The sequence below is a fragment of the Streptomyces sp. MJM8645 genome (assembly GCF_001625365.1).
Taxonomy (GTDB): Bacteria; Actinomycetota; Actinomycetes; order Streptomycetales; family Streptomycetaceae; genus Kitasatospora.
Genome location: NZ_LJJF01000002.1, coordinates 57,672 through 170,994, shown reverse-complemented (window position 1 = coordinate 170,994; position 113,323 = coordinate 57,672). Strand labels below are relative to the sequence as shown.

Sequence of the window (113,323 nt, the reverse complement as noted above, 5' to 3'; positions counted from 1 at the left end):
CCACGCGGTCAAGGCCACCATCTACACCCCGGATGACCGCGACTTCACCGAACTGGCGGTCGTGGACGGCACCGGTCAGGTCACCACCGTGACCGCCACCGACCACCACCCGTTCTGGTCGGAGAACCGCAAGACCTGGACCGACGCCGCACTGCTCGAGACCGGCGACTCGCTGCGCAACGACCGGGGACAACAGGTCCGGATCTCCGGCGTCCGGCACTGGAGTACCGTCCAGGCGGCGTACAACCTGACCGTCGACGAGATCCACACCTACTATGTGCTGGCAGGCAGCACCCCGGTTCTCGTCCACAACGCGGACGGCGAGCCGAGTGCGGACGACAAGAAGTTCGCCAGGCAGGTCAAGCTCCCAGCGGACAACCCGGCCGTCCGGAACCGGACGATGACGGTCGCGGACTACATCGCGAAGTTCCGGCAGGGCCGCGTCCGGAGCGAGATCGGGCAGAAGTACCTGAACATGACGGTGGCAGATGCCCTCAAGCAGGCGATGACAGACAAGGACTCGCAGGCCAGGAAGCTGCTGGTCACTGAGCGGTTCGACAGAAACAGCAACTACAGGGGAAAATGCAATTGAACCCACCCGTCATCGGACCGGTCGCCGGCCAATCGGATTCCTGGTTCTCCTGCCGCGTCAGATTCGCTCACCTGGCCACCAGTAGCGAGTCGCTGCTCCTGCGGACGTCCGTCTACCTATTCATCGCGGACAGCTACGAGAGCGCCCACCCGCGCGCCCTGGAGATCGGCCGGCGCGAGGAACAGGTGTACCCCAACGGGGCCGGAGGGATGACCCGGATCGCCATGGTTGAGATCGAGGCGATCGATCAATTGGACGAGATCGAGGACGGCATCGAGGTCGCCTGCCTCTGGTCGGACGAAATCGAGCCCTCCCCGTACACGTGGGACCAGGAGTTCCATCCGGAAAAGTCCAAACCCTGGAACACTCTCTGAAGCTTGTTCTTCGTGGTCCGGCCTCGAATGATGTCTCGAACGGGGTCGTTCGTCCGGGAGTGTGTCGGACGTGGACACGGTCTTCGTCTGATCCTGTGCGCCACGTCCGCGATGTCCACGGGCCCGAGCAACCACCCGATGCAGCGGGAAAGCGGAGACCCTCGACCCGAGCGAGGAGCCGACGGCCCCTACCGGCACAGCTTCGGAGGACTCGGAGGAGGAAGGGAGGCTTCTTCCGGTCACGGGCAGCGCCAATGGCGACGTGGTCTCCTGGCTCTGCGACAGCCAGGAACCGGACAGCTGGGATGTCGTCGTTTTCAAGCGCCAGCCCCGTTACGAGGGGGAACGCTGGGTCCGATTCGAGGCGGGCTTCGGCGATTTCCTCCTCGGCACACTCGGTGGCACGCTGCCGAACCCGTTCAGCGACAGAGGCTTCGCCGAGCCCCCGCACGCCTACCGCAACTGGCGGCAGCCGCTGTGACTCGCACGGTATTTACCGAGGCGGACAAGGACATCGCGGAGCGGGAGGCAACGGAGCAACTGGCCACCGTCTGCCCCAACGAGGCGCTGACTGTGGTCGTCGCCGAGGGGGGGCTGCCCACGTTGCCCGCCACTGCCTCGGCGCGCTCGGCGAGTTCGGATGTGTTCAAAGTCGCGGCCACAGACCAATGGCGGATCACTCCCCGGGTTCGACCCACTGCGATCGCCAGGCCGGCGGGTCGAACGGGTCCGCGAAGTACTGCGTCTCCCGCACCACCCGCCCTGCCGAGAACTCCATGATGCTCACCGTCTGGGTGGGTTTGCCGTCATAGGTGAGCACGAATTCGGTGACCCAGAGGTCGCCGGCTCCGAGGATCCTGCGCACGGTGAAGGTCCGGACCGCGGGATGTTGGGTGCGCAGTGCCTGGATGTTGCTCCTGCCGCGGATGATCTCGCCGGACTGCGGGTACTCGACGATGACGTCGTCGGCGTAGATGTCGTGTTCCGCGTCCGCGTCACCGCTGTTCGATGCGGCCCAGTGCCGGTCCAGCAGGGCCCGGGCAACCGTCGCTTCCACCGTTATGGCCCTTTCGCTCGGAACACCACGTGCCCGACGTCCTGCGACGCGGGCGCGTGTCTGGGCGGGATCGCTCCAGGGCTGGTCACTTGAGGATCTCCAGCATCCGGTTCCCGAGGACCGCGGCCGAGGCCGGGTTCTGTCCGGTCACCAGGTTGCGGTCCTCGACCATGTAAGGCTCCCAGACCGGACCGCGGCTGAAGTCGACCCCGACCTTCGCCTTCACGTCGGTCTCCAGCAGCCACGGCACCCTGGAGGCGAGTCCGACGCCGTCCTCCTCCTCGTCGGTGAAGCAGGTGATGTGGTAGCCCTTGAACGGCGACTCGCCGTGGATCCTGGTGGCCAGCATCGCGGCGGGACCGTGGCAGACGATGAACAGCGGCTTGCCCGAGGCCAGTTGCCGGGTCAGCAGCCGCCCCACGTCGGCGTCCCACGCCAGGTCCGCCATCGGACCGTGACCGCCCGGCAGGTAGACCGCGTCGTAGTCCTCCAGGCGCACGTCCGACAGCTGCAGCGGTCGACGCAGCACCTCCGCGGAACGGATGATGGCCTCCAGTTCCAGGGCGCTGTCGTTTCCGCCGACCATCTCGGGGCGCAGGCTCATCATGTCGACGGTCGGCGTCACACCGCTGGGCGTCGCGACGACGACCTCGTGACCGGCGTCCGTGAGGATCTTGTACGGGTTCGCGAACTCCTCGGCCCAGTAGCCGGTCGCGTGCCGCGTGCCGTCCTTCAACACCCAGTAGGTGGCTCCGCTGACGATGAAAAGCACTTTTGCCATGGCAGAAATCCCCTCTCGGACGCATGCCAGGAGCGGGTTCGGCGGGATGCCCCACGCAACCACGCTAGGCAGCTGCGCCGACCGCGCGCAACCGGTGCTCCGTCGGCGCTCTGGCACACGTATCGCGCCGCCGACGGTGGCGCCCCCGGCTACGGACACATCCGGTCACATGTCGAGGACCACGTCGGCCGGGGGCGTCGAGCAGCAGATGAGCGCGCTTCCCGTGGCGGGGGGCTCCAGGGGCTGCGGGGCGTAGTCGACGTGGCCGGAAAGGAGCGCGGTCTCGCAGGTGTGGCAGATTCCGGTGCGGCAGGACCAGCGGACGGGCACGTCGCACGCCTCGGCGAGTCCGAGCAGCGTCCCGTAGTCAGGGTGCCAGGGGACGATCAGCCCGCTGCGCGCGAAGGCCACGGACGGCCCCGGGCGGCCGCCGGGAGGAGCGGCCGGCTGGTGCGGTGCCCGGGCGGGTCCGGTCACCACACCGGGGGTGATGGCGGACGTGGCCCCGAAGACCTCGGTGTGGATCCGGGAGGGCGGCAGGCCGCAGGCCTGAAGGGCTCCGGTCATGTCCCGCATGAACGCGCTCGGCCCGCAGATGTAGGCGTCGGCGTCCGGAGGCGGCTTCAGGCCGCGGATCCGTTCGGGACTGAACCGCCCGCTGACCGTGTAGTCGACACCTGGGCGGTCGACGCCGGACGGGCGGCTGTAGGAGACGAACGACCGGCTTGCGGGCAGTTGGGAGAGCAGTGCGCGTACTTCGCCGGCGAACGGGTGGTTCTCGCCGTCCCGGGCCGCGTGCAGCCACCACACCGCGCGCTGCGAGTGCTCCGCGGCCAGGGCGTGCAGCATGGCCAGGACCGGGGTGGCGCCGACACCGGCGGACAGTAGCAGGACCGGAGTGTCCGCGTCCGCGAGCAGGAACGTGCCGCGCGGAGCGGCGACATCGAGGACGTCACCCACCTTCACGTGCTGGCGCAGGTAGGTGCTGGCGACGCCGTTCGGCTCCTGCTTGACACTGATGCGGTACGTCTCGGCGCCCGGTCGGCCGGAGAGCGAGTAGTTGCGGATGACCGGGGAGGCCTGTGGGTCCGGCCGCAGGCGGACCGTGAGGAACTGCCCCGGCAGGGCGGCGGGGAGCGGTTCGCCGTCGACCGCTGCCAGAGTGAGCGAGAAGATGTCCGCGCTCTCCGGTTCGATGCGGGCGGCTTCGAGCCGACGGAACCCGGGCCAGGCCGGCGGCGGGCTGCTGGTGGTCAGCCCGCGGTTTCCACCCGCGGCGCCGGGGCCGCGGTCCGCGTCGTCGAGCAGGGCTCGCAGCGACGTCTTCCAGCCGGGGCTCAACGCGGTGATGCGCAGGGCCCGTTCGAGCTGTGGCCGGGCGTGGCCGGGCAGGTAGAGCAGCGCGTCGATCTCCGCGACGGTCATCTCCTCGGGGCCCGAGGCGATCTTCACGATCTCGTCGCCGGCCCGCACCGGCCCTTCGGTCAGCACCCGCATGTAGAAGCCCGGGCGGCGATGGGACACCAGCAGGGCGGCCATCTGCGGCTCGCCGAGCCGCAACCCCACGCGGTAGCACGTCACGCGGGGTTGGGTGACCTCGAAGACCGCACCGCCGATCCCGTAGCGGTCACCGATGCACACCTCGTCGTCGGCGAGTCCGTCCACGGTGAGGTTCTCGCCGAACTGGCCGTACGTGAAGTCGTCCCGCTCCAGGTGCTCCTGCCAGTGGCGGTAGGAGCTCAACTGGTAGACCAGCACGGCTCGTTGCTCGCCGCCGTGCCCGGCGAGGTCACCCTGCCCGTCGCCGTCCAGGTTGAGCCGGCGCGCCATCACGGGACCGGCGACGGGGTGCTTCCAGATGCCGGTGCGGGTGGTCCTGCCCTGCCAGGGGACGTCCTTGGGCATGCCGACGTTCACGGCGATCAGAACGGCCATGACCTGTGCTCCTCCCGCGCTCGACAGGCCGGTGCCTGCCTCCAGCGTCGTACGGTCGGCCGCCGACCGCACCCGAAGAGCTCTACTCGGCGCCGGGGCTCGGCGCCGAGTAGAGTGAAAACCGGTGGGTGTCGTCGCCGCGCGCGTACCGCAGGCGCGGGTACGCCGCCGTCGGCGAGGCGGTCATGAATCTCGACGATCATGCACCTCGAACAGGCCTCGTTCGTCACCGGCGAGATCCTGCACTTCGACGGCGGCCAGAGCGCCGGCTTCTGAAAGAACAGGGATCGGGAGCGATCGACCTATGCGCACTCGCAAGCAGCTGACCCCGCTCGGCGCTGTCGGTGCGGGCCTGGCGGCGGGAGTGGTCGGCACCGTCTGCATGGACGCCGCGCGGTTCCTGCGCCAGCGCCGGGCCGGCGGCGAACGCGACGCCCTGCACTGGGAGTTCGCCCCGGTCCGCACCTGGCGGGAGGCGCCGGATCCCGGGCAGGTCGGAAAGCGCCTGGTCGAGGCCTTCACCCGGCGCGAGCTGCCGGACAGCGCGGCGTTCCCCGTCAGCACGTTGATGCACTGGTCCTACGGAGTGGGCAACGCGGCCTTCTACGGCGTCGCCAGCGCCTCGCTGCGCAAGCCCCACGTCCTGTACGGGCTCCCGTACGGTGCGCTCGTGTGGCTCAGCGGATACGTGGTGCTTCCGATCGCGGGACTCTACAAACCCATCTGGAGGTACGACGCCAAGACGCTGGGCGATGATCTGACCGCCCACCTCGCCTACGGCCTCGGCACGAGCAGCGCTTTCTGGCTGCTGAGCAGGGCTTCCGTGTTCTCACGACAGCTGTAGTTCGCGATCCGGCTGGTACTGACGCTGGCACTGGCGTTGGTCGGCGAGGCGTGACCCAGGATCAGAAAGCGGTGGCCGCCGTCACGGTAGCGCGTGGGCCGTGTCTGGGTCGGTTCGAGGGCCTGTTAGGCCGGGTGGTCGGCTACCTCCCGCCGGGGGCGGGACGTACCGGGAGACGGCCCAGGGCCTACTGATGGAGCCGGAGGACGTGAACTGCCGGCTGCTGGCCGAGGCGATGGGGCATCGGGGTCCGCACTGCTGGCAGCACCTGCTGCCCCGTGTGGTCCGGGATCCGAGTGAACGTGCCCGGAGCCCGCTCTGCCACAGTGCCGAGTCGGCCGCTCTGTGTCGCTGGTGCCACCCGTTGAACCGGCTCCGTCCCGCCAGGAGCGGTTCAGGTGAGCCGGAACCGGCCCTTCGGCCGTAGTCCAGGGTGGCGGCACAAGCCGCTCGAAGAACCTTGTGCGATCAGCCTGGAAGCCCGAATGAGATGACTCGACATGACGCTGCGCGCCAGCCTCTGGCGACGCCCGGCCGGAAAGCGCCCGGAGGCGGTGAGACCGGTGGGGCAGCCGGGGCATGGGGTGACGCCACGCTGGTTGGGCGTAGGGGGTCCCGGGCAGCGACGGCTGAATGTCTCTGAGGAGTAGCGGGAGACGACTCTTCGGACTCTTCCGATTGACATGAAATGGTGGAGTGGGACTGTGCGGCGGCAATTCGATCCGTTGGTGGGAACAGAGAACGAGCGGCACTGGCACTCGCAGATGGTTCATGAGGGACTGCTCTTTCCGCAGATCTACGGGGAGCGCACGCTGTACTCCGAGCTCGCGCAGCGGCCCGGACGGATCAGGGAGATGCAGCGCGAGCGGCTGACAGCGGTGCTCCGGCACGCCGTCGATGCGGTCCCGGCGTACCGGCGGACCGGGATCACGGTCGACGGCGGGGCGGATCCGTGGCGGGTACTGTCCGCCTTCCCGTTGGTGGGCAAGCGTCAGCTTGCCGAGGGCATGATCGACCACTGCGACGACGACATCGACCCGGCGGTGTGCAGGGTCCTGGAAACGTCGGGGACCAGTGGTGTGCCGTTGCGGATGATCCGCCATGACGACGCGTTCGTCCACGAGTGGGCCACCGCGCTCGTCCGGAACGAGCGAGCGGGGTTGGTGTTCGACCGAAAGGTGCTGATGCCGTGTCTCGCGCGACTCGACCACTGGTTCGAGTACACCTCTCCCGGGATGGGGTTCGCGCGCGTTGCGCAGTTCGGCACGGCCGGACGCACGGCACCCGACCGTGCCGGGTTCGCCGACCGGGCGAGGGGCTTCCGCCCCGACGTGCTGACGGGGTCTCCGCGTAACCTCATGGACTTCATGGGGCTGCTGGGGCAGCACGGCGGCCGCCTGCCGTCGGTGCGGTCCGTCGTGTCGTGCGGGGAGCTTCTCGTCCCCGCCGCTCGGGAGGCACTCGCGGACTTCTTCGGGCTGACGGTGACCGACATGTACGCGATGAAGGAAGTCGGCACCATCGCGGTGCAGTGTGCGCTGGGCTCCTACCACATCGAGTCGGAGCGGCTGTGGCTGGAGGTCGTCGACGACGATGGTGTGCCGGTGCCGGAGGGCAGCGTCGGGGAGGTCGTGATCACCGATCTGACCAATCTGGCGATGCCCCTCATCCGCTACCGGACGGGGGACTTCGGCTCGCTGGCAGGGGCGCCGTGCGCGTGTGGCCTCCCGCACAAGGTGATGGACTTGGTGGAGGGGCGGAACCCGGGGGAGCTTCGCCGGCCGGACGGGACGGCGGTCCCCGTGCTCTGGGCCGTCCGGGCTGTCCGCCGCCACCCGGTCCGCCGCTACCAAGTCGTGCAGGAGACCGACTTCTCCGTGTCCGTGCTGGTCTCGCCCGCTCCTGCGTTCACCGCTGCGGACGCGACGGAGCTGACCCGCAGTCTCGCGGACGTCCTCGGCACGGACGTCCGGTGCCGGGTGCGGGAAGTCGACGACGGCGACTTCCACAGCACCGGCCGGCGCAAGGACGTCGACTTCGTGAGCTTCCTCCCCGACGTCGCCGACAGCCCGGGCAGGCTCTGAGCCTGGGCAACGAAGGCGACAGCAGTGACAGGGGAGGCCCGTTGTCCGATTCCGAGAGGAGGTGACCAACATGACCAAGGAGGAGCGCATCGCGCAGATCCAGCAGTTCTTTCGTGCCGACGGCGTGATCTAGCCGGTCGCCCGGCGACCCGCGCGCGGAAGCCGGATTCCACCCCCGGGCCGGTACCACGCCGGCCCGGGGATCGTGGACGGGCGCATGTGATGAATCCGAGATACCACGAGGTGACGTGTAATGGGGTTGTCGTGAGGCCGTGTCAGCCGGACGGGGAAGTCCTGCGAGTGGAGAACCTTCGCAGGGCATTTCCCGGAACCCCGCCCGTCGAGGCGCTGCGTGGCGTCAGTTTCACGGTGCGTGCCGGGGAGATCGTCGGACTGCTCGGAGACAACGGTGCGGGCAAGACCACGCTCTTGAAGATCCTCTCGACGCTGCTCCTCCCGTCAGCGGGAGGGGCCGCGGTCTGCGGTGCCGACCTGGCCGGGCAGGCACGCCGGGCACGCCGTCACATCGGTGTCGTCTTCGGCGGAGACCGGGGGTTGTACCCCCGGCTCTCGGCCTTGGACAACATCATGTTCTTCGGCGGCCTGTCCGGCCCGCACCGCCACCTGCGCGACCGCTCGCTGGCGGCCCTGGAGGAGGTCGGGCTCGCCGAACGGGCCGAGAGCCGGGTCGAGACGTTCTCCAAAGGCATGCGGCAACGCCTCCACCTGGCTGTGGGAATGCTGAACCAGCCGTGCCTGCTCATGCTGGACGAGCCGACGATCGGCCTGGACCTCCTGGAGGGGGAGCGGGTCCGCGAGGCCGTCGCGCGGCTCGCCGGCACGGGCACGGCGGTGCTCCTCACCAGCCACTACCCGACCGACATCGACCGCCTGGCGGGCCGAGTCGTGCTGCTCGAATCCGGCTCGGTCTCCCACGACCTGCCCGTCAACGAGTTCCGGCGGCAGGCGGGTTTCACTGCGGAGGTGAGCTTGTCCGGCCCAGGCGTCGCGCCGCGTGACGCTGCCGAACTCCTGGCCAACGCGTCCGTGCGGATCCAGCAGGACAAGGACGGCTGGAGACTTGCCTTCCAGGTCGGAGCCTGGGACGCGGACGTGCTCGCCCGACTGGCCGAGGTCGTACGACGGCATCCGGTGACGGACATCGATGTCGCCTCGCCCGGTGTCGAGGCCGTGATACGACGACTGGCCGTGAATCGTGGGTGACGCCCTGCGTGCCGCGCGGACGGAAGCGTGGGCGGTGTGGCGCGCGGCCGTCCTTCAGATCAGGGAGACCGGCCGGGTCAGAACGGCGATGGTCGTCTCGGTGATCCAGCCGGTGGTCCTCCTGGCCGTAGTCTCCCGGGGAACCGCGAGTATCGACCCCGGACAGGCGACCGAGGTCGTGTTCGGTTGCGTGATGATCGGCCTGTGGTCGTCCACCCTGTGGGGCGCGGGAACGCTACTGCGCCGTGAGGCGGCCCAGGGAACCCTCGCGGCACTGCTGGTTCGCCCTGTTTCCCTGCTGTCCGTCCTTCTCGGAAAGACGCTCGGGGTTGCTGCGGCGGGACTGGTGCGCACGCTGGCCGCGGTGGCTGTCGCCGTGCCCGTCCTCGGGCTGCACCCACAGCTTCCCCGGCTGTCGGCGGCCGTACTCGTGACTGTCGCGGCCGTCGCCTCCGCAGCAGCGATGGGGCTCCTCCTGAGCTGCGTCGTCCTTCTGTCCCGAGCGGGGCTGCGCATCATCGAGGCCCTCGGCTACCCGGTCTTCGTTCTCGGCGGCATCGTCATCCCGCCGGATCTCCTCGCTCCGGTGCTGCGCTGGCCGGCCCAGGCCGTCAGCCTGCACCATCTGGCCGAGCTGGTGCACGATGCCGCCCACGGCCGGGCGCCTGCCTCCGTTCACCTGGCGGGCGTGCTGATCCTGACCGTGCTCTACCTCGCCTGTGGGGTGTACGCGTTCAATGCTGTGCTGCGGCGCGGCCGAGTCAAGGGGACCCTTGAGCTTGCCTGAATCCGTCCGAAGTGCGCTCACCGTCGGCCTGCGGATCTGCCGTCTCTCGGGGAAGGACTATCGGGTCGCCTCAGCCGGCTTGGCGGCGTCGTCCAGCGTGGCGATTCGGACGGTCTTCCAGGTCGCCTTCTTCACCCTCCTCGGGCAACTCGCTGGGGGAGCCACCGGACGTGCGTACGCGTTCGTCGGAGCCGTCGTCTTCGCTCCGGTCGCAGCGGTCACCAGCCACGTGTCCACTGTGGTGACCGCCGAAGTCCCCCAAGGGACCATGTACCGGCTGCGCCTCGGGAACGTCCCCCTGCTCGCCGTCATGCTCCTGCGGTCGTGGGTGTACGTCGCCGAAGGGCTCGCCATGTCACTCGTGGCCCTGGTTGTCCTTGGGCCCACCTTGCTCGGCTGGCGCGCGACGGCCGACGTCGCGGCTGCGTATCCCCTCGTTCTCCTCACCACGATGGGCTGTCTCTGCACAGGAATGCTCTGCTGCGCGCTCGTTCTCCTCGGCCTGGACGAGGGAATGGCCGTCAATTTCGTCGGCTACCTCATACTGCTCTGCGGCGGCGTGGTCGTTCCTGTTGATCCGGACGGAATCCTTCACCTGATCGGCCAGGCGCTACCCCTGGGCGCCGGCCTGAACGCGGTGCGGATCGGTACGACGGGTCAGGTATGGGGGGCGGTGGCACACGAGGTGGCCGTAGCAGCGTCGTGGCTTCTCCTGACCGGCGTCCTCCTCCGGTATCAGGCCCAACGTGTCCGTCACGGCTCCGCACCCGAGTCGGTGTGACCGCGCACCCACCGGCTGCGTCCTCCCCCTCAACTCCCCTTCCGGAGGCACTTCATGGCTCCATCGGGCCAAGAACACATCCGCGCCCTCGTCCAGGCGCTGCACCACCTCGACACCGATGTCCTGGACCGCTGGGGTCGGATCCTCGCCCCCGCCCTGGCCGCCGGGAGGCGACTGCTGGTCGCGGGCAACGGCGGGTCAGCAGCCGAGGCCCAGCACCTGACGGCCGAACTGGTCGGCCGGTTCCGCGCCGAGCGCGCCCCGCTCTCCGCGATTGCGCTGCACGCCGACTCCTCATCGGTCACCGCCATAGCCAACGACTACGGGCCCGAGGAGGTCTTCGCCCGGCAGGTCCGTGCACACGGGCGCCCTGGCGACGTCCTGCTCCTCCTCTCCACCTCCGGTACCAGTCCCAACGTGCTCGCCGCCGCCCGCGCCGGCCGGGAAGCAGGCCTCACCGTATGGGCCTTGACCGGCCCCGGCCCGAACCCCCTCTCCGACGTGAGCGACGAGGCGGTGTCCGTGGACGCCGCCCAAGCCGCCACCGTCCAGGAATGCCACCTGGTCGCCGTACACCTGCTGTGTGCCGGCATCGACACCCACCTCACCGGACCCGCTCCCTCCGCCGACACACAACCGGACGGCCCGCGTCGACTGGTGGTGGTCGGCGACGTCCTGCTGGACCGCGACATCACCGGGACCGCAGACCGCCTCTCCCCGGAAGCCCCCGTCCCCGTCGTCTCCGGCACCCAGACCGTCAACCGGCCGGGCGGCGCCGGGCTGGCAGCCGTCCTCGCCGCCCGGACCCCCGGCTGGCGCGTCACCCTCGTCTGCGGTACCGGACACGACGAATCCGGGGCGCAGGTACGCGCCCTGCTGGGCGAAGCCGGGATCGAGGTCATTGATCTGGCAACCGGCGGGACCACCCCGATCAAGACCCGCATCCGCACCGCCGACCGCACTGTGCTCCGGCTCGACACGGACACCTGCCCACTTCCACTCGGACCGTTGCCAGAACTGGCGCATGCCCGGCTGGCCACCGCCGAGGCAGTCCTGGTGTGCGACTACGGGCGCGGCATCACCTCCCACCCGGAACTCCGCCAAGCCCTCACCTCGGCCGCAGCCGGCCGTTCACTGGTGTGGGACCCGCACCCCAGAGGCACAGCGCCGGTTCCCGGCACCGCCCTGGCCGTCCCGAACGCCGAGGAGGCATTCGCCTTCAGCGGACACACCGGACCTCGCGACCTGGCGGGCGACACGGCCCGCGCCGTCCGACTGCTGGCCATCTGGCCCGTGAAGCAGCTGGCGATCACACGCGGCCGCAACGGCGCGGTCCTGGTCACGAATCCCGACGGCCACCCCCTGGCAGTCCCGGCCAGATACGCGGCCGGCGACACCTGCGGAGCCGGCGACCAACTGGCGGTCACCGCAGCTATGACGCTCGCCGCCGAACGGCTGCCCTCCCACGCCGTGGCCGCAGCTGTCGAAGCTGCCACCAGCTACATCGAAGCAGGCGGCCCTGCCTCCCTGGCCGTCGTGCCCGCCCCCTGGTGCACGGGCCCGCTGGAGCGCGCCGCCCGGGTACGCGCGCAGGGCGGCAAGGTCGTCGGGGCGGGCGGCTGTTTCGACCTGCTGCACGCCGGCCACCTCTCCCTGCTCGACCAGGCCCGGCGCCTGGGCGACGTTCTGGTCGTGTGCATCAACAGCGACGCCTCCGTTCGCCGCCTCAAAGGCGAGAGCCGGCCGGTCGTGGGCGAACGCGAACGCGCCATGCTGCTGACAGCCCTGAACTGTGTGGACGGCGTGATCGTCTTCGACGAGGACACCCCCGCAAGGGTGCTGGCCGAGCTCCGCCCGGACATCTGGGTCAAAGGCGGCGACTACGCAGGCCAACGGATCGCCGAAGCCGACCTCGTCGAAAGCTGGGGAGGAGAAGTCGTCACCGTGCCGTTCCTCGACGGCCACTCCACCACCGGCCGGATTCACCACGTCGCCCAGCGGGCGGGCGTCAGATGATCCTCGGCGGCAGCATCCCGGTCACCGGCACGGTGGTATTCGTCGGCCAGCACACAGTGACGGCCGTGCGACAGAATGACCCGAGGCACAGGCCGCATCCGGAACGGCGCCGGAAGGCCGTGTTCCTCGACCGCGACGGCACCCTGACCGAACCCCGCCACTACCCCTCCCACCCCGCCGAGCTGGTCCTCCAACCAGGCATCGAGGCACCACTGCTGGCCCTCCAACAAGCGGGCTACGCCCTCGTCGTCGTCACCAACCAGAGCGGTGTGGCCCGCGGGTTCTTCACTGCGGAGACCATGAGCGCCATGCATGACCGGTTGACCCTGCTCCTCGCCCACCACGGCGTTCATCTCGATGCCGTCTACGCCTGCCCTCACCACCCGGAAGGCACCCTTCCCGCGTACCGAAGCGTCTGTCAGTGCCGGAAACCGGCTCCGGGAATGCTCCACCAAGCCGCCCACGACCTCGGACTCGATCTCACCCGATCCTGGATGGTCGGAGACTCACCAAGCGACGTCGCCGCCGGTCAGCGAGCCGGAACCCGTACCGCCCTCGTCGGCCGCCAAGCACTCAACTGCCCACGCCCGGACCTCCAGTCCTCGACCACTTACGACGTGCTCCGCCAACTGATCTGACGACTGAGGGCTGCTCGGAGCCGCGACGCTCTCCGAACCGGTGGCGGGACACCAAGGGCTGCAGCGGCACCAGCCGGCCTCAGCCCGGACTCGCCTGCATTCCGGCCAACAGACAAGCACCCTGGCCCGCCGGCACCGCTCCGGAGCCGGCCGGGATCCCTCACGCTCGAACGTCCAGCGCCGCCACGGCGCGGAGAAGCCCGCGCATGGTCCCGTTGCCGCGCAGGGCGACCCGCACCGGCAAGGGCAGGGTGGTTATTCAGTGCCGCGTCGCTCGGTTCCGCCTTGTGCCTCAATTCGCCAAGGAGCTGTCCTTAGTCGATGAAGTCTTGTGTGAAATAGAAGTAAGTGGCTGGGCTTCCGTCGGGAGATGTGCCGGGCCCATAGGCCGTTCCCAGGCCGGCCCGTGTGTGATTTCGGTCGAGGAGGTTGGCTCTGTGCGCTGGTTCATTCATCCACCAGTTGAACGCATCCTGGGGTGTGGGCGGAGGAGCGTTTCCTGAGAACCATCCGAAGTAGACGTTCTCGCTGCCGGAAATTCCGACGGCTCTCATGATCCGCGCTGGTGGTGTACTGCCGTCCGATCCCATGTGGCCGGGCCATCCGTTCCATATCTGGTCCTTCAGGCCGGGGTGGTCGGCGAGGTCCTGGCTGTGGGCGCGTGTCGTGCCGACGAGCGCTGCGTCTATCGATACGTCCGGGGACCCGTTCTGCCGACGGGCGCTGTTGACGAGGTCGAAGGTTGCCAACTCCTGCCAATCCATGTAGACCTGGGGTTCATCTGGCCAATGATCGATGACGAATGTCAAGCCGCTCGCCTGATGTCCACCGCCCGCAGCGCATAGGCCTTTCTCCGGAAAACCGTTGAAGAACATGGCGTAGCAATTGGCGCAGTAGCGCCAGTTCGTTTGCTGGGTCGGGGCGTCTCCTGAACCGTCATGCCGGACGGTGCACATGTAGCCGCTCGCCTGGTGTCCGCCACCCGCAGCGCATGTGCCCTTTTCTGGAAAACCGTCGAAGAATAAGGCGCAGCAATTGCCGCACCGGCGCCAGTTCGTCTGCTGGGTGGGGGTCTCCGTCGCGTCGGAGGGGAAGCTGTATGCGAAGCCGAAGGCTTTGTGCCCTTGGCCGGCAGGGCATGCGCCTTTCTCCGGAAGAATGTCGAAGAACAGGGTCTGGCATTTGTAGCAGGAGCGCCAGTCGACCAGATTGGTCATGGGATCCTCCAGGACTTGACGCAAGACCTGTTGGTTCTTGCGGGCCCCCTCGGAGTTGAAGCGGGGTGGGGTGCCGGACGGTGCCGCCCCTCCCAGGATGGCGCGCAGGAAGCACCTGCGCACGGTACCGGTGGGCGTTCGGCGGGAGCTGGGGGAGCAGCTGCAGCTGGGTGTGCGGCGGCCGCAGGTGGACCCGCGGCCCCGGTGGCCGTGGCTGGCCCCGCGTGGCCCTTCGCCCAGGCCCGCGCTCAGTCGAGGCCGGCCTCGAAGCGGGCTTCGGGGACCGGCGACCGGATCATCCCGAGTGCGTCAGGACCAGACGGTGACCTGCTCGGATGCCGGTCCCTCGTCGGCTCGCGCGGGGCGTTGCGACACGCGGGGTTTCTCATTGTCCCGCTACCTCGAAGTGATCGGGTATGGGCGTCTAATGGTGGTTTGTCATGATTTTTCGTCAGGTGTCCTGTGTCGCTTGCGCCTTGTCGCGCGGGGGTGCGGGGCGCTTTGTTGTGAGGAGAGGTGAACCTGCGGATGAGCGCTCGTACTCGTGGACAGGGCGATCCGCCGTGGTACCGGGTCAGCCGTCAGTGGCCCGTGGCCGTGTCCAACAGGGCCCTGGCCGGCGAGGCGCCCCCGGGCGGTGCCGTCGTCGCATCCGATCCGGTCGGCTCGGGTGGACGGCGCGGGGAGCGCCGTGCGGGGGTGGTGTCGGTGGGGAGCGCGCTGCTGTCCGGTATGGCACTGCTGGCGGCCACGGCTCCACCGGCGACCGCCGCGCCGGTGGGAGCCGTGCCGGTGCGGACGCAGCGGACCGATCCGTCGCAGACCTTCACCTTCACCGGCGCTTCGCAGACCTTGACGGTTCCGGCGGCGGCGGTGGTGACGATCACCGCGGACGGTGCCGGCGGCGCCGACAACACCGGCACCGCCTGTTCCGTCACGGGGACCGGCGGGGCGGGGGCGCGGGTGGTGACCACCCTGCCGCAGACCACCGTGTCGACGACCTTCACCATCAACGTCGGCGGCACTGGTGGCAAAGGCTGCAACGGCACCGGGACGCCGGGTGCCGGCGGGTTCAACGGCGGCGCCCCAGGGGGAGGTTTTCCGCTCACCGGTTTTCGTTTCGAGGGCCCGGGTGGGGGCGGGGCCTCCAGCGTCAGTACGGGCGGTTCCCTGCTGGTGGTCGCCGGGGGCGGCGGTGCCGCCGGTGGCACCGGAGCGGGCTCCGGGGGAGGGAACGGGGGCAACGGCGGGACAACGCCGGACGCCACCGGCGGCACCTCGGGAAGTGCCACCGGCCCTGGGGCTTCGCCGGGGCAGGGCGGGGGCGGTGGCAGCACCAGCACGAGCACCGGGGGTGCCGGCGGGGCTGCCGGCACCGTTGCGTTCTGTGCGGTCATGAACGGTGGGCCGGGGAGCGGGTTCTTGGGTGCCACGGTCGGTACCGGTGGCGCCGGGGGCAGCTTCGACGGCGGCTGCGCCGCTTCTGTCATCGCTACTGGTGGCGGCGGTGGGGGCGGGTACTTCGCCGGCGGGGGCGGCGGCAGCGGCGCCGTCAACAAGACGGGCACCTCAGCAGGTGGGGGAGGGGGTGGTGGGGGCAGCAGCTTCGCCACTCCCACGGGTAGCGGCACGAGCTACGCGCTCTCGACGATCGGGACGGCGAACCACAGCGGCCAGGTGATCATCTCCTACACGGTCCCGTCCCTGACCATCACCAAGACCCACGCCAGGCACTTCACCCAGGGACGGGACGGCATCTACACCATCGCCGTCGGCAACGCCGCCGGGGCCGCTCCGACCGACGGCACCACGGTCACCGTGCACGACACCCTCCCCGCAGGGCTCAAGGCCGACAGCATCAGCGGCACGGGCTGGACCTGTGACCAGGGCACGCTCACCTGCACCCGCAGTGACGCCCTTCCCGCCGGGAGCAGCTACCCGCCCATCACGCTGCAGGTCGATGTCTCCTGCCGGGCCGACGACGAGGTCACGAACACCGCGACCGTCACCGGGGGCGGCGACACCACCACCCACACCGCCACCGACCCCACCACGATCAAGCACCACAAGCACGACGAACACGACGAGTACGACATGCGCTGCGACCACCACGAGCACTGGTAGACCAGCCCGAGGTCCGATGGGACGAAGCACCGGCCGCCAGCACGGTGGCCGGTGCTTCGTGCTGTCCGGCGAGGGCCCTTCCTGCGGAGTTCTTGTTGCCCGTTGAGGCGGTCCTCGGAGAGCCAGACCTCGAGGGCCAGGTGCTCGCTGCGGTGTTCACGTCCCACGCTTCGGCCTCGTCGTGCACCGCCTGGTCACATCAGCTGGGAGAGCTGCCCGGCGTCCCCGTCCCTATCCGTTCGGGACGCCATCCCGGTCCGCGCCGTCCACACCCTGAGCCCGGCCACCTTGCCCGGCCGGGTGTGGCCATCACCTGCTCAGTCGCAGATCTTGTGATGCTGGGTCGTCCTGGGCTCCCGCGGCGATCGACCCCCTTGAGCGGCCTCCCGGAACGCCGTGCCATGCTGACCGACCACGGGCGACCGTGATCGCGATTGCCGCAAGCGGAAAGAGACACGATGCGAATCCCATGGCGCCGACGGCAGGCCGGGCGATCACGACGGCTCCTCGAACTGGCGGGTGTGAGGCCAGGATCGGTAGATCACAGCGACGACCTGGACGTCTGCCGGCAGGTCGCATTTCGGGCAGCCCGGCGGGACTGCGGCGCGACCGCTGAGGTGATGCTGGTCGTCGAGGAGTTGCTGAACGACGAGGCCGAGTACGAGTTCGTTGTCGCGCTCCTGGAGAACCTCCAGAACCTCGTCTCCCACGGACTCGACACGTTCCGGTCTCCCGACGAGATGCGCCTGCTGCTTGGACCCCGAAGTGCGATCTGCTGGGACACCGTGGCCGGCTTCTGGACTGCGGTAGCCGACTGGCGGGTTGGCATCGGTGCGCCGCTGGAGCCTGCCGCCACTCTCCTCGACGTCCAGAACGAAAACCTGCGAATGCTTCTGTGGACGGCGAACAGAACCCTCTCCACTGGCGAGAAGCTCGGGATCGCTGACGCTGTTCGCTACGAGAAGGCCGTTGGGTCGCCCATCCCCGGATTCAGCCACATCGCGGTCGCACGGCGCATCACCGGGTAGGGCGGCCCCTGACCCGCCGACGGGGGAGCGTGCAGACGTCACAAGATCAGCGACGCGGCTCCGCGCGAGGCCACCCCGCGGGTGGGTCCCCCCGTCATCTCTGCCGGGCCGGCAGCCTCGCGTCTTCCGGGCCTCGCTCCTGGAGGGCCCTGGGCGGGGCCGCTGGTCCGGTGCGGATGCGCGCTGGGCCATTGGTGTGCAGGGTGGATGGGTACGGTCCGGGCTGCTAGGCGGCGGCGGTCCGTCCAGCCGGGGATGTGTTCGGCGGGCGGGTGATCGCCCGGCCGCCGGTGAACTTCCCGGGAGCGCCGTCGACGACCGAAGGAGACGCCATGTCCACCTGGAAGATCCTCCGCCGGGCTCTGGCCCCGACCGCCCTCGCCACCGTGCTGGCCGCGGCGTTCACGCTGCCGTCGCCGGCGCTCGCCACGGAGGCTCTCGCCCCGCAGGTGGCGGCCGCTGCCGCGCCGGTCTCGTTCGTCGGCCTGCCCGACCGGCCGCTGCCGACCGACCACGCGGCGCACCCGATCACCGTCACCTACCGCAACGACTCGTCGGCGGACCGGACCGTCGCCCCGCAGATCCTCGTCGAGTCACCGGACAACGGGCCCTTCCTCGCCCCGAGGGACATCAAGCTCGAGGTCCTGACCGGCGGCCACTGGAAGACCGTGCGGCTGGCCAGCGAGACCGGCACGCTGTACACCGACCTCACCCGGGCGAAGCTGGTCCTCCACAGCCATCACACCCTCACCCAGCGGTACCGGCTCACCGTCGTCAACGCCGGCCCGGGCACGGTCCAGCCCAGGATCGCGCTGTACGCCTGAAACCCTCGGGGCTTCGCCGGCCGCGTGGGCCGCGTGGGCCGCATCGAGATGCCCGGTGACTCGCACGCGGCCACGAACGATGCCGGGACGTCTTCGGAGCGGGGGATGCCGGCGGGACGGGAGTCTCGGTGGCCGGCCGGGGTTCCGTGACGGCTCGCGCCCTGCCCGCCTGTCGCCGTGCCGACCAGGGGCCCGACAGCCGCCGCGACGCCCTGTGGTGCCGTTCCCCCGTCGGCCGGGTGTGGTGGCGGTCTCAATGGCAGCCGATTGGCACTGACTCAAGGTGATGGCGGTGGGCCGGTCGGTGATGGCGCCGGGGCTGGGGCCGTGAGTGCGCTCACATGCGAATGCGGTGTACGACGACGGATAGTGGTGTCCGTTTTGCACTATTTTGCAACTATTTGGCACGTTATTGGGGGGCGTTTGCGCAGGCCGGGAGGGTTCGGCGCGCTCCGGGCGGCCCGCCTCTCGAATCAGTGCCGGTCTCTCAGCTACGACGGCGGGTCGTAGCGAGGGGGTCTTGGCGAGCGCCGATCCGGTCTGGCAGCTTTGCATTCATCGCCAGCCACACCGGCTCCTGTCCCACCGGTGAACGGCTCACCGCCGAGCCACACCCCGCGACCGTTCGGCCCCTGTCCGGCCACGGTCGAGGCGGGGAGTGACACCGGCCCAACTGATTGAGGTCTTGTCTATATGCCCGCTTTCAAGCTCCGCATGCGTACCTCTGCCGTGATTCTCGCCGGTGCCGCCGGTGTGACCGCCCTGGGTGCCGCCGTGGTCCCCGCCGTCGCCTCGGCCGCGGACGCCTCCCCGCAGGCCCTCGCCGCGCAGATCGTGCCGGCGGACCAGCTGGCCTCGTTCAGCCAGATCATCTCCCACGAGTCGGGCTGGAATGTCACGGCGACCAACCCGAGCTCGGGCTCGTACGGTCTGGGCCAGGCGCTGCCGGCCTCCAAGATGGCCTCGGCCGGTGCGGACTGGAAGACCAACCCGTCCACCCAGATCAAGTGGTCGCTGGACTACATGAACACCCGCTACGGCAGCCCGAACGCCGCCTGGAACTTCTGGCAGGCCAACCACTGGTACTAAGCCGACCATTCGGCTTCCCCTCACCCCGGGGGCCGGACAGGGGCAACCGGAGTGACCCACGAAGGGCCTGTGCCAGCGCATCCGCGCAGGCACAGGCCCTCGTGCCGTCTCCGGCCGTCCGAAACACCCCGATCGGCAGCAGCGCATCCCTCTGGGGCGTCAGTTACGTGTTGCTCATGAGGCCGTCGAACCGCGGTGACACAACGGTCAAACGGCGCGAAAAACGGCCTCCTAGCGTCTTCCTCATGACCTACGAACGCCGAACGTCCCATGACCACGAGACCCCCTCCGTTGGCCGTGGCCTGCGCCGCGGTGCCGCCTTCTGCGCGGCCGCCCTCGCCGCCGTCCTCGCCCTGACCTCCTGCGGAAGCTCCCCGGCCGAGGACGGGGGTGGCCCGGGGCCGGCGAAGGCCGGCGCCGAAGGGCTGAAGAAGCCCTCAAGGATCCTGTGGATGGGTGACTCCATCGCCGTCGGGCAGGCCCAGCCGCTGGCCGCCGCGCTCAAGTCCACCGGTATCGAGCTCACCTCCATCGCCGCCGACGGCGGCGGCGCAGCGGTCGGGCCGGTGGCGATGTCCAGCGGCGACGTCGCCTCCCGGCTCGCGTCGGTTCGCCCCGAGCTGGTGGCCTACCAGATCACCACCTATGACTGGGGCAGCCCGCAGGAGCAGCAGCAGGCGTACGAGAAGCTGATCGGCACGGTCAAGGCCGCGGGTGCCCGGCTGGTGATCGTCACCACTCCGCCGTTCGACACGGGCGACGACTTCTACGCCCCGCACAAGGCCGACATCGAGTCCGCTCCGGGGGCGGCGAAGGCGGCCGTCGCCGCGCACCCCGGCGATGCCTTCTTCCTCGACGCCTCCGCCCTGTGGGGCACCGACTTCAAGGCCCCGCAGGCGCAGCGTTCGAACGACAGGACGCACTCCTGCCAGCAGGGCACGGCGAAGTTCGCGCAGTGGTTCACCACCGAGGTGGGCAGGCTGGCCGGGTTCTCGCCCGCCGATCCCAAGAGCTGGGCCAACGGCGACTGGACCAAGTCGGACGTGTTCGCCCAGCTGAACTGCGCCTGAGGCGGTGTCCGAGATGGTGTCCGAGATGAAGACCGCCTCGCCGGCGGCCCGGCGGCGGAACGCGCGCGCGTCTCGCCGCCGGGCGGGCCCGGGGCCTGCCGCGCGCTCCGGCTCCCGCCGCTCCCATGTCCCGGCCCTGGACGGCCTGCGCGGGCTGGCCGTCCTCGGGGTCCTCCTGTTCCACCTCGGCGACTTCCCCGGCGGGTTCCTGGGGGTCGACCTGTTCTTCGTGCTCTCCGGCTTCCTCATCACGGGGCTGTTGCTGCGGGAGGCCGGGGAGAACGGTGGCCGGATCGACCTGGTGGCCTTCTGGGGCCGCCGGGCCAGGCGGCTGATGCCCGCCCTCGCCCTGGCCCTGGGCTCGGCGATGGTGCTGGCCTCCGTGCTGGGTACGGCGGCCATGGCCCGCTTCGCGCACCAGGACGCCCCCTGGGTGGTGGCCAACCTCGCGAACTGGCATTTCATCGACGCGCAGGTCGGGTACTTCCAGGCGAACCCGACCCGGGTGTTCACCCACCTGTGGAGCATCGCGGTGGAGGAGCAGTTCTACCTGCTGTGGCCGCCGTTGGTGCTGCTTCTGCTGCGGCTGCGCCGGACCGCGGGTGCCGGCGCGGTGGCCGGCGTGGCGCTGGTCGGTGCGCTGGTGTCCGCGGCGCTGATGGCGCTGCTCGTCGACCCGATGGACACCACCCGTGTCTACGAGGGCACCGACACCCGGGTGTTCGCCCTGCTGCTCGGCGCGCTCGCGGCGACTCCGGCGGTGCGGCTGCGGGTGGCGCGGCTGCCGGGGCCTGCCGCAGGCCGGCTGGCGCTGATCCCGGCGGGCCTGCTGGCCGCCGGGTGGGCGCTGGCCTCGGGGACGGGGCAGATCGTCCTCTTCCGCGGCGGGTTGCTGCTGCACTCGGCGGCGGCGGCCGCGCTGATCGCCCTGCTCGCGCACGCCCCGGCGTCCCCGCTGGGCAGGGTGCTGAGCCGGCGCCCGCTGACGGTACTGGGCGGGCTCTCGTACGGCCTGTACCTGTGGCACTGGCCGCTGATCCTGCTGCTGGACCACGCTGGTCCCCGCCTGGACGGCTGGGTTCGGACCCTGTGGTTGGGCGGGCTGGCGGTGGCGGTCGCGGCCTGCTCGAAGGCGCTGCTGGAGGACCCTGTCCGCTACCGGGCGCGCTGGGCCCACGGCCGCCCCGGGGTCCTGGCGGCCGTGAGCACGCTGGCCGCGCTCGCCGCACTGTGGCTGGTGCTGCCGCTGATCGCGCCGACGGCGTCGGGTGCCGTCGTGGACGTCACCCAACTGTCCCTTCCCTGAGGCGCGGTGGCCGGATCCGCGCTGTGCCCGCGGGTGTTCGGGCCGGGCTTCGGGGCCTGTCCCGGACCGTGGCGGGCGGGCAGGCATCCGGTGCCGGTGATCCGGCTCGCCGAGCCCAGGTCGGGTTCCGTCGGACTCAGCCGGTGTGGTGGAGGTCGCACTGCACGAAGACCGGTCCGGGGGCGTCGCTGCTGACCATGGCGATCCGGGGGGCGGTCGCGGTGGTCGCGGGGGCGTCCTCGGCGGTGCAGACCAGTTGCTGGATGGCGTAGGGGCTCAGTGCGGAGGTCGGCCAGGACAGGCGCAGGGTGACAGTGCCGTCCTCGGTGGCGGCGGTGACCTTGCCGGAGGCGGGCAGGGCGGTGCCGAGACCGGTGTGCTGCTCCGTCCGGGTGGGGCCTGCCATGAGGGTGTCCAGGGTCTGCTGGAGGCCTTCGCGTTCGGTGCCCGGCCTGATCGTCAGGCGGATTCCCTGGGGGCTGAGGAAGTACAGCCGGGTGCCGGACTCGATCCCGGTGGCGGACTTGCCCGACTTCACCGCGCCCGCCGTGTCGGGGATCGCGCAGCCGCAGGCCGTGAGGAGCAGCGCCGCTGCGGCGATCGCGCGGAGGCGGATGGTCATGGGGCGTCCTTCGTCAGGGGTCCGCGGGGCAGGACGAGGGTGAACACCGCGCCGCTGCCGGGGGCGTTGGCGGCCTCGATGAAGCCGCCGTGCAGGCGGGCGTTCTCCTGGGCGATGGCCAGGCCGAGCCCGCTGCCCTCGGAGCGGGTGCGCGCCCTGTCTGCCTTGTAGAAGCGGTCGAACAGGTGGGGGAGTTCGGCGGGCGGGATGCCCGGGCCCCGGTCGGTGACGGTCAGCACCAGGTCGGATCCGGGCCCCGGGCCACGGGTGGTGAGGGTGAGGCGTACGGGCGGGCGGCCGTGGCGCAGGGCGTTGCCGGCCAGGTTGGCGACGATGACGTCGAAGCGGCGCGCGTCCAGGCGGACGGGCAGGGCGGCGGGCAGGTCCAGCTCGACCCGGTCGCTCCAGCCGCGCAGGTCGAGGGTGGCGCGTACGGCTTCCGCGGCGTCCACGTCCTCGGTGCGCAGCGGGGCGGCGCCGGCGTCCATGCGGGAGATCTCGATGAGGTCGTTGACCAGGCGGGTGAGGCGCCCGGTCTCGTTGCTGATCATGCGCAGGGCGGTCGCGGTGTCGGCGGGCAGGTGCTCGGCGTCCTCGTCGAGGATGTCGGTGACGGCGGCCATGGCGGCCAGCGGGGTGCGCAGCTCGTGGGAGACGTCGGCGGCGAACCGCCGGCCCTGGCTCTCGACCGCCCGCAGTTCCTCGATGGTGCCCTGGAGGGTGCGGGCGGTGTGGTTGAACGTCTTGGACAGCTGGGCGAGTTCGTCGTGGCCGGAGACGGCGAGGCGGGTGTCGAGCCGTCCCTGGGCGAGGGCCTGGGCGGCGTCGCCCAGGGCGCGGACGGGGCGCAGGACCTGGCGGGTGGCGAGCAGGGCGAGGCCGGCGGCCAGCACGGCGGCGAACGCGCCGGCACCGGTGGCGGCGGCCAGCAGCGTGCTGGTGGCCGCCTGTTCGCGGTCCAGGGGCAGGAGGGCGTAGACGGTCAGCCCGGACAGGTCGCCGGCTCCTGAGGCGGGGCCGGCGGGGGTGCGGGTGACGGGGACGCCGACCGCGAGCCAGGAGTGCCCGTCGGCGGTGAACCGCTGGAAGGCGCCGTGGCCCGAGCCGACGGTGTCCTGGAGGGCGGCCGGGACGGTGACGGCGGCGGTCCACGCGGAGTGGGCGGCGCCGTAGCGGGCCAGGACGTGCCAGTCGCGGAAGCCGCCGGTGCCCGAGAGCCGGAGGGACAGGCGATCGAGTTCGGCCTGGGTCGGGGGGAAGGGCAGGGAGGGGGCCAGGACGTCGACGCGGCGGCGCAGCTCGTCCAGGGCGGTGTCCTGGGTCAGGTCGAGGGTGGAGCCGGTGGCGGCCTGGTAGGTGAGTGCGGAGGTGGCCAGGGCGCTGACTGCGGCGGTGGCGACGAACGCGGCGAGCATCCGCGGACGCAGCCCCAGGACGGCCCGCCGCCACCGGAGGACGCGGGAGGAGTCGGCGCGGTCCGGCCGGTCGCCGGCACGGGCGGCACCGCTCGCGGCATCGCCCGTGCGGGCTTCGGTCGAGGGGTGCTTCGGTGCGCGTGGTGGGGTGGTCACAGCGGTCCGAATCGGTAGCCGAAACCGCGCACGGTCTGGAGGTAGCGGGGCGCGGACGGGTTGTCCTCCAGCTTTGCGCGCAGCCGGTTCACCCCGGCGTCGACCAGGCGGATGTCCTCCTGGCGGCTCAGGCCCCAGACGGAGTCCAGCAGCTGCTCCCGGCTGAAGACCCGGCCCGGCGCGGCGGACAGCTCCAGCAGCAGGCGCAGCTCGCCGGGTGCCAGGGGCAGCGGGGTGCCGCGTTTGGCGACGGTCAGCGCGGCCCGGTCCAGTACCAGATCGCCGTGCACCTCCCGTACCGGCTCGGCCGCCCCGGGCGCGGGGGACACGGTGGTGGTGCGGCGCAGGACGGCCTTGATCCGGGCGTCGAGAACCCTGGACTGCGCGGGCTTGACCACGTAGTCGTCGGCCCCGTACTCCAGGCCGAGGACGGTGTCGATGTCGTCCCCTCGCGCGGTCAGCATGATCACCGGAACGCTCCCGTGTGCGCGCAGCCGTCGGCACACCTCGAAGCCGTCGATCCCGGGCAGCATCAGATCCAGCACCACGATCTCCGGAGGCTCCCGGAACGCCTGTTCCAGGCCGTCCTCGCCGGTGGCGGCCATCCGTATCTCGTGGCCCTGGCGGCGCAGGCCCAGGGCCAGCGCCTCGCGCACCGACGCGTCGTCCTCGATCAGCAGTACCCGTGACATATCCACCAGTATCGGGCCCTCCGATCTGCGCAGGGGCCGTGGAGCAGGGATCGGCGAGGTTGTTGCAGAACGCTCATACGCAGCTCACAGGCCTGGAAACCGTGCGACGGACGGTGGTTCCCGTCGCGGTGGCCGACTCCGCCGAACGGAAGGCACTGCACGGGGCGGCCTCGCGCCCGGCCGTCCGGGCCCCCGGGCCCCCGGACGGCCGGGTCAGGCCGTGGGGAATTCGACCCGGACCCGCAGTCCGCCCGTGCCGGCGGGGACGGCGGTGACGACGGCGTGGTGGGCGCGCGCGATGGAGGCGACGATGGACAGTCCCAGGCCCGCGCCCTCACCCGGGCTGTGCCGACGCTCCCGGAGGCGGCGGAAGGGCTCGAAGAGATAGGGGACCGTCTCCGGCGGCACCTGGGGGCCGGTGTTGGAGACCTCCAGGACACCGTCGTGCACGCCGACCTCGACCCGGCCGCCGTCGTGGTTGTAGCGCAGGGCGTTGCCGACCAGGTTGCGCACCAGGTGTGCCAGCAGCACCGGATCACCCTCGACGGACACGGGGGCGGTGTCGGTCGAGACGGTGACGCGGTTCTCCCGGTCTTCCTGCGAGGCGGCGCACTCGGCGGCCACCGCGCGGGCCAGCTGGTCCAGTGCGACCGGTTCACGGCGGTCCAGCCTCTGGTCGGAGACGGACAGCAACAGCAGGCCCTCGATGAGCCGTTCGCTGCTCTCGGAGACCTCGATCAGTTTGCGGCGGACCCGGGCGACGGCGGCCGGATCCTCGGTGGCCAGCCCGATTTCGGCCGCGGCCCGCTGCACCGCGAGCGGAGTCCGCAGTTCGTGTGCGGCGTTGGCCGCGAACCGCTGCTGCGCGCCCACCAGTTGTTCCATGCGGTCGAGCATGGCGTCGAAGGTGTCGGCGAGCTGTTTGAGCTCGCCCGGGGGTGCGTCGAGGGCGATCCGCTCGTGCAGGTTCTCACCCGAGAGCCGCCGCGCCGTGTTGGTGATCACCGCCACCGGGCGCAGCACCCGCCCCGACATCCACCAGGCCAGTGCCACCGAGATGACGGCGAAGGCGGCCAGAGCGATCAGGGAGACGGTCAGCAGCTGGTTCTGGGCCGCCTGCTCGGCGGCCTGGGTGACGACCTTGACGGCCTGGAAGTGGGACTGTCCGCCGTCGGCGGAGGTGGTTCCGGGTAGAGCGCTTGCGGGTGCGGCGGTTCCCACCGTGAGGGTTTTCGCCGCGGCGGGGTCCGGGGTCCCCAGTGTGGCCAGTCGCGGTTCGACGGCGACGGCCGTGCTGATCGAGGTGTACAGGTTCTCCCGGACCAGGAAGTTGACCAGGAAGATGAGCATGGCCCCGGCGAGGACGAGCAGCCCGCCGTAGAGCATGGTCAGCCGGCCCCGTTCCCCGCCCGGCAGCCGCGGGCTTGGTCGGCCGGGCAGCGGAGGGCGGTTCAGGCCGGCCGGGGCGAAGCGCCTCACGCCGGGACGCCGATGCGGTAGCCGTGGCCGGGCACGGTGTCGATGACCGAGGGCTCGCCGAGCTTGGCGCGGAGTTTGCTGAGGACGACCCGAACCGCGTTGGTGCGGTATCCCATGTTCTGCTCCCACACCTGCTCGATCAGGTCATCACCGCAGACCACGGCGCCCTCGGCCTGCATCAGCACCTCCAGTACGCCGAACTCCTTGCGGGACAGGGCGAGGTAGCGGCCCTCCCGGAAGGCTTGGCGGCGGGCGGTGTCGAGGGTGATGCCCGCACGTTCGATGACCGGCGGAAGGGCGGGGTGGGTGCGGCGGCCGAGCGCCAGTACCCGGGCCAACAGCTCCTCGTAGGCGAACGGCTTGGTGAGGTAGTCGTCCGCGCCCAGGTCCAGGCCGTCGACGCGGTCGCGGACGGTACCGGAGGCGGTGAGCATCAGCACCCGGGTGAGCAGCCGTTGCTCGACGACGCTCCGGCACACCTCGTCGCCGTGCGCCCCGGGCAGGTCGCGGTCGAGCACGAGCACGGCGTAGTCGGTGAGCCTCAGCCGCTCCAGCGCGTCGGCGCCGTTGTACACGACGTCGACGGCCAGGGCGTCGCGCCGCAATCCCTCGGCGATCATGTCCGCCAGGAATTCCTCGTCCTCCACGATCAGTACACGCATGACACCAGGTGTACCTGAAACCCACCTTTCGTCGCCGTAAAGGTCTCGGCTGACAGCGGCGAAATGCGGGTGCGTGCCAGCCTCTGCGTGGTCGGAGCGGCCGGAGCGGTCGGCCGCTCGTCATCGGCCACTCGTCATCGGACACGGAGGAATTCCATGCGGAACCACATGCGGAACCACAGGTACGGCGCGGCGGCCGCGTTGGTGGCAGGGCTCGCGCTGTTCGCCACGGCCTGCGGCGGAGGCGGCACGGGCTCCGGCGGAGGCGGCGGCTCGGACTCGTCGGGCAAGGGCGCGGCGGCGGACCAGGCCTACGAGCACCGTAAGTGCCTGCGCGAACACGGCGCCCAGGTGAAGGAGCCCGAGCCGGGCCAGGACCCGCGGGCCATGGTCCTGGAGGGCGGCCAGGACAAGATGGCGGAAGCCCTCAAGGCCTGCGGGGGAGCCGGCGGCTCGGGTGGCGCGAAGATGTCCCAGGCCGACAAGGACAAGGCCCTCGACTTCGCCCGGTGCATGCGCGGTAACGGTGTGGACATGCCGGACCCGAAGTTCGACGGCGACTCGGCGATGTCGGGATCGGCGATGAAGGTCCCGGAGGGCGCCGAGAAGGACAGGTTCGACCAGGCGAACAAGGCGTGCAGTGGTCAGAATGCGCAGTGAGCGCGGGCGCAGCCGCCGAACGTACCTGATCGCCGTGCTGGCCACCTCGGTCACGCTGGCGGGCGGGGTCACGGCCCTCTCGCAGGCTGGAGGCAGCGGCAACGCCGGCGCGGCACGCACGGACGGGCTGCCGCCGAGCACGGGTTCGGTGGAGCGGCAGGATCTGAGCAGCCGGACCCGGGTGGACGGGACCCTCGGCTACGCCGAGGAGCGCCGGATCAACGCCGGTGTGCCGGGCACCCTCACCTGGCTCCCGGAGGCCGGCGCGGTGGTGAAACGCGACGGGGTCCTCTACGAGGTCGACGGCCGGAAGGTCCGGCTCATGGTCGGCGAGCGCCCGATGTACCGGACGCTGAAGGCCGGAGACGAGGGGGCGGACGTCAGGCAGCTGAAGGAGAACCTCCGCGACCTGGGCTACGGCAAGGGGCTGGCCGCGGACGAGAAGTTCACCGCCGGTACGGCGGATGCGGTCAAGCGCTGGCAGAAGGCCCACGGCCTGGCCCAGAGCGGCGAGATCGGCCCCGACCAGATCGCCTTCTCGCCCGCGGCGGTGCGGATCAAGAAGAACGACGCGGCCGTCGGCGGCCAGGCCGCTCCCGGCAAGCCGGTCCTCACCGCCACCGGCTCCGAACGGCAGGTGCAGATCAAGATCGAGGTCTCCCGGGCCGACCTCGCCAAGCCCGGCACCCGGGTCGAGGTCGCCCTGCCCGGCGGCGGCAAGGCCAAGGGCAAGGTCGCCTCCGTCGACCGCACCATCGGTGAGGACGGCAAGGAGCAGGGCTCCCCGGACAAGCCCGCCAAGATCACCGCCCGGGTGGTCTTCGACGACCCGGGGCAGGCGGAGGGCTTCGACCAGGCGCCCGTCACCGTCGAGCTCGAAGGCGAGGTCCACAAGGACGTGCTGACCGTACCGGTCAACGCACTGCTCGCGCTGTCCGGCGGAGGCTTCGGCATCCAGATCGTGGAGAACGGGAAAGTGCGCGAAGTCCCGGTCGAGCTCGGCATGTTCGGACAGGGCCGGGTCGAGGTCAGCGGGAGCGGCCTGACCGAGGGAATGAAGGTCGGGGTGCCCAAGTCGTGAGCACCGTAGTCGAGTTGAACCAGGTCACCAAGGAGTACCCGGGCGGGGTCACTGCGCTGCACGGGGTGGACCTGCGCATCGGACGCGGCGAACTGCTCGCCATCGTCGGCCCTTCGGGGTCGGGCAAGTCCACCCTGCTGCACATCGTCGGCACCCTGGACCGGCCCAGCGCCGGATCCGTCACCCTGGCGGGCCACGACGTCGCCGCCCTCTCCGACCGCAGGCTGTCTGCCCTGCGCGCCCGGCACATCGGCTTCGTCTTCCAGTCCTTCCACCTGGTGGCCGGGGTCAGCGCCCGGGACAACGTCGCCGAGGGCCTGCTCTACTCGGGCCTGCCGCGCGCCCAGCGCCGCAGGCGCGCGGCCCTGGCCCTGGAGCGGGTCGGGCTCGCGGACCGCATGCACCACCGTCCGCACGAGCTGTCCGGCGGCCAGCGCCAGCGGGTGGCCATCGCCCGGGCGGTGGTCGGCGAACCGGACCTGCTGCTGGCCGACGAGCCGACCGGCGCACTGGACTCCGCGTCGAGCGAAGCGGTGATGGAGCTGCTGTACGACCTCAACGCCCAGGGCGCCACCATCGCGGTGATCACCCACGACGGCGAGATCGCCGACAGCCTGCCACGCCAGGTCCGCATCCGCGACGGCCGCGTCGTGGCGGATCTGCGCACCGGCGCCGCCGCCCCGGCCGATCGGGGTGGGCAGCGGTGAGCCGCACACGGCTGGCCCCGGCCCGGCTCAGCCCCCGCGACGTCCTCCACGTCGGCTCGGCCGGCCTGCGCACCCGGCCGCTGCGGGTGGTGCTGTCCGCGCTGGGCATCGCCATCGGCATCGCCACCATGATCGCGGTGGTCGGCATCTCCTCCTCCAGCAAGGCCCAACTCCTGCGGCAACTCGACCAGTTGGGCACCAATATGCTGGTGGCCTCCCCTGGCCAGGGGCTGTTCGGCGAGAAGGTGAAGCTGCCCGAGGAGTCGACCGGCATGCTGGGCCGCGTCCCCGGGGTCGAGCAGGTCGGCGCGACCGGGGACCTGGCGCAGTCCGTCAGACGCAGTGAGAAGATCCCCAACGACGAAACCGGCGGCATCACCGTGAAGGCCGCCACCGAAGGGCTGCTGGACGTCGTGCGCGGCGCGGTCGGCTCGGGCACCTGGCTCAACGAGGCCAACGGACGCTACCCGTCGACGGTGCTCGGACACGTCGCGGCCCAGCGCCTGGGCATCACCGCCCCCGGCCAGCAAGTCCACATCGGCGGCCAGTACTTCACCGTCATCGGCATCCTCGACCCGCTGCCGCTGGCACCCGAGATCGAACGGGCCGCCCTGGTCGGCTGGGACGGCGCCGGCACGCTGCTGGGCTTCGACGGCCACCCGACCCAGATCTACGAACGGTCGACGGACCAGGCGGTCAGCGCGGTCCGCGCGCTGATCCCCCGCACCGTCGACCCGCAGAACCCGCACAACGTGCAGGTCACCGACCCCTCCTCGGCGCTCCAGGCCAAGGCCGCCACCGAGGGGGCCTTCACCGACCTCCTGCTCGGGCTGGGCGGGGTGGCGCTCCTGGTCGGCGGCGTCGGAGTCGCCAATACGATGATCATCTCAGTGCTGGAGAGGCGCCACGAGATCGGACTGCGCCGCTCCCTGGGCGCCACCAGGGGCCAGATCCGCCTCCAGTTCGTGACGGAGTCCCTCCTGCTCTCCGGACTGGGCGGGCTGGCCGGCGTGGCCCTGGGCGCGGCCGCCACCTACGCCTTCGCCGCCGCGGGCGGCCTGCCCTGGGTGGTCCCCTTGTGGGCCGTCACCGGAGGCTTCGCCGCCACCCTGCTCATCGGCACGGTCGCAGGCCTCTACCCGGCCGTCCGCGCCTCCCGACTCTCCCCGACCCTCGCCCTCCACACCGGCTAACGGGCGGCACGGCGTGGGGCACTCCCTGGAGTGCCCCACCCGCCGGACCGCAGCGGGCGCGACCGGGGTGGAAGGAGACACAGCGCCGGCGGGTCAACCGCAACACCCCCAGAACCCCACAACCGGATCCCGAGCGTCTACCCTCCAGCCGCTGGTCCACCCGACCCGCCCAGAACGTGTCCGGCCCCGACGTCTCCGTCGGGGCCGGACACGTTCTGCAAGGTTTCGATCCGACCGGCCTCATCCGGTCAGTTGATCTGCGCAGCTGCGCCACCGAGGACTCGATGTCGACGGGCGGTGAGGTTTCCGGCCTCGTCGGCCTTGACGGTGACGCCCGTGCCCTTGGTGGTGAAGCGGACCTTGACCAGGGCCGGTCGGGCCGGACGAAGTCGGGGTGGTCGATCTTGTGCCCGGGCTACTTGCGCCACATCGCCTCGCGGACCAGCCGTTCCAGTTGGGTGTCGTCTTCGGGGCGGTGCCCGCCTCCCGCTCCCTCCCTCCCCGCTGCGCGGACCCACCGGCGCAGCCGAGCCCTCGCCGCCGGAACAGACCACCCCAGCGGCCGTCGACGCCATGGCGTAGCCCCGCGCGCTGTCAGCGGCCGCCACCGGCACCGTGGAGGGAGGCTTCCCGGGCTCGAACCCCCGAGCGGGTCCGGGAAGCCGTACCAACGGCAATGGCCCCAGCGCAATGCCCCAGGCGTCATCGCCAAGACCTTGCACCTGCTCGCCGTCGTCGACCCGGTCGACCACACCTGTCGCCGCCAGACGCACAAGCGGCCAGGCGAAGTGAGCTAGGAATCCCCGTCCTTTAGGGCAGGGAGGATGTCAATGGGAGTGGTTTTGAACGCGGTAGTCCTGTGGACGACACGCTACGTCGCCGCCGCCGTCGCCCAGCTGCGCGCCGAGGGCCACGACGTCGGAGCCGGGTGCCGTCCGCACCCGCAGTGACACCGAGGACCTCTGCGTAGGGGTTCGCGGGTGAGGCTGGGGCCTTGTCGCCGGATTCGGGTCCGGTCCTCCACGGAATGCGGAACAGGAATTCACGCCAGGAGGGAGCCAGGGGGTGTCCCCGTAGATCAAGGTGAGGTTGACGGTGCCCGGGGAGATACGTTCTCGCTTGCGTCTGCCGACACGCTGCGGGACAGGCCGGATCGCTTGCTGAGGAGCGTCAACGCGGTGATCAAGGCGAGAGCGGCGAAGACGCCGGCTGCCCCGAACGCGGCATGCTGCCCGGTGGTGAGTGCGAGCGGTGTCGGACCGCCGATCGCGGACGTGCGGGCGGCGGCGACGCTGGTGCAGATGGCGGTGCCGACGGCGGTGCCGACGGCGAAGGAGGTGTCGGCGAGGCCGGCGGCCAGGCCTGAGTCCTTTTCGGTGACGCCGGTCAGCGCGGCGATCTGTGCGCATACCGTGACGGCGCCCATTCCCGCCCCGAACAAAAACAGGGCCGCCGGCAGAAGACTCATCGGGCCACCGGCCGGTATACGGGTGAGCAGCAGGCAGCCACACCCGAGCAGGACGGTCCCGGCGGCAGCTACCCGCCCCAGGCTGAGCCTGCGTACGATCCGTTGGCTCAGCAGTGCGCCTGCGGCCGCGGTGACGGTCATCATCGCGGCCGCCAGCCCGAACCGCGCCGCCGGCCAGCCGAGCACCTGCTGCACGAAAGAGGTGAGGGTGACGAGCATGCCGTCGACGGTCATGCCGGCGATGAGCAGGAGGAGGTTGCCACCGATCAGCATGCGCGAGCGCAGCGACTGAAAGGAAACGAGCGGGGCCGCCGATCGCTTCTCTATCAGGATGAACATCCAGACCAGCACGGCCACGGCGGCCAGTAGCCCGATGCTCTGTCCATTCGCCCACCCGGATGTCGGTACCCGGGTGATCACGTATACGAGCAGAACGAGTGCTGGGGCGATGGTCAGCGCACCAGGGACATCGAAGGAACGGCAGCGTGCCCGGTCCCGGCTTTCGCGCAGCGTGGCGGGGGCGAGCACCAGCACGAGGGTCCCGACCGGGACGTTGACCCAGAACACCCACTGCCAGCCGAGGGTATCGGTGATGATGCCGCCCAGTAGTAGACCGGCGGTGGCGCCGAACCCGCCGAGGCCGCCCCAGATGCCGAGCGCCTTGTTCCGCTCGATCCCTTCGGGGAATGTGTTCATGACCATCGACAACGCGGCCGGAGCGATGATCGCGGCCGAGACGCCCTGCACCGCCCGGGCGGCCACCAGGGTCTGGATGGACGGGGCGAGCCCGCACGCCAGCGAGGCCACGACCCGCAGCACCATCCCGGCGATGAACACACGCCGACGGCCCAGCAGATCCGCAGCGCGGCCGCATAACAACAGCAGCCCGCTGAAGGCCAGCGCGTAGGCCGTCACGGTCCATTGGATGGCAGGACCGTGCAGGCGAAGGTGGCCTTCGATCGCGGGCAGGGCGGCGAGCAGGCTGGTGCCGTCCAGAATCGTCATGAAGAACGCCGTGCCCAGCAGCGCCAGCACCTGCCAACGGCGAGTCCGCGAACGGTTGCTCGTGGTCATCGCTGTTGCTGGATGCTTCGCAGCAGTTCGGTGGCGAGCGCGTCAAGCCACGTGCCGGTGCCCTGCTCCCGCCAGCTCGGTTCTTCGCGGCCGTCGAGGAAGGTGCTCTGCTCGGTGAGCAGCAGCCGGGTGCCACCACCCTCGGGGAGGAACTCCACCGTCGTCAGCGACACTGTCGCAAGGTCTTGCCCCTCGGACAGGGTGGAGGTGTAGACGATCCGCTCGTCCTGGACGATGTCGCGGTACCAGGACTCGAAAGTCAGCACGGGCCCACCGCCGGAGCGGCCGCGGTTGACCTCCCGCCCACCGACGCGGAAATCGAGCTCGTGCTCGGCGTCGAGGCCGGCGAACCAGCGGGCCTTTGCTTCGGGGGCGGCCCACGCGGCGAACACTGTGGCCGGTGAGGCCGCGTAGAGGCGTTCGAGGGTGAACGTGGCATGTGTGACCAGGTGATCGGTCATTGTGTGCTCCCTTGATCCGGGCTGTCGCAGTGTTCGGTCAGGTAGTCGCCGAGGCGATCGAGGCGGTGTTCCCAGGCAGTGCGCTGCGCAGCGATCCAGTCCTCGGCCATTCGCAGCACAGCCGGCTCAAGGTGGCAGGTGCGTACCCTTCCGGCTTTCTCGGACCGGACCAGTCCGCACGCCTCCAGTACCTGTAGGTGCTGCATCACCGCTGGCAGCGACATGGCCAGCGGCTGGGCCAGCTCACTGACCGAGGCAGGCCCGCGGATCAACCGTTCGACGATGTCCCGGCGAGTCGCGTCCGCCAGTGCTTGGAACACCCGGTCCAACGAACCAGATTGGTTAAGCATGTGCCTAACTGTTCGATGGTGGCAGCGAATAGTCAAGCATTTGGTTAACTTTTCTCCCGTCGGTAGTGTGCCGTTCCCGGGAGAAGACCCTCGAAGGCCAGGTCACCGCCGGTCGAGCCGTGCCCCAAAGGTGTTGCAGAGACAGCTGGAACCCAAGACCCGTTGGCGCGGGAGTCGCCGTGCGTGCCCCATGGGCGCTCCTGCACGCCGTCTACCGCGTGGCACGGAGGTGCGCGAGGCGCCGCTGCTTCTTCAGGGCGGACCGCGCCGCATCGGGGACGAGGTCGTCGCCGCCTGGACCCGGTGGGAGGAAGCCGGCCGACCGGACCGCTACGAATACGGGATCACCGTCACCCCTGATGAGTAGTGGGCATGGCAGGGCGGCCCGCAAGGGGGCCCCACTCGGTGACGGCGCATCCGGCGTCCCTGCGGGCGACGGCCTCCGTTCCCCTGACAGTGCTGCGGCGGCCGTCCTCGACCACGGTTGCGGAAAACCCTCAGGCTCCGTGCTCCCGGGCCGCCGCGATACCCGCCCGTACCGCTTCCAGCAGGGCTTCCAGGCCCTGCGCCCGCTGCCATTCCTCGGCCGAGTGGTGCCATGTGTGCTGCGTCGCCGGGGCTTCGGGCGGACCGGCGACGATCTCGACGGTCCACCTCCCCTTCCGGTCGGGGCCCGTGACCCGCAGGTCCATGTTCCGGATGTGGAATCGCTTCGGACAGCTGCCGAAGACCTCCAGGATCCGGCCGTCGAACGTGTAGAACTCTCTGCCTGCCCTGGCCGTGGTCTCGTCGGTCATGCGGCGACGCTACAGGCGGGGACCGGCGGCTGCCAGGAGCGGAGGCCACGCAAATTCACATGACAGCTGCGGCCGGCTCCGCGATCCTTTGCCGGTGGCCACGGAACCGGATCTTCTCCGTCTGAGCATCGTCTGCCCACCGCCCGGCGAGGGCGGCGTGGAGGTCCGCCCGTTCGTCAGTGGCCGGGATCTCCTGGCCGACCTGTCCCTCCGTAGCAGGGAATCGGGCGGCCCCCCGTTCGTGGGATCAGGCCCCCGGTATCTCCTGGGCCGGGGCGGGCCGTTGCATGCCACCGGAACTCCCCACGAGGTTCGGCTCGCTCGATCCGGATGCGGCTTTGAGCGGTGCTGCAGTGCTCTGTACGTGACGGTCACGCGCGACGAGGAGCATGTCGTCTGGGCGGGCTGGCGCGACCCGGTCGAGCGGGGCTTCGACCTGCCGGAGTTTCGGTTCGCCGCGGATCAGTACGAGGCCGAGGTCCTGCGAGCCGAGGAGGACCGCGGCTGGGAGTGGCCGGCGGCAGTGGTCGCGACGCTGCTGGAGGCGGGGCTGAGGGGACGCGAGGACTGGCTCGCCAGGTGGGAGTGCGAGGTGGAGGCGGTCTGGGCCTTCCGCGGGGAACCCGATCGGATCGACGTCGTCCTGAGGCATCCCCCTGGCCGGGACGAGACGGATCTGCCTTGGGCCCAGTTCCTGATGACCCTCCCGATCTCCGCGGACGACCCGTCGGACCAGGCCGAGCACCTTGAAGCGCAGCTGACCGCAGGCGATCCCCGTGCCACCGCCGAGCTCTGCGGAGGCTACCGGCCAGAGCAAGTGGGCTACCCGTGGCCGTAGCCGGCCGACCCGCTGTTCGTGTGAACGGCAAGAAGAGGCGAGGCTGGGCGTCCTTCTGCCGTGCCGGACACACCCCGTGCTCGGTCGGCGCCTGAAGACGCGGCCGCGGGGTGCCGGGGGTCGCGGGGAGGGCCCCGCCGGGGTGACGGCCACGACCTGCTCTATCGTTCCCGTACGGATCGGGTGGGACGGGTGAGCGGCCGTGGGCCGGGAAGGGGCGTGCGGTGTCGGGGAGTTCGGGCCGGACGGTCACGGTGTTGGGCGGCGGGGTGGCCGGGCTGACGGCGGCCATGGAGCTGGCGGAGCGCGGCTTCGAGGTGACCGTGGTGGAGCCCTCCGGGTGGGGCGGGAAGGCCCGGAGTGCCTCGGTTCCCGGGACGGGGACCGGCGGGCGGCTCGACCTGCCCAGCGAGCACGGGTTCCGGTTCTTCCCCGGCTTCTACCGGAGCCTGCCGGACACGATGCGGCGGATCCCCCTCCCGGGCTCGCCCTCGGGCGTGGAGGGCAACCTGCGGGAGGCACCGCAGATGCTGTCCGCCCGGTCGGGGAGGATCGGGGAGACGGTCGTCGACGTGTCCCTGGCCGCCGGTCCGAGGACGCCGCTGCAGATCCTGAAGGCCCGGGGCATGAAGCTGGGCGCCGAGGGGGAGCTGAACGAGGAACTGCTGTACTTCGCCAACCGGTTGCTGGTCTACATGACCAGCAGCGCGCAGCGGCGGCTGGGGCAGTGGGAGCAGATGTCGTGGTGGGACTTCACCGCCGCCGACGGCGCCTCCGAGGAGTACCGGAAGGTGTGCGTCGTCGGGGCGACCCGTACGGTCGTGGCGGCCAGGGCGGAGGTGTGCAGCGCGCACACCGTCGGGGGGTTCCTGGAGGCCTTCGGCTACGGCTTCCTCGGCCGGGGCGAGGCCCAGGCCGCCGACCGGGTCCTGAACGCCCCGACCAGCACCGCCTGGATCGACCCCTGGGTGCGGCACCTGGAGCGGCTGGGGGTGCGGCTCGAACTCGGTTGGCGGGTGGAGCGCCTGACGGTGCGGGGCCGCGCCGTCGTCGGCGCCGTCCTGCGCGGCCCGGGCGGCCGGCGGCGGGAGACGGTCGCCGACTGGTACGTGTGCGCGCTCCCGGTCGACCGGATCGGGGCGCTGCTGGAGCGCGGCCTGGCCGAGGCGGACCCGGAGCTGAAGAAGACGGCGGACCTGCGCACCGACTGGATGGTCGGCCTGCAGTTCTACCTCACCGAGCCCACCCCGATCACCCGCGGCCACGTCATCTACCAGGACTCCCCGTGGGCTCTGACCTCCATCAGCCAGGCGCAGTTCTGGGACACCGACTTCCGCGCCACCTACGGCGACGGGACGGTGGCCGACTGCCTGTCGGTCGACATCTCCTCCTGGGACACCCCCGGCATCCTCTACGGCAAGCCGGCCCGCGACTGCACCCGGGCCGAGGTCGTCGCCGAGGTCTGGGCCCAGCTCGCCGACGCCCTCGACGACGGCCGCCGCCGGACCCTCCACGACGGCCTGCTCCACTCCTGGCACCTGGACCCGGCCGTCAAGAACCTCGACGGCCCCGGTCCCGCGACCAACGACGAGGCCCTGCTGATCAACACCACCGGCTCCTGGGCGCTGCGCCCACAGGCGCGGACGGCCGCGGTGAACCTGTTCATGGCCGGGGACTTCGTCCGCTGCCCGGTGAACCTGGCCACCATGGAGGGCGCGAACCAGAGCGGCCGGGCGGCGGCGAACGCGCTGCTGGAGGCCGCCGGGCACGGCGCCGAGCCGGCCGTGGTCCACGCCCTGTACGAGCCGCAGGAACTGCGCCGCCTGAAGGAGGTGGACGCCGCGCTCTACCGGCAGGGCCGTGCGCACATCCTCGACACCCCGGCGCCCTGGTCCTCCCGCGCCGGGGGCGACCGGTTCAGTACGACCGGTTGACGATCAGTTCGCAGAGCGCGTCGAGGTCGGCGACGGCACCGGGCACCGCACCGGGGCCGTCGGCGAGGCTCCGCAGACGGCGCCGGGCCCCGTCCGCGTGCTCGGCGGCGCGCTCCACCGTCCAGCGCCGGCCGCCGGCCTCCTCCACCAGCCGGGCCAGCTCCGCCTCCCCGGCCCGGCCGGGGCCGGCCGGCAGCGCGTAGCGGCGGGCCAGTTCGTCGCCCGCCGCGGTGTTCGAGGCCATCGCGGCGACCACCGGCACCGAGAGCTTGCGCGCCCGCAGGTCCGCGAAGACCGGTTTGCCCGTGACCGCTTCGTCGCCCCAGATCCCCAGCAGGTCGTCCACCAGCTGGAACGCCATGCCCAGGTCGTGTCCGAACGCGGCCAGGGTCTCGACCTGCGCCGGCCCGCCGCCGCCGTGGAGGGCGCCCAGCCGGCAGGCGCAGGAGATCAGCGACGCCGTCTTGCCCGACACCATCTCCAGGCACTCGGACAGCTCGATGCGGGGCGCGGCCTCGAACAGCACGTCCAGGCTCTCACCCACCGCGAGCTGGATGAGCGTGTCCAGCAGGGCCGCCGACGCCTCGCCGGCGACGGCTTCGGCTTCGCCGTCGGGGCCTGCGAGCACCTCGAACGCCAGCATCAGCAGCGCGTCGGCCGACCGGGTCGCCGCGCCCGGCCCGAACACCTCCCAGGCGGAGGCCCGGTGGCGACGGAGCGCATCGCCGTCCAGGACGTCGTCGTACAGCAACGACAGGTTGTGCACCATCTCCACCGCCACGGCGGCGGGCACCGCCCGCTGCGGGTCTCCTCCCACCGCCCGGGCGCAGCCCAGTGCCAGGGCCGCTCGAACGTTCTTGCCGCCGTGCCGCCGGTCCGGGGATCCGTCGCGGGTCCATCCGAACTGGTAGGCCGTCACCTGGCCGACCGCGCCGTCCAACTGCCCGACCCAGTGCCGCAGGTGTGCGTCACAGGTGGCAGCCGCGGCCTTGAGGACCGATTCGGCCCGCGCACGATCCGACAACACCCACCCCTGCCTCCCGGGCCGGCCGCGCCCGGCGACCGGCCGCCGCCCCACACCTTCGCGGCGCCCGGGCGAGCGTACGCGACCATGCCCCCGGGCGGTCCGGCGGGCCCGTCCCGGATCGCCCGGAGTCCGGGACAGCCGTCCGGCCACCCGGTGGCCGGACGGCATCCCGCCCCGGCAAGGACTCTCAGTGTCGTGGTGGCCGTTCTCAGTCCGAGGGCGTGACCGCTGGTGAACAGGCCGGACTGCGCGACGTCGAGCGTGTGAAGGTGCGGCGGTAGGCGGTGGGGGTGGTGTCCAGTGCGCGCCGGAAGTGCAGCCGCAGGTTGGCCGCCGTGCCCAGCCCGCAGTCCCGCGCCACCTGCTCCACCGAGCGGTCCGTGGATTCCAGCAGCTCCCTCGCCCTGCCCAGCCGGGCGTTGAGCATCCACTGCAACGGGGTCGTGCCCGTCTCCTCGGTGAACCGGCGCATGAAGGTGCGCTGCGAGAGGCCCGCGTGCCGGGCGAGCACGCGCAGCGAGAGCGGCTCGCCGAGCCGCTGCAGGGCCCATCCACGGGTACCGGACAGCGACGCCTCGCCGGCCACCGCGACGGGAGCCGGCACGTACTGGGCCTGCCCACCGTCTCGGTGCGGGGCGGCGACCAGACCGCGGGCGATCTGGTTGGCCATCTCCGCGCCCAGGTCGCGGCGCACGATATGCAGGCACAGGTCGATGCCGCAGCACACCCCGGCCGAGGTGAGCACGTCGCCCTCGTCGACGTAGAGCACGTCGCGGTCGACCGAGACGGCCGGGAAGCTCCGCTCGAACTCGTCGATGTGCTTCCAGTGGGTCGTGGCGTGCAGCCCGTCCAGGACGCCCGCCGCGGCCAGCGCGAAGGCGCCCGTGCAGATCGACACCACGCGCTTGCCTCGGTCGCGGGCTCCGGCCAGTGTCTCGAGCACGGCGTCCGGCAACGGGAGGATCAGGTCGAATCCCGGCACGATCACGGTGTCGGCGGTGCTCACCCGCTCCAGGCCCTCGTCGGCGAGCAGGGCGAAACCCGCGCTGGTGGCCACCTTCGGCTGAAGCGCGCACAGGGTCATCTCGTAGGGGGTTTCCGGCCGGGTGGTGAAGATCTGCGTCGGGATCGCCAGGTCGAGGGGGGTGACCCCGTCCAGCGCCAGGACCGCGACTCGATGCACTGCCATGGCAGGATTCTAGCGAAGTAAGGAAATTTTGCCTCTCACCAGGTCAGGGCGGTCACGGCCAGGCTGAAGACATGACCGGACCTACCCACGAGGCGGCCGCCGACCTGATCACGCTGCCAGGCACACCGCTTGCCGACGCCGTCATGAACCTCATCCGACCGGTGGAAACGCCGTCCGTCTTCAACCACAGCATCCGCAGCTACCTGTTCGCCCGGCTGGTTGCCGGCCGCCTCGGCCTGGTCGTCGGCCACGACTACCAGGACGACCTGTTGTTCGCCGCGTGCGCGATGCACGACCTCGGCGTGGCGTCGGACGGCCCGCACAACCAACGGTTCGAGGTCGAAGGCGCCGACCGGGCCGCCACATTCCTCACCGACCGCGGAGTACCCGCAATCGATGCCGACCAGGTCTGGCAGGCCATCGCCCTCCACACCTCCCCGGGTATCGCAGAACGCCGCGGCACGCTGTGCGTGCTCGTCCGCGAGGGCGTCGCACTCGACTTCGGTGGCCCGATCGGCGCCGCCCACATCGACGCCGTCACCGACGAGCAGGCCGACGCCGTGCACGCCGCCTATCCACGGCTGGACATGATCCGCTCACTCACCGACGCGATCGTCGCGCAGGCCGCGAAAGACCCGAAGAACGCACCCCGGTACACGATCCCCGGCGAATTCCTCCGTGAACGCGAGACCTTCGGCCGGACCCGGCTGGAGCACGCCTGCCGTTCGTCCCGCTGGGGCAACTGACTCCACGGACTCGACGACCGCGTCACCGAAGAACACGACCGCGTCACCAAAGAAAAGGAAGCACCGCAATGACCGTCCACACCGTCGCGATCCCCGAGGACAACGCAGTCTTCGGGCAAACCACCAGCGCCTTCGCGAGCTTCGGTTATTCCGCCGCGGTCCGCGCGCACGGCCTCCTGTTCATCGCCGGAACGATCGGTCGCCGCGCCGACGGAACCATCCCGGACACCATCGAAGAGCAGACCGAGATCGCCATCCGGAAGATCGAAGAGATCCTTCGACTGGAGAACCTCGACCCGTCCGCCCTCGTCGACGTCACCAGCTACCACGTCGACATCCGCCGGCACTTGCCCGGCTTCATCGAGGCCAAGCAGCGCCTCGTCAAGGCGCCCTACCCGACCTGGACGATCATCGGGGTCAGCGGCCTCGCCAGCCCGGGACTCCTCGTCGAAATCCGCGCGACCGCCGCGTATCCCGCCGCATCCCGGTAGACCGCCGCTCCTGGGCCGGCGCCCTGGCCCAGGAGCCCGTCGCGACGGACGTGAGGTTCTCACGGGACTGCGGCGGCACCGGGGAGACGACGGGACCCTGCCCGGTCTGCAGATGGTGGTCGTAGAACGCCGCCAGCACCGACACCGCGTGGTTGACGGTGGCCGGGGCGTAGCCCGACCTCAGGTACGGCTTGCCGGTGGCGCGTTCAGCGATCCCGGCACGGGCGCATCCGGTCGGCGCCGGTCCCGCGCCGGGTTGTGGCACGTCCGCAGCCACAGGACGAAGTCGAGTACGTCCACGCAACGCGGCCGGTGAGGTGCCGCGGAACCTGCGGATCAACCTCGTCAGCTCCGCTTCCAGGGCCCGCCCCGGTACGGGGCCGGGTCGGGGGCGGGGACCGGTGGGTCAGCGGTGGGTCAGCGGTGGGTGAAGCGGGTGGTGAGGGTGACGGTGGTGAGGCCCTTGATCATTGCGGCTCTGTTCCAGTTCATGCCGAAGTCGTTGCGGTCGATGGTGATCTCGCCGCTGAGGGCCACCTCGTGCGGGCCGGCGGCGGTGGCGCGGGCGGTGAAGGTGAGCGGGCGGGTGGTGCCGAGCACGGTGAGGCTGCCGGTGACCTTGGCGGTTCCGGCGCTGTCGGCGACGACGCGGGTGGCGGTGAAGGTGAACGTCGGATACCTGTCGACGTCGAAGAAGTCCGCGGAGCGCAGGTGGGTGTCGAGTTTGGCCTGCTTGCTGAGGATCGACGCGGCCTCGACGGTCAGTGTGCCGTGCGCGGAGCCGTCGGGGCTGATCTCGCCTTCGCCGCTGAGCTTGGTGAAGGCGGCCCTGATCGTGGCCAGTCCCCACATCGACTTGTGCTTGATCTCCACTGATGACGTGGCCGGGTCCAGGACCCAGGGGCCGGTGCTGAGGTCGGACAGCCTGGTGGAGGGCTGGGCGGGGTCGGTGGTGCGGCGGGTCATGGCGACCGTCTTTCGCGGTGGGGCAGGCAGTGGCGTTTGGGGCAGGCAGTGGTGCTTGGGTGGGGTGTGGCGTCGCGGGCTGGTGAGTCGCGTGCCTGCTTCCGCCCGGTGGTGGTGTGGCGGGGCCTGAATCCGGAGGAGTCCGTCGTCGCGGGGGCGTCGCGGGGCGGCCCCGCGACGGCATCAGTGGCGGTGGTGCGGGCCGGGTTCGGTCCGCACCGTGCCGGTGTACGGCCCGCAGGTGCTGGTCAGGCGGAGAGGCCGGCGGCGAGGGCCTTGGCCTTGGCAGCGGCCTGCTCGTGGGCCTGGGCGCGGGAGGCGTCCGACAGGTCGACCAGGTTGGCCATCGCGGGGACGGTGCGGGCCAGGGTCAGTTCGGGCGTGATGACGTCGACCTTGAGGCCGAGCAGGCCGGTCAGCGCCTTCTCCAGGTAGTTGGCCGCGAACTCGAAGTCCTCGCGGGGGGTGCCCGGCGCGTAGGAGCCGCCGCGGCTGGCGACGACGGTGACGGGCTTGCCCGCGACGGAGGAGTTCTCACCGCCGGTGCGGCCCATGATGATCACGTGGTCCAGCCACGCCTTGAGGCTGGAGGGGATCGTGAAGTTGTACATGGGGGCGCCGATGAGCACCGCGTCCGCGTTCTCCAGCTCCGCGGCCAGCTCGGTGCGCAGGGCGAAAGCGGCCTTCTGCTCGTCCGTGTGGTCGGCCGGGTCGGCGAAGGCGGCCGTGATGCCGGCAGCGGTGAGGTGCGGCAGCGGCTCGGCCGCGAGGTCGCGGTAGACGACCGTGCCCTCGGGGTGCTGCTCCTCCCATGCCTTGCGGAAGGTGGCCGTGACCTCGCGGGAGGCGGAGCCGTGGGGCAGGGCGGAGGAGTCGAGGTGCAGCAGGGTGGCCATGGAGGGCTCCAGAGCTAGGGGCTGAGGTTTCTTACGTAGCTAGTAATAACATAGCTACTTACTTTTCTAAAGCTACGTAGGTCGAGGGCTACCCTGGTGGCATGGCGAATCACGGCGAGCAGGCATGCAGGAAGGCCGACGAGGGCATTGCGCGCGTCTTCCAGCTCTTCGGCAAGCGGTGGACGGGCCTGATCGTCGTCACCCTGATCCCGGGGCCCGTGTACTTCGCCGATCTTCGGCGGGCCATCCCGGGCATCAGCGAGCGCATGCTCTCGGAGCGGCTCACCGAACTCGGCGAGGCCGGCCTGATCCTGCGAGAGGTGGACGCCGGCCCTCCGCTGCGGGTCTCCTATCGGCTGACCGAAGCGGGCAACGCGTTGGAGCCCGCGTTGGCCGAGCTGGGGCGGTGGGCGGCCACGCACCTGAACGGCGGTGCACCCTGCTCCGGTGGGCCGGAGCGGCTCCCGCTCGACGTGGCCGGCGCGGCCGGCGGTGCGTCGGCGGGGTGACCGCCGGGCCGGTCGCGGGGCCGGCGGCGGAGCGGCTCCGCCGCGTGCCGCACCAAGGACTGCGAGTCCCGCGGCGGCGTGCACGCCGGGTGGCGCCACCGGCGCTTTCCGTCCGGCTTGTGCGAGGTTGCGAGGCTGAGCCCGCCTGGGCCGGGGTGGTGTCCGACCCGCGTTTCGCGGCGCGGGTGTGGTGGGTGCGTGTGCGGGGTGGTGCCTGCGGTCACGCCCGGCCGGGCTGCGGGGCGGCGTAGAGGATGCTGCACGGTCAGGTGCTGGAGCGTGGCGCCCGGGTCGTGTGCGGCGGTGATCCGGAAGCGGACGCTCGTGTCGCCGTCGGCGAGGATGCGGCCGGTGAGCGGGATGCGGGTGTAGCGGGCGCCGGTCTGCGCGCCCAGGCCGCTGCGTCAGGTGCGTCGCCGAACCGGAATCAAGGCCCCCGCCGCCGCCGATTTCCGTTCGACTCTCCCGAGAGCCGGGCCCGCTCCGTCACCGAACGGGCCGATCTCGCCCAGTGGCTGACTGTGCGTGCCGACGGTGTTACGCTCCCGAGAGAAGAGAGAGCTGACTCTCACTTGTTGGCCGGGGACGCCGCTCGTCCGCCCTGGCCTGGACGTGCAGGAGAGGGCGGTTCTGCCAAGCGTTCGCTGCTCTTGTGGCCTTTGGCCGGTGAGGAGACCACCATGACCGCCCCCGCACCGCAGTTACCCTTCGAGCGCCCCGACGCCCTGGACCTGGCGCCGCTGTTCGCGCGCCTGCGCGAGGAAGGCCCGATCACGCGGGTGACGACACCCGCCGGCGACCCGGCCTGGCTGGTGACCCGCTACGAGGAGGCCCGGGAGGTTCTGAGCGACGCCCGGTTCTCCCGGCTGCGCCCCGATTCCGAGGGCGCGCCGAGGATCTCGGAGTCGGCGCTGCACACGCGCCCCGCCCCCTCGCCAGAGGAAGAGGACCGCGAGCACACGCGGATGCGGCGGATGCTGGCGCCCGCGTTCAGCGCTCCGCGGATGCGCCGGCTGGGCGAGAGGATCGGGGAACTCGCCGCATCCTGCCTGGACGCGATGGAGGAGGAGCGCGCGCGGGATCCGGAACGCGCCGTCAACCTGCACGACCACCTGTCGTTCCCGTTGCCGGTGATGGTGATCTGCGAGCTGCTGGGTGTGCCGGTCGCGGACCGGGGCCTGCTGCGCGGCTGGTCGGAGCGGATCGCCGCGCTGTACGGCGGGGCCGACGGCGCCGCGGCCATGGCCGAGTTCGAGGCGTACGTGGCCGGCATCGCCGAGGAGAAGCGGAAGCAGCCGGGGCAGGACGTGATCAGCGACATCCTGGCCGTGCAGGCGGAGGACCCCTCGTTCACCGAGGGGGAGATGACCCGGCTGGCGGTGGGGCTGCTGTTCGCCGGCCACGAGACGACGTCGGCCCGGATCGACCTGGGAGTCCTGTTCCTGCTGAGCGACACCGGCCGGCGGGACCGCTTCGCCGCCGACCCGGAGACGCTGGCCCGCGCCACCGTGGAGGAGGTCCTGCGGATGGCCTCGCCCGGTGGCCTGGGCCTGACCCGCTACGCCCGCGAGGACGTCACCGTCGCGGGGACCACGATCGCGCGGGGCGAGGCGGTGCTGGTGGCGATCAACGCCGCGAACCGGGACGGGCGGGTGTTCGAGGAGCCGGACACCTTCGACCCGTCGCGTTCCCCCAACGCGCACCTGGCCTTCGGGCACGGCGGCCACTACTGCATCGGCAACGTGCTGGCACGCACCGAGATGCAGGTCGCGCTGACCGCGCTGTTCCGGCGCTTCCCCGACCTGCGGCTGGCGGTGGACGCGCGGAGCCTGCGCGACCACGACGAGCGGCTGGCGGGCGGCCTCAGCGAGGTCCCGGTCCTGTGGTGAGCGGGGAGCAGCCGCGCGAGCGGCCGGTCGCGCGGGTGGAGGCGGACACCTCGCGGTGCGTGTCGTCGGGGCAGTGCGCGGTGACCGCGCCGCTGGTGTTCGACCAGGACGAGGCCGGGCAGGTCGTCGTGCTCGCCGCCGAGCCCGGCGCACGGGCGGCGGAACTGGCCCGCCAGGCGGCCGCCATGTGCCCGGCCTCGGCGATCCGGGTGCACCCGGTGAGCTGATCCGGTGCGCTAGCGGCCGGTGGTGCCGGCCGCCCCCGCAAGGGCGGCCGGCACCCGCCTCGGCGTCAGGGTGTGCGGGTGTGCAGTGCGGGGGCGGGGCAGGGCAGCGGGCGCGCCCCGGCGGGGGTGAGGCCGTCGAGGACCAGGGCCAGGTACCGGCGCCAGCCGTCCTCGTGGGGTTCCATCGTCCACAGCACCGAGACCAGCATGACGACGACGCGGTGCAGGTCGTCGGGTACGAGGTCGGCGCGGATCACACCTGCGTGCTGACCGCGCGCCAGGAGAGCGTCGAGGGCGGCGAAGAACTCCTGCCCGGTCGCCGGGGTCAGGACGCCGGCGGAGCGGGCGGCGGCCAGCACGTTGTAGTCGCCGGCCACCGATTCCAGTGCCGCTTCCAGCACGCGGGCCAGTCCGGAGGCGGGGTCGGGGTCGTGGGCGGCAGCCTGGATGACGGGGCGGACGTTCTCGCCGAAGCGCTCGTCCAGTACGGCCCGCAGCAGCGCGGCCTTGTCGGGGAAACGGCGGAAGAGCGTGGCGGCCCCGACGCCGGCCCGGCGTGCCACGTCGTCGAGGAGGGCGTCGGGGCCTTGTTCGGTGAAGACCTCCCGGGCAGCCCGGATGATCTTTTCCGCGTTGCGGGCGGCGTCGGCGCGCAGCAGCCGGGGGGAGTCGAGGGCCATTGCGGCAGCCTATCCAAGGGCCGGTGGAACGGCGTCGGACGGTCCGGGGGCGTGGTGGTGCGGGGCAGATGGGGGAGCGCGCCGGGCGGCGGGGACCGCAGGGCGGGGGCGGGGGTCCGGCCGTCGCGCTCCCTCCGTGGTTCAGCCGTCCAGGTGGGTGGGCGCGAACATCCGCAGCAGGGTGGGCAGGACCAGCACGTTGGGGCCCGGGGCCGCGAGTGCGGCGGCCAGGTCCCGTGCGAGGTCGTCGGGTGTGGTCAAGGCGGCCGGGACGCCGAAGGACTCGGCCAGACGGACGAAGTCCGGGCGGGCCAGTTCGGTGGCGGTGGCCTCGCCGAAGGCGCCCGTCATGTACTCGCGCAGGATGCCGTAACCGCCGTCGTCGATGATCAACCAGGTGACGTTGAGGCCGAGTTGGCGGGCGGTGGCGAGTTCGGCGAGCGAGTACATCGCGCCGCCGTCGCCGGAGACGGCGAGGACCGGGCGGCCGTCCGCGGCCACGGCGGCGCCCAGTGCGGCGGGGTAGCCGTAGCCGAGGCCGCCGGCGCCCTGGGCGGAGTGCATCGCCCCGGGGCGGCGGGCGTCGAAGGCGGACCAGGCCCAGTAGCCGAGGATCGTCATGTCGAAGAAGACCGGCGAGTCGTCCGGTAGCGCGTGGCGAACGGATGCCAGCAAGTCCTGTTCGAGTTCCAGCCCCTGGCCGTCGATCCGCTCCTGGACGCGCTTGAGCAGTTCGGCGGCCACCGCCTCGGCCCGTCCGTCCGGTACGGCGGCCGGTACCGAGTCGGAGAGGGCGGCCAGGGCGAGGCGGGCGTCGGCGTGGATGCCGAAGGCCGGGTGGTTGGCCTCCAGCTTGCCCGCGTCGGCCTCGATCTGGATGATCCGGCCGCGCGGCGCCATGGTGTGGTAGTTGCTGGACAGTTCGCCCAGGCCGGAGCCGACGACGAGCAGGACGTCGGCGTCCTCCAGCAGGTCGGTGGTGTGGCGGTCCTCCAGCCAGGACCGCAGCGACAGCGGGTGCTCCCAGGGGAAGGCCCCCTTGGCGCCGAAGGTGCAGGCCACCGGGGCCCGCAACAGCTCGGCCAGCCGCAGCAGTTCGTCACTGGCTCCGGCCCGGACCACACCGCCTCCGGCCAGGATCACCGGGCGTTCGGCCTCGGCCAGCAGCACCGCGGCCTCGGCGATCAGCTCCGGGCGGGGGATCGGCGGCCGGGGTTCGGCGCGCAGCCCGGTGACCGGCGGTACGGTCACCGGCGCGAGCAGGATGTCCTGCGGGATCTCCACCCACACCGGCCCGTACGGCGCGCTCAGCGCCGACTCCCAGGCGGCGGCCAGCGCGGAGGGGATCTGCGCGGGGGTGCGGGCGGTGTGCACGGACTTCACCACGTCGCGGAAGCTGGCCTGCTGGTCGACGAGTTCGTGCAGATAGCCGCGCCGCCGCCCACCCAGTCCGGCCGAGGGGATCTGGCTGGAGACGGCGAGCACCGGCACCGAGGCGGCGGCGGCCTCCTGGAGCGCGGCCAGCGAGGTGAGCGCGCCGGGCCCGGTGGACAGGAACAGCGGGGCGACCGTCCCGGCGGTGCGGGCGTAGCCGTCGGCGGCGAAGCCGGCGTTGTTCTCCACCCGCAACCCCACGTACCGCAGGTCGGAGCGGCGCAGCGCGTCGAACAGGCCGAGGGCGTGCTGGCCGGGCAGGCCGAAGACGCAGCGGGCGCCGAGCGTGGCGAGCGACTCGACCACCAGGTCGCCGCCGTTGCGGAGGTGTGTCATGCGCGCACCTCGCCGGTGGCGTCGTGGGACTCCGTGCGGGCGTCGGTACGGGCACCGGCGCGGCCGTCCGGTTGTCCGTCCGGTTGTCCGTCGGTGCGGTCGCCCGCGCCGGCTCGCGGGCCTGGCTCCGTCCGTTCGCTCGCGATCTGGCGGGCCATCAACGTCGTCAGCTCGTAGGCGGTGTGCGAGGCGGCCACCGCGGTGATCTCTGCGTGGTCGTACGCGGGCGCGACCTCGACCACGTCGGCGGAGACCAGGTGGCAGCCGCTCAGGCCGCGCAGGATCTCCAGCAGTTCGCGCGAGGTGAGTCCGCCGGCCTCGGGGGTGCCGGTGCCGGGGGCGTGCGCCGGGTCGAGCACGTCGATGTCGATGGAGATGTACAGGGGGCGGTCGCCGACCCGCTCGCGCAGCTGCTGGGCGACCTCGTCCACGCCGCGCCGCAGGACGTCGGCGGAGGTGACGATGCCGAAGCCGAGCTTCTCGTCGTCGGTGAGGTCCTGCTTGCCGTAAAGCGGCCCGCGGGTGCCGACGTGGGAGAGTGCGGAGGTGTCCAGGATTCCCTCCTCGACGGCCCGGCGGAACGGTGTGCCGTGGGTGTACTCGGCGCCGAAGTAGGTGTCCCAGGTGTCCAGGTGGGCGTCGAAGTGCAGCAGCGCGACCGGCCCGTGCCGGCGGGCCACGGCGCGTAGCAGCGGGAGTGCGATGGTGTGGTCGCCGCCGAGGGTCATCAGCCGGGCGCCGGTGTCCAGCAGTTCGCCGGCGGCCGCCTCGACGGTGTCGACCGCCTCGTGGATGTCGAACGGGTTGGCGGCGATGTCCCCGGCGTCGGCGACCTGGGCGAGCGCGAACGGCGAGGCGCCCTGGGCCGGGTTGTAGGGGCGCAGCAGCCGGCTGGCCTCGCGGATCGCGTTGCCGCCGAAGCGGGCGCCGGGCCGGTAGGAGACGCCGGTGTCGAAGGGCACGCCGACGACCGCGACGTCCGCGCGCGGGACCTGGTCGATCCGGGGCAGGCGGGCGAAGGTGGCGGGCCCGGCGTAGCGCGGTACGCGGGAGGAGTCGGTGGGGCCGAGGGGGCTGTGGGGGGCGTGGGGGTCGGGGGCGGTGCTCATGGCTGCTCCTGTCGGGCGGGGCGGGGCGGGGCGGCGTCGGGGTGTCGTCGGGGAGCCGGCGTCGGGCGTCGGGGTGTCGGCGGGCGGGCGTTGCGCCGGGTCGACGGGGTCAGTTCGCGTGGTCGGGGGCGATCCGGTCGGCGAGGCGCAGGAGAGCCGCCCAGGCCAGCTCGCCGGCCCGGTCGTCCTGGAGGTCGGAGCCGTGCTCCTGGCCGGTCAGCTGGCGAGCGGTGAGCTCGGCGGTCTCGCGGGACGGCAGGACGAGCGGGCCGCCGCCGGCCTGGGCGGCGATCTGGATCTCGCAGGCCTTGTCCAGGTAGTACATCCGCAGGAAGGCCTCGCCCGGTGTGCGGCCGACGGTCAGCAGGCCGTGGTTGCGCAGGATCAGCGCCGGGTGCCCGCCGAGGTCGGCGACCAGTCGCTCCTGCTCGGCCAGGTTGAGCGCGACGCCCTCGTAGTCGTGGTAGCCGACCCGGTCGTGGAACTCCATCGAGATCTGGTTGAGGGGCAGCAGCCCGTCCCGCTGGGCGGCGACCGCGCAGCCCGCCCGGGTGTGCGTGTGCAGCACGCAGTGGGCGTCCTGGCGGGCCGCGTGGACGGCGCTGTGGATCACGAAGCCCGCCGGGTTGACCGGATGGGGGGTCGGCTCCACCGGGTTCCCGGCCAGGTCGATCTTGACCAGGTCGGAGGCGGTGATCTCCTCGAACAGCAGGCCGTACGGGTTGATCAGGAAGTGCTGCTCGGGGCCGGGGACGCGGACCGAGATGTGGGTGAAGATCAGGTCGGTCATCCGGAAGTGGGCGACCAGCCGGTACACGGCGGCGAGTTCGCGGCGCAGCCGGGCCTCGTCCGGTGCGGGCGGGGTGGTCGGTACGGACGCAGTGGGCGGTCCGGACGTGACAGTCGGGGCGGTCGGTGCGGCGGGCAGGCCCATGAGGCTTCCTCTCAGAGTGCGGCGGCCGGGGCGGTGGCGGCGGGAGCGGCCGGAGTCTCGGCCTGCCCGGCGAGCCGGCCGCGCCAGTGCTCCAGCACGGTGGCATCGGTCGGGCGGGTGGCCAGGCTGACGGTCAGGTAGGCGACCAGGCTCACGGCGAGGCCGAAGTAGATCGGCTCGTTGGCGAGGACACCCTTGGCGGCCATCAGCGCGATCACGGTGCCGCCGCCCGCGACCATCGCGGCGAGCGCGCCCGGCAGGTTGCCGCGCCGCCAGACCAGCCCGCCCAGGATCGGCACCAGCAGACCGCCGACCAACAGGTTGTACGCGACGGTGAGTGCCGAGATCACGTCGTCCAGGACGCAGGCGACGCTGATCGACAAGACGCCGAGGGCCACGATCGCCAGCCGGTTGGACCGCACCTCGTCATGGTCCGTGGCCGCGGTGCCGGGCCCTCCCCGGCCGACGAGCGTGCGTACCCGGGCCCAGATGTCGTTGTTGGCCACGGTGGCGGAGGCGATCAGCGCGCCGCTCGCGGTCGACATCATCGCGGACAGCGCCGCCGCCAGGACCAGGCCGCGCACCCCGGCCGGCAGCGTGTCCTTCACGATGGTCGCGAACGCGCTGTCGGGGCTGGCCAGTTGGGGGTAGAGCGCCTTGGTGGCCATCCCGATCACCGCGCCGGCGACGGCGTACGCCAGGCAGTAGGCGCCGGCCACCGTGCCGCCGTACGTGGCCACCCGGTCGGTGCGGGCGGTGAACACCCGCTGCCAGATGTCCTGGCCGATCAGCATGCCGAAGGTGTAGATCAGCACGTAGGTGAAGATGGTGTCGCCGCCGATCGAGCCGAACGAGAAGTAGCCGGACGGCAGTTCGGCCTTCAGTCGGGCGATGCCGCCGGCCTTCACGACGGCGACGGGCAGCAGCAGGAACAGCACCCCGATGCTCTTCACCACGAACTGCACCATGTCGGTGAGGGTGATCGACCACATGCCCCCGAGCGCCGAGTAGCCGACCACGATGGTGCCGCCGATCACCACGGCCGCCCAGCGGGGCACGTCGAACAGCACGTCGAAGACGCTGGCGTAGGCGATCGTCGAAGTCACCGCCAGCATCAGGGTGTAGACCCACATGACCACGCCGGAGATCACGCTCGCCGCCCCGCCGTAGCGCAGCGACAGCATCTCGGCCACGGTGTACACCCGCAGTCGGGCGATCCGGGCGGAGAAGAGGATGCTCAGCGCCAGCAGGCCGAGTCCGATGGCGAACACCATCCAGGCGCCCGACAGGCCGTAGGAGTAGCCGAGCCGCACGCCGCCGATGGTGGACGCGCCGCCGAGCACGACGGCGGCCATCGTCCCCGTGTACAGCGCCGGGCCCAGGCGGCGGCCCGCGACGAGGAAGTCCGCCTTCGAGGAGGCGCGCCGCTTGCCCCACCAGCCGACGCCGACGATGCCCAACAGATAGCCGATCATCACGACGTAATCGAGGGTCATGGGGGGTCCTCCGATCCGGCCGGACGCGCTGGGGGAGCGGGCCGGGCCAGGGCTGTGGGTGGGGGAGCAGGCGGGGCAGCGGACGGGGCGGCGGGCGGGACTGGCAGGGCGCACAGGAAAGGCGGGGAACGGGGGGGCGAGCCGGGGGTGCCCGAAGGAAAACGCCGTGCGCTGAACCTAAACCGCCCCACCTGGCCTGCAGAAGTATCGGATTCATCCAATATCGTGGGGTCAGATGTGCAAAACCTCCGACGAAAGGCCGCCGGCGTGCCCGACCCAGCCCCCGCTCCCGCCTCCGGCAGCCCCGCCGTCCCGCTGACCGTCCTGCTCGCCGACCCCGTGCTCGGACTGCGCCGGATCGCCGGACCGGCCGACGACCGGCTGATCGGCACCGTCGGCACCACCGAGGTCGAGAACCCCGGCCCCTACCTGCTCGGCGGCGAACTGCTGCTCACCGCCGGAGTCCGCCTTCCGCAGGACGCCGAGGGCATCGACGCCTACGTGCGGTGCGTCGTCGAAGCGGGCGCCGCCGCACTCGGCTTCGGCGTCGCACCGGTCTACGACGAGGTGCCGGCCGACCTGGTCGCCGCCTGCGACCGGCACGGCCTGCCCCTGCTGCGGGTGCCCGACGGCACCCCGTTCGTCGCCGTCGGCCGGGCCGCCTACTCGGCGATGGCCGAGGCCGTCCACCGCGGCCTGCGGCAGATCTCCGAAGCCCAGTCCGCACTCGCCTCCGCGGCCGCCCGCCCCGACGCGCTGCGCGCGGTCGTCCAGCAACTCGCCGTGCACCTGGGCGGTTGGACGGCACTGCTGGACGGGCGCGGCGTCGAACTGTTCAGCGCCGGAGCGCGCCCGCCCGTGCCGGTCCTGGCCGAACTGCGCGCCCTCGCGGAACGGACCACCGCGCGCGCCGCAGGCCGCGCCCAGCCTCCGACCGCCGCCGCCCAGCACCACGCCGGGCGGCACCTGACCGTGCGGACCCTGCCCGGCTCGGACGGTTCCGGCGGCCCGCTCACGCTCGTCACCGCCGCCGAGGAACCGCCGACCGCCGTCCACCGGTCCGTGGCCGGGGTGGCCGTGGTGCTGCTCTCGCTGCTCACCAGCCCGCGGCACGCGCTCGGCACGGACGCCCGCAGCGCGGGAGCCCTGGTGCGGCTCCTGCTCGGCGCCGCACCGGAGGAGGCGGCCGCCGCCCTGCTGCCGCCCGACGGGGCCTGGGTGGTCGTGCACGGTCGGCTGACCGGCCGGGCGGGCGGCGGCGGGGAGGCCGTCCAACTCGCCGCCCTCGGCACCGCCCTCGGCACACCGCACCTGCACCTGGACGGGACCTGGCTGCGGGCGCTGCTGCCCGGCTCGGCGGCTCCGGACCGGGTCGTGGACACCGAATCCGCCGCCCGGCTCGGCTGGACGCTCGGCGTCAGCGCGCCCGCCCCCACGGCAGAGCTGAGGATCGCCGACGCCCAGGCCGACCGGGCCCTGCGTCACGCGCTGGCCACCGGTGCCGCCGCCGTCCACCACCGCGAGGCCGTCGGGCCGAGCGTCCACTCCCTGGTCGCCCCCGAGGACGCCGCCGCCCTCGCCCGCAGCACCTTCGCCCCGCTGGCCGCCGCGGGCACCCCCGGGCCGGCCGTGCTCCGGGAGACCCTGCGCACCTGGCTCGCCCTGCACGGCAACTGGGACCGCACCGCGGCGGCGCTCCAGCTCCACCGCAACACCGTGCGCCAACGCATCGCCCGGGTCGGCGAGTTGCTCGCCGTCGACCTCGGCGACGCGGAGGTCCGGATGGAACTCTGGTTCGCCCTGCGCTGGCTCCCGCCCGGCGCGAACTGACCACGGGCCGCCGGCGCCGTCCGGCGGCGAGACGTGCGTGCGGGGCCCGGTCAACGGCGGGCCAACACCGCGACCTCCCAGCCAAAGCCCACCACCAGCCGGCCATCCGGCGCCACGGCCACCGTGCAGACCGGCATCGGGAACACCAGCTCCGGCCCGACCTGCTGGCCCGTGGTCAGATCCCCGCCTGCACATGGGCAGCGCACCGCCAGGGCGCGAACGCCGGCACACGAACACGAAGCGTCACGTTGGCGTAGGCCTCCTGCCGGGCGTCAGCCGAGGGCGGTGTCGAGGAAGGCGTGCCAGGCGGCGTGGACGCGGGCGGCGTGGTTCCCGCCACCGTCGTTGCCGTGCTCGCTCCCGCTCCCGCTCCCGCCGCCGCCCCCGCCGTCGGCGAGGAGGTCCAGCAGCAGGCCGCGGAGGACGGCCAGCACCACGGTGGGATTCGTGCCGGTGCCGTCCAGGACGCGCTCCAGGGGCGGCAGCCACTCGTCCAGCGAGGCGGTGCCGAAGTCCAGCCAGGGCCCGGAGCCGCCGAAGGCGCGGACGTACCCCTCGAAGAACAGGTGTAGCGCGCCCCGGTGTTCGGGCTTCGTCAGCCACTCCCAGAGCAGTTCGAGGGTCTCGCGGGCGTCGCCGCCCTCGGCCTCGCAGCGCTCCAGCAGCGCGAGTTGCTCGGCCCGACCGACCGCCAGAACCTCCCGGACCAACTGCTCCTTCGACCCGAACAGGTACAGCAGCACCCGCGGGCTGGAGCCGATCTCGGCCGCCAGCGGGCGCAGCGAGAGGTCGGACACGTTGTGCTCGGCGACGTAGCGGACGGTCGCGGCGAGGATCTCCTCGCGGCGCCGCGACGGGCGGGAGCGCGCATCGGCGGGGGTGGGGGTGGACACGTGGTCTATCGTTCCACTGAAACGACTGTTTCAGTGGAAGTGTCCTCCTGGAAGGGATGCCACCATGGCCGCCACCGCACCCGGATCCGCGACCGTCCGCGAGGCCGTCCGCCCCGGGGACCTCGGCACCGTCGCCGCCCTGCACGGTGTCCTCTACACCCGCGAGTACGGCACGGACGAGACCATGGAGGCCTATGTCGCCGCCGGGATGGCCGAGTTGGTCCTCGCCCGGGCCCGCGAGGGCGGTGCGGCGCCCGGTCGTCTGTGGGTCGCCGAGCTCGACGGCCGCGTGGTCGGCGCCGCCGGCCTCGTCCGGGCGGACGAGCGCCCGGGCTGGGGCCAGCTGCGGTGGGTGCTCCTCGACCCGGTCGCCCGGGGCCGGGGCCTGGGCGGCCGACTGCTGGACACCGCCCTGGACGAGGCCCGCGCCCGCGCGTACGAGGGCGTGCTGCTCTGGACCATCGCGGGCCTCGACGCAGCCCACCACCTGTACGCGAAGGCCGGTTTCGAGCTCACCGTCTCCCGTTTTGCCCACAAGTTCGGCCTGGACACGGTCGAGCAGCGGATGGACCTGCGGCTCTGAGCGGGCGTCTGGCATAGGCGACTGGCACCCTTCCATCTTCCGCTCTTCAGGGCTTCAGGGTTTCGGGCCGAGGGAGCCACTCGCCCGGCAGAGCTCCGCGTACCGTCCGGCGCGGGCGAGAAGGTCCGCGTGCGTGCCCGACTCGACGACCCGGCCGCCATCCAGAACGATGATCCGGTCGGCATGCCGGACGGTGGACAACCGGTGGGCGATCGTGATCGTGGTACGGCCCACGGAGAGCGCGTCAAGCGCTCGCTGGACCGCCTTCTCGGTGATCGTGTCCAGCGCGCTGGTGGCCTCGTCCAGGACGAGGACCGGCGGATTCCTCAGCATGGTCCGGGCGATCGCCAGGCGCTGTTTCTCGCCGCCGGAGAACCGGTACCCGCGCTCGCCCACGATGGTGTCGTACCCCTTCGGCAGGCTTTCGATCAGTTCATGGATCTGAGCGGCTTCGGCGGCGGCCGCCAGCTCACGCGCCGTCGCTCCGGGCTTGGCGAACCGCAGGTTGTCGGCCACGGTCGTGTGGAAGAGATGGGTGTCCTGCAAGACGATGCCGACCGTCTCGGCAAGGGTGGCGAAGCTGAGGTCACGGATGTCGACGCCGTCGATGGTGATCCGACCGCCCGTGACGTCGTAGAGGCGCGGAACCAGATGGCCGAGGGTGGTCTTGCCCGCGCCGGTGGCGCCGATGACCGCCAGCTTCTCACCGGCCGGCAGGTCGAAGTCCACGCCCTGGAGGACGGGCCCCGAAGCCGGGTAGGAGAAGCTCACCTGCTCGAAGCGGACGTGTCCGTGGCGCCCGGCGAGCGGAACGGGATCCCTGGGCTCCGCGACGTCGACCTCGAGGTCCAGGTACTCGAAGACCCGGTCGAACAGGACCATGGAGCTCTGGATGCCGATGCCGGTCTGCAACAGGGTCATGACCGGCCCGAAGAGGCCCTGTTGGAGAGCGGTGAACGCGACGACGGTACCCACGGATATGGTCGGGCCACCGTGCCCACCGACGATTCCGGCCGTCCAGTAGAACGCTATCGGCATCGCGGCCACGATGATCGAGATGATGGACTGGCGCCATCGCCCGGCCATCGAGGACCGGACGGTCAGATCCGCGAGGTCCCGCGACCGCCCCGCGAACTCCTTGACGAGCGTGTCGGTGCGCCCCATCGTACGGCCCAGCAGGAAGCCGCTGACCGACAGCGACTCCTCGATCAGGCTGAACATCACGGCGATCAGGCTCTGTTGCTGCTCGACGATCCCGCGCCGCTCCGCGCCGACCCTGCGGCTGATCCCGACGAAGAACGGGAGCACCCCGAGGGACACGGCCGTCAACTGCCAGTTCAGGGAGAGCATCGCCAGCAACGTGGCCACCACCGTGGTGGCACTGGCGACGATCGTGGCGGCCGCGCCGGTCACCGTCGACTGCATGGCACCGATGTCATTGGCGATCCGGGACTGCACCTCGCCCGTGCGGGTCGCCGTGAAGAAGGACAGGGACATCCGCTGCAGATGCGTGTAGACCGCGGTGCGCAGGTCGTCCATCACCCGCTGCCCCAGCGTGACCAACAGGTAGGCCTGGAGCACTCCGGCGGACGTGCTGGCCACCACCAGGGCGAACATCCCGGCGGCCAGCCCGGTCAGCAGTCCGAGCCGGCCCTGGGGCAACGCGACGTCGAAGATCTGCCGCAGCATGAACGGCGGTGCGATTGCGGCCAGCGATCCGGCGGCCACCAGCAGCAGCACGGCGCCGAGCCGGAGCCGGTGCGGCACGAACAGGCCCATGGCCCTGACCAGTGGTGCGTGCCGCCTGTTCTTCCGTTCTCCGGCCAAGGGGCTCCTCCCTTCTCTCCGTCGGGCGCGTCCGCCCGGTGCCCCGGCCCGCGGGCCGGGGCACCGGGCGGATCCGTGTGAGTCGCCGGGCAGGGCCGTGCGGCGCCGGCCCTGCCCGGCACCCGGTCGGCCGTCCGTCCGTCAGGACAGGGTGAGGAATCCTTCGCGGACCAGCGTGCGCACGAGGAGGAGGCAGCCCGGCTGGTCCAGGCCGCCGGGGATCGAGCCGGCGGTGAACCCCTGCCCGTCGCTCTCCGTCACGAACCTGACCTCATCGGCCACGTGGACCGGCAACTGGATGGTCTTGCTGTGGAACTCGAGCTCGATGACCTCCTCGCCGAGTGCCACGCTCCACCGCAGACCCGGACGACGCCGCACCCGGGTGTCGAGGTCCAGCCGCGGCAGGCTCTCCAGGTCGCCCAGGTGACCGCGGAGCGTCACCGGCGCGAGCGAGGTCGTCTGCTTCACGGCCCTGGCCGTCATCTCCTGGGGCGAGAGCCGGGCGGCGAGCGCATCGATCAGTTCGGCGAAGACGTCCTCGGCCTGCTCCTGGAGGTGCTTGTCGTTGGCGAATCCGAGGGGCATGCTCCTGCGGAACCGCTCGTCCCCCTCGAAGACCTCCCGGACCGCGTCGCTGATCAGCGCGGGTATCAGGACCGGGTGGACACCGAAGGTGAGGTGCATCGACGCGGCGTCGTTGGACGTCGCGGCGTGGATGGTGCCACGGGGCAGGTAGAGGAGGCTGCCCGGCTGGAGGTCGAACTCCTCCTCGACCTCCGGCACCTCGCCGGAGTGGTCGTACCTCTGACCCTCCAACGGCAGCGCGTATGGCGCCCCGTACAGCCGCCAGCGCTTGCTGCCGTACGCCTGCATCACGATCACGTCGTGGCTGTCGTAGTGCGGGTCGAATCCGCGGGCCTGCCCGCCGGGGGTGAGGTACACGTTCACCTGGAACCTGGCGTTGACCTCGGCGCTCAGCATCGAGGTGAAACGCGCCAACGGCTCCCAGCGGCGTTCGAGGGCGTTCAGGATGACGGTCGAGCCGGACCGGTACCGCTCGTACAGCGCCTCCAGCCGGCTGGCGGTCATGTTGCGGCCGGGGGCACCCAGCTCGGACACCGGGGTTTCCTCGCCCTCGCGGATGACCCGGACGTTCCCGAAGTCCGGGCCGGACTGGCCCAGCACCCGGTCCACGTCGTCGAGCGTCAGGAGATCTGCGAAGCGCTCGGGGTCGTTCCTGGGGATGTGCAGCGGCCGCCGCTCCCAGTACTCGTCGCGGAACGTCGGAAGGGACACCGGGTGGAGAAGGCGGGAGAGGCCGGAGGAAGGCCCTTCCTCGGGCTCGGCCCCCACCCGGTCCGTCAGAGAAGTCATTGAGATCTCGTGTCTCCTAACAGAGGTCGGCCGGCCCTGCTGACGCGGTGACCGGCAGCCATGTCGTCCTTGCCGTTCTTGCCGTCCTTCGGGGAGGGGCCGCACCAGGAGCGCGGCCCCTCCCCGGCCCGTGAGACTTTCCGGACGGGCTCCGCTCAGGCGGGGTCAGTCGGTGTCGTCGATGAAATGGTCCTTACGACCGGAGTCGTTGTTGTTGTTGTCGTCCTTGGGCCCCCAGCTGATGTCATGGCGCGTGATGGTCGTTTCCACGTCCGGAGCACGCACGACGACGATGTCGGCCGGGTCGAGACTGTGTGTCACAGGAACTCCCTTCTGAGAACCGGTGGAAGCTCCAGCGTGGGATCCGCGGTGATTGTCCGTCTACAGGAGGGCGTGAAGGCCCAGGTGAGTGGCGGACAACCCGAGGCGGCCGCAGACAACAGAGGGGGAAGAGCGGGATCCGAGGTTGTCCGCGCCGAGGCCGGCCGGACTCCGGACAACCTCCGAGCACGCCGGTTGTCGTCCGCCCGGCTGTGCGCGGCGGAGCATCAGCGCGGTACGGGCGGGTCCGGATACGGAACCTCTACCGCGAACCCTGTCGGCACGGCGTTCGTCCGGGGGAGTCGTCCTCGCCCCGCGCCGGTGATCACCATCTGCTGGCCCTGCCCGCCGCCTGCGGTGGACGCCTCCCGGCCGGAGACGCCAACCGCGGCGGCGTCTGGCACCGGACCCGGTCGCCAGAGCGGTTGTGACGATGCGTCAGTCCGTCGTCGGGGAACAGGTCGGACACGAGGGGGATGAAGCAGGAGTTGCGGCCGAACACCACCCGGCTCTCGCCGTCCGCCTCCACGCCCACCACCTCGTCGTACCGGACATGGCAGACCGTGCTGCCGGGCTGGTGCATCCACAGCCCCGACTCATCGACCACCAGGCGTATCCGGCGGGCGTTGGAGGAGAACAGCCGGGCGAGCAGCGGCGGCCGGAACATCCGTCCGGTGGCGGGCAGTTGACGGTCGGTGCCGCAGGAGTACTTCGGGAGCGGGGTGCCGTCCTGCTGCCGCACGTCCGGCTTGGTCCCGCACGGGACCACCAGCAGTGCCGTGCGCAGGGCTCCCGCGAGCGCCTCCCGGGCCTGGTCAGGGGTCACCCGGGTCAGGCTGTCGAGCCGGGTGTCGGCGTCCCGGTACTCGCCGCCGAAGAGCAACTCGACTGCCGCCTCGCGGAGTTCGAAGGGTGTCGACCGCGGGTCCTGGAAGGCCTGGGCCCTGTCCGGCCGATCTTGCGCGGGCTGATCCGCCAAGATCGACCGGACCGGGCCCTTCCGCCCACAGAACAACGCGCCGATCGCCTCGAAACGCCGAAGTCAGGAATCCCGAGTCCGTCTCGGGGCGGTGTGCGTGCCGGGTGCGGTCACGGCGGCGTCCGGCCGCACCCGGCCTGTCAGCGCTGTTGGGCGGCGATGACCACGAAGCTCACCACCACGATGACGATTCCGGCGAGGACTCCGACGACGGTGGGGGAGACGCGGTCGCGCAGGCTCCGTGCGGGCCGGATCCGCGTGTCCTGGTGGGTGCTGAGCTCCCACCAGTTGAGGACCCGCTGGACGTCCACGTCGAAGTCGGGCCTCGGGTAGGTGGAGCTGTCCTGGAGGCCGGGCAGTGAGCGCCGCCGGCCGCCCGCGAGGAATATCCGGGCCGCGCGCGAGTTCCCGTACTGGCGGTTCTTGGTCTCGCGGACGTCGACCCACCTGATGTCCTGCCAGGCGTGGGTGCGGCCGCGCCCGAGGCCCCAGCAGATGGTGACCCCGTCGGCCCCCACCCGGCTCCAACTCCGTTGGACCATCAGCGCCAAGGGGGCGACGATCACGATGGTTGCGCCCACCATCCAGCAGGTGGCCACGACGCCGAGGCGGTAGGCGCCGAACGCCACCTGGATGACCAGTAGGGCACCGAGTAGCGCGAGACGCGTGTACTTCGCGTGTCCGTACAGGTCCTTCCCGCGAAAGATCAATTCGTTCACGGCTCGCACACTACGTCCCGACGCCCCCCACGTGAAGTGGCTTTCGGGGACGGCTGCGCGAAGTGGGCATCCCGGCGGTCGACGGCCGGGGCCGGAGGCGTCAACAGGACCGGCGGACAGGGGCGGTGAGGGCGAGTGCTACCGTCGGGCCATGATCGTGCGGGGGGATGACGGAGCGGCACGGCAGGTTCTTCGCTGGCACCGGCAGAGCGTGTTGCTGGGTGCCGGCTATCTGATCGCGGCGGGGATCGAGCTCATTGGTGTGGCCCTCTCCGGGAAGCCGTATCTGGTGGTCAGCGTGATCGTCGCGGTCATGCTGCCGATCCTCTGCGGCGGCTATCTGACGGTGCGTAACAGCGGCGCGGCCACTCGGATGGACGAGGCGTCGGGTCGGCCCGTGGCGCCGGGTACCGCGTGGGGCGCGATGACCTTCGTGCTCGTGATGCTGGCGCTGTGCGGCTCTGCGACGGTGGTCCGCCAGGTGCGCGACAACGTGGCGATGGACACCCGGACGACGGCCACCGTCACCAGTTGCAACGAAGTGAGCAGGAACCCGCACTGCGGGGGCCACTGGACGGTCGACGGCCGCACCTACTCGGGGAACCGGCTGGCAGGAATGGTGGCGCTCGGCACGGTGGTCGAGGTCCGGTACGCGCCCGGGGACCCGACCCGGGCGGTGCCCGCCGACGAGTCGGTCACCCCGGTGTCCATCGCGGGCGGCATCGTGGTCGTCTGCTGCCTGATCGGCCTGGTGCCGACGGGGCTGGGCGAATGGCGAGCCGGGCGCGCGATGCTGACCGAGGCCCGTCAGCCGGCCCTGTGAAGCGACCGCACCACGCCCTGCCGGCGGGCGAGCCGCCGGCGGGGCCGGGCCGTCGAAGCGGCCCTCACCTGCGGGGATGAGGCGGACACGCTCACGGCAGAACGCCGGTGTTCGGCGAGGCGCCGGCCCTCGTCGAACAAGCGGCGCACCGCTGAGGGCGAAGCGGCACCTGTACGCGGGACGCGGGGAGCGCGGCAGGAGGCGCGGGGGCGTAGCGGACGCGCCCTAGCGGAAGTAGTCAGCACGAAGCCCCGGGACCGTCTTGGCGAGGTTCCGGGGCTTCGTCGTGCTCAGCGCGTGGCGGCGGGCTCCGGGAGCCGTCGCGACGTGTTCATCTCCTCGACGGTGGCGACCAGCGGGGCCAGCTCGGGGTTCTTGGCGGCCTCGTCCAGCGCCTCCCGGAGGGCGGACTCGTTGGTCGGCCTGGCCGCTTCCAGGAGCTCCAGGCCGGGCCCGGTCACGTCGGTGTAGATGCCGCGGCGGTCGGTCGCGCAGAGGTAGCGCGAGAGCAGGCCGCGGTCCTCCAGCCGGGTGACGAGGCGGGTGGTGGCGCTCTGGCTGAGCACGACCGCGTCGGCGACCTGCTTCATCTGCAGGTGCCCGCCCTCGCCGTCGTGCTGGCGGCTGAGCACGTCGAGCAGCGAGTACTCGCGCACGCTCAGGTCGTGCTCGGCCTGGAGGGTGCGCTCGATGTGCGCCTCGATCCGGCCGGCCAGGAGGTAGAGGGCGGCCCAGCCGTTGGCGAGGGCGGTCAGCGCGGGGTCCGTGGCGGTCATCGGCGTGGCTCCTTCCGGGTTCGACGTCCTCAAGGATAAGCCCTTGCATGAAATATCGGCCAGCGCGCATATGCAGCTCGTGCAAGCATTGCTCTCCGTGGCGCCGGGACGCCCGACCGGCCCGGGTGGGGCCGGAACCGGGGCGATCCCGGGCCCCGTCCGCGCCGCATGTTCGTCGCTATCGCCCACCGCCAGCGACAGGTGAATGCCCGCACTTGCACTTAGTCCGCGCGTGCAACTATTGTTTGAGCACGTAAGGCGCAACAGCAATCGTATGGAAGGCAGCACACCATGCCTCTCGCGCTCCTGGCCCTGGCCATCGGGGCTTTCGGGATCGGTACGACCGAGTTCGTGGTCATGGGCCTGCTGCCCGAGATCGCCGGCGACTACGGAGTGTCCATCCCCTCCGCCGGGCTCCTGGTCACCGGTTACGCGATCGGCGTCGTCATCGGCGCCCCGCTGATGACGGTGCTCGGCACCCGGATCGGCCGCAAGGCGATGCTCATGATCCTCATGGGCCTGTTCGTGGCGGGGAACCTGCTCTCCGCCGTCGCACCGACCATGGGAGTGATGCTCGCCGGCCGCATCGTGACCTCCCTCGCCCACGGCGCGTTCTTCGGCATCGGCTCGGTGGCCGCCGCCGACCTCGTGGCCCCCGACAGGAAGGCCGTCGCCATCGCCACGATGTTCACCGGCCTCACCGTCGCCAACATCGTCGGCGTGCCGCTGGGCACCTTCATCGGCCAGGCCGTCGGCTGGCGCGTCACCTTCGCCGGCGTCGCCGCGCTCGGCGTGGTCGGCCTGCTCGGCATCGCCAAGCTCGTCCCCGCCCTGCCCCGCCCCGAGGGCGCCCACCTGCGCCGCGAGCTCACGGCGTTCCGCAACCCGCAGGTCCTGCTCGCCATGGCGATGACCGTCCTCGGCTTCGGCGGTGTCTTCGCGGCGATCACCTACATCGCGCCGATGATGACCCACGTCGCCGGATACTCGGACGGCGCCGTCACCTGGCTGCTGGTCCTGTTCGGTGCCGGGATGTTCCTCGGCAACCTGCTCGGCGGCAGGTTCGCCGACCGCAAGCTGATGCCGATGCTCTACGCCTCCCTCGGCGGACTCGCCGTCGTGCTGGCCCTGTTCACCCTCACCGCGCACAACAAGATCCTCGCCGCGGTCTCCATCCTGCTCGTCGGGGCGCTCGGCTTCGCCACCGTCCCGCCACTGCAGAAGCGGGTCCTCGACCAGGCGCACGGCGCGCCCACCCTGGCCTCCGCCGTCAACATCGGCGCCTTCAACCTCGGCAACGCCCTCGCCGCCTGGCTCGGCGGCCAGGTGATCGCGGCCGGCCTCGGCTACACCGCCCCGAACTGGGTCGGCGCGCTGCTCGCCGGAGCCGCGCTCCTGCTGGCCGTCTGGTCCGCCGTCCTGGAGCGCCGCACCCCCGTACGGGAGGGCGCCGTCACCGCCGCTCCCGTCCCCGTCCACCACTGACCGTCCCCCTCCCCAGTTCCCCCCTCCCCGTTCCTTCCAGGAGTAGCGCCACCATGAGCACCACCCTCACCCCGCTGACCACCGCCGACGCCGAGACCCTCGTCGCCGCCGCCCGCCGCGCCGCCCAGGCGGCCGGGGTCGCGGTCAGCGTCACCGTCCTGGACGCGGGCGGCCACCTGCTCGCCTTCCTCCGCGACGACAGCGCCGTGCTGATCTCCGGGGAGACCAGCACCCGCAAGGCGTACACCGCCCTCCAACTGGGCGCCCCCACCGCCGACCTGGTCGACCTCGTCAAGCCGGACGGGCCGTTCCACACCCTGGCCACCGCGCTCGACCGGCCGCTCCTCTTCATCGCCGGTGGCGTCCCGATCCACCGCGACGGCAAGCTCGTCGGCGCCATCGGCCTCGGCGGCGGCGCCCCGGAGCAGGACCACTCTTTCGCCACCGCCGCGCTGGCGGAACTCGCCCGGTGACCCGCACGCCGCAGGAGGTCTTCGCCGACCACGGGCGACGCCTGGGCGCCGGGGGCCTCGACCACAGCGCCGGGGAACCACACCGAGGACTCATCAGCGCCCAGACCGTCCGCTACACCCTCGCCGACCTCCCCCGCTGAATGGAAGCACGCACCATGAACAACCCCACCGTCCCCACCGTGAAGCTCAACAACGGCGTCGAGATCCCCCAGCTCGGCTTCGGCGTCTTCCAGGTCCCCGACGCCGAGACCACCGCCGCCGTCACCTCCGCGCTGGAGGCCGGCTACCGCAGCATCGACACCGCCGCGATCTACGGCAACGAGACCGGCGTCGGCCGCGCCCTGGCCGCCTCCGGCCTGCCGCGCGAGGACCTGTTCGTCACCACCAAGCTGTGGAACGCCGACCAGGGCTACGACGCCACCCTGCGCGCCTTCGACGCCAGCCTCGCCAAGCTCGGCCTCGAGTACCTCGACCTGTACCTGATCCACTGGCCCACCCCGGCCCGCGACCTCTACCTGGACTCCTGGCGCGCCGTCGAGCGCCTCGCCTCCGAGGGCCGCATCCGCGCCGCAGGCGTCTCCAACTTCCAGCCCGCCCACCTCCAGCGCCTGCTGGACGAAAGCCGGTTGGTGCCCGCCGTGAACCAGGTCGAGCTGCACCCCGGCCTCCAGCAGGCCGAGCTGCGCGCCTTCCACACCGAGCACGGCATCGCCACCGAGGCGTGGAGCCCGCTCGCCCAGGGCGCCGTCCTGGACGACCCGGCGATCACCGCGATCGCCGCCCGCACCGGCAAGTCCGCCGCCCAGGTGGTCCTGCGCTGGCACCTCCAGCTCGGCAACATCGTCATCCCGAAGTCCGTCACCCCGGCGCGCATCCGCCAGAACCTGGACGTCTTCGACTTCCAGCTGACCGACGAGGACATGGCCGCCATCGCCGCCACCGACCGCGACCTGCGGACCGGCCCGCACCCGGACCAGTTCAACTGACCGACCCCGCACCCCCGGAAGCCCGCTGCGGGCCGGCCCTTCCCGGCCGGCCCGCAGCGGGCTTCGCCCGTTCCCCCCGCTCTGAGGACCGATTCACCCATGGCACCCCGTCACCCCGCCCTCGCCCGCCTCGCCCCCGGCGAGGGCCGGCTCACCCTCGGCCTGGAACTCCCCCTCGACAACGACTGGGGCCCGTCCCGGCAGGCCACCGACCGTACGGCCGGCCGCCCCCACGGCGTCCCGGACCTCGCCGACCACGCGCGCCTCGCCCGGCTCGCCGACCGGCTCGGCTTCGCCGGCCTCTGGGTGCGCGACGTCCCGCTCTTCGACCCCGTCCGCTTCGGGGACGCCGGGACGGTCTTCGAGACCTTCACCCACCTCGGCCACCTCGCCGCCGTCACCGAGCAGGCCGTCCTCGGCACCGCGGCCGTCGTCCTGCCGCTGCGCGAACCGCTGCTCGTCGCCAAGGCCGCCGCCACCGTCGACGCGCTCTCCGGCGGCCGGATGCTGCTCGGCCTCGCCAGCGGCGACCGTCCCGTCGAGTACCCGCTCTTCGGACGGGACTTCGAGGCCCGCGGCGCCGCCTTCCGCGAGGGACTGCACACCCTGCGCGCCGCCTGGCGCCCGGGCCCGCTGGAACTGCCCGGGGTCGGGCTCGGCCCGGACTTCCAGCTGGAGGTCCTGCCGAAACCGGCGGAGGCGGCGGGCATCCCGATCGCCGTCGCCGGAGGCGCCCAGCAGACGCCCGAGTGGATCGCCGAGCACGCCGACGCCTCGCTCAACTACCCCCGCGACCTGGGCGCGCTGCGCCTGCGGACCCGCCAGTGGCGCGAACTCGCCGGGGAGAAGCCGTACGTGACCCCGATGGTGCTCACCCTCCAGGAGGACCCGGACGCCCCGGCCCGTCCGATCCGGCTCGGCCTCAGCACCGGCCGCAACGCCCTGATCGAGCACCTGGAGACCATGGCGCTGTTCGGGGTCTCGCACGTCTCCTTCAATCTGCGGCCCAACGACCGGCCGGTGGAGGAACTGCTGCAGGAGCTCGCGGAGTACGTCCTGCCGCGCTTCCCCGCATCCGGCGCGTAGGGCCCTTGCATTGCAGCGCGTCTGCAACTATTGTTAACGCACGCAAGGCGCGCTCACATCTATTGCGTGACCCCTTGCGCCCCGCACCCTCCGTTTTGAAAAGGCACCACCATGTCCCTCAAGGAACTCCTCCCCGGCAAGCTCGGCTACGGCACCGCCCCGCTCGGCAACATGTTCCGCGCGATCCCCGACCAGGAGGCCGCCGCCACCGTCGAGGCCGCCTGGCAGCACGGCGTCCGCTACTACGACACCGCCCCCTTCTACGGCGCCGGCCTCGCCGAGGAACGCCTCGGCGAGGTCCTCTCCGCCAAGCCCCGCGACGAGTACGTGCTCTCCACCAAGGTCGGCCGCGTCATCCTCGCGGAACTGGAGGAGGGCGCCCGCGAACTCGGCGAGAAGGGCGGCCTGTTCGAGCACGGCAACCCCAACAGGATGCTGCACGTCTGGACCGCCGAGGCCACCGAGTGCTCCATCGAGGACAGCCTCAAGCGCCTGCGCACCGACCGCCTGGACATCGTCTGGGTCCACGACATCGCCCAGGACTTCCACGGCGACCAGTGGCTGGCCAAGTTCGAGGAGGCCCGCACCGGCGCCTTCCGAGTCCTGTCCCGCCTGCGCGACGAGGGCGTCATCGGGGCCTGGGGCCTCGGCGTCAACAAGACCGAGCCGATCGAGCTCACCTTGTCCCTCGACGAGCCACGCCCGGACGGCTTCCTCCTCGCCGGCCGCTACACCCTCCTCGACCACGAGCACGCCCTCCAGCGCCTGCTGCCGATGGCACAGGAGCAGGGCGTCGGCATGGTCGTCGGCGGCCCCTACAGCTCCGGCATCCTCGCCGGCGGCACCCACTTCGAGTACCAGGAAGCCCCTGCGCACATCGTCGAGCGCGTCACCCGGCTCAAGGACCTGGCCGCGGAGCACGGCGTGAGCATCAAGGCCGCCGCCCTGCAGTTCTCCCTCGCCCACCCGGTCACCGCCGCGGTCGTCGCCGGCGCCACCAAGCCCAGCCGCATCGCCGAGGACCAGGCGGCGCTCAACGAGACCGTCCCCGCCGCGTTCTGGCAGGAGCTGCGCTCCGCCGACCTCGTCAGCCCGGCCGCCCCGCTGCCGTACGGCGCCTGAACCACCCCCGACCCGTCAGGAAATCCGATCATGGCCTCCACCTCCGTCAGCCGCATCGTCCCCGCCTCCCCCGACAAGGTGTGGAACCTCATCGGCGGCTTCGACTCCCTCCCCGACTGGCTCCCGTACATTCCCGAGAGCACCGCCCTCGAAGGCGGCCGCGTCCGCCGCCTGCGCAACCCCGAGGGCGGGACCATCATCGAGCGCCTCGTCGCCTTCAACGAGGCCGAGCGCCACTACAGCTACGCCATCCTGGAAGCCCCGTTCCCCGTCAACGGCTACGTCTCCACGATCCGTGTCCACGCCGTCCCCGGCCAGGAGAACGCCGCCGAGGTCCAGTGGTCCGGCCGCTTCAACCCCGACGGCGCCACCGAGGCCGAGGCCGTGGCCCTCTTCACCACCATCTACCGCGACGGCCTCGCCGCCCTCCACGCCACCCTCGCCGCCTGAGACCCCTTCCTCCCGCAAGGCCGGGTACGCCCCCGCGTACCCGGGCTGCCGGCCCGTTCGGCGAGCGTCCGCCATTCTCCGAACTAAGCTTGACTCTGCCGAGGACCTTGAGCCGTGGTCAACTGCCGAGCGTGCGCCAGGACTTCGACCGGGGGATCCCCTGCTGATCCAGGAAGGCCTGGAAAGCAGTCGGCGATCTAGGTGAAGAGGTTGGTGACTCGCATGTACGAAGAGGGATTTGATGTTCCGTATCGACTTTGACCGAAGCTCGATGCGAGCACCGTCCGAGAAGCAGATGACATCTCTTGGCCCGACCAGCGAGATGAATCTTCGATACGCATACTTCGAAACAGATGCACAGCTCGCCGCAGAAGGCCTGGATGAGTCCTTCAGGATCATTCCCATCCTGGACTTCATGTTCTGCCTGATCCTGGCAGCCGACAAGGTGGGACGCGGAGAGGCAGGAGAAGTTGATTTCACCGAAAACTCCGCGTCCATCACGTTCCAGCCCGCGGGTTCGAGCCTGACGATCCTGTGCTCTTGGAACCCTGTGTCGGGTCGATGCAGCACTGACGACTTCATACGCGGCACCCTCCAGTTTGCCACGGAAGGGCTGGAGTTCATTGTCGAGAAGTATCCGGCCTTCGCGGAGAATCCGACCCGCCACAAGCTTCTGGCGATGAAGGCGCGGCTGGAATCGGGGCTGGAACACCAGCCGCGCTAGTCAACTGGCCCGGCCTGCGACCTGGTCGATTGCGGGGATGCCCAGGAATACAGGTGATTCCTTGAGTTGCCGCTGCGCCTTGGTTTGCGCGACCTTCTCTTCTGCGGCAGCAAAGCTGAAACCGAGTTGTTCGACGTGGCCAAGCCAGCCCTCGCCTTCAGCCTCAGTGATCCTGTCATTCAGGTGACATGTTGTTCGAGCACTCCGACGCCGACAGCGCTCTCCGGTTGGTGACGTCTGGAGTGGTTCGCGCTCGCGCCGAACTGGCCAGGGCGTGGCCTGCGATGCGGCCGTGCTCGGCTGACAGTGGCCGGCCTGCTGGCCCTTGCAGCAAGCGGCCGGGCGGGGTGAGGCGGTCCAGGACGCGGATGGCGGTGACGACCGGGACGATGGCCACCCCGGGGATGGGGTGTTCGGTGCCAGCGAAGGGGTGGTTGCCGTCCTGGTCGTGGTCGGTCTTTGAAGTGCCTGGAGTGGATCAGGTGCCAGGTCGGCAGGTTGCCGTCCTCGTCGGGGTCCGGGTCGGGGCAGCCGACGGCAGGGCGAGGACCTCTTCGGGGTGCATGTCGGTACCACGCTGGCCACCGCCACCCGCGACTCCAACCAGCCGCACCTGTCGGACCAGTGGGCCGCCGACCTGCGCAAGGCCGGTGCCGAGCCGCTCTGGGAGACCCCCGAGTCGACGGCCGGCAAGCCGTGGGTCCCACGGGGCTACCAGGTGCTGTCCGGAATCCTGCGCACCGGAGGCTTTCAGTACCACCCTGGGCGGGATCACCGACAGCGTCGCCACCGCTGCCGGCGCGTCCCAGGCATCGGACTTCATCGTCGACCAGATCCTGCAAGGGGTCACGGTGAGCGTCCAGCAGGACACCACGGCGGCTGCCCAAGCGGACGCCGGCCACCAGTCGGATGGCGGCCGCAACTCCAACGCGATCAGCGCGGCCCAAGCGGTCCGGGACGCGGCGAAGGGCTCGCCCCTGACACAGCCGCAGATCGAGGATCTCGCCGCACGGGTCAGCGGACAGGCCGCACAGGGCGGTGCGGTGGGCGCCGGCGCGAACAGCACCGCCAACGGAAAACGATGACGGCCGCGGGGCACGGTACCGTGGCCGCCGTCCCGAAACCGGAAACCGCAGCCGTCAACGACACCGATTGCCGTGAAGGGAAAGAGCGCGGGTGAAGGTGCATCGATCATGGCCAGCCGCAGCCGCTCTGCTCGTACTCGTGACCGGCGCAAGCCTGTTCCTGTGGCACCGGTCGCAGGAGCCGGGTACCGAACAGCGACCAGTGGCCCACCTCCCGCTCGGCGAATGCCAGGGCACCCTCGACGACGCACGCTTCAGTGACGCCCTCCACTCGGCATCGCCGGCCACGGTACGTACGAAGTTCACCCCTCCCACGGATTCCGCACCGGCCTACCTGTCGTGCGCGGCAAGCGGTGACGACCAGCGCAAGCTGGTCGTCACCGCGATCGGCGCCGCCACCGAGGCGGAACGCATCCACAACGAAGGACAACAGGTAGCGAAGGACTTCCTGCCATTCTCCGACGGCGAGGCCGGCGACCGGTCCTCCGTGGTCCGCTTCTCCTGCGTGACCAGGTCGACACCCGATGGCACAGACCACACCTGGTACTACACAGCGGCCCTCGAACTCCAGACCCCCGAAGGCTCATCCACCCCCGCCCCAGGCCGACAGAAGACGGCCGAACTGTCACTGGAGTTCGCCCGCCAGGCGATCGACAAGGCACTGGGGTGCACCAACACCGTCCAACTGCCAAGCGGACCGATCCTCTTCACCTGACGCAGCTGAAGACAACGCCACGAAGGTCTCCTGACCAGCGGGGATTCGGGAACGCCATGGGGAACGTCCCCAAACGTGGCCAGCCTGCCTGCCTGCCTGCTGGCAGGCCATCTGCGCTGCAACCGCCGCGCGGCCGCGACCCCGGAGTTGCTGCTGCACCCCGCCGGGGCGGGGTGCAGCAGCGCCACGGCAGTGCGGGCCGAGCAGTCCGGCCTGGAACCGGTGGCCATCGCCGAACACGGTTCCGCCCGGAACAGGTGCAGTCGACGGCGCGGTGATCGGGGCGCCGCTGTCCAACGGCAGGGCCATCCACGTACGTGTTCCGCTCCGACCTGACCAGCTTGGTGGCGAAGCTGCTCGCCATCACCCGGACCGGGCACACACACCGCCCGGCGGGGTGTTCAATGACGCGATCGAGGCACGCTGAGCTGAGAGGCCATCAGGATGGGACGCAAGAAGGTCGGCAAACCGCGCAGGGTGCGGGCTGCAGCTGAGTACACGCTGCAACAGCTCCGACCGCCTGGCTACGACGAGTGGATGGTCCCGGCTGACATCGACCCCGAGGAGGTCGCCGCCATCCCCGGTATCACACCGGAAGCTGTCGATCTGATGCGCCGGATGATCCGGCTGCGCCCCTACTACGGGCCGAAGATCCCCGCCCAGGCCTTGGCCCTGGACCTCGCGGTCGACCAGGGCGCGCTCCCTCTGCGTCGTCCGAACGGGTCGTTGTCGCTGCTGCCGGTTGACGAGCTGGCCGACATGCTCGGGGCCAGCGGCGGCGGGGACGTGCGTGACGCTGTTCATGATCTTCATGCCAAGGGCGGGATCCTGATGGAGCCGAACAACGATGACGTGACCATCCTGCGGGTAGTGATCGGCAGACCGGGTCGTCCAGGCGACCCATGGTTGTTCGGTGGAGACATCCAGAGCGACCTGGTGCCCAAGACGTGCATCCCCGGCGATCCGCAGACCCTGGGCGCCGAGGAGTTCGCCGCCCTCGGGTACCTGCGTGTCCACCTGTCCGAGGGCACCGTCGGCACCGTCGAGGACTACGCCACTTTCAACGGTGTCGGCAGCGTCGAACGCGCACAGGAGCTGTTCGACGCCGTCGCCGACCTGGTCGACGCCCGCGGCTGCCCGGCCTGCCCCACTGCCCACCTCTGCACCCGCGACGCCGACGCCGACAACATTCTGGTCTGACCCCGTACGCAAGGGCGGGCCCGCCCCCAGACGAAGAGCGGTGGTGCGACAGGGATGCCGCGAAAACTCGTTCGCAGCCCCGGCTCGGGTTGCTCCACGATCACATGATCTGCCGGAAACCAAGCAACAGCCGAGAGGAGCGTCGCGTGAGCGACACCACCACGGGGCCAGCCTGGCTGCCTCTGTTGGAAGACCTGGGTGAGACGTTCAACGGCTGCCTGGTCGAAGACGTGGCCGCTTCGGCGAGCATGCGCCCGGAAGCCACGGCCTGGTTCGCGGCTGATGCTGTGACCAGCATCGATGAACTGGCCAAGGCTCTGACTTCCTCCTGGTCCCTCCACACCCCCGAACAGGCGGGAGCCATCGCTGCGGCGCTGATCTCCATCGAGCATCACGTCGCCCAGGCGAAGAGCCACCTCCTCGACGTACTCGACGCCATGGAAGAACGCGGTGACGTCGCCAAGCTCGCCCGGGCGTACGACGACCCGGACGCGCCTCCGGCAGTCGCCGCAGACCTGTTCAAGTCGGAGCCGTCCCCGCAGACGGCCGACCGAGTGTTCGCCAAGCTGTCCTCGGTACCGATGCAACGTCCGATGCCCGAGACGTTCGCCGAAGCGCTGCACCAGGTTGCCGCTCTCCTCGCCGACCTCGCGGTCCCGGGCAACGCAATCGAGATCCACGAGGAAGCCGACCACCCCCAGCACCAGGGCTTCCTCCAGCTCCAGCACCAGGACAAGCTCTGGCGGCTGGGCTTCTACGACGAGGAGTGGTTCCTCGACGACTACCCGGCCGAGCCCGCCGAATACGTGGTGGTGGGGCGCTTTCCCCTGCTCGCATCACACCCTCTCAAGCTGGCCGACGCGACCCGCGCCGCCCTGAACGGGCTGGCTCCGTAACCGCCCCGCCCTACGACATCGCCCGGCAAGGAGCCGTAGTGCACGTACACCTGGACATCGAAGGGCAGCTGATCGACAACATCCGGCTGCGCCGCGGGGACTTCCACGAGGACTGGCCCCCCGAGCGCGAGCATCTGCCGGGCTGGGGCGCGCTGATCGAAGTGCCAGCCGTCTGGAGGTCCTGGACCACGTCGTGGCCGGCCGGCTGGACGCCGCCCGTGCCCGCCGGCTCCTTGCCAGCATCGGCGAGGAAGCCGCCCGCTTCCAGCACCCGCACGGCTGCGGCGTTCCCGAATGCGTCGACGGCAAGCGCTGCCGAGGCGAGTTCGAAGAAGACCGGCTGCGGGAAGCCCTGCGCCGCGAGCGCGTCGACGCCGACCTCGCCGTCGAACCTGCGGATTCGCCGGCTGTTCACCTTTGTATCCCCTGCGGCGACTGCTCGACCTGCTCCTGCTACGACGGCGCCCCTGGCCGCTGCCAGCGCTGCCGGCTGCTTTACGCAGCCCTCGCCCATGCCCGCCGCGACGTGGAGCGCTGGAATGCTGACCTCGCCGCCGGCCGCACCTACGCCCGCACCGAGCGCCGGCTCCACCGCTGGGACTGTCCAACCCTCGGGAACGCTGACGACCGCCTCGCCCAGTTCGAAGAACTCCTCGAAACCACCGATGGCCGTGCCAGCTGGGCCTACCTGCCCGAACTCCACAGCGCGGACGAACTCCGGCGCCGCCGCGTCCAGACCCAGCGCTGCGCGACTTGCGGCCCCGACCCGTCCTAGACTGCCGCGCCACCGATTCCGATGAAGGAGAACACCTTGAGCAGGAGCATCCCGTGGCCCGAGTTGTGGCAGGGCTACGAGGAGCGGACTTCCCGCACCATCGTCGGTGACCTGACCAGCGAGGTCCGCTCCTACGCGGGCGGCAACACCGGGGAGCCCGACGACACGATCTCGCTGGCCATCGTCGGAGCCGAAGCCGCCCGCGCCACGGTGGACGCCCTCGACCACGAATGGGCGCTCTACACGCCGGAGCAGGCCGCCGTTCTCACCGCCGCGCTCTTCGCCCAGGTCGACGCAGCCGGCATCGCACTCCAACGCCTGTGCCGCCTCCTCGCGCAGGTTGAAGGCCGGGGAGACTGTGCGCCGGCCGACCGCGCCCATGAACTCATCAAGGCCGCAGCCGACGACCTGCTGTCGGTGGCGCCCACCCACGCCGAAGCGGTGGTCGGCGAGCTGGCGGCGTTGCCGGCCACCGTCACCCTGCCGTCCGGCCCGCACGACACGATCGCCGCCGTCGCCGAGATCCTGGGAGGATCGCTCAAGGCACGGCACGAGCCCGGCGAACAGGGCGACGACTCGGACGGCTGCGGATGCAGCATCGAACTGGACAAGGACGGCCGACCGCACTGGGTGTTCAGCCGGGGGGACTCCCGTTGGTACCTGCTCGTGATCGACGAAGGCGAACCCCAGTCCGACGGCAATGTCGTCTGCACCAACAGCATCGACCTCGACCTCTCCGACCCCTGCCCCCACCCCGAGCACCTTGCCGCCGAGGTGCGGGCCCTCCTGTAGACCGTCCTCCGACCGGGCTCCCTCCGACCGATCGGACACGCCGTGCACGAGTCCGCCCACCCCGCCAGGCACTACCTCCTCGTTACCCCGGACGGGGAGCTGACGTCCGGCGTCGCCCCGTTGCGGGAGATCCGCCGAGGCCTGGAGGAGGGCGCCGGGATCGGGGAGGCCGGGTTCGAGTACCTTCCCGGCGCCGGCCACCCCATCGCCGTCTACCACTTCGTGCCCTACGACCAGGACACGCGGCGGGTGAACACCACCGCGGGCGGCATGTACTGGGAGCTCACCGCGCCGGTCGACCCCCAGGACGCCACCGCACTCGACCCGGACCTGCGCAAGATCCGGCTCCGTGGCCCGGCCGCGTTCGTCGCCAGGGACACCGAAGCGGTGAGCATCGACGACCAGCAGCGTCAGTTGCGGCTGGCCCACCACCAGGCGGTCACCAGGCTGCGCGCCAAGGGCTGGCTGGCGGCGCCCCGGCCCCGGGCCGCGCAGTTGGCGCCCGGGCCCGACGCCCGCCTCCAGCCGGTGGAGGGCCGGGTGCCGGGGGAAGGCATCGCCAAGTCGCTGGCGGCCGAGTTGCGTGAGCACGTCCACTTCCGCAGCCTGCCCGCCGACCGGGTCCGGGAGTACCTGTCGCGCGTCGTCGGCCAGTGGGCCTCCCGCAACGGCTGGGAACCCGAGCGGGAGGCGCCGGCCGAACGCCCCGAGGACGGCGAGCACGACCTCCTGTGCCGCCACCCTGCCCTGCCCTGGCTGGTCATCGAGATCGAGCGCGGCAACCGCCGCGCCACTGCCGACAAACTCGCCCGCGCCGTCGCTGGCGGAGGCGTGGCGATCTGGCTGCGCTGGGCCGGACCCGCACCCCGGACCATCCCAGCCGGAGTGCTGCTGATCCACCTGGCCGCGGTCCCGGCCGCCCGCAACGGTGACCGGCGTGCCTACACCCTCACCGAGCAGGCCGCGGCCGCCGCCGTGGTCACAGTCGGCCGCTGATCCGGCTGCGGCGGCCGGCTCGTGCGCGTAGGCCACCCGCCAGGGGCCTACGGCCGTCCGGGAGGAGTGCAGCGGTCTGGTTCTGAACAGGGTTCAGGCCGTCGCCTTCCAGCAGTGACCGTCGCTGGCGGACCTCCAATCGGTTCTGCCAATCCCTAGCCCGGCCGGGTACGCACTGCGTAGTCTCAGAACTGACTGTCCGGCAGAACCAGAGCCCGGGGGACCAATGGCTCACGAGGCAGGTCCAGACCAGATCTTCGGTGGCAAGTGCCGGCTGATCTCCAGTCCAAGGTCAGGCTGCTTCGGCCGGTCCTGGAAGGCCCAGGACGAGGCATCACAGGTAGACGTTGCGATCAAAAAAGCCTCACCCAGGTCACCACCGAGCCTACGGTCGCCGCCAAGAACACTCCCGGCAAATTCCATCAGGGAGACCTCCCTCTGTAACGGCGGGACAATCTTGTCCAAGTCGAGCCATTTCCCATGCGACTAACCTCCCCACATGGAAGCCGATCGCTGTACAAGGAAACAGAAAAATGACCTTTATGAACATCCTGATCTGGGCCGGAATCATCTGGGTTGTTGTCATGGTTATCGGCCGGCTCTCGAACGAGGACGATGCCAGCAGGCGATCGCGTTACAACGGCGGTGACAGTGGAGGCGGAGACGGTGGCGGAGGAGGCGGAGACAGTGGCGGTGGCGCCGGAAGTGGCTGTGGCGGAGGAAGCGGTGGCGCCGGAAGTGGCTGCGGCGGAGGTTGCGGCGGAGGCGGCAGCTAAATAGTCGGCCACACCAGTGCCTCGCCGCGGACCAGAGCGGTCGACATAAACCGCCGCCAAGGCGGCCATCCAGGACGGAGATGCGGCGTGATTCCAGGACGGTTCTCACGACGGCTCGACCGCATGCAGTCCGCCGTCGACGCGCTTGAACTCCCCCTGCCGTCTACAAGACCTGTCCCTTTCAGCCTCGGGAGCTTGTCGAGACAGGACTGCGGCAGTGGTTACGATGCTGCGGAGCGGCCCTGCTGGACAAACAGATCATTGGCATGCCCTCGTTCGCCGTGGACGAGGCGTGGCACGGGCTGATTCTCTGCACCGCACGCTACGCCACCTTCTGCCAGGCAAGCTACGGACAATTCCTGCATCACCATCCCCAGGGTGGTGAACTTCCCGGGAATGCGAAACGCGCAGGATCGATGCGGGAACAGTTACACCGGACGGCCGTGGCGTGGTCACTCGTGGCCCGGCCGGACGAGAAATGCGTCCTGTGGGACCTCGATGTGCGGGTAGGCGTGCCTGAACCGTGGAGCGTGAGCCCGCTCCCTCCCGTTCTCCTCGCCAACGACTACCTCACCACCGAACCGGGCCCACGCCTGTCCACCGATCGTCACCCTGCCACGGACTGACGGCCACCGAAGCGCCCCTCCCGCAGTCCCAGGCCCGCTACCGTCGAACCTGCAGCCCGCCACCATGGCGGCCGCCACCACCCAGGAGGCCCCGGTGACCACTCAGCCCGACCACCAGAGCCCGGCCCCAGCCCGGCCGGCCACCCTGCACGAGCTGCGCACCGCCCTCAGCAGATACGGCCTGCCCGGCGACCGCGAAGCCTTCGAGCAGTCCCTGGCCACCGCCCTCGACGCTTCCCCCATCGGTGACCTCGCCGCCGTCACCGAGGTGATCGCCACCTACCGCCACCGCCTGACCCTGCGCACCGACGAGAACGCGATGGCCTCCCTCGCCGCGCCGATCGGCGGCCAGCAGTGGACCCCCGCCGCCGATGCCTTCGCCCGGCTCCGCGCCGCTGGCGGCAACCGGTGACCGACCAGCCCGAACAGCAGCCGGCCCCGCTGCACGTCTTCCTCTCCGACGCCGCCGAGCAGGCCCTCGCCGCGCTGCGCCCCGGAGAGCTGGACGCGGTCGAGAAGCTCGTCGAGCGCCTGGCGGTCTTCCCGCGGCTCGGCATCCCGGTGCCCGGCGGCACCGACCCCGAGGTCGACGACTACACCGCCCGCACCGACCCGGCCTCCGACACCGGCGACCGCATCAGCGTCGTCTACCGCCTGCACGAAGGCATGTCCGCGATCTTCGTAACCTGGATCATCGCCGGACCCTGACCCGCATCAGCACCGCCCCAGAGATGGTCGGGCACCTCACGCTCGTCGACGTGAGGTGCCCGACCATCAGCGTACTGGCGGGTCAGATCGGTGCCCCGTGCCCCTGTCGTCCGGGCGGGGCCACGGCTGCCGTGTCCCGCAGGACGGCCGAGTGACCCGACCTTGCCCTCACACCCAACGTCAACCCGGCACCCGCACGGATCGCTACTTCGAGCGGACCTACGCCGCACTTCGCGAATTGCCGGCTAACCACCCCGACCATAGCCCCGTGAAGATCACCCCGCGCCCCGTACTACGCACCGCTGTCCTGCTGCTCACCGCCTTGCTCCTGACCGGCTGCGGCATGGACACCCAGTCCCCGCCGGGGCGAGCGTGCCAGCACTGAACAAGCTGATCGCCTGACCCTGCGGGGAGACCGAGAGCAGGGAAGGGTAGCGAGCATTCAAACTCCTTCTTCCCTTACCTGTTGGGGTGCTGTCGTCCTGCAAGGGTCAGTACTTTCATCTGACGAGCCCTGTACGGATGGAGGCGCTTGATGGATGTGTGGGGAGCCTGCCTATGGGGGCTGGTGGGTATCGGCCTGGTCGAGGCCTACCTGATGTGGGGGGCGGTGGGCTCGTCCGCCGGGCCACGCTGGCCGTGGGTGGACGAGGAAGGCCACCGCAAGGTCGGGTTTTACGTCGTCGCCCTGGTATGCCGGTGTGTGATGGGTGTGGGGTTGGACGCGGTTTACGCCGCGACACATCAGGTCAGCGGTGCCCTGGGCGCGGTGACGCTCGGCATCGCCGCCCCACTGGTCACCAAGCAGATGGCCGAGCGCAATGACGCGGCACCGCCGGCTCTTCCGGACCCGGTTCCTCCAGCGTCGCTTTCAGGGCAGAAGGCGGAGCAGAAGCAGACCCCGGAGGCCGCGGATGTCCGCTGAACGGCTGGCAACGTTCGAACAGATCCGGCGTTTCATCATCGGGCGCGCGGCACCGACCCTTCCTGTCCAGAGGGACTGGTGGGGATGGCTGCGGGCGGCGCTCGCGTTCCAGCCAGCCCGCCTGAACGCAGCGGGAATCGCGCCCAAGGGCAGTTGGCCAGCACGAGCAGAACTGACGCAGTCACAGGCCGTGGAGCCGCGTACGGATAAACCCTGTCCTGCTCCTAACCCGGGCGATCAGCCCGGATCTCCGGAGCTGCGTCAGGCGTTGAGCGCACTTCCCCCCGCGCGACGCCTGGCGCTGCGTCGGCATCCCGCAATGACCAGCAGCATCCGTAGCAGTTCCCTCGTACATGGCCTGGTGAAGTGGCGGGAAACCGCCCTCGACCTCGGCCGTACCCTCGACCTCGTCCGCAACCTCGACCGCGGCACTGACCTTGTCCGCGACGTCGGCCTCGTCCGCGCCCGCGCCCTGGACCTTGGCAGCGACCTCCACCGAGCCCGCGACTTCGTCCGCGGCCTCGACCGCGACCTCCACCGCGACCTTGGCAGCGACCGTGCCCTCGCCCGCGTCGGCGGCCTCGCCCGCGACCTCGACCTTGGCAGCGACCGAGTCCTCCGCCTCGTCCTCAACCTCGCCGGCGTCCTCGACTTTGTCCGCGACAGCGACAGCGACAGCGACAGCGACAGCGACAGCGACAGCGACATCGACCTCGTCCGTGCCCACGACCTCGTGCGCGACATCGACCTCGTCCACGAAACCGACCTCATCCGCGACATCGCTCTCGACCTCAACCTCGACCGTGCCCTAGCCAAGGGCCTAAACCTCCTCCACGACCTCGCCCACGATCGAGCCCTCCTCCACGACCTCGAGGGTGACCTCGAGCGCGCCCACGATTGCGCCCACGACATGAACCAGTCCCTTGAAGAGGAGGCGGGCCGCCTGCTGGGACTGCCGCAGGCGCGCGGGGTCAGTGCGGTGCTGGCCGAGGGCGTACTGGACGACTTCACCGCGGCTGACCTGAGCGGGGCAGATCTGGCGGGGGCCGATCTGAAGGGGGTGCGCTGGTCGGAGCGGGGCACACGCTGGCCGCCAGGGGACGAGGATCGGGTCCGACGCGCCTCGCGCCAGACTGCGCCGGGGTCAAACGTCTGGGTGGTAACGCGGGGGGCCGCGGCTGCGGACACGGTGCTCGTGTGAGCCGGTGGGAGGGAAGGAATGCGAAAGACTCACCAGGATGTACACCCGAGACAAGGCCCTTCACTTCGCCACCGTGGAACGCGGCTGGCGCCGGCAGGACGAGTACGGATACGGGCTGGAGTACACCCCAGACGAATATGACGACACCTCCGACCACGAACCGGTTGCCGACCCCATCGGCGATCCGATCGAGGATTTATTCGAGCGAGCGTGGAGAGAAGGCTGCCTGCCACGAAACAGTCCAGCCGCCCGCGCCTGGAAAGAACGAAGCTGGCAGGCGAAGAGCAGATGACTGCCTATCCGGCCCAACCGCCAGGACACGGCCGCGCCGAGACTAGCCACCCCAACGAGCACTACATCCTCGTCACCCCAACGAGCACTACATCCTCGTCACCCCGGACAGGGAGCTGAGCTTTGGCCTCGCTTAGCGGGCGTCGGCTTCGTCGATCAGGTACTGGAGCTCATCGAACACCTGGAGCACGACGACGACCAGGACGTGGTCGGCGACCATGAACTCCACCACGACACCGGGCGCGGCGTAGGCCTTCCGTAGGTGCTCGTCCGGGCCGATCGGCGCCGTCGCGGTCTTGTGGTACGGGTCACGGGCGAACGGGGGCCGCGCACTGGGCCGCCGTCGTGGAGATCGAGCGGCACCCGACCACCGCCCAGGCCTACCACCGGGCGAACTACCCCGCCAACCACGCCCCGACCATCGCCGAGCGTCGCGAGCACGCCACCACCGTCGCCGAGCTCTACCGCCCGCCTACGCGGCGGCGAACGCGTGACCTGGAGCTGGGATACCCCCCCCAGCGAGCAGCACGTCACCGCCGGAGCCCCAGCCGGCCTGCCCACCCGCCTCATGGACACTGGACGCGCTGACCAACCGGCCTGCACCCCGGCCAGCTGACCTGTCCGGTCCTGCGATCGGATTCGCCACCGCCCTGGCCCGTGCGGCGGCCGGAGCCTGTCAAGGCCCGGATTCTCGGGAAGGCGCTCGCCGCCGACGCTCGCAACCGAGGTGGTCCTGCGGAACTATCAGGACACAACGGAGGGACTCCGCCCGGCAATCCGGTCTGGATCCAGAACCCTGCCTCCGTCCCCCGCCACAGCACGGTAATCTGCGGCGAGGGACCGGAGTTGGGAGAGCGATGGCAGTGGAGACGCGGCCCGGCACCGTGATCGGCGGACGCTACACCTTGACCCGCCCGCTCGGTGCCGGCGGCTTCGGCCAGGTCTGGCAGGCGCACGATCCGGTGCTCGGGGTAGACGTCGCAGTCAAACAGGTGCGCCTCGACGGGGCGCTGCCCGACAAGGCACGCGCGGAACTGCTGGCCCGCGCCGCACGCGAGGCCCGGCACGCCGCCCGGCTGCGCGACCACCCACACATCGTCACCGTGTACGACGTCGTCGAGGTCGACGAAGGCCCGTGGCGCGTCCCCTGGATTGTCATGCAGTGGGTCGACGGGCACTCCCTCGCCGAGGAGTTGAAGCGCGACGGCCCGCTGGACCCGGAGCGGGCAGCCCGGGTCGCCGAGGCGCTGCTCGGCGCGTTGGACGCCGCGCACCGGGCCGGCGTCGTGCACCGCGACGTCAAGCCGGCCAACGTGCTGCTCGCTGCGGACGGTTCGGTCCTGCTCGCCGACTTCGGTATCGCCGTCGCGCAGACCGACCCCCGGCTCACCCCCACCACCCTCGTCATCGGCTCACCCGGCTACATGGCGCCGGAACGCTGGCAGGGAGCCGACAGCGACGGCCGCGCCGACCTCTTCTCGCTGGGCGTGACGCTGTACGAGGCGCTGGAGGGAGTCCTGCCATTCCGCCCTGAGAACCCCATCGCCGCGCTGACGGAGGAGCCGAGGCCGACGGAGCGAGCGGGAGCGCTGGCCCCGCTGCTCCTCGCCCTCCTGGAGAAGGACCCGGCCCGGCGCCCCACCGTGGACGCGGCACGGAAGCTACTGAGCCCACCGTCCCGCCCTCCCGAGCGGAAGACGAAATCCTGGGAGCAGGCCCCGCCGGGGGGGGTCCGTGACGGTCACCAACAAACAGGGTGGGATCGCGGCGACCTACTCGCGGGTTGCGTGGAAGATCGGAGGGAACACGGGCTTCGGGATCGGCGGGGTCCTCGCCGCCCTCACCTTCCCCAACCCGGTCCTGGAACTGGGGTCGCTGAAGCTCGTCGGCGACAACCGCCTGGGGAACACCGCGCTGGGGGCCGCAGTGCTCGGCGGCCTCCTCGGCATCGTCTGCTGGCTGGTCGGCCTGATCGCCGGAGCCCGCGCCAAGTCGGACGTGGTCACCCTTGACACGTACGGCCTCACCATCAGCAGCTGGCGGGGGAACCAGCAACCCCGCATCGCGGAGGACGGCACCCCCAAACCACGCGGACCAAAGACCTTCACCCTCCGGTGGAGCGCGCTGGAACGCATCGCCGTCGATCACCCGAAGGAGACGGAACCCGCTGCCATCGCCGTGTGGTTCCGTCCGGCCGACGAACCCTCCGCGGCCTGGCGCACCAAGCATGGTGCCGAGGGACGGGAGGGCGGCGGCCTCTGGGTCTACCGAGACGACGCCACTAGCCCGCGCACCGTCAACCCCGAGCGGCTCCGCGACGCCCTGAAGCGCTACGCGAGCGGGTTGTACGAAGACCCGCACGACATCCCCGACCCCTGACCCCCGACGTGGCGGCTGTTGTCTGGGGCCGCCCCGCCCCGCCCTGCTGCGCCAGGCCCGGCAGCCGAAGCCCGCTTCCGCGCGCGGCGCCACGTGGCCAGGGCAGGCCCGTTGACCTTCCGTCGACCGCTACCTCCAACCCACGGCGAGCGAGTACCAGCGGGAGTTGGCGACCCAGGCTCCTGACCCAGCTGGGGCCGGCTGGGAAACCCATAACTGCGCGCGATCGGGCGTCGTACGCACCCTGGTCGCAGGCACGGAACGAGAGTGAGGAGCCGCGACCCGTGGCCGAGATGAAGATGTACCTGGATGACGACCGGAGCTGGCGGGGCCGCACAATCAGTGTCCGGCCCGCCCGCTGGTACGCCTCGGTCAGACTGGAGCGCGACGGGTACGTCGATACCCTCACTGCGCGGGACGAGGACCCGTCGTTGGCCGCCGGTTTTGCCGAGGCTGCCGAGCGCTTCAACGATCAGGCGACGACACGGATCTGGTACGACGGTTACCCGGGCAGCTTCCTGTCGAGCACCGGTGCACGCGGTGTCACCCTGTATACGCCTTTCACGTATATGGAGAGCGCCCGTGAAGCGCTGCGGATGGCAGAACTCCACCACGACTACGCCGCGCTCCACAGCCTGAGCGACGAACTGGCCCTGCCCCTTGACGACTGGCTCAGGCCGGGCGAACGCGAGTTGGTGCGCGGCACCGACTTCTCTCCGCCACCCACCGTTTTCCTGAGCTTCCTGCGGGGCCAGGCCAGCCGTCGGGGCCTGCGTCTGAACGGCCGTGCCGAGGCGGGCAGCGTATGGGTGCGCCCGACCGTGCCCGCGCTGCAGAAGCGAATCCGCGAGGCCCTCCCTGAGCGGTACCCAGGTTGGGTGGACCAGTGGACCGGACACATCGATCCTGGCGGCACCATCTGGCGCCCCTGGGTGGGCGGCAGGGAGCAGGACCTCAGCCGGGGCGCCGTGCCGATCGGCTTCCATGATGCCCCGGTGCCGAGCATCGGTAGGTGTCCCTGCGGATTCAGCCTGGCAAGTGGCAGATCCGACACTGAACACCCTTCTCGCCATGCCCAGTGGGCGTTCGGCATCCGGGTACCGAAGAACCTTGAGTTTCCCCTTGCCCTGGCCGTCGTGACGGCTCAGTCACCGATCGCCTGGAGACGGTTGGCGGGCCGGACGGGGCGGCTGCCGCAGCGCGAGAGCGGCTACGACTTCAACTCCTGGTCACACGACATTGGCGAACCAGAGGAAACCCCAGAACGGTTTCGGGCGTACCTGCTGCAGGCTGACGAGCATGTCGTCGGCTACCTGGCCGCCCACGACACCGACCGACACCGCTGGTGGGACCTTGTGAAGGGTTCCGCCTACGACCAGCCGGACGGAACCCGGCGCCCGAGCATCGACATGATCTGGGTAGCCGACACCTACCGCAGGCACGGCGTCGGCGGAACCCTCCTCCAGGCTCTCGCCGACGACTCCGGATGCGAGATCACCGACGTTTCCTGGTCACACCCCGTCACCAAAGCCGGCCAGCACCTCGCTCGCCGAATCAGCCCCGGAGGCATCTGGGTCAGCTGAGGGCCGTCCCAAGGCCCTCGTTTGCGTCCGTGACGACATCCGCGTCGGAGCCGTCCCGCTCCACCACCCGCTCGCCGACGGCTACCGTCGAACCTGCGGCCCGACGCCACGGCGATCACTCTCACCGAGGAGGCCCACCGTCGGACCGGACAGCGGACGGCGGACGGACGTCAACAGACCGTCGTCCGAAACCGCACCTTCGAGTGGACCACCGGCGAGCAGCATGCCCAACGCCCCGGCGGCCACGGTCATGACCCGCGTGAAGACCACCCGATGTGCCCTGCGCGCCGCCGCCCCGCTGCTCGCCGTCCTGCTCCTGGCCTCCTGTGGAGCGAACACACCGCCGTCCCAGGACGCCCGACTCAAGAAGGCCGCTGGCGTCACCACCGTCTCGCTGATCATGCCGGGCGGGCTCTGGAAGAAGACCAAGCCCCCGTTCGGGGCGGTCAGCAACATGAAGCCCACCGGGCTCGATGGCGAGCGCGGCACCCGTGGCCTAGTCCGGGTAACCCTGTCGGGCACCGACGTGGTCGAGTACATGAAGCACCTCGACGGCCAAGCCCACCCCGGCAAGTTCGAGGAGGTGATGGACGAGCCGGAGAAGGAGGCAGCCGACCACGTCTACGACGCACTGGGCACGGTCCTGGACACCATCAAGCCCGCCACCAGCTCGACAGATCCCGCGTCCGAGGTCCTGATCGATGACACCCTGGCCACCATCGCCCCGGAGTGGGGGCGATCTGCATCGACCGCCTCGTCCAGACCGGCGAGACCACCGCGCTCACCGACCCGTTCCCCCTCGACATCAACCCCGCGAGGCTACGCCGGTAGTACGCGCGAGGTACCGAGACGGCCGGGCTCTTCCCATGAGGAGCCCGGCCGTCGATGTACGGAGCGAGAAAACGAGTTCAGGCCCCGGCCAGGAATATCTACGCGAGGTACCGTATTTCTATCCGGCTCGCGCAACATGATCCACGACCATTCGCGTATTGATGCAGAGCATTTCGAGGATCTGAAGAGCAGGCGCCTGACGGCCCTTTCCTAGATCGGCTTGCACCACGGCTTCCACCGAGAAATTGCCAGACACTCGAGCGATCCTCCCCTCGGTAATATTGCGAAGAAGCAGTGCGTCATCTATCCATTCCGGGGCAAATGCTTCCATTTTAGGCGGAACGGAGGCTGCGGCATCTTCTTCTGTTTCGAATTCGACCGTTGGCCGGTGGCTGGCAGACGCCGGATCCAGAGTCGGCTTCATCTGCAAGTGATGCTTGTCGCTGTTGTCGATGTCTCGAAGCAGCAGCAATAGGTCAGCATCTTCTTTTCCGCCCCTCTGAAAGGGCTGCACCTCTTCAATGGCAATCCGATACGACTCAGGCAGCGCTTCGATCCGCTTCTTGCCATCCACCCATTCCTTACTAGTGGCACAGATAGGGAATTGAACCCTCTTCAGCGCCCGACTCTCGGTGACTCCAGCCTGTCGCGCGATAGCGATAGAGAGATTGTCCAATGCCGCACGAAGCTGGTGAACAGCATCACCCCAATGAAGTCCCCAGTCGTCCAACGGTGGCTGCGCATGGACTCGAAGCCTTAGCTCCCAGCTAAGTCGATCCTCTGCAATAATCGCTGATGCATCAAAAGGGCAGGCACTTGACCAGGCCTGAATATTAGCCGCCAAGGCCTCGCCCAAATGTCCGGCACGCTGCACTCTTCTCAGCTGGTCGTCGAAATCCATTTCACCTTCCGCCCATGGGTTTGAAAGTTCAACCATAGCCGTAATGTAGACCCGCGTCGAGGGATTTGAGGCGTCGACTATCCTTGATCAACGCAGCCCCAATTCATGTGCAGGTCATCGGAGCGATCCACCCTAAAGACGAGATGATCGAAGCCGGTCAAGGCCTAGAAGCGATCCGCCGCGAGTGCGGGCCCGAGAACCAGTTCACCAAGCGCCACGCCCGCGGGACGACTTGGCCCTGTACAGAAACGGTCCCCGCTCGGCCCGGACCGCCTGCCGATGCCCCTCAGCGGTGCCGCGTGGCCAGGACCGCTCCACCACCCGCCCGCCGACCGCTACCGTCGAACCTGCGGCCCGCCGTCCCGGCGGCCGCCACCACCTAGGAGCCCCCGGTGACCACTCAGCCCGACCACCAGAGCCCGGCCCCGGCCAGGCCAGCCACCCTGCACGAGCTGCGCACCGCCCTCAGCAGGTACGGCCTGCCCGGCGACCGCGAGGCATTCGAGCAGGCCCTGGCCACCGCCCTCGGCTCCTCCCCGATCGGCGACCTCGCCGCCGTCGCCGAGGTCATCGCAACCTTCCGCCACTGCCTGACCCTGCGCACCAGCACCGAGGCGATGGACTCCCTCGCCGCGCCGATCGGCGGCCAGCAGCGGACCTTGGCCGCCGACGTGTTCGCCCGGCTCCGCGCCGCCGGCGGCAACCAGTGACCGACCAACCCAAACAGCAACCGCCGTCGACCGCACCGCCTTCTACGGAACCCGTCCCTATGCCCACCTCCGGGAAGAGTTTGAACACCGGCTGCAGTCCCTCCATGCCATCGGAGACATCCCCGACCCGAGGGACGCCCAGATCGAGCGGCTCAAGACAGAGGTCACCAAGCTCAAGGCCCGGCTCGCCCGAGCGGACAGCACTGTCGAGGAGCTCACGGACTTCCGCACTCAGGCCCTCGCCCGGCTCGCCGCCCAGCGTGAAGAGATTGTCCACCTGCGAACGACCGCCACAGCGGCGAGCCGTGTGACTCGGCTTCCCCTCGCCCGCAGCACCTCGATCGGATCGTGCAGCTGACTCACGGGACGCAACCGACCCATCTCAGGCGGTCGGGAAAGAAGTGGCCTCCTGGGGTGCACAGAAAGTAGTTTGTCCCCGCCCTGCACGCTGCCCATGAGGAGTTCTCATGTTCGAAAACATCCAGAGCCTTTCTCCGGAGCGTGCCGCACGACTTGCCTACCTGGTCGAGCAATGTGGGCCGTTGCTGGACAAGGACGAGGGCATGGAACATGTCCAGCGGCTGCTGCGGAACCTCGGGGCCGGGGTCATGGACTCGATCGTTGTTACCCGGGAACTGCTGGGAGTCGGCCTCGGGGAAGCAAAGGAGATTGTGCTGTCGAGTGCCGCGCGGACCACCGAGCTCCGGACGCATCAGCAACTCGTTGACGTGGCGGAGTGAGCGAAGGACGTTGCCGACGGCCTCCTGCAGCTGTCCCAGACCCAAGGGACCACCAGGATCGTCGCCATCGATGGCACTGGAGGATCAGGCAGGACGACGTTGGCTACCGTGGTGGCCGGACACCTCGACGGCGCCGTCATAGTCCACGTCGACGACTTCTACCGTCCGATGCCCGACCGCGAGCGGGAGCTGCTCGACGCGGAACAGGGCTACCACCGCTACTTCGACTGGGAACGTCTCCGGGACCAGGTCCTGATCCCGCTGCGGGACGACCAGGCCGCCCGCTACCAGCTTTACGACTGGACCACCGGACAACTCGGGGCCTGGCGCGAGATCGCTTCTGGAGCCGTGGTGATCGTCGAAGGGGGCTACTCCACCCGCCCGGAGCTGGCCCACTACTACCACTTCACAGCCTACGTCGACACCCCGCGAGGCGTCTGCCTACAGCGCGTGCAAGCACGCGGCGAGAACCCCGAGGAGTGGATCAGGCGTTGGCGCGCCGCCGAGGACTACTACCTGAACACCACATGGCCCCAGACCAGAGCCAAACTCCTCGTCAGGGGCTACTGAAGCAGGAAGAGCACATGATCACCGACGCGACCCGAAGTGCCGCGGGTCTGACCTCCTGTCACCCGCAAGTATGGTCTCCGTCACGCGAGAACGCCCGCAATGCAACACAGCACATCGTCAGTGCGGCAAACGCCGGCTCCGAGACTCGCCAGCTCCATACCAACACGGAGTGATCCGCACACGGCCTCTGCGGACACAAGACACAGTTGCGCTATGTCGTTGCTGCAGGCCGGCGTCGACACCACGGTCATCGCGCTCTGGCTCGGCCACGCCGGCGTCCGCTCCACCGACGCCTACGTCCACGCCGACATGACCATCAAGGAGAAGGCCCTGGCCCTGACCGCACCGGTCACCACCCGGCCGGGCCGATATCAGCCCACCGACAAGGTCCTCGCCTTCCTCGACCGCCTGTGACCCGTCTTCAGCGATTCACTCCCGGCCCGAAATTGCCGAGCCCGTGGCTCCGTAGGTCAGAAGGAAGAGCAGATGTTGATGGATCTCAGCAGCGGTCCCGGCTCTGAGAGGCTGGAAACGTTGATGAGAAGTAGCAGCACCTGAGGTCACCGGCGCTGTCAGGTGGCGTCTGGAAGTAGGTCGTCATCTGAGTCGGCGCTTCCACCAAGGCTCGAAGGCAGGTGCGAAGGGATCTTGCAGTGTCCGCGCCAGGAAGTGGTCATCCAGAGGCGCGACCGTTGTGAGGAGTTCGCGACGCGCCTTTCGTCGCATGGATGCGGCCGCCCCTTCCAGGAGCGTTCGGGCGTGCATGTCTCTCCAGTGAGTGGTCCCATGTCCACGGTTGGATCCATGGTCTGGCCACTCATGAAGCGCCAAGGCCCATGCCCGGAAGGCATGGGCGACAGACCCAGGGGGCAGCCGGTGTCGCGCCTCGAACTGCGCGATCTGTCGATTTGTCGCAGCGGACAAGCCCGTGATGACTTGCCTGGTGCCGGCTGCCCTGCGCGAGGACTGTTCGGCCCTGATCTCGCCCGGTGAACGGCGAGGCATAAAGACTTCCAGATGGTCAGAAAACTAGTGTCCTGACGATAGGCCGTTGTCTCCGAGGGCCGCAAGAGGATTCTTTGTGACAGTGGTGACGCCCGTGAGTCCGGTCAGCCGGCGGCCGCCTGTTCGGCTTGGGCGCGGGTGGTGGCGAGTCGGTAGGAGTCGGTGCTGGTCTCGATGATGTTGCCGCCGAAGGTGAGGCGGTCGACGATGGCCGCGCAGAGGCGGGGGTCGGTGAAGGTCTTGGTCCAGCTGCCGAAGGACTCGTTGGAGGCGATGGCGATGCTGTTCTTCTCCTCGCGTTCGGTCAGGACCTGGAAGAGCAGTTCGGCGCCGCGTCGGTCGAGTTCGATGTAGCCGAGTTCGTCCAGCTATGCCGATATCCGCATAGCTGGACCTATGCCGAGACCGCGGCTATGCCGAAGATTGCCACGCCACGCCCTCGTTCGCGTGAAACCGGGCCGTCGGATCTCTGCATAGTGCCGAGGGTGGGCAGCACCTGACCGCGAGGCAGGGCGCCTTGCGGGAAGGGGGTCCCGATGGCGGGGACACGCAGGAAGGCCGGTGCTCTCGCACCGCATGTCGAGGGGTACAGGTCCTGGCTGACGGCTCGGGGATACACCACGTTGACCATCCGGAACATGCTCAAGGATCTGGGCAAGGTCGGGGTGTGGCTGTCCAGCCTGGGGCTTGAGATCGGCGATCTGGGCGAGGCGACCGTGGAGCGGTTCCTGAACGACCAGCGGCATGCAGGCCGCCGGCGACTCCCGGGACCGCGCGGGATGCGGCCCCTGCTCGCCTATCTGCGTGAGGCTGGGCTTGTCTCGCCGGCCAGGGCCGAAGTGTCGCCCTTGGATGGTGTGTTGGAGGAGTTCCGCGACTGGATGACCGGCGAGCGCGGGCTGTCGCCGACCACCGTCCTGCGTTACGCGAACACCGCCCGCCGCTTCCTGGCCGAGCAGGCCATGCCGGGCGGGGTGTTCTCCCCAGCCGGGTTGAGCGGCGCGGACCTGAACGCGTTCCTGCTGCGGGAGTGCGCGCGGGTCTCGGCCGGCTCGGCGAAGGGGAAGGTCGCCGAACTGCGTTCGCTGATGCGGTTCCTGCACCTGCGGGGGCTGATCCCGATGAAGCTCGGCGCGTCCGTGCCGCCGGTCGGCGGCTGGCGCCTGGCGGCGGTCCCGCCGACGATGTCCGCGGCCGATGTCCAGCGGCTCCTGGACTGTTGTCCGCGCGCGGGCGGTGTCGGTGTCCGCGACTACGCCATCCTGACGCTGCTGGCCCGACTGGGCCTGCGCTCGGTCGAGGTGTCGCGGCTGCGACTGGAGGACGTGGACTGGCGCTCGGGGGAGATCGCGATCCGCGGCAAGGGGCGCCGGGAGGACCGGCTGCCCCTGCCGGTCGATGTCGGCGAGTCCCTGGTCGCCTACCTGTCCGAAGCCCGTCCCCAGGTCGACACCCGTCGCCTGTTCGTCACGGACCGGGCGCCGCGCGGACCGATCCGCGCCGACCTGGTGGGCGACGTGGTGGAACGGGCCTGCAAGCGGGCCGGGCTGCCGACAGTCGGCCCGCACCGGCTCCGGCACGCCCTGGCCGGGGAGATGCTGCGGCAGGGCTCCGGGCTGACGGCGATCAGCCAGGTCCTGCGCCACCAGGACCTGGCCACGACCGCGCTCTACGCGAAGGTCGACTTCACCGCGCTCCGCGCGGTCGCCCGCCCCTGGCCCGGGACGGAGGCGGCATGACCGGACTGCGTCACGCACTCGACGACTACCTGCGGCTCCGTCGGTCGCTGGGGCACAAGCTGGCTGAGGCGGCTTGGCTGCTGCCGGACTTCGTCGCCTTCCTGGACGAACGCGGGCAGAGCACGGTGACCGTCACCGCCGCGCTGGCCTGGGTCCGGGCGCGGGAAGGCGAGGCGGTGACAACCGTGAGCGCGCGGCGGATCACCGCGGTCCGCGGCTTCGCCCGCTATCTCAGTGGCATCGACCCGGCAACCGAGATCCCGCCGCTGGGCCTGCTGCCGCACCGGCAGCGCTGGCGGCAGCCGTTCATCTACTCCGACGCCGACGTCACCGCGGTGATGGGACAGGCCGACAGGCTCGGCCCGCCCTTGCGCTCGGCCACCTACCGCACCCTGGTCGGGTTGCTCGCCGCCACCGGCATGAGGGTCGGAGAGGCCATCAAGCTCGACCACGACGACATCGACTGGACCGAAGGTGTGCTGCGGATCCGGGAGACCAAGTTCGGCAAATCCCGACTCGTTCCCCTGGACGCCAGCGGCGTCGACGCGCTCCGCCACTACGACGCCCTCCGCGACCAGGACGCGCCGCGTCCCGCGGACCCGTCGTTCTTCGTCTCGCGCACCCGGAAGCGCCTGATCTACGCCGTCGTCGCCCCCACGTTCCGACAGATGGTGACCGGTGCCGGCGTCGGGACCTACGCCCCCAACCCGCCTCGGCTGCACGACCTCCGCCACACCTTCGCCGTCCGCACCCTGCTGGCCTGGTATCGCGACGGCGCCGACGTCCAGGCGAGGATCCCGTCCCTTTCCACCTACCTCGGGCACCGGGAACCGTCCTCGACCTACTGGTACCTGTCAGCGGCACCGGAACTGTTGACCCTGGCGGCGGACCGCCGCGAAGGCATCGGAAAGGCAGCACGGACATGACCTCGATCGCCCCCACCCTCCAGTCGTTCTTCACCGACCGGCTGGTCCGCCAGCGCCAGGTGAGCCCGCGTACCGTCGCCGCCTACCGCGACGCGCTCCGCCTCCTCCTCGGGTTCGTCCACCAACGCACGGGCACCGCCCCGGAGAGACTGGACTGGACCGACCTGGACGCCGACGCCGTCTCCGCCTTCCTCAACTACCTGGAGGACGAACGCGGCAACAACGCCCGCACCCGCAACGTCCGACTGACCGCGATCCGCTCCCTCTTCTCCTACGCCGCCCTGCAGCACCCCGAACACGCCCTCCTGATCCAGCGCGTCCTGGACATCCCGCCCAAACGGTACGACAAGAGGAACGTCACCTTCCTGACGGCAGCAGAGGTCGACGCCCTGCTCGCGGCACCGGACCCTCGTCGCTGGGAGGGACGACGGGACAAGGCGATGCTGGCCCTGGCCGTCCAGACCGGCTTGCGCGTCTCCGAACTCACCGGCCTGGACTGCGACGACGTCACGCTCGGCGAGGGCGCGTCCGTCCGCTGCGAGGGCAAGGGCCGCAAGCACCGCGCCGTCCCCCTGGACCGCAGCGTTCAGGACCTGCTGCGGGCCTGGCTCGGTGAACGCTCCGGCAAGCGCGGCGAACCGCTGTTCTGCACCCGGACCGGACGGCGCCTCACCCGCGACGCCGTCGCCCAGCGCCTGGCCATCCATGTCCAGGCTGCCGCCGAAGCCTGCCCGACCCTCCTCGACAAGCGCGTCCACCCCCACGTCCTACGCCACAGTTGCGCGATGTCCCTGCTCCAGGCCGGTGTCGACACCACAGTGATCGCGCTCTGGCTCGGCCACGCCGGCGTCCGCTCCACCGACGCCTACGTCCACGCCGACATGACCATCAAGGAGAAGGCACTCTCCCTGACCGCACCGGTCACCGCCCGCCCCGGCCGCTACCAGCCCACCGACAAGGTCCTCGCGTTCCTCGACCGCCTGTGAGCCGTGAGCCGAGCCGGCAGTGACAGTCCGCTTCGATAGCCTGCGGCGGTGGCCGATGATTCGTTGAAGTTCCTGATCGATGCCGATCACGGGCAATTCTATGTCCAAGACCTTGAGCCCTATGACGCGTGGATGGCTGAACACGCAACAGACCCGGACCTCCCGCCAGCCGGCTGGACCGAGGAAGCAGTCCACATCCACCGCATCGGGGTGGAACCGCACTCCATCTCCGTCGGCACCGCGCGGGACGACATGGTCGAATCGCTGATCAGCATCCACACGTCCGCGCCAATGATCGAGCCGACGGCTGAGCACATCGTGGAGGCGGACCTGGCTGCCCCGACTGGCCAACTCGCCGTCTCCAGCCCAGGAGTCCACCCGGAAGACGGGCCAAGCATCACCGTCCCCGCAGGGCTGTTGCGAGTCCGGGTCTCCTACATCCCCTCCGACCCACCGGCCGGCGACACCAACGGCGGCCCCGGCGATCACTTTCTCTACCAGATCGACCTCTGGCCCACCGACCAGACGCGCGAGCTCGACGTCCTCAAGCAGGGACCGACCCCCTGGGCCGGATAGACCCTACCCGCCGTCGACTATGCCGAGCAGAACAGCCGTCACGCTGCCCACGATCATGCTCGCCCACATCTTTCTCGGCATAGTTGCGGTCTCGGCATAGGTCGATGCAGAGGAGGTCGACGCGGCCGTAGCGGGCGATGGTCTTGGCGAGCTGCTTCTCGTCGGCAGCCTCGACCAGCTCGTTGACCAGCTTGGTGGCCAGGACGTACTTGACCCGGAAGCCGGCCATCGCGGCCTCGGTGCCGAGCGCGATCAGCAGGTGGGACTTGCCGGTGCCGGAGTCGCCGATGAGGCAGAGCGGCAGGTTCTTCTTGATCCATTCGCAGGTGGCGAGCGTGTGGACCATCGCGGGGTCGATGTTGGGGTTGGCGTCGAAGTCGAACTTGCGCAGGGACTTGTCGCGCGGGAAGCCGGCCGTCTTGATACGGCGCTCGGAGCGGTGCCGGGCCCGGTCGTCGCACTCGGACATCAGGAGCTCGGCGAGGAAGCCGAGGTAGGACATCTGCTCGCGCGAGGCGGTCTCAGCGAGTTCGGGGAACTGGGCTCGGATGGTGGGAAGCCGCAGCATCCGGCATGCCTGGTCGATGGCCGCGTTGGCGGCCTGCTCGGTGAGTCCTCGCTGGCGGGGGAAGATCATAGTGCTCTCCTGCAAGTGGTGGTCGGGCGGTCCGGCCGGCGGTGTCGCAACAGCTGGTCGTAGTGGGCCACCGAGGGCAGCGGCCTGGTGTCGGGCGGCAGGTGGGCCAGGCGCCGCACGGTCAGGGACGTCACCCTCGCGAGGCCAGCCGCGGGCGGCTCCGGCTCAGCCGGGTCCGCGGTGTCGGCCTCGGCTGCCTTGCGGGCCTCCAGTGCAACCGCGTCGGCGGTCAGGGCGCCGGCCCGCAGGGCGGCCGCGAGGCCGGCGACCAGGTGCTCGTGGGGCAGGTGCCGGCTCAGCAGCAGGACTTCGATCAGGGCCCGGGTGCCGTCGCGCTCGCCGTGGGCCTTGCGGGCCGCCGCCCACCAGGCGTCGTGGACTGGGGTGAACCTGCCGGCGGGGCGTGCCTGGTCGAGTGCGGTCGCCCCGGGCAGTGCGCCGGGCTTGCGGACCAGCGCCTCCAGGTAGTGGTCGAGGTCGAGGCGGGTGTTGCCCTTGGCGATCAGCCGCTCGTGCCGGGCGACCTCTTCGCGTCCGTCGTAGACCACCAGTTCGGAGGCGTGCAGGATCACGTGAACGGTCCGGCCGATCAATCGCACCGGCACCGAGTAGCGGTTCGTGCGGACGCTGACCTGGCTGTAGCGGTCGACCCGCAGCGTGAACAGCCGACCCGTCTCGAACGGTTCGTCAGGCAGCGGCGCCAGCAGGGATTGCTCGGCGACGAAGTACTCGCCGATGGTGCGCGGACGGGAGCGGATCCGGCGGGCATCGTCCTGCTCGTCCCACCGGTCGATCATCGCGTTCAGCTCCGCGAGTGTGGCGACCTCGGAGACGGGGACGAGGTGGTTGCGGCGGAACCAGCCGATCTGCCCTTCGACGCCGCCCTTCTCGCGGGCGCCGCCGATTCCGGGCTGGCAGTAGAGGACGTCGAGGCCGTAGTGCGAGCGGAACGCGGTCCACCGCTCGGCCTCCACTTGCTGGCGGGAGAAGCCCAGCACCCGGGCGACCGCGGCCCTAAGGTTGTCGTAGCGGACCCTGCCGGTCGGCACCCCGCCCAGCACGTTGAGAGCGTGGACGTGGCCCTCGAAGAACGCCTCCTGCCCGGCCGAGGCGAAGATGCGGTGCACCGACTTGCCTGAGAAGGACAGCCGGAACGCGAACAGGTAGCAGGTCACCAGCTCGCCGGCCAGACGCACCGTCACGTCACCGAAGTCGACCTCTGCCTCCGCACCCGGTTTGTGGGTCTGCGGGACGAACGCGTCCACCGCCCCGCGGCCCGCCTGGAGCCGGATCTTCCCGCGGCGCTCGGCCACGTATCCGCGGACCATCCGGTACGAGATCTCGTCCGCGCCATGCTCGTCCACCAGCCGGTCGAAGATCCGCTTCACCGTGTGGCGCTGCTCTCGCGGAGCGTCCAGATCCGCCCGCAACATCTGGTCGATCAACGGCTTGAACGAATCCAGACGAGTCTGCCGAGGCGCCACCTTCTTTCGCGGCTCGGGCCAGGCCGACGACAGTGCCTTCTGCACCGTCAGGAACCCGACCCCGTACTTCCGCTGCAACGCGCGGCCAGACAGGCCCGAGCGGGCATTACGGCGGATCGCCGCGTACAGATCGACCTTGGACTTCAGCAGCACCCGGGACCCCTTGTCTTGCAGAGCACAACCATGGTCCCGAGGCAAGCACCTGGGTGCTCTCAAAACTCAGCGACATCAATCTTCCGTGGCACGGGATGCTCTCGCCGCTGAGCAACAAGCGCTCTCAGTTCTCACTACAAAGCCAAGCTGCCGGTCCGCCGATCCGGCAGCTTTCGGGACGTCATCGTCGACGGCTTGCCGGGCCGCAGGCCGCCCCAGGCGGCGATGCTGTTCTGATGCCGACTGCGGCATCAGAACACGATCTGCGAGGCGACCGTGCCGGCCGCGTTGTGCATTGCGGCCGTCCTGGCACGCCGTGCGCAGCAGTACCCGGGGTGTTGCGTACTGCTGCTGGAATGGCTGGCCGGCGTCGCGCACGACGTCGACGAGGCCTGCCCGGCCTCGGCGGCGAACAGCGCGACCACCTGCTCGCCGACCGCGAGGCCTTCGCCACGGTCCGGGACCTCACCGAAGGAATCCTGCGCCGACACCTGCCGCGGCCCCGCCCGGCACTGTCCCGACCGTCCGCACGTGCGCGACGGCGGCCGCCACCCGCGGCAGCCTTCACCAAGCCGCCCAGGCCCTCGGCATTGAGGAAGACTGACCGCGACGACCACATCGGCCCGCGCTTCGGTCACCGCCCGGCGCATGCTCCGGCGATCAGGGCCCTATTACCATCACGCGGCATCGACGACGGGGTCGTCGATGTTTTGGCGAGGATTCTCTACGCAGGCCCGGACGCTTCGTCCGGGCCTTCTGCTTGGCCCTGCCGGCCAGGACCAGACCGCTATCACCTGCCGACCCCGCCGAGGACGGGGAACTGCGCTACCACCGCAGCTCCCCGGATCCCCGAACGGGCTAAGGAACCTCAGTGCGCGTTGGTGTAGATATAGCGGCCGGTGTCCCAGTTGTAGACGGCGAGCTTGATGGTCTTGCCCGCGTCGGAGCGCCCGTAGTCGGTGGCTCCCCACCAGCCGTTGCCCTCGTTGATCGTGGCGGGCGTGCCGGACCAGTCCCACCCGCTGCCGTTCCACGTCAGGGTCCACAGGTTCTGGCCCTGGTGGGTGGTGTTGAGGAACGCGTCGACGTACTCGTGCCCGTCGTTTCCCCAGTACACGTTCATCTGCGCGTACACCCCGGTGGCGCCGACGGCGTCGCACCAGTGGTAGTTGGCGGTCGCGCAGTCGACCGGGGAGTTGAGCTGCTGCGGCGCGGCGGAGGCCGGCGCGGCGAAGACGACGGTGGCGCCGATGAGCGCCGTGCTCGACGCGAGCGCGGCCAGCGCGGTACGGATCTTGACGAGTGGCATCGCTGTCTCCTGTTGGTGTGGAGAACGGAAGGGACTGCGCGGCGCTCCGAGAGCCGTAGGGGCCCGGATGCCGTTGCGCTTCACGGGAGCGGCGAACGCGGCCCGTACGGGCGGTGGTGTCGCCGAGGCACGCTTGTGCCGGCGTCAGGGCCGGCCGTTGTTGCTCTCCGGCTCTGGCATGGTTCGAGTTTTCACGGCCGCTCGGTTGTTGCGCAGCCCTCTTCGCCGCTCGAAACAAAGTGCCGTTCCGCAGCTCGGAAGGACCGCTGGAACGAGACAGGCTGATGAGAAGCCATTGCAGCGGCTTTCCCCGGCCCGTAGGTTGACGCGGTCCGGTGGTGTCGCCGAGTGGGGGGAGGACGCCGATGGGTCGCCAGGAGGGCCCGCTGGATCCGGCGGCAGGGCCGGTCCAGCGCTTCGCGTTCGAGTTGCGCGAGCTGCGCCGGGAAGCGGGGGACATCACCTACCGGGCGATGGCCGGTCGTACCCGCTATTCGGTCGCGACGTTGTCGCGGGCGGCCGGCGGGCAACAGCTCCCGTCGCTGCCGGTGGCGTTGGCCTACGTGGAGGCCTGTGGCGGGGACCCCGTGGAGTGGGAGCGGCGTTGGCACGCCGCGGTGCGGGACGCGGCCGCCGAGGACGGTGACGACGCCGATGCGCCGTACCGGGGCCTTGCCCGCTTCGAACCCGGTGACCGGGAGCGGTTCTTCGGCCGGGACCGGCTCGTCGCCGACCTGCTGGCCCTGGTGGACTCCCATCGCTTGGTCGCTGTCGTGGGCGCCTCGGGCAGCGGCAAGTCCTCCTTGCTCCGCGCCGGACTGATTCCGGCGCTCCGCGACCGGGGCGCGACGGGCCCGGGCCCGGCCGCCATCCGGATCCTCACCCCGGGCCCGCGGCCCGCCTCCGACCATGCCGCGCTGATGGCGTTCGGGAACAGCACGGGCGACACGGTACTGGTAGTGGACCAGTTCGAGGAGGCGTTCACGCTGTGCACCGAACCGGCGGAACGCGCAGCCTTCCTCGACCTGCTACTGGCGGCGTGTGAGCCGGACAGCCGATTACGGGTGGTCATGTCGGTGCGGGCGGACTTCTTCGGCCGGTGCGCGGACCACCACGGCCTGGCCGTGGCCCTGCGGGAGGCCACGCTGCTGGTCGGGCCGATGGGCCCGGCCGAGCTCCGGGAGGCGATCGTCAAGCCGGCCGCCGGCGCGGGCCTGATCGTCGAACGGGCCCTCACCTCAAGGATCATCGAGGAGGTCGACGGCGCGCCCGGCGGACTCCCGCTGCTGTCCCACGCCCTGCTGGAGACCTGGCGCAACCGCAAGGGCAGGGCACTGACAGAGGCCGCCTACGAAGCCGCCGGCGGAGTGCACGGCGCCATCGCCCGAACCGCGGAGCGGGCCTACAACCGCCTGACGCCGCAACAGGCCGTCATCGCCCGACGCATCCTGCTGCGACTGGTCACTCCGGGCGACGGCGCGCAGGACACCGGCCGCCCCGCCAACCGCTCCGAGCTGGAGTCCCTGGGAGCGGTCGGCGGAGACGCCGGTACCGCGTCGGTGCTGGAGGGCTTGGCCCGCGCTCGGCTGGTCACCCTGGACGGCGACACGGTGCGCCTGGCCCACGAGGCACTGATCAACTGCTGGCCCCGGCTGAACGCGTGGGTCGAAGACGCCCGCGACAGGCTGCGCCACCACCTGCGCCTCACCGAAGCCGCCAAGTCCTGGGAGGACCTGGGCCATGACCCCGGAGCGCTCTACCGGGGCACCCGCCTGGCAGCGGCCGAAGCTGCCTTCGCAGCCGGCGAGCACCGGGACGATCTCACCCCGCTGGAGCTCGAGTTCCTCACCGCCGGTCTCACCGCCCGCGACCAGGAGCACCGGGAGACCACGCGCTCCACCCGACGGCTGCGTACCCTGCTCGCCGCCCTGTCCGCCCTGGTCGTGCTGGTGCTGCTGGCCGGGGTGATCGCGTGGCAGCAGAACCGGACCGGCGAACGCCGCCGCACGGAGGCCGCCGCCCGCCGGGCCGCCGCAGTCGCGGACGGCATGCGTTCCTCCGACCCGGTCACGGCGATGCGGCTGAGTGTCGCCTCATGGAAGGTCGCCGACCTTCCCGAGTCACGGTCCGCGCTGCTCGGCGCCGAAATCCAGCCGGACCAGGACGTCTTCATCGATCCCCCACCCGGCAAGGCCGCCCCGCAGATGCACGTCCTCAGCGGCGACGGGCGCACGCTGGTCGGTATCGGCCGGGACCGGGTCGTGAAGTGGGACGTCGACACGCATCGGCAGGCTGCCTCGCTCCCCGGCATGGGGGACGAAGCCGATGACGTGACGGACATGAGCGCTGACGCCCTGGCGCTCGCGGTGTTCGGGCACGATCATGTGAACGTGTGGGACCTGCCAGCGGATGGTACGAGCGAAGTCCCGGCAACACGCCAGCTGTTTGATTCCAACCCTCACTTCACTGCGGCCCGGTTCGGTCCTAGTGGGCGGACCCTGCTCCTCTACGCCACCGACGGCCCGGACGACCTGATCCAGGTACGGGATCTCCGCAGTCGCCGGGTACTGCTCGAACGGCGGACACGAAGCAGCGAACACCGCCGGGTCAGCCACGACGAATGGCGCCGAATCCCGGGCCTCAGACAGCAACAGATGTGGCGGGAGGACCGCAGGGATCACTACCCGTACCCCGATGCGTCAGTCAGCCCTGACGACGGCCTGATGGCGCTGTGCGTTCCCGGGGAGCCGATTCGAGTGTGGAACGTGCCCGAGCAGCGTGAAATCCCTGCCCCCTGGGCTCCAACCGTCACCGCGCAACAGTGCCTCAACCAAGCTGTCCGGTTCACGCCGGACAGCCATCGGCTGGCAGTCACCGAAAGTCAGGGAGTCCGGATCTGGGACATCGCCTCGGGAACGGAACTTCCCCGGATCGAGCATGCCGACCTCACAGAAGTGGCGTTCAGCCCGGACGGAACATTCATGCTGGCGTCGGACGGCGCAGAGTTGCTGCTGTGGCGCCTTGACACGCCGTCGGCCCCGGTCTTCCGGCATCCGCTGGCCAACACCGACGCCAGCCAGTTCAGACTGGATCTGGACGAGCGCAGGATCCGCTACCTGGAGGGCTCGACCGGAGCAGAGGTCCGCACCATCGACATCACGAACGTCCTCGACCCCACATGGGAAAGCCAGTCAGCCACGGCCGCCGCGTTCAGCCCCGACGGCAACACGCTCGCCACGGTCCTGGCGTCCCCGGGCGACCACACGTACCGCTTCCGGCTGCGGGACCTACACGGTGGAGGACACGTCGTCGACTTGCCCGGCATGTCCTGCCCGTCGCGTCCCGAGGGCATACAGACTCCCCTCTCGTGCACCGTCCTCATGGCGTTCCGTCCCGACGGGCGAGCCTTCGCCTACGGCGTCGTCGACCACACACGGCCCGATCCAGCACCGAGCGTGTCCATCTGGGACATCTCCACCAGCCGCACGACCGCGACTCTGGACCTCGTGGACCTCACACAGCCCGCAGCGGACACCGTCAACGCGATCGCCTTCACGCCGGATGGAAGATCGCTCCTGGCGTCACGGCTGCCGCAGACAGAGTCGGTGGAAGTCTGGGACGTATCCCGTCGGACCAAGACGTCCGTGGTCTCCGGCGTCGGCGGAGACCAGCTCGCCGTCCGACCAGACGGACAGCTCGTCGTCACCTCGCACAACCAGCTCGCCGACCTGCCGTCCGGCCGGGTGATCCCTCGTACGCTCACCCAGAACACGACCCACACCGTGGCGTTCAGCCCGGACGGCACGTACCTGGCAACCGGCGATGAAGCCGGCCGCGTCACACTCTGGGACGGCGCAGCCCAGCGAAACCTGGGCGCGCTGCCCGGCACCTTCAGACCCAACGCCGCAGGAACGCCCGACCTCATCTCCGCACTGGCCTTCTCCCACGACGGCCGCACCCTGGCCGCCGCGGGCACCGACGGAACCCTGCGGATGTGGGACCTCGCATCCCACCAACCACTCGGCCCCGCCCTCCCGGCGCCAGGAGGCGCCGCCCTGTCCCTGGCCTTCAGCCCCGACGACCGCACACTACGCACAGCGACCGAGCACGTGCCCATGTACGAGTTCACGATCGCCCCGGACCAGGAAGCCGCCGACCTCTGCAAACGAGCCGGAGGCGGACTGCCGCAAGCCGACTGGGAAACGTACCTCCGTGAGGTGCCTTACCGGAAGGTCTGCTGACCCCGACGGCTTCACCGTCGACGAGCGATGGACGCCCCGTACTGGTCCTCGGTGGACACCGTCGGTGACCTGGTGGTGAGCGGGCCAGGCTGCGGTAGTCCCGGCTCGCTCACCACCACGGCAGACGATCCGGCGCTTTGCTGTGTCTTCGTCAGTGGCTCCACACGGCGAGGCCGTCCAGCCGGACGCCGCCGCGTGCACCCCGGTGCTGCTCCCGGCGACGACCGGCGCGTCCTACCAGTGGTGCTGACGTCCCGTGCCCATGTCGCAGCCAGTCTGACTCGGGTTCCTCTGCCTGTTCCGACCAGGCGGGAGCTGGTGGGTGGCCAGCTCGGCGTGGTGCTGAGTCCTGGTGTACGGGGAAGGCCCGCCCCGGGTCGAGGGGCGGGCCTGAACGGCTTGCCGAAGCCGCACTTGCCGCACGGGTGGAGGGACTTGAACCCCCAGCCTGCCATTTTGGAGACGGCTGCTCTGGCCAGTTGAGCTACACCCGTAATGCCCGGCCGGACTCGCACCGGCGACCACCGCCTTGCAGGACGGCGCTCTGGCTACTGAGCTACGGGCTGGCGGCCTCCCGGCCGCAGGTCCGATCCTGCCCTACGGAACGGCCGTCGGTCACCAGGTTTTCGAGCGCACCCGTAACCGCGGCCCTCACCCTGTGCGTACGGCCCCGCCTTGCCACCCGTTACGGTTTTTGCCCCCGAGCTCTCTGGGTGCGGTGAGAAGTGGAGGCACTTGACCCGGCCGCGCCGCGCCGGCTGCGTGTCGCCAGCGGCTTCTGTGAGGATAGCCCTCGGCGAGAGGCAGGCAGGGGGCTGCTGCGGGCGGTGAGAGCGGGGGGAAGCTTCGTGGGGATCAGTGAAGTCGACGCAGCGACGGACGAGCTGTTCGCGGGGGCGCTGGCCGAGGTCGGTGCGGATGTCGATGACGAGCGGGGCCTGCCCTTCCTGGTCGCGCTGCACAACCGTCCGGCCCGGGCAGTCTTTGACCGTGCGGCGCACCTGCTGAGCTGCGACGGTGCCGTGGAACGGGAGCTGGGGGGCACGGGTCCTGCGCGAGCTGGGCCCGTACGATGCCGATGGCCGCCGGCCGTTCACCACGGAGACCATCGATGTCGTCCTGGCCGAGATGGGTGACGAGCCCGACGCAGGAGTCCTGGGGTGGATGATCTCCGCGCTCGGCTACCACTGCGCCCGTCAGGCCCAGGACCTGGTACTGGGTCACCAGACTCACCCGGCGCAGCCGGTACGTTTCTCGGTCGCCGCCGCGCTGCCCGACCTGGCCGATCCCGAGCACACGGAGCAGCGAGTTGTGGAGGCCTCCTGCACCTGGCGGAGGACGACAACGACTCCGTGTGCTGGTACGGGCTGTGCGCACTGTTCAACGAGACGGCCGGAGTCGCCGACGGGCGCAGGAGACTGTGGGCCACGCACCTGGTCCGGCAGGCCCACGCGCAACGCCGCGAAGAGCTGTCCCACATCGCCACGACACTGGCCGACGACGCCGATGCCGCCCTGTGCGATGGCTGGCCCAACATCCCAGGTTCCACATGCACTTCACCCCGACCGGATCCTCGTGGATCAACCAGGTGGAACGCTGGTTCGGTTTCCTCACCGACCAGATGATCCGCCGCGGAGCCCACAGGAACGTCCAGGCCCTCGAGCGAGACATCCGCATCTGGGTCAAGAACTGGAACGAAGACCCCACACCGTTCACTTGGACCAAGACCGCCGACGAGATCCTCGAATCCCTCGCCCGATTCTGCCGACGGATCTCCGGCGCAGGACACTAGAACAACCCACGCACCCGGCCCCGGTCCCGAGCCGGCACCCGCTCGGCCCTGCCACCGGATCTGGCGCCAGCTGCTCCGGCGCGGGGCGCCGGCCCAGGACACAGCGGACCCACCCCGGATGCCGTGCGGGCGCGGGCCATCAGGCCCGCGCCCGCAGGCGCTCAGCACCCGGCGTTCTGCCCCTCATGCAGCGGACAGGCCGGACGGTCGGAACCGCATTGATCGGAGTGGCCTCACTCTGGGAGGATGTCGTCCATGACGAACCAACGAAAGGCCTATGGCGCGTAGACAGCCAGGCCAGGTGCGTGCCAAGTTGTCGCGCAGGCTCCGCCCGGAACACGGTAGGAAGATCGTTTCTGGGGTCTCGGCGCGTACACAGAGCGAGATTGCCACGTTCGAGGATTCACATTTGTGGCCAGGGGCCATCGCCGACGCGATGGCTCGGTGGGTCGGCACCGTTCACGGGCCCGCCCGTAGGCTGACAGATCCACAGGTCCGTGGCTGCGGAGTTGAAGCGTGCTGTCCCACTGACGCCCATCCCCGAGAGATGCTGGAGCAGGCCCTGTGCGGGCTGCCGACAGGTGCGTCGCGGGAGCTCCGGCGGCTGGTACATCCGCTTGACGAGGTCTACCGGTCCCGCACGATCGTGGACTCCTATGGCGATCCTTCTCAGCCATGGTGGATGCGGAGATGCTGACCCTCGGACAGGGGGATGCCTCGTAAGCGCCCCTCCGCCGTCCGGCCGGAGTCCGGATCATGCCTGCGGTGCGACACCAGGCAGGACTGTTGCGAACGGTTTGACGCAGTGCTGTGCGTGGTGTGCGACGAATGGCGTGAAGGCGTCTGCAGTGATCCTGATTGCGCGTATTGCCGACGACGGCCCGAACGACCGAGCCTTGCCTGGGAACACGCCCATGCAGAAGCCGTCTTGAGTCGGGCGGTCCGGCTGGCCAACCGTCGATCGCTCTGGTCCCGGCGGAGGGACCCGGTCACCTGATGGGTGATCGGATCCCTCCGCCGGGGTGTTGCTGGGCTACTTCCGACGAGTGGGTCGAGGAGTTGGGCGTCGAGATCGGCGACGCGGCGATCCTGGAAGCGGAGGTTGGAGCGGGCGGCTTTGAGTCGTTCGTCGAGGGTCCGGTTGTCGGCGGTCGGCTGGCGGACCCTTCCGGGCACCTCCGTACCGCGAACTAACCTTTCACGAAGAGGAGTTCGGACATCTCGCCGACCGGCAGGTGCCACCGGGTACGCCGGTTCATGGCCTCCAGCTCGTGCAGCAGCTCGGGCACCCGGACGGTCAGCGCCGGGCAGCCCGCCCTCCGTGCGCAGTACGCCGGCACCGAGCCCCGCAGCCGGCGGCGCAGCGGTCCGCCGCTCTGGCCGAGGACCAGCAGGTCCGCCGGCCTGGTGCGTCGCCCTCCACCCAACCGCCGGGCCCGCCGCGGCCCGCCCGTCCTTGACGCCTTCCTGACGCCCGGGGCCGCCTTCCCAACGCACTCCGTACGCGCGCTCCCCGCGGAGCGGTCGTCCAAGGTCTCTGCCGGCCCGGCAGGAGGGCTCTTCCTCCCGGCGCGCGGCGGTGAGCGCAACGCTCGGCGGTGTCCTCACGGCGGCGGGGGCCGGTGGCTTCGTGGTCGTTCCGGTGGATCGCCGACCCCTTGAGCGGCGGCGGTGATGGCGTGCCAGCTGACGGGGAGGGTGAGCGGTGACTTGCTCGGGGATTCGTCGTCCCAGGCGGGTTCCTGTCCTTCGGCGAGGCGCAGTCGCGGGAAGCGGTCGAGCAGGGCTTCCAGTCCCACGGCCATCTGGGCCCGGGCCAGGTGCGCGCCGATGCAGTTGTGCGCACCCCGGCCGAAGGTGAGGTGCGGGTTCTCCGCCCGGCACAGGTCGAGCCGGTCGGCGTCGGTGAACACCCGTTCGTCGCGGTTGGCCGAGGCGAGGACGGGCAGAACGGCGTCGCCCGCGCGGATCCTGCGGTTGTGCAACTCGATGTCCTCGACGGCCTGGAGGATCACGACGCCGTTCATGACCGGTATGTACCGCAGGAGTTCCTCCACCGCGCCGGGTAGGAGGCCGCGGTCGTCGCGGAGCCGGGCGTATCGGTCGGGCGCGGTCAGCAGGGCCACCACGGCGTCGGCCAGGAACATGGTGCTCGTGCGGTAGCCGGCGACCAGCATCGAGAGCCCGAAGGTCACCACGCTCTCCCTGTCCAGGGTGCCGGGCCCGCACGCGTGGACCAGCCCGGTGAGGACGTCGTCGGCGGGCTCGCGCCGCTTGCGGTCGAGCAGTGACGCGATGTACTCGCGCAGTTCGGAGGTGACCTCGCGGCCCTCGTCCAGGGTGACCATCGCCCCGAGGGCGGCGTCCGCCCTGGGCAGGAAGTACTCGCGGTCCTCGTAGGGGATGCCCGCCAGCTCGCACATGGCCAGCAGCGGGAAGGGCTCCAGGAAGCCGCCGACCAGGTCGCCGGGCTGCCCGGCGGCCGTGAAGTCGTCCAGCAGCCCATCGGCCGACCGGCGCAGTCGGGGCAGCCGGTGCCGGACGGAACGGACGCTGAACGGTTCGGCCAGAGCGCGGCGCAGGGCCTCGTGGCGGGGGCCGTTCAGTTCCATCATCGTGATCAGGCCCGGCTCGTCGTCGGCGGCCCGGTCAGGTCGGGGAGGCCAGTCGTTGATGGTCGGCCGGATCAGCCGGGGGTCCGCGATCAGGTCCCGGACGTCCTCGTAGCGGGTGGCGTACCAGGCGGTGGCGCCGATCGGCAGCCGGACCTCCGCGAGCGGGCACTCCCGGCGCAGCCACCCGTACTGCGTGGGCGGGCCCATGGTGCCCGGCGGCGGCAGGGGCAGGTCGATGGCGGGCGGGTCGGCGGCGGGTTGCGGCGGTGAGCTGCTCACTGGCGGTGCTCCCTGGTCGCGTACGAGGTGATCGCGTACGAGGTGGCCGGGTGTGAGGTGGCCGGGTGTGAGGTGATCGCGTGCGAGGTGGCCGGTCGGGTCTCACCAGCTGACCGGGAGGGTCAGCGGTGACTTGGTCACGGATTCGTCGTCCCAGGCGGGTTCCTGTCCTTCGGCGAGGCGCAGCCGCGGGAAGTGGTCGAACAACGCCTCGACTCCCGCGGACAGTTCGGCGCGGGCCAGGTGGGCGCCGAGGCAGTTGTGGCCTCCTCGTCCGAAGGCGAGGTGGCCCCCGCGGCCCGTGGTCGCGCCGGCCCGCTCCAGGTCGAGCCGGTCGGCGTCGGCGAACACCCGCTCGTCGCGGTTGGCGGAGGCCGGTACGGGAATGACGGCGTCGCCCTCGCGGATCGTGCGCCCGTGCAGTTCGATGTCCTCGGTCGCCAGGAGGATCACGGTGCCGTTCATCACCGGCATGTAGCGCAGGAACTCCTCCACCGCGCCGGGCATCAGCTCCCGGTCGTCGCGCAGGCGGGCCCACAGGCCCGGCCGGTCGAGCAGGGTGTGCGCGGTGTCGGCCAGGAAGAAGCTGCTGATGCCGAAGCCGACGGTGAGCATGGACAGCCCGAAGGCCATCACGTCGTCGTGGGTCAGCTCGCCGTCGTCGCACCGGCGGACCAGCCGGGTCAGGACGTCGTCGCCGGGCCGGTCCCGCTTCCGGGCGATCAGTGCGGCGACGTACTCGCGCAGCAGGCCGGTGACCCGGCGGCCCTCCTGCGAGGTCACCATGCCGCCGAGGGCCGCGTCCAGCACCGGGAGGAACCGGTCCCGGTCCTCGAAGGGGATGCCCACCAGGTCGCAGAGCACGAGCAGGGGGAAGGGGTCGGTGAAGCCGGCGACCAGGTCGCCGGGCGGGCCGTTGTCCTCGAACGCCCGCAGCAGTCGCCCGGCCAGCCCGCGGATGCGCGGCAGGTGGTCGCGCACGGCCCGGGAGCTGAACGGTTCGGCCAACGCCCGGCGCAGGGCCGCGTGCCGGGGGCCGTCGAGTTCGGCGATCGTGACCAGGCGCGGCCCGTCGTCCGCGGGTTGCCCGGGACGTGGCGGCCAGTCGTTGATGGTCGGCCTGATCAGCCGGGGGTCCGCGAAGAGCATCCGGACGTCCTCGTGCCGGGTGGCGTACCAGGCGGTCGCGTCCATCGGCAGCCTGACCCTGGCCAGGGGGCAGTTCTCGCGCAGCCGCGCGGACTCCTCGGGCGGCCCCATGGTGCCCGGCGGCGGGAGCGGGAAGTCCAGGACGTCCGGCTCGGCGCCGGCCCCCCGCGCACCGGGCGGCCGTGCGCTCATGCCCGCGCCCCTTCCGGGTGGCGGGGGCAGGGGCGTTCGATGTAACCGGTGGTGTAGAAGTACTCCAGGTAGCGGTCCAGCAGCTCCGCGTCGACGGGAGGGCAGTGCAGGCCCGAGGTGGCCAGGTCGTGCTCGACGTTGGCCCGCCCGACGGTGGGGAAGGTGCCCTCGAAGTACATCTCCTTGACGGACATGTCGGCCTGCTTGCAGCGGTCCACGCACAGCGAGACGAACGGGGCCGTGGGGCTCGTGGGGTGCTGCGCGACGTGGCGGACGAGCTCGCCCACCCACTCCTCGTAGGGGAGCCGGGAGATCCGGTGGCCGGCCCTGTCCATCCGGTCGAGCATGTCGCACAGGCTCGCGGCGCGGGGGTTGGTCATGTGGTAGGTCCGGCGGGTGGCGCGGTGGGTGGTGGCGATGTGCACCAGGGCGTCGGAGAGGAAGTCCACCGGGACGAAGTCCAGCGGTAGCCGGATGTCGGGGGCGAGCCCGGTCTCGCTGATGGTCTTGAACAGCGAGCAGATCGCGGTGTCGGTGTTGCACGCGCCGGTGTGCCGGTCGCCGGTGATCTCGTACGGACGGTAGACCGCCACCGGCAGGCCCTGGTCCTGGTCCGCGGCGTCGCGCAGCACCTCCTCGGCGACCCACTTGCTCTCGGCGTAGCCCATGGTGAGCCCGTCGGCGTGGTCGAGCGGCAGGTCCTCGTCGACGTGCCGTACGCCGGCGGTTCCGAAGCCGGCGAGCACCGCGATGGTGGAGAGGAAGTGCACCGGCACCCGGCGCCCGGCCGCCAGTCGGATGAGCTCCCTGGTGCCTTCCACGTTGGTGCGGCGCAGCGCGTCGTACGGATAGATGAAGTTGACCTGCGCGGCCGAGTGGATCACCAGGTCGACGGTGTCGGCGAGTTCGTCGGCGCGGCCCGGTTCCAGTCCGAGGCCGGGTTCGGCGAGGTCGGCGGGGAGGCACACGATGCGGTCGGCGGCTTCGGGGGTGGCGAGGCCGAAGCGGGCGAGGTTGCGCATCACCTTCTGCCTGGCGTGGGCGGGGGCCCGGCTCCGCACCGGGCAGCACACCCGGGCGTCGGTGCGGCGCAGCAGCGCGTCCAGGAGGAAGGCGCCGACGAAGCCGGAGGCGCCGGTGAGTAGCACCTCCGCGGGGTGGTGCCAGTCCGGCTCCGGCCCGCGCGGTTGCGGGAGGGTGAAGCCCAGCCGTGCCTCGGCGCGGAAGTCCACCGGGCCCGCGTCGGCGTTCACCCTGCCGGGCGGGCCCTGGACGGCGACGACGGCGGCGGTGAAGTCCTCCAGTGTCGGGGAGCGCAGCAGGCTGTGGACGAGGGTGCGGCCGTGCCGGGCGTCGAGGCCGAAGGCGGCCAGCGCACGGGTGACGGCCTCGGCTGCCAGCAGGGAGTCGCCGCCGATGTCGAAGAAGCTGTCGCCCGGCGCCGGGTGCACACCCAGCACCACCTGCCAGATCCGGGCCACCGTGTCCTGCGGGCCGAACGCGGTGCCGTTCACCGCCGCCGGGACGGCAGCCTCCTCGGTCGCCGTCAGCCTGCGCAGCCGGGCGCGGTCGACCTTGCCCCCGGCCGTCACCGGGAACCGCGCGAGTTCCACCAGTCGCGCGGGCACCGCGGCCGCGGGCAGCCAGGTGGCGAGAGCGCTGCGGATGCGGTCCAGGGTCAGTGCCTGGCCGGGGCGGGCCGGGGTCACGTACCCGATCAGGGCGTCGCCCTCCCGTTCGACGACGGCCTCGCCCACCGCGTCGTCCGCCCGCAGCCGCGCCTCCACCTCGTCCGGCTCGATGCGGTGCCCGCGCAGTTTGATCTGCCGGTCCACCCGGGCCCGGTACTCCAGTACGCCGTCCGGGTGCCGGACCACGCGGTCACCGGTGCGGTAGAGGCGCGTACCGGGCTCGACGAGGTCGTCGACGAAGCGCTCGGCGGTCAGCCCGGGGTCGCCGAGGTACCCCAGGGCGAGCCCGTCCCCGCCGACGAGGAGCTCGCCCTCCTCACCGGTGTCGGCGAGCGTGCCGTCCGGGCGCAGCACGTGACAGGTGGAGTTCTCCAGGGGGAGGCCGATCGGCACGGCCGTCGCCTCGGGGGGCAGGTCGTGCAGCGCGTGTGCGGTGGACACCACGCTGTTCTCGGTCGGGCCGTAGAAGTTGACCACGGTGGTGTCCGGGCAGGCCGCCAGTATCGCGCGGGCCAGTTCCGCGTCCATCGCCTCGCCTCCGGCCGAGGCGAACCGCAGGGACCGCAGCGCCGAGGGCCTGGTGCGCGCGATGTGGTGGAACACCCCGGTGGTCAGGTAGGCGATGCTGACCCGCTCGGAGAGCAGCAGCGATTCCAGGGCGGTCGGCGACAGCAGTTCCTCCTGGTCGGCGATCACGATGCAGGCGCCGGCGAGCAGCGCGGGCCAGATCTCGATCGTGGAGGCGTCCGAGGAGAGGCCGTAGGCGTGCAGCACCCGCTCACCGGGCCGCGGCCGCTGCCGGACCAGGTCGGAGGCGGCCAGCCGGACGATGCCGCGGTGCGGGATCGCCACGGGTTTGGGGCGGCCGGTCGAGCCGGAGGTGAACATCACGTAGGCGCAGTCCGCGGGGAGCACCCGGGCCTGCGGCACCGCGGCCGGGGCGGTCGGGGTGGCCGGGGCGCTCGGAGCCAGGCCACCCAGGTCGATGCGGGAACGCACGCGCCGGATGCGGCGGGAGCTGCCGGGCAGCGTGACGACGGTGTGCACCCCCGCGTCCTCGGCCATCGCCTGCAGACGCGCGGGTGGTGAGGCGTCGTCGAGCGGGACGTAGGCCGCACCGGTCTTGAGGATGCCCAGGAACGCGACCAGCGCCTCCGGAGAGCGGGCCCCGCACACCCCGACCGTGTCGCCGTACCGCACGCCGGAGTCGTGCAGCCGGGCCGCCACCGCGTCGGAGCGGAGCTTGAGTTCGCCGTAGCTGATGCCGAGGCCGTGCTGTACGGAGGCGATGGCCCGCGGGCGGTGCACCGCCCGGGCGTCGAACAGCTCGTGGAGGCAGCGATCGCGTGGATACGGCACCGCCGCGGCGTGCTCGGCCGCCTCCTGATGCGTCGTTGCTCGGGTGTTCATCGGGACGTCACGCTCTCTGCCGCACACGGACCGCGCGCGGGAAGCTAGGGTTCGAACTCCTTGGCGAAGGCGGCGAAGTCGGCGGTCCGCCATCTCTCGGGCCTCATGCGGATGAGGACGTCGTCGGCCAGCTGCCGCCGGTTGGCGTCCAGGTACGCCGCCGCCGTGTCCGCGTCCAGATACCGGCGGGCCAGCTCCTCGCGTGCGGCCGACGGCAGCGGGTCCTCGACGGCCACCACCGGCCCCTCCACGCTGACGTAGCGGTAGGGCGCCGACTCGACCTGCGCGCAGAGGCTGAACCGGCCCGCGCTGCGGATGAGCCGGGCCTTCAGCGTCGTCCGTCCGGTCTGGATCGTCACCAGCCCGCCGGGCCGGTAGGAGTACCAGAGCGGGACGAGCAGCGGTCCGCCGCCGTCGCGCGCGTCGTCCACCCCCAGGATTCCCACGTGCGGGCCGGCGAGGAACGCCTCCCGGGCTTCGACCGACATCCTGAGATCCACTGGTACCGCCTCGATTCGGCAGGAGACGCATCCGGTATCGGCAGGAGACGCATCCGGTATCGATTCGCGCAAGGGAGGGTGAGCCGGCGGGGGCCTCCGGGCGGCCGGCGTGTGACCGCCGCAGGTCTGTGCGGGTCCTCGGTCCTTCTCGTCCGGTGCACACGGCCTTCGGGAACCCGGTGGGGCGGCCAGGGCAGGGCCGGGCTCTCTCCTCCACATTTCCACCACACCCGGGTGGCCCGCATCCCGGCGGCCGCGCACGCGGTGCCTCCGATCCCCCGCCGAAGCGCACGACGGGCGCTCCGGGGGGATCCTGCCAGTGTCGGCCGTCAGGTGGTTCCCGGCTGGTTCCAGGAGAAGGAGAGGCACATGAGGGCGGCCATCCGGGCCGAGGGCCTGGTGAAGGACTTCGGCGACGTACGGGCCCTGGACGGGGTCGACCTGGACGTGCCGGAGGGGACGGTGCTGGGCCTGCTCGGCCCCAACGGCGCCGGCAAGAGCACCACGGTACGGGTGCTCACCACCCTGGTGCGGCCCGACGCGGGCAGCGCCCACGTGGCGGGGGTGGACGTGCTCAAGCACCCCGGCCGGGTCCGCAGCCTGCTGGGCCTCTGCGGCCAGTACGCGGCGGTCGACGAGTACCTCACCGGCCGGGAGAACCTCCAGATGGTCGGCGAGCTCTACCAGATGCGGAGCAGGGACGCCAAGGCGCGCGCCCGGGAGCTGCTGGAGTGGTTCGACCTCGCCGAGGCGGCCGACCGGCCGGCCAGGACCTACTCCGGTGGCATGCGCCGCCGGCTCGACCTGGCGGCCGCGCTGGTGGTGCGGCCCCCGGTGATGTTCCTCGATGAGCCCACCACCGGTCTGGACCCGCGCAACCGGCTGGCGCTGTGGGAGGTCGTCGAGATGCTGGCCGCGGAGGGCACCACCCTGCTGCTCACCACCCAGTACCTGGAGGAGGCCGACCGGCTGGCGCACGACATCGTCGTGGTCGACCACGGCCGGGTGATCGCACGCGGATCCGCCGACGACCTCAAGACCAGGACCGGCGGCGAGCGGGTGGAGGTGGTGGTCCACGACCGCGAGCAGATCGGTGCGGCCGTCGCGGCGCTCGCCCCGTACGGTGGGGGCCCGCTCAGCGTGGAGCAGCACACCCGGCGAATCCTCGTGCCGGTGGGCGGGGGCGCCAGGGTGCTCGCCGACGTCATCCGCGAGCTGGACGGGCTGGGCGTCCTCATCGACGACATCGGCCTGCGCAGGCCCACCCTCGACGACGTCTTCCTCTTCCTCACCGGCCACGCGGCCGAGGAGAACGAGCTGGGAAAGCCGCCCCGGCCGGCTTCCGGGGCCGGGCGGCGCCGGTGGACACGGAACGCCCGTGGGAATTCCCGGCGGGGGCTTCGGCGCTCCCACCGGAAGTAGTAACTCCAGCGATGGTCGAAGCAGCGATGGTCGAAGCAGTGATGGTCAAGGGAGTGGAAACCATGGGACAGCTGGATGGGAAGGTCGCCCTGGTGACCGGGGGCTCGGCCGGGATCGGTCTCGCCGTCGTCCGTCGGTTCGCCGCCGAAGGTGCCACCGTCTACCTCACCGGCCGGCGCAAGGCCGAGCTGGACGAGGCCGTGGAAGCCATCGGCGAACGGGCCATCGGCGTCCAGAGCGATGTGTCGAATCTCGACGACCTCGACCGGCTCTTCGCGGCGATCGAGGCACGCAGCGGACGGCTGGACGTCGTGGTGGCCAATGCCGGCGTCGGCGAGCTCGCCCCGCTCGGGAAGATCACCGAGGAGCACTACGACAGGACCTTCGACATCAACGTCAGGGGGGTGGTCTTCACCGTCCAGAAGGCGCTGCCCCTGTTGCCGGACGGCGCCTCGGTGATCGTGCTCGCCTCCACCAACGCGTCGACGGGCGTCCAGGCGATGAGCGTCTACAGCGCCACCAAGGCCGCCGACCGCAACCTCGTCCGCACGTGGGCCGCCGAGCTCGCGGGCCGCGGCATCCGGGTCAACGCCATCAGCCCCGGCCCGATCGAGACTCCCGCCATCCGCAGTCTGCGCGCGGAGCAGGCGCCCGCGCTGGACGAGCTCGTCGCCAGGATTCCGCTGGGCCGGATCGGACGCCCCGACGAGGTCGCCGCCGCGGCCCTCTTCCTCGCCTCGGACCAGAGCTCCTTCACCACCGGAGCCGAACTCTTCGTCGACGGCGGCCTCAACCAGGTCTGACCGGCTCGGCGAGGCCGAGGGCGTAGGCGGTGCCGCCGCCGGGGGCGGGTTCGACGGTCGGTTCGCCGTTCACCGCCTCGACGAAGCCGCGTGCCACGATGAGGCCGGCGCCCTCGACGGCCGGGCCGGGGGCCGTCACCCGAGGTGGACCCCTCCGCCAGCTGGTCGAGATCCGGGCCACGAAGTCCCAGGTGGTGCTGCACTCGACCGTCCCCGACTCGGCCGGCACCCTGCGCGTGGCGATCCGCGCCGGCACCGCCCGGTGCCTGGGCCCCGGCCCGCAGGGTGACCAGCCGCTGCTGGCCACCCCGCTGCCGTGAACCCGCCGCGCCGGGCGGCATGGCGGGTCAGGGGCGGCGGTAGGCGAGGGCGGGGTGGGTGTCGGTGATCTGCAGGAGCCGGTCCCCGGTGTCGGTCAGCTCCACCACGGGCCCGGTCCGGCTTCGAGGTCGGCGATCGACCACCACACGTCGGCGCCCGGGCCTTCGTCCTCCAGGTCCTCCAGCTTGGCGACCCTGGCCGGGACGTCGGACAGCATCTCGACGACGGCCGGGTTCTCCTCGCCGGCCAGCCGCAGGTCCGCCACCGCCGAGCGGACCCCGGCGGCCGACGTGCCGACCAGGACCACCAGAGCAGCCGGGGGAAAGATCGCCAGCGCCGCTCCCACGCCCGGGCGCCAGCCGTCCGGGCCCGCCTGCTCCCCCCTCGTCGCCAAGGTCGAGCGCTCCTACGGTTTCACCCGTCCCGCCGGGGCGTAGGGCTACGCGACGGGCGGGTGGCGGGGATCCCAACTCCCGTCATCCGTCCGCCGGCGGGGTGGCAAATCCCTCTCAACTGGTGCCCCAACTAAGGGTTTTGGCCTGAACGCGCCTACGTCGCCTCCTCGGCGCCTGCCTACGCTCCCCTCGAACCCCGGCCGCTCCGGCCGTGGGACCGACCCAGGGGGAACACCCAATGCGTATTCGCCACGCCGTCGCCACGGTCACCCTCGCGGCGACCGCCGCGCTCACGATGAGCACCGCCGCCTCGGCCGCCCCGGCCCCGCGTCTCGCCTGCGGGGTGAGCGACCAGGGCCTCCCGGGCAACATCTACAACAACGGCGTCTACGTCGGCCAGGTCGAGCAGCAGTACGACAGCTGTAGCCAGACGGCGATCGCCCACTTCCAGTGGTCCGGCGGCTTCCAGGGAAACGGCTCCCAGGTCAAGGTGTACCTGATGGCGAGCAACGGCTACGCCGGCCAGGCGACCATCGGGGACCAGAGCAGCAAGGACGTCTACGGCTACGTCAACATCCACGCCACTTCCCCGGACATCTGGACGGCCATCGCGTCGCTCGACCAGATCTGCCCCGCCTACAGCACCCAGCACGACTACTCCAACGGCGCCTCCCTGGCGGGCCCACAGGACAGCAACTGCAGCATCCCCAACCCGTAGCCCGTAGCCCGCAGTCCACGCTCCCGGGCTTCCCGGCCGGGAAACCCGGGAGCGCGTCGGCACGCGGCATGGCAGGGTGAGCCCATGACCTCCCTCAGAAAGGGCGATGCCGCGTAGGCCGCCCGGCGCCCTGCGCGCCTAGACGCGGTACGCCCGGGGCTCGCAGCCCCGACCGTTCAGCCAGATCCGAGGCCTGCGGCGCAACGCCCAGGCCGCCGTACGACGCCTCGAAGCCCGGCGCTTCGAGCCCGGGTACCTGAGCAGGGCGCTTGGCCAGTACGAGGAATTCCTGCGCCAGCCCGGCCGGTGGCTGTACGTGCCCCTGCCGGACTGCCCCTGCCACGACGTCCTCGGCGCGCGCGACGAGATCGAGGCGATGCTCCCCGCCCTGCTACCGCGCGCCCGCTGCGAGTTGGGGCGGATCGTCGCCGGGCTCGACACAGAGTTCGAACGGCGCACGCTGCCGGACCCGTACGCCGCCCGGCGGCCGTCCTCCGTCCGGCCCGACGCGTCGAGGCGGCCATGGTGGGTACCGGCGGC

At 70.9% G+C, this 113,323-nt stretch carries 109 protein-coding genes, 2 tRNA genes and 4 pseudogenes (1 of these 115 running past the window's edge); 70 read left to right on the top strand and 45 right to left on the bottom strand.

Features of this window, described 5'->3' with window-relative positions:
• The 3 genes from A6F73_RS44205 to A6F73_RS31780 form a co-directional block, all read left to right on the top strand.
• A protein-coding gene (locus A6F73_RS44205) for a polymorphic toxin-type HINT domain-containing protein (protein ID WP_079136431.1) crosses the window boundary here: on the top strand, positions 1–592 show its final stretch. 3,386 nt of this gene lie to the left of the window's left edge; the window shows 592 of its 3,978 coding nt (coding positions 3,387–3,978); the start codon falls outside the window, past its left edge; the stop codon is at positions 590–592.
• Positions 589–966 carry a DUF4288 domain-containing protein gene (locus A6F73_RS31785; RefSeq protein WP_063351840.1) on the top strand — a complete coding sequence of 126 codons (378 nt, stop codon included), beginning with the start codon at positions 589–591 and terminating at the stop codon, positions 964–966. The genes A6F73_RS44205 and A6F73_RS31785 overlap by 4 nt, the downstream gene beginning before the upstream one ends.
• 262 nt (positions 967–1,228) lie before the next feature.
• The gene (locus A6F73_RS31780) at positions 1,229–1,447 is read left to right on the top strand and encodes a hypothetical protein (RefSeq protein ID WP_063351839.1); all 219 of its coding nucleotides are present in this window, start codon (positions 1,229–1,231) and stop codon (positions 1,445–1,447) included.
• Between the two features lie 195 nt (positions 1,448–1,642).
• Here the strand turns inward: A6F73_RS31780 and A6F73_RS31775 are convergent, their stop codons facing one another.
• From A6F73_RS31775 to A6F73_RS31765, 3 genes are all read right to left on the bottom strand, one after another.
• Positions 1,643–2,023 (bottom strand): nuclear transport factor 2 family protein, encoded by a 381-nt coding sequence (locus A6F73_RS31775; protein ID WP_107453121.1) that lies wholly within the window; start codon positions 2,021–2,023, stop codon positions 1,643–1,645.
• An 85-nt stretch (positions 2,024–2,108) separates the two neighbouring features.
• Positions 2,109–2,804 (bottom strand): type 1 glutamine amidotransferase domain-containing protein, encoded by a 696-nt coding sequence (locus A6F73_RS31770; RefSeq protein WP_063351837.1) that lies wholly within the window; start codon positions 2,802–2,804, stop codon positions 2,109–2,111.
• A gap of 165 nt (positions 2,805–2,969) precedes the next feature.
• Complete coding sequence (locus A6F73_RS31765; RefSeq protein ID WP_063351836.1) at positions 2,970–4,739, bottom strand: MOSC and FAD-binding oxidoreductase domain-containing protein; 1,770 nt, start codon at positions 4,737–4,739, stop codon at positions 2,970–2,972.
• Positions 4,740–5,043: 304 nt separating this feature from the next.
• Between A6F73_RS31765 and A6F73_RS31760 the strand changes: the two genes are divergently transcribed.
• The 8 genes and pseudogenes from A6F73_RS31760 to A6F73_RS31730 all read left to right on the top strand — a co-directional run bounded on the left by A6F73_RS31760 (position 5,044) and on the right by A6F73_RS31730 (position 13,113).
• Positions 5,044–5,583, top strand: coding sequence for a hypothetical protein (locus A6F73_RS31760; RefSeq protein WP_063351835.1), 540 nt, complete (start codon positions 5,044–5,046; stop codon positions 5,581–5,583).
• 728 nt (positions 5,584–6,311) lie between these two features.
• Positions 6,312–7,667, top strand: a complete 1,356-nt coding sequence (locus A6F73_RS31755) for an AMP-binding protein (RefSeq protein ID WP_159398630.1) — start codon at positions 6,312–6,314, stop codon at positions 7,665–7,667.
• 222 nt (positions 7,668–7,889) lie between these two features.
• On the top strand, positions 7,890–8,891 hold the full coding sequence (locus tag A6F73_RS31750) for an ABC transporter ATP-binding protein (protein ID WP_279634963.1): 1,002 nt from the start codon (positions 7,890–7,892) through the stop codon (positions 8,889–8,891).
• Positions 8,884–9,678, top strand: coding sequence for an ABC transporter permease (locus A6F73_RS31745; RefSeq protein ID WP_159398629.1), 795 nt, complete (start codon positions 8,884–8,886; stop codon positions 9,676–9,678). Before A6F73_RS31750 ends, A6F73_RS31745 begins: the two co-directional genes overlap by 8 nt.
• On the top strand, positions 9,671–10,459 hold the full coding sequence (locus tag A6F73_RS31740) for an ABC transporter permease (RefSeq protein ID WP_159398628.1): 789 nt from the start codon (positions 9,671–9,673) through the stop codon (positions 10,457–10,459). The genes A6F73_RS31745 and A6F73_RS31740 overlap by 8 nt, the downstream gene beginning before the upstream one ends.
• A 54-nt stretch (positions 10,460–10,513) precedes the next feature.
• Positions 10,514–11,044 (top strand): annotated as a pseudogene (locus A6F73_RS42630) (SIS domain-containing protein); the annotation flags it as partial.
• Between the two features lie 72 nt (positions 11,045–11,116).
• Positions 11,117–12,475 (top strand): D-glycero-beta-D-manno-heptose 1-phosphate adenylyltransferase, encoded by a 1,359-nt coding sequence (rfaE2, locus tag A6F73_RS31735; protein WP_347878570.1) that lies wholly within the window; start codon positions 11,117–11,119, stop codon positions 12,473–12,475.
• Entirely contained in the window at positions 12,472–13,113 is a 642-nt protein-coding gene (locus A6F73_RS31730) for an HAD family hydrolase (RefSeq protein WP_079136427.1), read from the top strand. Before rfaE2 ends, A6F73_RS31730 begins: the two co-directional genes overlap by 4 nt.
• A gap of 314 nt (positions 13,114–13,427) precedes the next feature.
• On the opposite strand, the gene A6F73_RS39770 is transcribed toward A6F73_RS31730, so the two are convergent.
• Both A6F73_RS39770 and A6F73_RS31725 read right to left on the bottom strand, forming a co-directional pair.
• On the bottom strand, positions 13,428–14,330 hold the full coding sequence (locus A6F73_RS39770) for a CAP domain-containing protein (RefSeq protein WP_079136426.1): 903 nt from the start codon (positions 14,328–14,330) through the stop codon (positions 13,428–13,430).
• A gap of 581 nt (positions 14,331–14,911) precedes the next feature.
• Positions 14,912–15,355, bottom strand: coding sequence for a hypothetical protein (locus tag A6F73_RS31725; RefSeq protein ID WP_159398627.1), 444 nt, complete (start codon positions 15,353–15,355; stop codon positions 14,912–14,914).
• Positions 15,356–15,752: 397 nt separating this feature from the next.
• Between A6F73_RS31725 and A6F73_RS44200 the strand changes: the two genes are divergently transcribed.
• The 6 genes from A6F73_RS44200 to A6F73_RS31695 all read left to right on the top strand — a co-directional run bounded on the left by A6F73_RS44200 (position 15,753) and on the right by A6F73_RS31695 (position 21,771).
• Positions 15,753–16,454 (top strand): DUF11 domain-containing protein, encoded by a 702-nt coding sequence (locus A6F73_RS44200; protein WP_159398626.1) that lies wholly within the window; start codon positions 15,753–15,755, stop codon positions 16,452–16,454.
• A 458-nt stretch (positions 16,455–16,912) separates the two neighbouring features.
• Positions 16,913–17,482, top strand: a complete 570-nt coding sequence (locus tag A6F73_RS31715; RefSeq protein WP_159398625.1) for a hypothetical protein — start codon at positions 16,913–16,915, stop codon at positions 17,480–17,482.
• Positions 17,483–17,814: 332 nt separating this feature from the next.
• Positions 17,815–18,306: a hypothetical protein gene (locus A6F73_RS31710; protein WP_244293775.1), complete on the top strand. Its 492-nt coding sequence runs from the start codon at positions 17,815–17,817 to the stop codon at positions 18,304–18,306.
• 714 nt (positions 18,307–19,020) lie between these two features.
• The gene (locus tag A6F73_RS31705) at positions 19,021–19,395 is read left to right on the top strand and encodes a transglycosylase SLT domain-containing protein (protein WP_244293774.1); all 375 of its coding nucleotides are present in this window, start codon (positions 19,021–19,023) and stop codon (positions 19,393–19,395) included.
• A gap of 245 nt (positions 19,396–19,640) precedes the next feature.
• Positions 19,641–20,465: an SGNH/GDSL hydrolase family protein gene (locus A6F73_RS31700; RefSeq protein ID WP_063351826.1), complete on the top strand. Its 825-nt coding sequence runs from the start codon at positions 19,641–19,643 to the stop codon at positions 20,463–20,465.
• A gap of 25 nt (positions 20,466–20,490) precedes the next feature.
• Positions 20,491–21,771 (top strand): acyltransferase, encoded by a 1,281-nt coding sequence (locus tag A6F73_RS31695; protein ID WP_063352682.1) that lies wholly within the window; start codon positions 20,491–20,493, stop codon positions 21,769–21,771.
• 136 nt (positions 21,772–21,907) lie between these two features.
• Here A6F73_RS31695 and A6F73_RS31690 read toward each other — a convergent pair whose 3' ends face one another.
• From A6F73_RS31690 to A6F73_RS31670, 5 genes are all read right to left on the bottom strand, one after another.
• Entirely contained in the window at positions 21,908–22,393 is a 486-nt protein-coding gene (locus tag A6F73_RS31690; protein ID WP_063351825.1) for a GerMN domain-containing protein, read from the bottom strand.
• Positions 22,390–23,964 (bottom strand): HAMP domain-containing sensor histidine kinase, encoded by a 1,575-nt coding sequence (locus A6F73_RS31685; RefSeq protein WP_244293773.1) that lies wholly within the window; start codon positions 23,962–23,964, stop codon positions 22,390–22,392. The genes A6F73_RS31690 and A6F73_RS31685 overlap by 4 nt, the downstream gene beginning before the upstream one ends.
• On the bottom strand, positions 23,961–24,656 hold the full coding sequence (locus tag A6F73_RS31680; RefSeq protein WP_063351824.1) for a response regulator transcription factor: 696 nt from the start codon (positions 24,654–24,656) through the stop codon (positions 23,961–23,963). The genes A6F73_RS31685 and A6F73_RS31680 overlap by 4 nt, the downstream gene beginning before the upstream one ends.
• Before the next feature lie 213 nt (positions 24,657–24,869).
• Complete coding sequence (locus A6F73_RS31675) at positions 24,870–26,042, bottom strand: ATP-binding protein (RefSeq protein WP_063351823.1); 1,173 nt, start codon at positions 26,040–26,042, stop codon at positions 24,870–24,872.
• 89 nt (positions 26,043–26,131) lie between these two features.
• A complete protein-coding gene (locus A6F73_RS31670; RefSeq protein ID WP_063351822.1) occupies positions 26,132–26,797 on the bottom strand; it encodes a response regulator transcription factor in 666 nt (221 codons plus the stop codon).
• 168 nt (positions 26,798–26,965) lie between these two features.
• Here A6F73_RS31670 and A6F73_RS31665 point away from each other — a divergent pair, with 168 nt between their 5' ends.
• From A6F73_RS31665 to A6F73_RS31650, 4 genes are read left to right on the top strand one after another with little or no spacing between them, the layout of a single operon-like run.
• Complete coding sequence (locus A6F73_RS31665; RefSeq protein ID WP_079136598.1) at positions 26,966–27,457, top strand: hypothetical protein; 492 nt, start codon at positions 26,966–26,968, stop codon at positions 27,455–27,457.
• Positions 27,447–28,538, top strand: a complete 1,092-nt coding sequence (locus A6F73_RS31660; protein WP_063351820.1) for a peptidoglycan-binding protein — start codon at positions 27,447–27,449, stop codon at positions 28,536–28,538. Before A6F73_RS31665 ends, A6F73_RS31660 begins: the two co-directional genes overlap by 11 nt.
• The gene (locus tag A6F73_RS31655; protein WP_063351819.1) at positions 28,535–29,245 is read left to right on the top strand and encodes an ABC transporter ATP-binding protein; all 711 of its coding nucleotides are present in this window, start codon (positions 28,535–28,537) and stop codon (positions 29,243–29,245) included. The genes A6F73_RS31660 and A6F73_RS31655 overlap by 4 nt, the downstream gene beginning before the upstream one ends.
• Positions 29,242–30,438 (top strand): ABC transporter permease, encoded by a 1,197-nt coding sequence (locus A6F73_RS31650; RefSeq protein ID WP_063351818.1) that lies wholly within the window; start codon positions 29,242–29,244, stop codon positions 30,436–30,438. Before A6F73_RS31655 ends, A6F73_RS31650 begins: the two co-directional genes overlap by 4 nt.
• A 1,078-nt stretch (positions 30,439–31,516) precedes the next feature.
• Here A6F73_RS31650 and A6F73_RS31645 read toward each other — a convergent pair.
• From A6F73_RS31645 to A6F73_RS31630, 4 genes are all read right to left on the bottom strand, one after another.
• Entirely contained in the window at positions 31,517–32,980 is a 1,464-nt protein-coding gene (locus A6F73_RS31645; RefSeq protein WP_063351817.1) for an MFS transporter, read from the bottom strand.
• The gene (locus tag A6F73_RS31640) at positions 32,977–33,441 is read right to left on the bottom strand and encodes an SRPBCC family protein (RefSeq protein WP_063351816.1); all 465 of its coding nucleotides are present in this window, start codon (positions 33,439–33,441) and stop codon (positions 32,977–32,979) included. Before A6F73_RS31640 ends, A6F73_RS31645 begins: the two co-directional genes overlap by 4 nt.
• Positions 33,438–33,791 carry a metalloregulator ArsR/SmtB family transcription factor gene (locus A6F73_RS31635; RefSeq protein WP_063351815.1) on the bottom strand — a complete coding sequence of 118 codons (354 nt, stop codon included), beginning with the start codon at positions 33,789–33,791 and terminating at the stop codon, positions 33,438–33,440. Before A6F73_RS31635 ends, A6F73_RS31640 begins: the two co-directional genes overlap by 4 nt.
• 497 nt (positions 33,792–34,288) lie before the next feature.
• A complete protein-coding gene (locus tag A6F73_RS31630; RefSeq protein ID WP_063351814.1) occupies positions 34,289–34,588 on the bottom strand; it encodes a hypothetical protein in 300 nt (99 codons plus the stop codon).
• Positions 34,589–34,952: 364 nt separating this feature from the next.
• On the opposite strand from A6F73_RS31630, the gene A6F73_RS43560 reads away from it, so the two are divergent.
• Together A6F73_RS43560 and A6F73_RS31620 are read left to right on the top strand one after the other, a co-directional pair.
• Positions 34,953–35,426: a hypothetical protein gene (locus tag A6F73_RS43560; protein ID WP_244293771.1), complete on the top strand. Its 474-nt coding sequence runs from the start codon at positions 34,953–34,955 to the stop codon at positions 35,424–35,426.
• Between the two features lie 224 nt (positions 35,427–35,650).
• Positions 35,651–37,360 carry an FAD-dependent oxidoreductase gene (locus A6F73_RS31620; protein ID WP_159398624.1) on the top strand — a complete coding sequence of 570 codons (1,710 nt, stop codon included), beginning with the start codon at positions 35,651–35,653 and terminating at the stop codon, positions 37,358–37,360.
• Here A6F73_RS31620 and A6F73_RS31615 read toward each other — a convergent pair.
• Positions 37,344–38,384 (bottom strand): polyprenyl synthetase family protein, encoded by a 1,041-nt coding sequence (locus A6F73_RS31615; protein WP_159398623.1) that lies wholly within the window; start codon positions 38,382–38,384, stop codon positions 37,344–37,346. The two genes, A6F73_RS31620 and A6F73_RS31615, sit on opposite strands and share 17 nt — an antisense overlap.
• Before the next feature lie 211 nt (positions 38,385–38,595).
• Positions 38,596–39,576 carry a helix-turn-helix domain-containing protein gene (locus A6F73_RS31610; RefSeq protein WP_063351810.1) on the bottom strand — a complete coding sequence of 327 codons (981 nt, stop codon included), beginning with the start codon at positions 39,574–39,576 and terminating at the stop codon, positions 38,596–38,598.
• Positions 39,577–39,647: 71 nt separating this feature from the next.
• On the opposite strand from A6F73_RS31610, the gene A6F73_RS31605 reads away from it, so the two are divergent.
• Together A6F73_RS31605 and A6F73_RS31600 are read left to right on the top strand one after the other, a co-directional pair.
• Entirely contained in the window at positions 39,648–40,322 is a 675-nt protein-coding gene (locus tag A6F73_RS31605) for an HD domain-containing protein (protein ID WP_063351809.1), read from the top strand.
• 68 nt (positions 40,323–40,390) lie between these two features.
• Positions 40,391–40,813 carry a RidA family protein gene (locus A6F73_RS31600; protein WP_063351808.1) on the top strand — a complete coding sequence of 141 codons (423 nt, stop codon included), beginning with the start codon at positions 40,391–40,393 and terminating at the stop codon, positions 40,811–40,813.
• Between the two features lie 417 nt (positions 40,814–41,230).
• Here the strand turns inward: A6F73_RS31600 and A6F73_RS31595 are convergent, their stop codons facing one another.
• Together A6F73_RS31595 and A6F73_RS31590 are read right to left on the bottom strand one after the other, a co-directional pair.
• Positions 41,231–41,779, bottom strand: coding sequence for a YceI family protein (locus A6F73_RS31595; protein WP_063351807.1), 549 nt, complete (start codon positions 41,777–41,779; stop codon positions 41,231–41,233).
• Positions 41,780–42,027: 248 nt separating this feature from the next.
• A complete protein-coding gene (locus A6F73_RS31590; protein WP_063351806.1) occupies positions 42,028–42,675 on the bottom strand; it encodes an NAD(P)H-dependent oxidoreductase in 648 nt (215 codons plus the stop codon).
• 101 nt (positions 42,676–42,776) lie between these two features.
• Between A6F73_RS31590 and A6F73_RS31585 the strand changes: the two genes are divergently transcribed.
• The 3 genes from A6F73_RS31585 to A6F73_RS31575 all read left to right on the top strand — a co-directional run bounded on the left by A6F73_RS31585 (position 42,777) and on the right by A6F73_RS31575 (position 45,300).
• A complete protein-coding gene (locus A6F73_RS31585) occupies positions 42,777–43,184 on the top strand; it encodes a helix-turn-helix domain-containing protein (protein ID WP_063351805.1) in 408 nt (135 codons plus the stop codon).
• A gap of 680 nt (positions 43,185–43,864) precedes the next feature.
• On the top strand, positions 43,865–45,073 hold the full coding sequence (locus A6F73_RS31580) for a cytochrome P450 (protein ID WP_063351804.1): 1,209 nt from the start codon (positions 43,865–43,867) through the stop codon (positions 45,071–45,073).
• Positions 45,070–45,300, top strand: coding sequence for a ferredoxin (locus tag A6F73_RS31575; RefSeq protein ID WP_063352680.1), 231 nt, complete (start codon positions 45,070–45,072; stop codon positions 45,298–45,300). The genes A6F73_RS31580 and A6F73_RS31575 overlap by 4 nt, the downstream gene beginning before the upstream one ends.
• A 65-nt stretch (positions 45,301–45,365) precedes the next feature.
• Here the strand turns inward: A6F73_RS31575 and A6F73_RS31570 are convergent, their stop codons facing one another.
• The 5 genes and pseudogenes from A6F73_RS31570 to A6F73_RS31550 all read right to left on the bottom strand — a co-directional run bounded on the left by A6F73_RS31570 (position 45,366) and on the right by A6F73_RS31550 (position 51,289).
• Positions 45,366–45,980 carry a TetR/AcrR family transcriptional regulator gene (locus A6F73_RS31570; RefSeq protein ID WP_063351803.1) on the bottom strand — a complete coding sequence of 205 codons (615 nt, stop codon included), beginning with the start codon at positions 45,978–45,980 and terminating at the stop codon, positions 45,366–45,368.
• A 141-nt stretch (positions 45,981–46,121) separates the two neighbouring features.
• Positions 46,122–47,750, bottom strand: a complete 1,629-nt coding sequence (locus A6F73_RS31565) for a thiamine pyrophosphate-binding protein (RefSeq protein ID WP_063351802.1) — start codon at positions 47,748–47,750, stop codon at positions 46,122–46,124.
• A gap of 131 nt (positions 47,751–47,881) precedes the next feature.
• A pseudogene (gene speB / locus A6F73_RS31560) lies at positions 47,882–48,859 on the bottom strand (agmatinase); the annotation flags it as partial.
• 109 nt (positions 48,860–48,968) lie between these two features.
• Positions 48,969–49,793 carry a class II aldolase/adducin family protein gene (locus tag A6F73_RS31555; RefSeq protein ID WP_079136423.1) on the bottom strand — a complete coding sequence of 275 codons (825 nt, stop codon included), beginning with the start codon at positions 49,791–49,793 and terminating at the stop codon, positions 48,969–48,971.
• An 11-nt stretch (positions 49,794–49,804) separates the two neighbouring features.
• Complete coding sequence (locus A6F73_RS31550; protein ID WP_063351801.1) at positions 49,805–51,289, bottom strand: sodium:solute symporter; 1,485 nt, start codon at positions 51,287–51,289, stop codon at positions 49,805–49,807.
• Between the two features lie 267 nt (positions 51,290–51,556).
• Between A6F73_RS31550 and A6F73_RS31545 the strand changes: the two genes are divergently transcribed.
• Positions 51,557–53,119: a PucR family transcriptional regulator gene (locus A6F73_RS31545; protein WP_063351800.1), complete on the top strand. Its 1,563-nt coding sequence runs from the start codon at positions 51,557–51,559 to the stop codon at positions 53,117–53,119.
• 272 nt (positions 53,120–53,391) lie between these two features.
• Here A6F73_RS31545 and A6F73_RS31540 read toward each other — a convergent pair whose 3' ends face one another.
• On the bottom strand, positions 53,392–54,012 hold the full coding sequence (locus tag A6F73_RS31540) for a helix-turn-helix domain-containing protein (RefSeq protein ID WP_063351799.1): 621 nt from the start codon (positions 54,010–54,012) through the stop codon (positions 53,392–53,394).
• A 64-nt stretch (positions 54,013–54,076) separates the two neighbouring features.
• Between A6F73_RS31540 and A6F73_RS31535 the strand changes: the two genes are divergently transcribed.
• Positions 54,077–54,595 carry a GNAT family N-acetyltransferase gene (locus A6F73_RS31535; RefSeq protein WP_063351798.1) on the top strand — a complete coding sequence of 173 codons (519 nt, stop codon included), beginning with the start codon at positions 54,077–54,079 and terminating at the stop codon, positions 54,593–54,595.
• Between the two features lie 54 nt (positions 54,596–54,649).
• Here the strand turns inward: A6F73_RS31535 and A6F73_RS31530 are convergent, their stop codons facing one another.
• The 5 genes from A6F73_RS31530 to A6F73_RS31515 form a co-directional block, all read right to left on the bottom strand.
• Positions 54,650–56,374 carry an ABC transporter ATP-binding protein gene (locus A6F73_RS31530; RefSeq protein ID WP_079136422.1) on the bottom strand — a complete coding sequence of 575 codons (1,725 nt, stop codon included), beginning with the start codon at positions 56,372–56,374 and terminating at the stop codon, positions 54,650–54,652.
• A 189-nt stretch (positions 56,375–56,563) separates the two neighbouring features.
• Entirely contained in the window at positions 56,564–57,796 is a 1,233-nt protein-coding gene (locus A6F73_RS31525) for a cupin domain-containing protein (protein ID WP_063351796.1), read from the bottom strand.
• A gap of 165 nt (positions 57,797–57,961) precedes the next feature.
• Positions 57,962–58,117 (bottom strand): hypothetical protein, encoded by a 156-nt coding sequence (locus A6F73_RS41795; RefSeq protein ID WP_159398622.1) that lies wholly within the window; start codon positions 58,115–58,117, stop codon positions 57,962–57,964.
• 325 nt (positions 58,118–58,442) lie between these two features.
• The gene (locus A6F73_RS31520) at positions 58,443–59,096 is read right to left on the bottom strand and encodes a hypothetical protein (RefSeq protein ID WP_159398621.1); all 654 of its coding nucleotides are present in this window, start codon (positions 59,094–59,096) and stop codon (positions 58,443–58,445) included.
• 140 nt (positions 59,097–59,236) lie between these two features.
• Positions 59,237–59,815 carry a hypothetical protein gene (locus tag A6F73_RS31515; RefSeq protein WP_159398620.1) on the bottom strand — a complete coding sequence of 193 codons (579 nt, stop codon included), beginning with the start codon at positions 59,813–59,815 and terminating at the stop codon, positions 59,237–59,239.
• Between the two features lie 151 nt (positions 59,816–59,966).
• Here A6F73_RS31515 and A6F73_RS31510 point away from each other — a divergent pair, with 151 nt between their 5' ends.
• Positions 59,967–60,638 carry a hypothetical protein gene (locus tag A6F73_RS31510; protein ID WP_063351793.1) on the top strand — a complete coding sequence of 224 codons (672 nt, stop codon included), beginning with the start codon at positions 59,967–59,969 and terminating at the stop codon, positions 60,636–60,638.
• 290 nt (positions 60,639–60,928) lie between these two features.
• Here the strand turns inward: A6F73_RS31510 and A6F73_RS31505 are convergent, their stop codons facing one another.
• Entirely contained in the window at positions 60,929–61,414 is a 486-nt protein-coding gene (locus A6F73_RS31505) for a MarR family transcriptional regulator (protein ID WP_063351792.1), read from the bottom strand.
• 291 nt (positions 61,415–61,705) lie between these two features.
• Between A6F73_RS31505 and A6F73_RS31500 the strand changes: the two genes are divergently transcribed.
• The 25 genes from A6F73_RS31500 to A6F73_RS41770 all read left to right on the top strand — a co-directional run bounded on the left by A6F73_RS31500 (position 61,706) and on the right by A6F73_RS41770 (position 83,733).
• Complete coding sequence (locus A6F73_RS31500; protein ID WP_063351791.1) at positions 61,706–62,899, top strand: MFS transporter; 1,194 nt, start codon at positions 61,706–61,708, stop codon at positions 62,897–62,899.
• Positions 62,900–62,952: 53 nt separating this feature from the next.
• Positions 62,953–63,372, top strand: coding sequence for a heme-binding protein (locus A6F73_RS31495; RefSeq protein WP_063351790.1), 420 nt, complete (start codon positions 62,953–62,955; stop codon positions 63,370–63,372).
• Entirely contained in the window at positions 63,369–63,512 is a 144-nt protein-coding gene (locus A6F73_RS41790) for a hypothetical protein (RefSeq protein WP_159398619.1), read from the top strand. Before A6F73_RS31495 ends, A6F73_RS41790 begins: the two co-directional genes overlap by 4 nt.
• A gap of 15 nt (positions 63,513–63,527) precedes the next feature.
• A complete protein-coding gene (locus tag A6F73_RS31490) occupies positions 63,528–64,358 on the top strand; it encodes an aldo/keto reductase (protein WP_063351789.1) in 831 nt (276 codons plus the stop codon).
• A 99-nt stretch (positions 64,359–64,457) separates the two neighbouring features.
• Positions 64,458–65,444, top strand: a complete 987-nt coding sequence (locus A6F73_RS31485) for a TIGR03571 family LLM class oxidoreductase (protein WP_063351788.1) — start codon at positions 64,458–64,460, stop codon at positions 65,442–65,444.
• A 111-nt stretch (positions 65,445–65,555) separates the two neighbouring features.
• A complete protein-coding gene (locus A6F73_RS31480) occupies positions 65,556–66,566 on the top strand; it encodes an aldo/keto reductase (RefSeq protein WP_063351787.1) in 1,011 nt (336 codons plus the stop codon).
• A 30-nt stretch (positions 66,567–66,596) separates the two neighbouring features.
• Positions 66,597–67,016, top strand: a complete 420-nt coding sequence (locus A6F73_RS31475; protein WP_063351786.1) for an SRPBCC family protein — start codon at positions 66,597–66,599, stop codon at positions 67,014–67,016.
• Between the two features lie 241 nt (positions 67,017–67,257).
• Positions 67,258–67,740, top strand: coding sequence for a hypothetical protein (locus A6F73_RS40830; RefSeq protein ID WP_063351785.1), 483 nt, complete (start codon positions 67,258–67,260; stop codon positions 67,738–67,740).
• 851 nt (positions 67,741–68,591) lie between these two features.
• The gene (locus A6F73_RS31465) at positions 68,592–68,825 is read left to right on the top strand and encodes a hypothetical protein (protein ID WP_063351784.1); all 234 of its coding nucleotides are present in this window, start codon (positions 68,592–68,594) and stop codon (positions 68,823–68,825) included.
• Positions 68,826–68,964: 139 nt separating this feature from the next.
• Positions 68,965–69,540, top strand: coding sequence for a hypothetical protein (locus A6F73_RS31460; protein ID WP_159398618.1), 576 nt, complete (start codon positions 68,965–68,967; stop codon positions 69,538–69,540).
• Positions 69,541–69,984: 444 nt separating this feature from the next.
• Positions 69,985–70,740, top strand: a complete 756-nt coding sequence (locus tag A6F73_RS31455; RefSeq protein ID WP_159398617.1) for a hypothetical protein — start codon at positions 69,985–69,987, stop codon at positions 70,738–70,740.
• Positions 70,741–70,886: 146 nt separating this feature from the next.
• A complete protein-coding gene (locus A6F73_RS31450) occupies positions 70,887–71,636 on the top strand; it encodes a hypothetical protein (protein WP_063351781.1) in 750 nt (249 codons plus the stop codon).
• Positions 71,637–71,829: 193 nt separating this feature from the next.
• Positions 71,830–72,411, top strand: a complete 582-nt coding sequence (locus tag A6F73_RS41785) for a hypothetical protein (RefSeq protein WP_159398616.1) — start codon at positions 71,830–71,832, stop codon at positions 72,409–72,411.
• Between the two features lie 36 nt (positions 72,412–72,447).
• Positions 72,448–73,203 (top strand): hypothetical protein, encoded by a 756-nt coding sequence (locus tag A6F73_RS31435; protein WP_159398615.1) that lies wholly within the window; start codon positions 72,448–72,450, stop codon positions 73,201–73,203.
• Between the two features lie 42 nt (positions 73,204–73,245).
• Positions 73,246–74,199, top strand: a complete 954-nt coding sequence (locus tag A6F73_RS31430) for a hypothetical protein (protein ID WP_063351777.1) — start codon at positions 73,246–73,248, stop codon at positions 74,197–74,199.
• A 1,042-nt stretch (positions 74,200–75,241) separates the two neighbouring features.
• A complete protein-coding gene (locus A6F73_RS39750; protein ID WP_208869223.1) occupies positions 75,242–75,601 on the top strand; it encodes a hypothetical protein in 360 nt (119 codons plus the stop codon).
• Between the two features lie 94 nt (positions 75,602–75,695).
• Positions 75,696–76,013, top strand: coding sequence for a hypothetical protein (locus A6F73_RS31425; protein WP_208869222.1), 318 nt, complete (start codon positions 75,696–75,698; stop codon positions 76,011–76,013).
• Positions 76,010–76,309, top strand: a complete 300-nt coding sequence (locus A6F73_RS31420; protein WP_063351775.1) for a hypothetical protein — start codon at positions 76,010–76,012, stop codon at positions 76,307–76,309. The genes A6F73_RS31425 and A6F73_RS31420 overlap by 4 nt, the downstream gene beginning before the upstream one ends.
• Positions 76,310–76,844: 535 nt before the next feature.
• On the top strand, positions 76,845–77,234 hold the full coding sequence (locus tag A6F73_RS31415; protein WP_063351774.1) for a hypothetical protein: 390 nt from the start codon (positions 76,845–76,847) through the stop codon (positions 77,232–77,234).
• A 319-nt stretch (positions 77,235–77,553) separates the two neighbouring features.
• Positions 77,554–78,435, top strand: coding sequence for a pentapeptide repeat-containing protein (locus A6F73_RS41780; protein WP_159398614.1), 882 nt, complete (start codon positions 77,554–77,556; stop codon positions 78,433–78,435).
• 37 nt (positions 78,436–78,472) lie between these two features.
• Positions 78,473–78,727, top strand: a complete 255-nt coding sequence (locus tag A6F73_RS41775; RefSeq protein ID WP_159398613.1) for a hypothetical protein — start codon at positions 78,473–78,475, stop codon at positions 78,725–78,727.
• 856 nt (positions 78,728–79,583) lie between these two features.
• Entirely contained in the window at positions 79,584–80,738 is a 1,155-nt protein-coding gene (locus A6F73_RS39740) for a serine/threonine-protein kinase (RefSeq protein ID WP_079136420.1), read from the top strand.
• On the top strand, positions 80,653–81,105 hold the full coding sequence (locus A6F73_RS31400; protein ID WP_079136419.1) for a hypothetical protein: 453 nt from the start codon (positions 80,653–80,655) through the stop codon (positions 81,103–81,105). The genes A6F73_RS39740 and A6F73_RS31400 overlap by 86 nt, the downstream gene beginning before the upstream one ends.
• Positions 81,106–81,398: 293 nt before the next feature.
• On the top strand, positions 81,399–82,688 hold the full coding sequence (locus A6F73_RS31395; protein WP_244293842.1) for a GNAT family N-acetyltransferase: 1,290 nt from the start codon (positions 81,399–81,401) through the stop codon (positions 82,686–82,688).
• 223 nt (positions 82,689–82,911) lie between these two features.
• The gene (locus A6F73_RS41770; RefSeq protein WP_159398612.1) at positions 82,912–83,733 is read left to right on the top strand and encodes a hypothetical protein; all 822 of its coding nucleotides are present in this window, start codon (positions 82,912–82,914) and stop codon (positions 83,731–83,733) included.
• On the opposite strand, the gene A6F73_RS41765 is transcribed toward A6F73_RS41770, so the two are convergent.
• Complete coding sequence (locus tag A6F73_RS41765; RefSeq protein ID WP_159398611.1) at positions 83,638–84,456, bottom strand: hypothetical protein; 819 nt, start codon at positions 84,454–84,456, stop codon at positions 83,638–83,640. The genes A6F73_RS41770 and A6F73_RS41765 overlap by 96 nt on opposite strands.
• A gap of 356 nt (positions 84,457–84,812) precedes the next feature.
• On the opposite strand from A6F73_RS41765, the gene A6F73_RS31385 reads away from it, so the two are divergent.
• From A6F73_RS31385 to A6F73_RS44195, 4 genes are all read left to right on the top strand, one after another.
• The gene (locus A6F73_RS31385) at positions 84,813–85,130 is read left to right on the top strand and encodes a hypothetical protein (RefSeq protein ID WP_063351768.1); all 318 of its coding nucleotides are present in this window, start codon (positions 84,813–84,815) and stop codon (positions 85,128–85,130) included.
• Between the two features lie 467 nt (positions 85,131–85,597).
• Positions 85,598–85,870: a hypothetical protein gene (locus A6F73_RS31380; protein WP_063351767.1), complete on the top strand. Its 273-nt coding sequence runs from the start codon at positions 85,598–85,600 to the stop codon at positions 85,868–85,870.
• A 24-nt stretch (positions 85,871–85,894) separates the two neighbouring features.
• Positions 85,895–86,440: a uridine kinase gene (locus A6F73_RS31375; RefSeq protein WP_107453114.1), complete on the top strand. Its 546-nt coding sequence runs from the start codon at positions 85,895–85,897 to the stop codon at positions 86,438–86,440.
• Positions 86,441–86,539: 99 nt separating this feature from the next.
• A complete protein-coding gene (locus A6F73_RS44195) occupies positions 86,540–86,854 on the top strand; it encodes a tyrosine-type recombinase/integrase (protein WP_079136417.1) in 315 nt (104 codons plus the stop codon).
• Between the two features lie 695 nt (positions 86,855–87,549).
• Here A6F73_RS44195 and A6F73_RS39725 read toward each other — a convergent pair.
• A pseudogene (locus tag A6F73_RS39725) lies at positions 87,550–87,813 on the bottom strand (ATP-binding protein); the annotation flags it as partial.
• 270 nt (positions 87,814–88,083) lie between these two features.
• Here A6F73_RS39725 and A6F73_RS31360 point away from each other — a divergent pair.
• From A6F73_RS31360 to A6F73_RS31345, 4 genes are read left to right on the top strand one after another with little or no spacing between them, the layout of a single operon-like run.
• Positions 88,084–89,184, top strand: coding sequence for a site-specific integrase (locus A6F73_RS31360; RefSeq protein ID WP_208869221.1), 1,101 nt, complete (start codon positions 88,084–88,086; stop codon positions 89,182–89,184).
• Entirely contained in the window at positions 89,181–90,110 is a 930-nt protein-coding gene (locus A6F73_RS31355) for a tyrosine-type recombinase/integrase (protein ID WP_063351762.1), read from the top strand. Before A6F73_RS31360 ends, A6F73_RS31355 begins: the two co-directional genes overlap by 4 nt.
• Positions 90,107–91,096: a tyrosine-type recombinase/integrase gene (locus A6F73_RS31350; protein ID WP_063351761.1), complete on the top strand. Its 990-nt coding sequence runs from the start codon at positions 90,107–90,109 to the stop codon at positions 91,094–91,096. The genes A6F73_RS31355 and A6F73_RS31350 overlap by 4 nt, the downstream gene beginning before the upstream one ends.
• A gap of 48 nt (positions 91,097–91,144) precedes the next feature.
• Positions 91,145–91,672 (top strand): hypothetical protein, encoded by a 528-nt coding sequence (locus A6F73_RS31345; protein ID WP_208869220.1) that lies wholly within the window; start codon positions 91,145–91,147, stop codon positions 91,670–91,672.
• On the opposite strand, the gene A6F73_RS31340 is transcribed toward A6F73_RS31345, so the two are convergent.
• The 4 genes from A6F73_RS31340 to A6F73_RS31325 all read right to left on the bottom strand — a co-directional run bounded on the left by A6F73_RS31340 (position 91,641) and on the right by A6F73_RS31325 (position 95,255).
• On the bottom strand, positions 91,641–92,309 hold the full coding sequence (locus A6F73_RS31340; protein WP_079136416.1) for an ATP-binding protein: 669 nt from the start codon (positions 92,307–92,309) through the stop codon (positions 91,641–91,643). The two genes, A6F73_RS31345 and A6F73_RS31340, sit on opposite strands and share 32 nt — an antisense overlap.
• Positions 92,306–93,940, bottom strand: coding sequence for an IS21 family transposase (istA, locus tag A6F73_RS31335; RefSeq protein ID WP_107453172.1), 1,635 nt, complete (start codon positions 93,938–93,940; stop codon positions 92,306–92,308). The genes A6F73_RS31340 and istA overlap by 4 nt, the downstream gene beginning before the upstream one ends.
• 257 nt (positions 93,941–94,197) lie before the next feature.
• On the bottom strand, positions 94,198–94,437 hold the full coding sequence (locus A6F73_RS31330) for a hypothetical protein (RefSeq protein ID WP_063351759.1): 240 nt from the start codon (positions 94,435–94,437) through the stop codon (positions 94,198–94,200).
• A 377-nt stretch (positions 94,438–94,814) separates the two neighbouring features.
• A complete protein-coding gene (locus A6F73_RS31325) occupies positions 94,815–95,255 on the bottom strand; it encodes a hypothetical protein (protein WP_063351758.1) in 441 nt (146 codons plus the stop codon).
• Positions 95,256–95,620: 365 nt separating this feature from the next.
• On the opposite strand from A6F73_RS31325, the gene A6F73_RS31320 reads away from it, so the two are divergent.
• The gene (locus tag A6F73_RS31320; protein ID WP_063351757.1) at positions 95,621–99,496 is read left to right on the top strand and encodes a helix-turn-helix domain-containing protein; all 3,876 of its coding nucleotides are present in this window, start codon (positions 95,621–95,623) and stop codon (positions 99,494–99,496) included.
• Between the two features lie 420 nt (positions 99,497–99,916).
• On the opposite strand, the gene A6F73_RS31315 is transcribed toward A6F73_RS31320, so the two are convergent.
• Together A6F73_RS31315 and A6F73_RS31310 are read right to left on the bottom strand one after the other, a co-directional pair.
• Positions 99,917–99,990: transfer RNA gene (locus tag A6F73_RS31315), tRNA-Trp, on the bottom strand.
• Positions 99,990–100,062: transfer RNA gene (locus A6F73_RS31310), tRNA-OTHER, on the bottom strand. Before A6F73_RS31310 ends, A6F73_RS31315 begins: the two co-directional genes overlap by 1 nt.
• A 956-nt stretch (positions 100,063–101,018) precedes the next feature.
• Here A6F73_RS31310 and A6F73_RS31305 point away from each other — a divergent pair.
• Positions 101,019–101,288: pseudogene (locus A6F73_RS31305) on the top strand (IS630 family transposase); the annotation flags it as partial.
• Positions 101,289–102,478: 1,190 nt separating this feature from the next.
• On the opposite strand, the gene A6F73_RS41760 reads toward A6F73_RS31305, so the two are convergent.
• From A6F73_RS41760 to A6F73_RS31275, 5 genes are all read right to left on the bottom strand, one after another.
• Positions 102,479–102,715: a universal stress protein gene (locus tag A6F73_RS41760; protein ID WP_063351754.1), complete on the bottom strand. Its 237-nt coding sequence runs from the start codon at positions 102,713–102,715 to the stop codon at positions 102,479–102,481.
• Positions 102,716–102,892: 177 nt separating this feature from the next.
• Entirely contained in the window at positions 102,893–104,182 is a 1,290-nt protein-coding gene (locus A6F73_RS31290; RefSeq protein WP_244293769.1) for a cytochrome P450, read from the bottom strand.
• A gap of 102 nt (positions 104,183–104,284) precedes the next feature.
• Positions 104,285–105,523 (bottom strand): cytochrome P450, encoded by a 1,239-nt coding sequence (locus A6F73_RS31285; RefSeq protein WP_063351753.1) that lies wholly within the window; start codon positions 105,521–105,523, stop codon positions 104,285–104,287.
• The gene (locus A6F73_RS31280; RefSeq protein ID WP_063351752.1) at positions 105,520–108,624 is read right to left on the bottom strand and encodes an amino acid adenylation domain-containing protein; all 3,105 of its coding nucleotides are present in this window, start codon (positions 108,622–108,624) and stop codon (positions 105,520–105,522) included. The genes A6F73_RS31285 and A6F73_RS31280 overlap by 4 nt, the downstream gene beginning before the upstream one ends.
• Positions 108,625–108,668: 44 nt before the next feature.
• Positions 108,669–109,112 carry a pyridoxamine 5'-phosphate oxidase family protein gene (locus A6F73_RS31275; RefSeq protein ID WP_063351751.1) on the bottom strand — a complete coding sequence of 148 codons (444 nt, stop codon included), beginning with the start codon at positions 109,110–109,112 and terminating at the stop codon, positions 108,669–108,671.
• A 381-nt stretch (positions 109,113–109,493) separates the two neighbouring features.
• Between A6F73_RS31275 and A6F73_RS31270 the strand changes: the two genes are divergently transcribed.
• Positions 109,494–110,546, top strand: coding sequence for an ATP-binding cassette domain-containing protein (locus A6F73_RS31270; protein ID WP_063351750.1), 1,053 nt, complete (start codon positions 109,494–109,496; stop codon positions 110,544–110,546).
• A gap of 62 nt (positions 110,547–110,608) precedes the next feature.
• The gene (locus A6F73_RS31265; protein ID WP_063351749.1) at positions 110,609–111,349 is read left to right on the top strand and encodes an SDR family oxidoreductase; all 741 of its coding nucleotides are present in this window, start codon (positions 110,609–110,611) and stop codon (positions 111,347–111,349) included.
• Here the strand turns inward: A6F73_RS31265 and A6F73_RS42320 are convergent.
• A complete protein-coding gene (locus A6F73_RS42320) occupies positions 111,336–111,488 on the bottom strand; it encodes a hypothetical protein (RefSeq protein WP_167745905.1) in 153 nt (50 codons plus the stop codon). The genes A6F73_RS31265 and A6F73_RS42320 overlap by 14 nt on opposite strands.
• 52 nt (positions 111,489–111,540) lie before the next feature.
• Between A6F73_RS42320 and A6F73_RS44190 the strand changes: the two genes are divergently transcribed.
• On the top strand, positions 111,541–111,669 hold the full coding sequence (locus tag A6F73_RS44190; protein ID WP_279634962.1) for a hypothetical protein: 129 nt from the start codon (positions 111,541–111,543) through the stop codon (positions 111,667–111,669).
• A gap of 95 nt (positions 111,670–111,764) precedes the next feature.
• Here A6F73_RS44190 and A6F73_RS31260 read toward each other — a convergent pair whose 3' ends face one another.
• On the bottom strand, positions 111,765–112,064 hold the full coding sequence (locus tag A6F73_RS31260) for a hypothetical protein (protein WP_159398610.1): 300 nt from the start codon (positions 112,062–112,064) through the stop codon (positions 111,765–111,767).
• 239 nt (positions 112,065–112,303) lie between these two features.
• On the opposite strand from A6F73_RS31260, the gene A6F73_RS31255 reads away from it, so the two are divergent.
• Positions 112,304–112,783, top strand: a complete 480-nt coding sequence (locus A6F73_RS31255; RefSeq protein ID WP_063351747.1) for a hypothetical protein — start codon at positions 112,304–112,306, stop codon at positions 112,781–112,783.
• Positions 112,784–113,323 lie beyond the last annotated feature (540 nt).

Coding starts and splice junctions, on each gene's coding strand:
- A6F73_RS31770 (WP_063351837.1), bottom strand. CDS start 2,804: ATGGCAAAAGTGCTTTTCATCGTCAGCGGAGCCACCTACTGGGTGTTG.
- A6F73_RS31765 (WP_063351836.1), bottom strand. CDS start 4,739: ATGGCCGTTCTGATCGCCGTGAACGTCGGCATGCCCAAGGACGTCCCC.
- A6F73_RS31760 (WP_063351835.1), top strand. CDS start 5,044: ATGCGCACTCGCAAGCAGCTGACCCCGCTCGGCGCTGTCGGTGCGGGC.
- A6F73_RS31750 (WP_279634963.1), top strand. CDS start 7,890: ATGAATCCGAGATACCACGAGGTGACGTGTAATGGGGTTGTCGTGAGG.
- A6F73_RS31730 (WP_079136427.1), top strand. CDS start 12,472: ATGATCCTCGGCGGCAGCATCCCGGTCACCGGCACGGTGGTATTCGTC.
- A6F73_RS39770 (WP_079136426.1), bottom strand. CDS start 14,330: ATGACCAATCTGGTCGACTGGCGCTCCTGCTACAAATGCCAGACCCTG.
- A6F73_RS31715 (WP_159398625.1), top strand. CDS start 16,913: ATGCGAATCCCATGGCGCCGACGGCAGGCCGGGCGATCACGACGGCTC.
- A6F73_RS31710 (WP_244293775.1), top strand. CDS start 17,815: ATGTCCACCTGGAAGATCCTCCGCCGGGCTCTGGCCCCGACCGCCCTC.
- A6F73_RS31705 (WP_244293774.1), top strand. CDS start 19,021: ATGCGTACCTCTGCCGTGATTCTCGCCGGTGCCGCCGGTGTGACCGCC.
- A6F73_RS31700 (WP_063351826.1), top strand. CDS start 19,641: ATGACCTACGAACGCCGAACGTCCCATGACCACGAGACCCCCTCCGTT.
- A6F73_RS31695 (WP_063352682.1), top strand. CDS start 20,491: ATGAAGACCGCCTCGCCGGCGGCCCGGCGGCGGAACGCGCGCGCGTCT.
- A6F73_RS31690 (WP_063351825.1), bottom strand. CDS start 22,393: ATGACCATCCGCCTCCGCGCGATCGCCGCAGCGGCGCTGCTCCTCACG.
- A6F73_RS31680 (WP_063351824.1), bottom strand. CDS start 24,656: ATGTCACGGGTACTGCTGATCGAGGACGACGCGTCGGTGCGCGAGGCG.
- A6F73_RS31675 (WP_063351823.1), bottom strand. CDS start 26,042: ATGCTCTACGGCGGGCTGCTCGTCCTCGCCGGGGCCATGCTCATCTTC.
- A6F73_RS31670 (WP_063351822.1), bottom strand. CDS start 26,797: ATGCGTGTACTGATCGTGGAGGACGAGGAATTCCTGGCGGACATGATC.
- A6F73_RS31665 (WP_079136598.1), top strand. CDS start 26,966: ATGCGGAACCACAGGTACGGCGCGGCGGCCGCGTTGGTGGCAGGGCTC.
- A6F73_RS31660 (WP_063351820.1), top strand. CDS start 27,447: ATGCGCAGTGAGCGCGGGCGCAGCCGCCGAACGTACCTGATCGCCGTG.
- A6F73_RS31645 (WP_063351817.1), bottom strand. CDS start 32,980: ATGACCACGAGCAACCGTTCGCGGACTCGCCGTTGGCAGGTGCTGGCG.
- A6F73_RS31640 (WP_063351816.1), bottom strand. CDS start 33,441: ATGACCGATCACCTGGTCACACATGCCACGTTCACCCTCGAACGCCTC.
- A6F73_RS31635 (WP_063351815.1), bottom strand. CDS start 33,791: ATGCTTAACCAATCTGGTTCGTTGGACCGGGTGTTCCAAGCACTGGCG.
- A6F73_RS31630 (WP_063351814.1), bottom strand. CDS start 34,588: ATGACCGACGAGACCACGGCCAGGGCAGGCAGAGAGTTCTACACGTTC.
- A6F73_RS31610 (WP_063351810.1), bottom strand. CDS start 39,576: ATGGCAGTGCATCGAGTCGCGGTCCTGGCGCTGGACGGGGTCACCCCC.
- A6F73_RS31605 (WP_063351809.1), top strand. CDS start 39,648: ATGACCGGACCTACCCACGAGGCGGCCGCCGACCTGATCACGCTGCCA.
- A6F73_RS31600 (WP_063351808.1), top strand. CDS start 40,391: ATGACCGTCCACACCGTCGCGATCCCCGAGGACAACGCAGTCTTCGGG.
- A6F73_RS31595 (WP_063351807.1), bottom strand. CDS start 41,779: ATGACCCGCCGCACCACCGACCCCGCCCAGCCCTCCACCAGGCTGTCC.
- A6F73_RS31590 (WP_063351806.1), bottom strand. CDS start 42,675: ATGGCCACCCTGCTGCACCTCGACTCCTCCGCCCTGCCCCACGGCTCC.
- A6F73_RS31585 (WP_063351805.1), top strand. CDS start 42,777: ATGGCGAATCACGGCGAGCAGGCATGCAGGAAGGCCGACGAGGGCATT.
- A6F73_RS31580 (WP_063351804.1), top strand. CDS start 43,865: ATGACCGCCCCCGCACCGCAGTTACCCTTCGAGCGCCCCGACGCCCTG.
- A6F73_RS31570 (WP_063351803.1), bottom strand. CDS start 45,980: ATGGCCCTCGACTCCCCCCGGCTGCTGCGCGCCGACGCCGCCCGCAAC.
- A6F73_RS31565 (WP_063351802.1), bottom strand. CDS start 47,750: ATGACACACCTCCGCAACGGCGGCGACCTGGTGGTCGAGTCGCTCGCC.
- A6F73_RS31555 (WP_079136423.1), bottom strand. CDS start 49,793: ATGGGCCTGCCCGCCGCACCGACCGCCCCGACTGTCACGTCCGGACCG.
- A6F73_RS31550 (WP_063351801.1), bottom strand. CDS start 51,289: ATGACCCTCGATTACGTCGTGATGATCGGCTATCTGTTGGGCATCGTC.
- A6F73_RS31535 (WP_063351798.1), top strand. CDS start 54,077: ATGGCCGCCACCGCACCCGGATCCGCGACCGTCCGCGAGGCCGTCCGC.
- A6F73_RS31530 (WP_079136422.1), bottom strand. CDS start 56,374: ATGGGCCTGTTCGTGCCGCACCGGCTCCGGCTCGGCGCCGTGCTGCTG.
- A6F73_RS31525 (WP_063351796.1), bottom strand. CDS start 57,796: ATGACTTCTCTGACGGACCGGGTGGGGGCCGAGCCCGAGGAAGGGCCT.
- A6F73_RS31510 (WP_063351793.1), top strand. CDS start 59,967: ATGATCGTGCGGGGGGATGACGGAGCGGCACGGCAGGTTCTTCGCTGG.
- A6F73_RS31505 (WP_063351792.1), bottom strand. CDS start 61,414: ATGACCGCCACGGACCCCGCGCTGACCGCCCTCGCCAACGGCTGGGCC.
- A6F73_RS31500 (WP_063351791.1), top strand. CDS start 61,706: ATGCCTCTCGCGCTCCTGGCCCTGGCCATCGGGGCTTTCGGGATCGGT.
- A6F73_RS31495 (WP_063351790.1), top strand. CDS start 62,953: ATGAGCACCACCCTCACCCCGCTGACCACCGCCGACGCCGAGACCCTC.
- A6F73_RS31490 (WP_063351789.1), top strand. CDS start 63,528: ATGAACAACCCCACCGTCCCCACCGTGAAGCTCAACAACGGCGTCGAG.
- A6F73_RS31485 (WP_063351788.1), top strand. CDS start 64,458: ATGGCACCCCGTCACCCCGCCCTCGCCCGCCTCGCCCCCGGCGAGGGC.
- A6F73_RS31480 (WP_063351787.1), top strand. CDS start 65,556: ATGTCCCTCAAGGAACTCCTCCCCGGCAAGCTCGGCTACGGCACCGCC.
- A6F73_RS31475 (WP_063351786.1), top strand. CDS start 66,597: ATGGCCTCCACCTCCGTCAGCCGCATCGTCCCCGCCTCCCCCGACAAG.
- A6F73_RS40830 (WP_063351785.1), top strand. CDS start 67,258: ATGTTCCGTATCGACTTTGACCGAAGCTCGATGCGAGCACCGTCCGAG.
- A6F73_RS31455 (WP_159398617.1), top strand. CDS start 69,985: ATGGGACGCAAGAAGGTCGGCAAACCGCGCAGGGTGCGGGCTGCAGCT.
- A6F73_RS39750 (WP_208869223.1), top strand. CDS start 75,242: ATGCCCTCGTTCGCCGTGGACGAGGCGTGGCACGGGCTGATTCTCTGC.
- A6F73_RS31415 (WP_063351774.1), top strand. CDS start 76,845: ATGGATGTGTGGGGAGCCTGCCTATGGGGGCTGGTGGGTATCGGCCTG.
- A6F73_RS41780 (WP_159398614.1), top strand. CDS start 77,554: ATGACCAGCAGCATCCGTAGCAGTTCCCTCGTACATGGCCTGGTGAAG.
- A6F73_RS41775 (WP_159398613.1), top strand. CDS start 78,473: ATGTACACCCGAGACAAGGCCCTTCACTTCGCCACCGTGGAACGCGGC.
- A6F73_RS39740 (WP_079136420.1), top strand. CDS start 79,584: ATGGCAGTGGAGACGCGGCCCGGCACCGTGATCGGCGGACGCTACACC.
- A6F73_RS31395 (WP_244293842.1), top strand. CDS start 81,399: ATGAAGATGTACCTGGATGACGACCGGAGCTGGCGGGGCCGCACAATC.
- A6F73_RS41770 (WP_159398612.1), top strand. CDS start 82,912: ATGCCCAACGCCCCGGCGGCCACGGTCATGACCCGCGTGAAGACCACC.
- A6F73_RS41765 (WP_159398611.1), bottom strand. CDS start 84,456: ATGGTTGAACTTTCAAACCCATGGGCGGAAGGTGAAATGGATTTCGAC.
- A6F73_RS31380 (WP_063351767.1), top strand. CDS start 85,598: ATGTTCGAAAACATCCAGAGCCTTTCTCCGGAGCGTGCCGCACGACTT.
- A6F73_RS44195 (WP_079136417.1), top strand. CDS start 86,540: ATGCAACACAGCACATCGTCAGTGCGGCAAACGCCGGCTCCGAGACTC.
- A6F73_RS31360 (WP_208869221.1), top strand. CDS start 88,084: ATGCTCAAGGATCTGGGCAAGGTCGGGGTGTGGCTGTCCAGCCTGGGG.
- A6F73_RS31355 (WP_063351762.1), top strand. CDS start 89,181: ATGACCGGACTGCGTCACGCACTCGACGACTACCTGCGGCTCCGTCGG.
- A6F73_RS31350 (WP_063351761.1), top strand. CDS start 90,107: ATGACCTCGATCGCCCCCACCCTCCAGTCGTTCTTCACCGACCGGCTG.
- A6F73_RS31340 (WP_079136416.1), bottom strand. CDS start 92,309: ATGATCTTCCCCCGCCAGCGAGGACTCACCGAGCAGGCCGCCAACGCG.
- A6F73_RS31325 (WP_063351758.1), bottom strand. CDS start 95,255: ATGCCACTCGTCAAGATCCGTACCGCGCTGGCCGCGCTCGCGTCGAGC.
- A6F73_RS31320 (WP_063351757.1), top strand. CDS start 95,621: ATGGGTCGCCAGGAGGGCCCGCTGGATCCGGCGGCAGGGCCGGTCCAG.
- A6F73_RS31285 (WP_063351753.1), bottom strand. CDS start 105,523: ATGAGCGCACGGCCGCCCGGTGCGCGGGGGGCCGGCGCCGAGCCGGAC.
- A6F73_RS31280 (WP_063351752.1), bottom strand. CDS start 108,624: ATGAACACCCGAGCAACGACGCATCAGGAGGCGGCCGAGCACGCCGCG.
- A6F73_RS31275 (WP_063351751.1), bottom strand. CDS start 109,112: ATGTCGGTCGAAGCCCGGGAGGCGTTCCTCGCCGGCCCGCACGTGGGA.
- A6F73_RS31270 (WP_063351750.1), top strand. CDS start 109,494: ATGAGGGCGGCCATCCGGGCCGAGGGCCTGGTGAAGGACTTCGGCGAC.
- A6F73_RS31265 (WP_063351749.1), top strand. CDS start 110,609: ATGGGACAGCTGGATGGGAAGGTCGCCCTGGTGACCGGGGGCTCGGCC.
- A6F73_RS31255 (WP_063351747.1), top strand. CDS start 112,304: ATGCGTATTCGCCACGCCGTCGCCACGGTCACCCTCGCGGCGACCGCC.